Below are 104,458 nucleotides of genomic sequence, written 5' to 3'. Positions count from 1 at the left end.
TGATGCGCCTCCATGACGCGTTCCAGCGCTTTCCGGACGGCGCACAGGTGCGGGTCCGCGAAACCGGTCTCCGTGTAGGCGGGCGCGTATCCCGCGGCCAGTAGGAGCGCGTTCCGCTCGCGCAGGGGCACCTTCAGGGCCTCGGCGAGGCGTACGACCATGGCGCGGCCCGGAACGGAACGGCCGCTCTCGATGAAGCTGACATGGCGTTGTGTGGTGCCCGCGCGTGCGGCGAGTTCCAGCTGGCTGATCCTGCGCCGGGTCCGCCAGCCGCGCAGCGCCTCACCCAGCTCCCCGCCCCGCACCATCCGCGTCGTCACCGGCCCGTGTCTACCCCAGGGCAGTCGGTGTCCGTGGCGACCGGCGAAGCGGTGGGCGGCGGATTGGAGTTCGTGACCGTCGACGAGGAGGGCCTGATCAGCCGCGACTATCGGTTCCCGGCGCTGTGACGGCCGCGGCGGCGTCCGCCGTGCCGCCCGCGCGGCCACGCCGCCGCGCTCCCGCCCCGCACGCGTAGAACACCAACCCGATCACGACGAACAGCAGCAGCGGCAGCACCTGGCTGAGCGTGTACGGCAGGCGCTGTCCGGCGAACGACTCGGGCAGCGAGTCCGCCGGGTCGCCCGCCGTGCCGAACCAGCCGACCCCGAAGCCGGGCCAGACGAGCACGATCACGGTGAAGGCCACGAAGCCGGTGGCGAGCGCGGTCACGATCCAGGCGCCCACCCGGCCGCCCGGCACGGCGTACGGCCGCTCCTGGTCGGGGTACTTGCGGCGCAGCACCGCGAGGCTCGGGAAGGTGATGACGTAGGAGATGAACGTCGTGCTGATGGTCAGGCCGAGGCCCGCGGCGAAATACTTCTCACCGTCTCCCCCGGTGAGGTTGAGGGCGACGACGAACAGGATCGAACCGAGCACGGCGGACAGGATGTTGACCCGTACCGGGGTGCCGTGCTTCTCGGAGATGCGGCCCAGCCAGGCGGGGCCGGCGCCGTCCGCGCACGCGACGGCCTGTGCGCGGTGGGCGCCCATCGCCCAGGTGACGCCGGAGGTGAGCAGACCGATGATGAGGCCCGCCGCGGCGACGCCGCCGAACACCGAGCCCATACCGGTCAGCGTCACCGTGCCGTCGGCCGCGATGGAGCCGCCGTAGACGGTGAAGACGGCCTTGCAGGCGTCGATGAAGCCGCCCAGGCTGCCGATCTCCTGGCTGGGCAGGACGAACAGGATGCCGAGGATGGGGCCTCCGTAGAGGAGCACGGCGGCGAGCCCGGAGCGCAGGATCGACAGGGGGATGTCGCGGCGCGGGTTCTTCATCTCCTCGGCGGCGGAGCTGGGCAGTTCGAAGCCCACGTAGTTGAAGATGAGCACCGGGACGAGCGCCACGAAGCCCGCATACGTAGGCGTGAATTCGCCCGCAGGCAGGGCGTGCACGCCGTGTTCGCCGGCGTAGACGACGACGGAGACGAGGAAGAAGCCGAGCAGCACGACGCGCGCCACGGCGCCCGCGATGGGCACCCATTTGCCGATGCGCACGGACTGCACCACGGCGAGCGCGCCGCCCCAGATGAACACGAACCCGGCGACGTACTTCCACAGGCCCGGCAGCGGCGTGAAGAACTCCTCCCAGGTGGTCAACGCGATGATGCACAGGCTGCCGCCGACCCAGACCGGATTGGATATCCAGTACAGGAGCTGGTTGACGCCCGCGACGAGCCGGCCGAAGGCCAGGCGCGTCCATACGTACGGGCCGCCCTGCACGGGGAAGGCCGAGCCGAGTTCTGCGACGAGGAGGCCGTAGGGCAGGAAGAAGACGACGGCCAGAATGACCATCCAGGTCAGGCCCTGCGGGCCCTGGGCCGCGACGGAACCGATGGTGTCCAGGCCCACGAGCGTGCAGATGAGGAAGAACAGCACGTCCAGCCGGCGCAGATCCTTGCGCAGCCGTGAGCGCTGCTCGCCCCAGCCTTCGGAGAGGTCGGGCTCGTCCCCGGCGGGCGGGGTCGGCGAGAGGGATGGCGCTTGGGTCACGATTGCTCCTGGCGAGAACAGAACGAGGACAGCACGGTCGGCACGGACGGCTCCTGACGTCCTGCCGGGGCCGCGCCTACCCCCGTCCAACCGACTTATTGACTGAACGGACAGTCAGTAGCGGAACGTGACGCGACTGTGACCTGTACGACGTCGGGGCGTCAAGAGTCCTGCACGCAACAAGTCCGCACACAAAAACAACTAGGCTTGCGGCGTGACCAGAGTCCGGTTGAGCGTGGCTGAGCGGCGCGAAGAGCTGCTGACGGCCGCCATCGAGCAGATCGAGGCGCGCGGGGTCGCCGCCGTGCGCATCGCCGATGTGGCATCGGCGCTCGGCGTGAGCAACGCGCTGGTGCTGTACCACTTCTCGACGAAGGAGAAGCTCGTCGCGGCCGCGTTCGCGCACGCCGCCGAGAGCGACCTGGCGCATCTGCGCAAACTGCTCGGCCGCCGCACGACGGCCCTGAAACGGCTGCGCGCCGCGGTGCGCTGGTACGCGCCGACGGGGCAGGCCAAGGGGTGGCGGCTGTGGATCGAGGGCTGGGCGGCGGCGCTGCGCGAGCCGGCGCTGCGGGAGGTCACGCGGGACCTCGACCAGCAGTGGAAGGCGGCGCTCGCGGAAGTGGTCGCCGAGGGCGTGGCGGCGGACGAGTTCGCCTGCCCCGATCCGATGGGGACGGCGCTGCGGATCACGGCACTGTTGGACGGGCTCGCCGTGCAGATGACGACCTACGACGACGGGCGCGCCAAGCCGGGCACGGTGTCGCGGGCGCGCATGCAGGAGTGGGTGGACGAGGCACTCGCCCGCGAACTGGGCCTTGAGCGCGCGGAGTTGACGGGCGCGGGGCGCTGACGATAACCCGTCAGCGCCCCCGTACCGCCGAAGGGGCGGGCGTCAGGACGCCGCCTCCAGGTGGGCCTTCACCGCGTGCGGGTCGATGAAGCCCTTGGCCTGCACGCGGTCACCGGAGGACTCGCCGCGCAGCCGGCGCCCGATCCACGGCACCAGGAACTCGCGCGCCCAGTGGATGTCGTCGCGCCGCACCTCGAACGTGCCGCGCGGAGGCAGCAGCGGCCACGCCTGCTCGGGGTCGGCCGGCACCTCGATGCCGAGCGCCTGACCGGCGCGCAGCGCCACCCGCGTGTGCCCCTCGGGCGACAGGTGCAGGCGGTCCTCGTCCCATGCCCTGCGGTCCTGGACCGACTTCAGCGACCACAGGTCGAGCACCGGGCAGCCGTAGCGGTCGGCGATCGCCCGCACATGCATGTTGTACGTGGCGATCTTGCCGCGCAGATGCTTGAGCACGGCCACGTCACGGGTGTCGAACCCGGTGGCCACCATGACGGTGCCCGCCGCGTCGGCGAGCTTGGCGACGGCCCTCTCGAAACGCTCGGCCACGTCGTCGGGATCGGTGCCGGGGCGGATGATGTCGTTGCCGCCGGCGACCAGGGTCACGAGGTCGGGAGCGAGCTCGACCGCCTTCGGGACCTGGTCCGCGACGATCTGGTCGATGAGCTTGCCGCGCACGGCCAGGTTCGCGTACTTGAAGGTGTCCTCGGGGACGCGGTCGTCCAGGAGGACGGCGAGCCGGTCGGCCCAGCCCGCGAACTTCCCGTCGGGACCGGGGTCGCCGACGCCCTCGGTGAAACTGTCCCCGATGGCCGCGTAGGAGCGGATCGTGCCGTTGAGTGAGTCCGCGAGTGCTCTCGATTCGTGTGCCACTCACGTATTTTCGCTGGTGAAAAGTGACCTACGCCATCGTAGGTAGGGGTTGACGCGTGGTGAGAAAGCCCACTCGCCGCTTGGGGAATAAGTGGCCGCGCATGCGCCTGTTAACGTTCCTTGCATGTCTGCTGCTTCGTGCGCGGCCGCTTGTGCCGCGGTGACCGGGACGTCCCGCTAGCGGCGGGGCGTTCGACTCACACTCCTCCTGGGCGCCCAGCCGCTTCGTGATCAGACCGGAGCGGCACGTTTGTGCTGCTCGGAGCCTTCTCTGAGCAACGGAGCACCTGATGCTTCCAGGCATCCTTCCTTCTTCACGCGGGCACGGCCCGTCCCCGGCGCGCGCATGGCTGGTGCTGTGCGCGCTGTCCATGCTGCAGTTCTTCATCGCGGTCGACGTGACCGTGGTCAACATCGCCCTGCCCTCGATCGGCGCCGCCTTCGACGTCGACGGGCACACCCTGACCTGGGTCGTGGTCGGCTACACGGTCACCGGCGGCGGGGTGTTGATGCTGGGTGGCCGGCTCGCCGACCTGCTCGGGCGGCGACGCGTGCTGCTGCTCTGCGCCGGCCTGTTCGGTGCCGCGTCGCTGCTGGCCGGGCTGGCGCCCACCTTCGGCTGGCTGGTGGTCGCGCGGCTGCTGCAAGGGGTCGGCGAGGCCGTCGCGCTGCCGGCCGCGATGGCCACCATCGTCCTGATGTTCCCCGAAGGCCCGCGGCGGTCGCGGGCCTTGGGCGTGTGGGCGGCGGTGGCGAGCTGCGGCCTGGTGATCGGATTCGTCCTGTCCGGGATCGTCACCGCCCACTTGGGGTGGCGTTGGATCTTCCTGATCTCGGTCCCGTTCGTCCTGACCGTGCTGCTGGCAACCCTCTTCCTGGTCGAGGGGGACCGGCCCGTGGCGGCCAAGGCGGCTCCGGCGCTGGACCTTGGCGGTGCGCTGCTGCTGACCGCCTGCCCGTTGCTGTTCACCCTCGGAGTCGTCCAGGCCGGTGAACCGGGAACGCCCGCGTGGGCGGTGTTCGGGGCGCTGGCGGGGGCGGTGGCCGCCGGGGTCGGATTCGTGCGCGTCGAGGCGCGCTCGCACAATCCGCTGCTGCCGCTGCGCTTCTTCGCCCATCGCACGCGGGTGGTGGCCAACCTGACCACGATGCTGCTCAGCGGGGCGCTGTCGACCTCGTTCCTGCTGTTCACGTTCTACTTGCAGGAACGACTGGGCATCGGCCCGCTCGGCGCGGGCCTGACCATGCTGCCGCTGGCCGTTTCCCTGATCACCTTCTCGGTGCTCGTGCCGCGCCTGCTGGGCCGCTGGGGCGCACGCGCGTGCGTGCTCGCCGGCCTCGGCTTCACCGCGGCCGCGATGGCCGCCACCGCCCTCGTCGCGGCGCTGCGGGCCAACGGCCCCGCGATGATCCCGGCCATGCTCCTGATCGCGGCCGGGATGGGAGTCGGCCTCGTAGGGCTGCAATACCTCGCCGTCAGCGGCGTCAGCGAGGACGACGCCGGGATCGCCTCGGGCGTCCAACGCGCGGCGGACCAGCTGGGCGGCGCGAGCGGGGTGGCCGTCTGCGTCGGGATCGGGTTCGCTCCGGGCCTGCACTCCCTCGACCCGTTCCTCGTCGCCACCGCACTGGCGGCCACCGGGCTCGCGGTCGGTGCGGTCCTGGCCTGGCGCATGCCCGCGTCGGCTCCCGCAGGAGACGCGCGGGAACAGTCCGGGTGACCGCCGCCGGGCCACCCCGGCCCGGCGGCGCGGGCTGCGGATCAGGACGACCGCACTCCACAACCCGCACCCTCTGAGCGCGCGAACGCGATGCGGCGCCCGGAGAGAACCCCGGGCGCCGCATCGGAACGGGCCGACGAGCCGCTACCGCATCACGCGCTCACCTCACGTGCTCACGTCGCCTCAGGCGCTCACACCGTGCTCACTCAGGTACGCGATCGGGTCGATGTCCGAGCCGTAGTCCGCGGTCGTGCGGATCTCGAAGTGCAGGTGCGGGCCGGTGACGTTGCCGGTCGCGCCGGACTTGGCGATCTCCTGGCCGGCCGTCACGGTGTCGCCCTGGGCGACGCCGATCGAGGACAGGTGGCCGTACTGGGAGAAGTGGCCGTCGGCGTGCTCAATGACGACCTCGTTGCCGTACGCGCCACCCGAGCCGGTCGAGACGACGGTGCCGTCGGCGATCGACTTCACGGAGGTGCCGGTGGACACCGAGTAGTCGGCGCCGGTGTGGCTGCCGCTGGACCACATGGAGCCGGAGTTGCCGTAGCCGTTGCCCTTGGCGCCGTCGACCGGCGCCACGTAGTCGCCGGAGGCGGTCGTCTTGGCGCTCGCCTGCGTGGCGGCGGGCTTGGCGGCGGAGTCGCCCTCGGCCGCGGCGCCGAGGGTGAGCTTGACGCCGATCTTGAGGTGGTCCGCGTTGGAGCCGACCGCGTCCTTGTTGTCCTCGTACAGCTTCTTCCAGCCGCCGTCGACGTCCTGCGCCTTGGCGATCTTCGAGAGCGTGTCACCGGCCTTGACGGTGTACGTCGTGGTGTCGGCGGTGGCGCCGGACGTCGCGGCCTGCGCGCCACTGGCGCCCATCAGCGGCAGCACGATGGCCGCTCCGCCGGCGGAGGCGACGGCGGCGACCCGGGCGATGCGGCGGGAGGTCGAAAGGCGGTGCTTTCCCTTTGCGGGCATGCTGAATTTCCTCTCCGTCGCCTACGAGGTGAGCTGTCGGGTTCGGGCTGGAGATGCCCGGCCGCGCCCGGGGTACGGGCACGGCTTCACCCCAAGCCGCTTCGGGAAATCCCCTACGCGGCGTCTTGCGTGTGGGTCCCCCGCTCCTGCCGTGACGGGTAGTCGAAAGGAATCCGGGCGGCGGCAGGACTAGGCGTTCCGACCGGATTGATTGGTGACCGTAGGCGAACCGCAATGACGGCGACAACTGCCGAATTCACTTGCGGTGGCAATTCCTTGGGTTTCTGAGGCTTCCCTGTGTAACCCTGCGTCGACATTCTCCGCTTTACCAACGCCATACCTTCGGGGATTACTGGGGAGGCATTCCGGGCCGCCCGCCACACAGCGTCACGAACATGAGGCCGGTCACGCACACTCCCACAAGCCCCTTCGATTCATGCACAGTTGACACAGAAGTGGGCAAATCGGACAGATGGTTGCCTGTGGAACCGATGTCGTATCGTCAGGAGCGCGCCCACCGGTGACCCAACGCCGGTGCACCGATTGGGAGGAGCCCCTGTGACGCAGCACGCACCGTCCACCGAGCCCGAGCTGACCGGAGTGCGCAACTTCCGAGACGTGGGCGGCCTGCCCACCGTGGACGGCCGGCGCGTGCGCCAGGGCGTGCTGTTCCGCAGCGGTCACCTCGCCCATGCCACGGCCGAGGACTCGACCTTCCTCTCCTCGCTCGGCCTGCACACGGTCTTCGACTTCCGCAACGCCGCGGACCAGAGGCTGGAGGGCGCCGACGTCGAGCTCCCCGGCGTCCGCAATCTCAACCTGCCGCTCAACGACCCGGCCGACGGCGCCGAATTCTGGACCATGGTCCGCGACGGCGACATCGAGCAGCTGCGCCAGATCCTCTCCGAGGGCCGCGCGGCGAACCGCCTCGTCGACTCCTACCGCACCATGATCAAGGAGCGCACCGCCGAGCACAGCCGCGTGCTGCACTCCCTCGCCGAGGACAGCCTTCCCGCGCTGATGCACTGCGCGGCCGGCAAGGACCGCGCGGGCCTGTCGATCGCGGTGACGCTGCTCGCGGTCGGCGTGGAGCGCGACGCCATCGAGGCGGACTACCTCAAGTCGAACGAGAAGCACCGCCGCTACGACGTGCGCCGCTCCGCCACCGCGAAGGACGCCTACTCCCCCGAGGTCATGGAGCTGCTCAGCCCGCTCTTCGACGCCCGCATCGAGTACCTGAACGCCGGCCTCGAAACCATCGACGAGCAGTGGGGATCCACGGACCGCTACCTCGAAGAGGGCCTCAAGCTCACCGCGGCGACGCGCGAGCGGCTGCGCGAGCGCCTTCTGGACTGACCGCCGGGCGTCCCACGGTGCCGGTGACCGTGACCGTCGAACGTCACACGGTGCTGGTGACCGGCGAACGTCACACGGTGCCGGGCGTCACGCTCCGCCCGGCACCACCCCGCCTACCAGGACCCGACGTCACCCCCGTCGCGCAGTGCCGCCCGGGCCGGGAGGGTCACGGCGAGCAGGCCGAGGCACACCGCGCCCCCGGCGAACGTGCCGTACAGCAGCGGCGGTATGTACGGGGACTCCCCCGTCAGGCCGCGCATCATCGGCGTCAGCGTGATCAGCGCGATGGTGGTGCCCAGCACCACTCCCGCCGCCGACACCAGCAGGCTCTCCCAGCGCAGCATCCGCAGCACCTGGCGGCGTGTGGAGCCGACGAGGCGCAGCACGGTCAGTTCGCGACGGCGATCCAGGACCGTCATCACCAGCGTGTTGACCGCGGCGACGGCCGCGAAGCCGCCCAGGACCGCGGCCATCATGTAGTTGGACCAGGCGCCCAGTTCGTCGTCCACGCTCCGCGCGACCGCGTAGCCCGAGGCGTCGGTGACCTGCCCAAGCGCGGCGAGCGGTCCGGCGTCGCCACCGCGCACCAGCAGCGTGCTGTCGAAGCCCGAGGTGACGTGTCCGGTCAGGGACGCCCGGTCCATGGTCACCGCCGGCAGTCCGAGGCCCCGGCCGTAGACCGCGGCGACTTCCGGTCGGGCCTTCGTGCCGTCGGGGAGGTAGAGCGGCAGCTTGTCGCCGACCTTCACCTCCGCCGCCGTGGCGAGGGTCCTGTCGATGGCGATGCGGCCCGCACCCACCCGGTCCAGGCTGCCGCCGCGCACATCCAGGTCCTGCACCTTGGCGAGCTCGGCGCCGGAGCCCGAGATGCCCTGCGTCGCCGTCGCCTGCAACGACGTCTCGCCGCCCGAGTCGATCGGCACGAGCACCTGCGTATCCAGCAGGCTCACCGCCGCGTCGACGCCGGCGGCGCGGGCGGCCCGGTCCGCGGCGCCCGCGGGCAGGCCCGCCGGGTTGGTGACGACGTGGTCCGCCGTGACACCCGCACGCAGCTGCTCGGCGGAGACCCTGCTCTCGCTCGTGTGCATGAACACCAGCGTCGAGGCGAAGGCCATCGCCAGCACGATCGGCGTGATCGCGGAGGCCAACCGGCGGGAGTTCGTCCGGGAGTTGGCGGCCGCCAGCGAGGCGGAGGCGCCGCCACCGTGCAGCAGCAGGCCGAACAGCGCCGCGCACAGCCGGGCCACCAGCGGGCCCAGCAGAGCCACCGCGAGCATGAAGAGCATCACGACGCCGAGGGAGGCGTTCGCCGCGTCGGCGCCGCCGGTCGAGGCCGCGACCCCGGCGAGCGCCGAGCCGCCGCCCAGGGCCGCCAGGCCGAGCACGGTGCGGATGACACCCGGTCGCAGCCGCTCCACCGAGGCCTCGGCGAGCGCCTGCCCCGGCTTGATCCTCGCGGGCCTGCGCCCTGCGATCCAGCCCGCACCGAGCGCCGTGAGCAGCCCCGTCCCGACGGCGGCGACCAGCGGGATCCACGAGACGTGCAACTCGACCGCCTGCGGGACGGCCCCACGGTCCTTCAGTTGCCCGAACCACCAGTGGGCGAGCCCGATCCCCGGCAGGCACCCGAGCACCCCGGCGAGCGGCGCGACGAGCAGCGCCTCGGCGGCGACCGCCCGGCGGATCTGCCGCGGGGTGGCGCCGACGGCACGCAGCAGCGCGAACTCGCGGGTGCGCTGGCCGACCGAGAGGGCGACCGTGCCGGCCGCGGTGAACACGGCCACCAGCGTGGCGATCCCGCCGAAGGAGCCGCCGAGCGCGGTGAGCATCTCCTTGGCGTAGGCCAGGCCGTGGTCCTCGACCGCGCCGCGGTCGTCGCCGGTGAGCACCTGTGCGCCGGAGCCGTCGAGCGCCTTGCCCACGGCGGCGGACAGGGCGCCCGTGTCGGTGCCGTCCTTGGCCAGGACGGCGATGGCGTCGGCCTTTCCTGGGTGCCCGGACAGCGCGGGGGCCTCGGCGTCGGCGAACCAGGCCGTGGCCCCGCCGCCGGTCGCCGTGTCGGCCGCCCGGCCCGCCGCCGCGGTGTCGCCCGGCCCGGCCTCGGCCAGACCTGACACCCGGAACTGCGCGCGCCCGGCGGCCGTTTCGAGCGCGACCGTGTCGCCGACGCGGGCCTTCGCGGTGCGGGCCGCCGCGGCGTCGAGCACCACCTCGCCCGAGCGCGGCGCCGCTCCCCCGGTCAGCGTGGTGCCGGTGAAGGCGTGCGAGCCCCAGCCGTGGCCGGTGAGCGCGCCGCCGCCCTGCCGCACCGGGAAGGTGAAGTCCGCCACCGCGGCCTCGGCGCCCGGAACGTGGGCGGCCTTCGCGGCGAGGCTCGCGTCCACGCGCGCGGTGTCCGGCAGCGGGTAGGCGGACTCCTCGGGACCGTCGACGGTGTCGGCGACGAGGCGGGCGGACTGGTCGGCCGCCGCCACGACCGGTGCCTTCACGTACCGCTCGGCCGGAACCGAGGCGCGTACCCCCGACTCCAGCAGGCTGCCGCAGGCCGCGACGATCAGCGCCGACATCAGCAGCGCGACGAACGTGCCCGCGAACGAGGCGGGTTTGAAGCGGACGGCCGCCCGCGCGAGGCCATTGGGGGCGAGGCGCCTCATGCCGCCGCCCCCGCCATCGCACCCGTGCGGGACGTGCGGGCGACGAGCGTCGCCATCCGCGCCGCGATCCGCTCCGCCGAACCGCGCTCCAGGCTGTCGGCGAAGACACCGTCGGCGAGGAACAGCACGCGGTCCGCCCAGGCGGCCGCGGCCGGGTCGTGGGTGACCATGACGACGGTGGCGCCGAGGCTGTCCACCGCGTTCCGGAGCAGGCCGAGGACCTCGGCGGCGGTGCCGGTGTCGAGGGCGCCTGTGGGCTCGTCGGCGAACACCACGTCGGGGCTCGTGACCAGGGCGCGGGCGACGGCCACGCGCTGCTGCTGGCCACCGGAGAGCTCGCCGGGCCGGCGCCGCGCCTTGTCGGCGAGCCCGACCTGCGCGAGCATCGCGGCCGCGCGACGGCGGTCCTGGCGGCGCCCGGCCAGGCGCATCGGCAGTAGCACGTTCTGCTCCACGGTCAGCGACGGCAGCAGGTTGAACGCCTGGAACACGAAGCCAAGGCGGCTGCGACGCAGCTCGGTGAGCCGGTTCTCGCTCATCCCGGTGATCTCCGTGCCACCCAGGCGCACAGATCCCTCCGTCGGCCGGTCGAGCCCTGCGGCGCACTGCAGGAAGGTGGACTTCCCGGACCCGGACGGGCCCATGACGGCCGTGAACGTGCCGCGCGGCAGCGTGAGATCGACGCCCGCGAGGGCGTGCACCGCCCCGGCCCCGCGCCCGTACTGCCGCCGCACACCGCGCAGTTCGACAGCAAGCCCCGGCGTCCCGGCCGACGCCTCCGGCCGGCTGTCCTCCACCGTCTGCCGCCTGCTCCTGAGTAGCCCCATGGCCCTGTCCCGCCCTCTCGAACTCGTCCGCGTGCTGATCGCGTTGTGATCCGCGTTCTGACGAGGAGGAGTGTGCGAGGACGAACGGGCACCTGGCGTCATACCCAGGAGCCAACATGGAGGTGCTACCGCAGTAGGGGGTCCGCGATCCACGCCCTCACCCCGGCCCGCACCACCCGGCTACTCCCTCACTGGTTCCCACCCAGCGTGAACAGCAAATAGATGAACGCCGCCAGCGCATGCCCCGCGAAGACGTACACCAGGACGCGCACCAGGATGCCGCGCGGGAACTTGTCCTCTATCTGGCGGCGGGCCGGGGCGGGGGCGGACCCGGTCGCGTCGGCCCCACCGGCCTCGCCGGTCGTGTCGGTCGTGTCGGCCATGTCAGCCATGGCGGGTCTCCTTTACCGGCCCCGACGACGGGCCGAGGCACAGCGCGGCCGTCGGGCTCTGCAGCAGGGTGTGGACGAACAGGAAGTCGACGCCGCCCGGGTCGACGGCGGCGATCCGGTGCGGAGTGAGCGAGTCGAAGTGCGAGCTGTCCCCCGGGTCGAGCCGGTAGGAGGTGTCGCCGAGGCGCAGGCGCAGCCGGCCCGACAGGACGTACAGCCACTCCTCCCCCGGGTGCACGCGCACGACATCGCCCTGGGACCCATACGGCGCGTGGACCTGCAACGCCTGCATGCCGCGGCCCGGCGATCCGGCCTGCCGGTACGTCCAGCCGCCGGCCTCGGTGGCCTCCAGCGTGCCGCCGCGCACGACCGCGTCCCGGTCGGCGGGGGTCTCGCCGAGCAGTTCGGATACCGTCGTACCGTAGATGCGGGCGAGTGAGAGCAGCATCGGGAGCGAGGGCTGACGCTGTCCGGTCTCCAGGCGGGACAGGTGCGCCGGGGACAGGCCGGCGGATCCGGCGGCGGCCTCCAGCGTGAGGGCGGCGCGACGGCGCAGTTCGCGGAGCTGGGGCGCGACGGCGGGAAGTTCCGGGGGTTCCGGGACCTCCGCACCGTCCGCCTCGTCCGGCGAGAGGGCAGGGCTCATGCTCTCGATTCAGCCAGAGCCTTGCCCCTGCGGCAACTTTCTTGCCTCAGAGGCAAAGGCCCGCGACCGAAGCCGCCCAGCCCAGCCCGCGATCGGCCCACCGAACGCTCAGCGGTTCGCCGAACGTTCAGCGGTTCGCCACCGCCTGCTTGATCAGCGTCTTGCTGAAGTCCCACATCAGCCCGCCCCCACTGTGCGCGTCGTCCATGACCGCCGTGAACGCCTCGACGAACCGCTCGACGTCGTCCTCGTTCACGACGAGCGGCGGGATCAGCTTGATGACTTCGAGGTGGTCGCCGGAGACCTGGGTCAGGATCCGGTGCTTCTGGAGCAGCGGCACCACGACCATCTGCGCGAACAGGCCCTTGCGCGCGGCTTGCAGCATCGTCCAACGGCTGCGCAGTTTCAGGGACTTGGGGCGGCCGAACTCGATGCCGATCATCAGGCCGCGGCCGCGTACGTCGCTCAGCAGCTCGTAGCGGTCCACCAGCGCACCCAGCCGGGCCTTCAACAGCTCGCCCATCGCCCGCGCGTTGGCGACCGTCTCCTCGTCCTCCATGACGGACAGGACGGCGAGGCCCGCCGCCATCGCCTGCGCGTTGGAGCCGAAGCTCGCCGAGTGGACGAGGACCCGGTCCATGGACGAGTAGACCTTCTTGAAGATCCAGTCCTTGCCGAGCGTCGCGCCTACCGGCACATATCCGCCCGACAGCGCCTTCGCGACGCACACCAGGTCCGGCTCGACACCCTCCTCGTGCTGGTAGGCGTAGAAGTCACCGGTGCGGCCGAGGCCCGTCTGCACCTCGTCGGCGATCAGCAGCGCCTTGTGCCTGCGCAACAGCTCCTGCGCGCCGCGCAGATAGCCGGGCGGCGTCTCGTACACGCCCTTGCCCTGGATCGGTTCGACGATCAGCCCGGCGACGTCGCCCTTCTTCAACTCCCGTGCCAGCGCGTCGAGATCGCCGAGCGGGACCGGGGTGTCGGGCAGCAGCGGCGCGAAGCCGTCGCGGAAGCCATCCTCCCCGTTCACCGACAGCGAGCCGGTCGTCAGGCCGTGGAAGGCGTGCGCGCAGTACAGGACGCGGGGCTTGCCGGTCGCGTACCGCGCGAACTTCAGCGCCGTCTCGACCGCCTCCGTACCGCTGTTGCCGAAGAACACCCGGTCCAGGTGCGGGCTGTGCGCCACCAGCTTCTCGGCGAGCAGGCCCGGCAGCGGCTGGCAGTCGAAGCGGGTCAGGTCGGCGAGCGAGGCGTCGAGGACGTCGTGCAGCGCCTTGCGTACGACGGGGTGGTGCCGGCCGAGGCCCATGACGCCGAAGCCGGCGAGCATGTCCAGGTAGTCGTTGCCGTCCGCGTCCCAGAAGTGCGCGCCCTCGGCCCGCTCGTAGACCTTGTCGAAGCCGATGGTGTGCAGCATCTTCGGCAGCTGGTGGTTGAGGTACTTGGTGTGCAGCTCGTACCGTTCGGCGCCGCGCTCGGCGAGCAGCGTGCCGAGGTCGAACTCCTTGCTCATGCGTTGATCTCCTTGCCGGACCCGGAAGCACCCGAGTCCTCCGGGGGCGCCGCCTTGAAGCCGAGGCTCGCCGCGATCCGGCCCGCGATCTCCACGGGTGTCAGACCGATGTCGGCGAGCACCTCGCCCCGTTTGGCGTGCGCCAGGAACTGCTCGGGGATGCCGAACCGCCGTACGGGGACGTCGACTTCGGCCTCACCGAGGGCGAGCGCTACGGCCGAGCCGACGCCCGCCGCCTTGCTGTTGTCCTCGACGACGGCGACCAGTTCGTGCGCGGCGGCCAGCGGCGCGAGGTCGGGGTCGACGGGTTTGACCCAACGGGGGTCCACGACCGTGCAGTTGATGCCGCGCTCCTCCAGGAGTTCGGCGGCCTGCAGGCACACCGGCGCCATCACGCCGACCGAGACGAGCAGCGCGCGCGGGTTCTCGGCCTGGTGCAGTACGTCGATGCCGCCGATCCGGTCGACGGCCGCGATCGGCGGGCCCACCGACTCCTTGGGGAACCGCAGCATGGTCGGCGCGTCGTCGACGGCGACGGCTTCGCGCAGTTGCGCCCGGAGCTGTTCGGCGTCGCGCGGCGCGGCGATGCGCAGACCCGGCACGACCTGGAGCACGGACATGTCCCACATGCCGTTGTGGGAGGGCCCGTCGGCGCCGGTGACACCGGCCCGGTCCAGGACGAAGGTGACCCCGCACTTGTGCAGCGCTACGTCCATCAGCAGCTGGTCGAAGGCCCGGTTGAGGAACGTCGCGTACACCGCTACGACCGGGTGCAGACCGCCCGTCGCGAGTCCCGCGGCCGACACCGCGGCGTGCTGCTCGGCGATCCCCACATCCCACACCCGCTCGGGGAACTCCTGCGCGAACTTGGTGAGTCCCACCGGGTGCAGCATCGCCGCGGTGATCGCGACGACGTCCTCGCGCTCGCGCCCGATCGCCGCGATCTCGTCGCCGAACACCGAGGTCCAGGAAGGACCGTTGGACGGTGCGAGCGGTTCGCAGGTGAGCGGGTCCATGACGCCGACGGTGTGGAAGCGGTCGGCCTCGTCGGCGAGCGCGGGCTCGTAGCCGCGGCCCTTCTCGGTCAGGCAGTGCACAAGTACCGGCCCGTGGAAGCGTTTTGCGCGTCGCAGGGCGGATTCGACGGCGCCCAGGTCGTGGCCGTCGATGGGACCCACGTACTTCAGACCCAGGTCCTCGAACATGCCCTGCGGCGCGAACGCGTCCTTGAAGCCCTTCTTCGCGCCGTGCAGCGACTCGTAGACCGTGTGCCCGACCACGGGGGTCCTCAGGAGCACGTCCTTGCCCCAGGCCAGCACCTTCTCGTAGCCGTCGGTGGTGCGCAGCGTCGCCAGGTGGTTGGCGAGGCCGCCGATGGTGGGTGCGTAGGAGCGTTCGTTGTCGTTGACGACGACGATCAGTGGCCGGTCCTTGGCGGCCGCGATGTTGTTCAACGCCTCCCAGGCCATGCCGCCGGTGAGCGCGCCGTCGCCGATGACCGCGACGACGTGGCCGCGCTCGCCCTGCACCTGGCGTGCCTTGGCGAGGCCGTCGGCCCAGCCGAGCGCGGTGGAGGCGTGCGAGTTCTCCACGATGTCGTGCTCGGACTCCTCGCGCGAGGGGTAGCCGGACAGGCCGCCCTTGCCGCGCAGCTTGGAGAAGTCCTGGCGGCCCGTCAGAAGCTTGTGCACATAGCTCTGGTGGCCGGTGTCCCACACGAGGCGGTCCACCGGTGATTCGAAGACGCGGTGCAGCGCGATGGACAGTTCCACCACGCCCAGGTTCGGTCCGAGGTGTCCCCCCGTCCTCGCGACCGCGTGAATGAGGAACTCCCTGACCTCCGCGGCCAGTTCGTCGAGTTCCTCCTCGCTCAGTGCCTTCAGGTCGCGCGGCCCCCGGATGCTTTCCAGAATCGTCACGCTCGAGCCCCCTTCCCGTCCGTACGTAAGAAATCAGCTCACGGTGACGTCGGGAGCCCCCGACGCGACGCCGTCCTTCTCCATCTGTTCGGCGATCTTCATCGCCTCGTCGATCAGCGTCTCGACGATCTTCGACTCGGGCACCGTCTTGATGACCTCGCCCTTGACGAAGATCTGGCCCTTGCCGTTGCCGGACGCGACACCGAGGTCCGCCTCGCGCGCCTCACCGGGGCCGTTGACCACACACCCCATGACGGCGACCCGCAGCGGCACCTCCATGCCGTCGAGCCCCGCGGTCACCTCGTCGGCGAGCTTGTAGACGTCCACCTGCGCGCGCCCGCAGGACGGGCACGACACGATCTCCAGGCGGCGCCGGCGCAGGCCGAGCGATTCCAGGATCTGGATGCCGACCTTGCACTCCTCGGCGGGCGGCGCGGACAGCGACACCCGGATGGTGTCGCCGATGCCCTCGCTCAGCAGCGCCCCGAAGGCGACGGCGGACTTGATGGTCCCCTGGAAGGCGGGCCCCGCCTCGGTGACACCCAGGTGCAGCGGGTAGTCGCACGCGGCGGCGAGCTGCCGGTACGCGTTGACCATCACCACGGGGTCGTTGTGCTTCACCGAGATCTTGATGTCCCGGAAGCCGTGCTCCTCGAAGAGCGAGGCCTCCCACAGGGCGCTCTCCACCAGCGCCTCGGGCGTCGCCCTGCCGTACTTCTCCAGCAGCCGCTTGTCGAGCGAGCCGGCGTTGACCCCGATCCTGATCGGCGTGCCGGCGTCGGACGCGGCCCGCGCGATCTGCTTCACCTTGTCGTCGAACTGCTTGATGTTGCCCGGGTTCACGCGCACCGCCGCACACCCCGCGTCGATGGCCGCGAACACGTACTTCGGCTGGAAGTGGATGTCCGCGATCACGGGGATCTGCGACTTGCGCGCGATGGTCGCGAGCGCGTCCGCGTCGTCCTGCGTCGGGCACGCCACGCGCACGATCTGGCAGCCGGAGGCGGTCAGTTCGGCGATCTGCTGGAGCGTGGCGCCGATGTCCGACGTGCGCGTCGTGGTCATCGACTGCACGGAAACGGGGGCGCCGCCTCCCACGGCCACCGGTCCGACCTGGATCTGACGGCTGACTCGCCGTTCAGCGATGGGTCGGACCGGCACCTCGGGGAGGCCCAGTGAGACAGGCTCTCCGTTCATGACGCGCTCACCCACGGTTCCCGGCGACGGTCTCGGACATGGCGCGAATGGACTCCTTCAGCGATCCCATCGTGGCGAGCACGGCGGTCGGCTCGTAGCCGCAGTGCGCCATGCAGTTGTCGCAGCGCGGGTCCTTGCCGCGGCCGTAGGCGTCCCAGTCGGTCTCCTCGATGAGCTTCTTGTACGTCGTCACATACCCGTCGGCCATCAGATAGCAGGGCCTCTGCCATCCGAAGAGCGAGTAGTTGGGGATGGCCCACGCGGTGCACGGAAAGTCGACCTTGCCCTCGAGGAAGTCGAGGAACAGGGGGGAGTGGTTGAGCCGCCACCGGCGCCGGTTGCCACCCGCGAAGGCCTTCTTGAACAGCTCTCGGGTCTGTGTGACGCCGAGGAAGTGGTCCTGGTCGGGCGCCTTCTCGTAGGCGTACGCGGGCGAGATCATCATCTCGTCGACCGCGAGGTCGTCGTTGAGGTAGTTGAGCACCTCGATGATGTTCTGCGGGGTGTCCGTGTTGAAGAACGTCGAGTTCGTGGTGACACGGAAGCCGCGCCGCTTGGCCTCCTTGATCGCCTCGATCGCCTCGTCGAAGACACCTTCCTTGGCGACGGACTCGTCGTGCCGCTCCCGCATGCCGTCGATGTGCACGGTGAAGGCGAAGAACGGGGACGGCTTGAACTTGTCCATCTTCTTGCGCAGCAGCATCGCGTTGGTGCACAGGAAGACGTACTTCTTCTTGGCCACCAACTGACGCACGATCTCATCGATCTGAGGATGCATCAGCGGTTCACCACCGGCGATGGACACCATCGGGGCGCCCGATTCGAGGACCGCGCCGACGGCCTGCGCGACGGGCATGCGCTGCTTGAGCACACCGGCCGGGTGCTGGATCTTTCCGCATCCCTCGCACGCCAGGTTGCAGGCGTAGAGCGGTTCCAATTCGACGATCAGCGGAAACTTGTCCCGCCTGCGGATCTTCTGTTCAGCGAGATATGTCGCAACCTTGATGGATTGACGAAGCGGCATGGCCATCTGGGCTCACCTCCGAGGGAGCAGCATCGAGCGGTGCCATTCAAAAAAAACGGGCAGGACGGCACGAAGGACACGGAAAGCCGATAGTCCACCGCGAACCGTGCCGATCCTGACGAGTTCATGTTCTGGAGCGTCCACGACCACTCGGACGGCGGCAACCGGACGCTCCCCGGTGCCACCGGCGGCCCGCAGCGTCGCGGCCGACTCCATGTCGACGGCGATCGCGCCGGTCGCCAGCAGGTCCGCGCGTTCGTGACCGCGCACCACATGGTCCGAGCCGGTCAGCGGGCCGGTGTGCACGGTCTTGCCGGGCATTGCCCGCACCAGCTCCTTGACCAGGAGATCCGTGCCCGTGCACGGCGTGGCGCCGCGCGCGTCCCGGGTCTCCTCGGCCACGACCAGGTCGCCGGGGTGCATGCCGGGCGCGAGCCCGGCGCAGAACCCGGTGGCCACGACGGCGGCGTCGCGCAGCACGGCGTCGCCCAGCGCGCGGGTCACCGCGTGCTCGGCGGCCTTGGGGCCCATGCCCGTGCGCAGCACGGTCACGGGGCTCGTGGCCCCGGCCCTGCTGCCGCTGCGCAGCGCGAGGTGCTCGATGCCGAGCGCGCAGGCGACCAGCAGCGGCGCGGTCTCCGGTGGGCGGGCCACCGGCGATGCGGTCATCAGCTCCCCTTGGTGGCGGCGCCCTTGTCGCTGAACGGCTCGCCGTTGACGTACCGGCCGAGCGCGGTCAGCGGGAACACCTGCCGGTACAGGTGGTAGTTGATCGAGAAGTCCCAGGGGAAGCCGGTCCCGGTGAAGTACGGCTCGTCCCAGGTGCCGTCCTCGGTCTGGGTCTCTGCGAGGTACGTGACACCGCGCTCGACGGCCTTGGACTCCCGCTCCCCCGCAGCGAGCAGCGCGAGCAGTGCCCAGCCGGTCTGCGAGGCGGTCGAGGCGCCGTGCCCCTTCCAGTCCTCGTAACGGTACGAGCGCAGGTCCTCGCCCCAGCCGCCGTCCTCGTTCTGGACGGACTCCAGCCAGCTGACGGCCCGTCTGATCGCGGGGTGGGAGGCGGGCAGGCCCGCCGCGGTCAGGGCAGGCACCACAGAGCCGGTGCCGTAGACGTAGTTGACGCCCCAGCGGCCGAACCAGGCGCCGCTGTCCTCCTGTTCGGCGAGGAGCCACTCGATGCCGCGCCGGGTGCGCGGGTCGCGGGTGTGGCCCTCGATGGCGAGCATCTCGACGACGTGCCCGGTGACGTCGGCGGACGGCGGGTCGATGACCTCGCCGAAGTCGCAGAACGGCAGCCGGTTGGGGAACGGGCTGGTGTTGTCGACGTCGAAGGCGGCCCACGCGCCGTTCTTCGACTGCATCCCGAGGTTCCAGCGCACACCGCGCTCGATGGCCCGCTCGACGCGCGCCTTGTCGGGATGCTTCACGCGGCGCAGCGCGAGCACGACCTCGGCGGTGTCGTCGATGTCGGGGTAGTTGTCGTTGTCGAACTCGAACGCCCAGCCGCCCGGCTCCAGTTGGGGCTTGCGCACGGACCAGTCGCCCGGCCGGTCGATCTGCTCGGCGATCATCCACTCGGCGGCCCTGACGAGCGCCGGGTGGTCGGCGGGCAGGCCCGCGTCGGCGAGCGCGATGGTCGCCAGGCACGTGTCCCACACCGGCGACTGGCAGGCCTCGATCATCCGGGCCCCGTCCTCGCGCCACACGGCGAACCGGTCGAGGGACGCCAACCCGGCCTTGAGGACCGGGTGTTCGAGGTCGTAACCGAGCAGGTGGAGCGCGATGACGGAGTAGACGGCGGGCGGCTGGATGCCGCCCCAGCAGCCGTCGTTCTCCTGGCGCTCGACGATCCAGCGGGCCGCGGAGTTCGTCGCGGCCTTGCGCAGCCGCCGCAGGGCCACCTTGCGGTAGCCGTGCATGACCTTGTCGAGCCGCTGGAAGGCGCCGTCCCAACTCGCCACCGGGGCAAGGGGCTTGGCGGGGTTCGGGTCGCTCGCGTCGGTGTGCAGCTCGTCCAGCGGGAACGGCGCGGGCCGCACCGGGCGCTTGGCGGACACCACGGTGAGCGGCACGATCGTCTGCCGGGCCCAGCATCCGAAGTCGTAGATGTTGAGCGGCATCCACTTGGGGAAGTAGATGAGTTCCGGCGGGAGTTCGGGGAGGTCGTCCCACTTCCACCAGCCGAACAGGGCCAGCCAGATCCGGGTGAACACGCGGGACTCGGCGATGCCTCCGCGCTCGCGGATCCATGCGGAGGCCTTCGCCATGTGCGCGTCGTCCGGGGAGTCACCGGCCAGGCGCAGCGCGACGTACGCCTCGATGGTGGTGGACAGTTCGCCGGGGCCGCCGTAGAAGGTGGCCCAGGTGCCGTCCTCGCGCTGCTCGCCGCGGATGAACAGCGCGGCGGCCTCGGTGGTGGCCTGGTCCCTGATGCCGAGGAACTGGCGCAGCAGCAGGTCTTCGGCGTCCATCGTCACATTGGTGTCGAGGTCGCCCTTCCACCAGCCCCGGTCGTCCTGCCGCGCGAGCAGGAAGTCCGTGGCGCGCTGTATGGCTCGGCCGGCGGCGGTGTGGGGCGGTGCGGCCGCCCCGGGGGTCGTGTCGGTCAGTTGGGCAGTGGTGGCCGAGGTCGGCTGCGGTGCCGTGGCTCCGGAGCTTTCGTCGGTCGTCGCTGTCATGGCTATCCCTTCATGCAGTGCGTCTTGTCTGCTGGGTAACCGTCGGCCGGGGCCCTGGCGGGACACCGGCCGGCGACTGCGAGTCATATGCGGCCGATAATGATCATCTCTTTCGGACGACGACGAAGTCGGCGAGCGCCACGAACTGGGCGCGCACCGAGGCTGGCATCTGGACGGAGTCCAGGGCTTCGAGGGCGACGTCGTACTGGCGCCGCGCTTCCTCGGCGGTCCACTCGCGCCCGCCGGCCTCCTCGATGAGGGCGGCGCGGGCGGCGAAGTCCGCCTCGGTGAAGGTGTCGAAGTCGACGTCCTTGGCGTCGGCGGCGAGCAGTTCGCCGAGCCGCTCGGAGGCCGGTCCCCCGGCGCCGAGGGCGGCGACGACCGGGAGGGACTTCTTGCGCTGGCGCAGGTCGCTCCAGGTCTGCTTGCCGGTGGACTCGGGGTCGCCCCAGATGCCGAGCAGGTCGTCGACGGCCTGGAAGGCGAGGCCCAGGTGGTAGCCGTACTTCTCCAGGGCGTCGGCGGTCGCGTCGTCGGCGCCGCCGAGGACGGCGCCGATGGAGGAGGCGCAGGCGAGCAGGGCGCCCGTCTTGTTGCCCTCCATCTCCAGGCACTCCACGACGCTGACGCGCTCGCGGTGCTCGAAGCCGATGTCCTGGGCCTGCCCGTCGATGAGGGCGCGGCTCGCGGTGGTCAGGCGGCGCGTGGCGCGACCGGCGTCGACGGTCTCCAGCTCCAGAATGATCTCATTGGCGAGTGCGAAGAGGGCGTCGCCGACGAGGATCGCCTGGGCGGGGCCGTGCACCTTCCACACCGTGTCGCGGTGCCGGCGCTGCTCGTCGCCGTCCATCAGATCGTCGTGCAGCAGCGAGAAGTTGTGGACGAGCTCGACCGCGACGGCGCCCGGCACGCCGACCTCGGGGTCCGCGCCCGCAGCCTGCGCGGACAGCACGGCCAGGGCGGGGCGCACGGCCTTGCCGCCGTCGCCGTCGGCCGGGTTGCCCGCGGCGTCGATCCAACCGAAGTGGTAGGCGGCGACGGTGTCCATCGGGGGTGCCAGGCGGTCCACCGCCGCCTTGAGCACGGGGGTGGCCAGGGTTCGGCCGCGCTCCAAAAGCGCGGTCACGTCCACCGCGTCGGCAGCCTCTGGGGCCGAGGGCACAGGTGGCACAGTCTCTCCTTGATTTACCGGATTCACCGTTGTCGGCTTTTCCACCGCGGGAAGGTCGCTGGTCACGACCGCCGTCGGAACGTCGCTGGTCGCGTCCACCGTGGGAAGTTCGCTTGTCACGCCGCCTCCCGGTACAGGTGGCCGCGGGGGCGGCCGAGCGCGGCGAGCGCCGCGTCGGCGGCACTGGTACCGCTGCGGACAGCGCCTTCCATGGTCGCGGGCCACCCGGTGGCGGTCCACGCGCCGGCCAGGTACAGGCCGGGGGCATTGGTGCGGGCCGAGGGCCGCAGTGCGCCGACGCCGGGGGTCGGCGCGAAGGTCGCCGTCCGCTCGCGGGTGACGAAGAAGTCATGGATCGTGGCGCCGCGCGCGGCGGGCAGCAGCCGTTCCAGTTCGGGCAGGTAGCGCTCGCGCAGGGCGGCGACCGGGGCGTCGATCTCGTCCTGGGCGGCGGACTGGGAGACGGCGAGGTACTGGGCGCCGGGCAGCGTGCGCGCGAGGCCGGAGGCGTCGGTGCGGTCGAAGACCCACTGGACGGGCGAGCCGAGCGCGGTGAAGAAGGGCTGCTTGAGGACCTTGCGGCCGTAGACGACGTGCAGGTTGAGGATCGGCGCGGTGCCGATGTCGTGCAGCCGTCCTGCGTCGTCGAGGGCGCCCGCGGGCAGCAGGTCGTGCGCCTCGCGCTGCGGCACGGCGAGCACGACGGTGTCGGCGGTGAGCACCTCGCCGCGGCCGTCCGGGCTCTCGGGAACCTCGACGGCCCAACGGCCGTTGTCCGTACGGGAGATGGAGGTGACGCGTGTACGGAGTTCGGTGCGTACGCCCGCGGAGTCGAGCGCCTTGCGGGCGAGAGTGTCGTGGAGTTCACCGAGGGGCACCTTGGCCCACCCGATGTCGGCGGCGCCGGGCTCGGACAGCAGCCCGGTCTTGAACACCATGGCGGCCAGGCCCAGCGAGGCCTCGCCCGCCACGGCGTTCAGGGTCGCGACACCGACGAGGTCCCACAGCGCCTCGATGGCCCGCTGCGTCTGACCGTGTTCGGCCAGCCAGGAGCCGAAGTTCTTCGTGTCGAGCGCCGGGTCCGCGGGGTCCAGGGACTTGAGGGCGAGCGCGGCGCGGCCGACGGCCGCCCGCTCGGCGAGCGACAGGTGCGGGTACGTGGCGAGGCTCTTGGCCAGGTGCAGCGGCACGGGCAGCGCGGTGCGCCGCAGCCGGCCGAGGCGGTTCTTCTCGGCGTCGAGTACGGGCACGTCGAGTCGTTCCTGCAGGGGCGCGAGCGCGGCGGCGTCGACGCGGTCGAGGAACCAGCGGTAGGCGGTGCAGCAGCGCAGGTACACGTGCTGACCGTTGTCGACGGTGAGGTCGCCGCGCTTGAAGGAGAACGCGAGGCCGCCGAGCCGGGGCCGCCCTTCGAGGAGGGTGACGTGCATGCCGCCGTCGGCCAGGGCGAGCGCGGACGTGATCCCCGCGAGCCCGCCGCCGACGACCACCGCGGTGGGCCGGGCGCGGTCCGCGGCGGCATCCGCCCCGGACGTCTCGGACGCCTCGTCCTGCGTGGTCCCGTCAGTCATGCGCCCTCCCCCTGGGTGGTGCCTTCGGTGGTGCGTACGGCCCGCGTGGGGCCGGATTCGACGGTTGTGGCGAACACGCGACCGACCGTTGCATGCAGGGACGCGGCGCCGCGGCGGAGGGTTGCCCGCCGCTTGGTTCTCGCCATGTCACCCTGGCCCGCGGTGTCCATCAGGCGCGCCTCCTGGTGGTGCCGCGGGGGGCGCCGCGCACGACGGTGCGGGTGTCGAGTCCGGACAGGCCGCGCACGGCGACGTACGCCTTCTCGTGCCCGGGCAGCGAGACCCGGCCGCGCAGCACGGCCTCGGGGTCGCGCTCGATGCGGTCGAGGAGGCGGCGGTAGATGCCGGCCATGGCGGCGACGCAGGCGCCGGAGCGCCGGTCGAGCATGGGAAGGAGGCGGTAGCCCTCGGCGAACAGCGCGCGGGCCCGGCGCACCTCGAAGTGCACGAGCCCGGCGAAGTCCGATCCCGCCGGGGGCACGGGTCCGTGGAACCCGGCGGAGCAGCCGAACTTCGCGAGGTCGTCGGCGGGCAGATAGGTGCGCCCGTCCCCGGCGTCCTCGCGCACGTCGCGCAGGATGTTGGTGAGCTGAAGCGCGAGGCCGAGCGTGTCGGCGAGCTCCGGCGCCCGCTCGACGCCGCGCGCCCCCGGTTCCGTGCCGAACACACCGAGCGAGACCCGCCCGATGGCGCCCGCGACGCACCGGCAGTAGACCTTCAGGTCGTCCCAGGTCTCGTAGGTCTCGCCGCGCAGGTCCATCAGGACACCGTCGATCAGCTCGTCGAGCGCGTCCAACGGAACCGGGAAGCGGTCCGTCGTGTGGGCGAGGGCGACGGCCACCGGGTCGGTGTCGTCCTCCTCGACCTTGCCGTCGCGCACGCGGCCGAGCAGCGCCCTGGTCTCGTCGAGCCGGTGCGCCTTGATGTCGGGCTCCAGGCCCCCGTCGCCGATGTCGTCGACGCGGCGCGAGAACGCGTACAGGGCCGACATGGCGCGCCGCTTCGCGGTCGGCAGCAGCCGGATCCCGTAGGCGAAGTTGCGGGCCTGCTGCCCGGTGACGGTCTCGCAGTAACTGTATGCGGCGAGCACCGGCGCCGACACGGTCTGGTCAGACTCCACGGTCTTGCTCACCCCTCTCCTCGCAGAGTCGCTCCCACCTCGCGCAGCAACCGCGCCTTGGTGGGTTTGGGTGGTCCCGGAAGCACGTCGTACGAAACGGCGGTGATCGCGTGGACCGCCGCCTTCCCCCCTGCGACGAACCCTGCCAGCAGCAGCTTCAGCCTGCCGTGGACGCTACCCACCAGGGGGGTGCCTTCATTCAGCAGCGTGAGGGCGCGTTCGGCCTCGTACGCGACCAGCGCGCGCACCGATGCGCCCGCGCTCGGTGCGGCGAGGTCCGCCTCGTCGACGTGGAACTTCTTCAGGTCTTCGGCCGGCAGGTAGATCCGGTCGCGCCCCAGGTCCTCGGCCACGTCCTGGAGGTGCTCGACGATCTGGAGCCCGGTGCAGACCGCGTCCGAGAGGCGGATGCGCTCGGGGGTCGCGGTGCCGGTGATCGCGAGGACGAGGCGGCCGACGGGGTTGGCGGACAGCTCGCAGTAGGCCAGCAGGTCGTCGTAGGTCTCGTAGCGCGTGACCAGCTGGTCCTGGCGGTTCGCGGCGATGAGGCCGAGGAAGGGTTCGGGGGTCAGCGAGCGGCGCCGGACGGTGGGCTGCAGCGCCTTGAGCAGCGGGTGGCTCGGCGTGCCGGCGAAGACGCGCCGCAGGTCGGTCTCGAAGGCGTCGAGGAGCGCGAGGCGGTCGTGCGCCCGATCGGGTGACACGCCCAAGAAGCCGGCGTCCGCGCCGCCGGGGGCGAGGTCGCCGTCGCCGATGTCGTCGACGAGGCGCGCGAAGCCGTACACGGCCATCAGGTCGTCGCGCCAGGCACGCGGCAGGAAGAAGGGGGCGACCGGGAAGTTCTCCTCGGCGGCCTTGTCGAGGGTGGCGCTCACCGGGCTCGCTGTTTCATCAGGGCTCTCGGGGCGCACTCGGGGGCGCGCGCTCACCGGATGCGGCCCGCTTCCCCGAGGACGGCGAAAGCCCCGCGGAGCTGGAGAGTTTCCATAGCCATTGCCGTCACGACTCCCGTTCTACACTGCGGACCCAATGCATCCCATTTCGGACACGCCGCCCGGCCGTCCACGCGGCCGCCCAGCCCCGCAGGGGTCGGGATGTCGCGCCTTATCGCCCCACATGCCGCGATTGAGGCCGGTACAGCTTACGTTGTACAACGCCCGCCCTCGCGTCGGGGTGTTCTGCACATCACAACAACACACCGATTGACGCCAAGATTCCTTCAGGGCAAGGAAGTTGACCCACCCTTGACCGTGATCGCCAATTAGTTGGTGTCTACAGGCATATCAGAGGCCCCACCGGACGGAAGCCGGTAGGGCCTCATATGACGTGGTCCAGCGGTGGGCGGTTACTTGCCCGTGAACTTCTCGTACTCCTTGAGTACCTCGGCCGTCGGACCGTCCATACGCAGTTCCCCGCGCTCGAGCCACAGGACGCGCTCGCAGGTGTCGCGGATGGACTTGTTGTTGTGACTCACCAGGAAGACCGTGCCGGCCTCCTTGCGCAGCTCGCGGATGCGGGCCTCGGAGCGCTTCTGGAACTTGCGGTCACCGGTGGCAAGGGCTTCGTCGATCATCAGCACGTCGTGGTCCTTGGCGGCCGCGATGGAGAAGCGCAGGCGCGCGGCCATGCCGGACGAATACGTCCGCATCGGCAGCGTGATGAAGTCGCCCTTCTCGTTGATGCCGGAGAAGTCGACGATGTCCTGGTAACGCGCCTTGATCTCCTCGCGGGACATGCCCATGGCGAGACCGCCGAGGATCACGTTGCGCTCGCCCGTGAGGTCGTTCATCAGGGCCGCGTTCACGCCGAGCAGCGAGGGCTGGCCGTTCGTGTAGACCTTGCCCTTCTCGGCCGGCAGCAGGCCCGCGATGGCACGCAGCAGGGTCGACTTGCCGGAGCCGTTCGACCCGATGAGGCCGATGGCCTCGCCGCGGTACGAGGTGAAGGAGACGCCCTTGACGGCGTGCACCTTGCGCACGCCGCGCTCGTCGCCGCGCTTGACGATCCGGCTCAGCGCGGAGGTGGCGCTGCCCTTGCCGGTCTTGGCGCCGTTGACGCGGTACACGATGTGCAGCTCGTCGGCGATGACCGTGGGGACGCGGGCATCGGTGGTCTTGTCGAGATCAGCCACGGCCGTACCGCTCCTCTGCCTTCCAGAAGTAGACGAAGCCGAGCACCGCGAAGAGCACGGCCCAGCCGAGAGCGCCGGCCCAGACGTGCGGCGGCAGCCACTTGTCGGGGTAGCCGTCGATCAGCGCGTACCGGATGAGGTCCATGTAGATCGCGGCCGGGTTCCACTGGAGCACGTCCGCGATCCATCCCGGCTTGCCCTTGAGCATGATCGGGATGGCGAACATGACGCCGGACGCGTACATCCAGGTACGCATGATGAACGGCATCAGCTGCGCGAGGTCCGGGGTCTTCGAGCCGGCCCGCGCCATGATCAGCGCCAGGCCCATGTTGAACAGGAACTGCAGCGCGAGGGCCGGGACGATCAGCAGCCACGACAGGCTCGGGTAGCTGCCGAAGGCACACGCCACGATGAACAGCACGATCATCGAGAAGAGCAGCTGCTGGAGCTGCTGCAGGGCGAAGGAGATGGGCAGCGAGGCGCGCGGGAAGTGCAGCGCGCGCACCAGGCCGAGGTTGCCGGAGATCGCCCGCACGCCCGACATCACCGAGTTCTGGGTGAAGTGGAAGACGAACACGCCGGTCACCAGGAACGGGATGTAGACGTCGTGGTCCATGCCCCGGTCGGCGCCCAGGATCAAACCGAAGATCAAGTAGTAGACCGCCGCGTTCAGCAGCGGCGTCACCACCTGCCACAGCTGGCCGAGCTTCGCCTGGCTGTACTGCGCGGTCAGCTTCGCCTGCGAGAAGGCGAGGATGAAGTGCCGCCGGCCCCACAGCTGCCGTGCGTACTCGAAAAGGCCCGGTCGGGCCCCGCTGACGGTCAAGCCGTACTTGGCGGCGAGTTCGCGCCGGGAGAGCCCGTCATCGGGCGACGGGGTCGCGCTCACCGCGACACCGGCGTCATGCGTTGTCTCACTCACAAGAGGAACTTTCGTCTTCAAAAGCACGGCCTGCCGTCAGGCACGAGCTTGTCAGATGACAGGGGGTCGGCCCAGTCGGGTCAGCCGCCACACGGTACGCCACTTCATGGGACGCCTGGGCCCGCAGGGGGTCGTCCAGCCCTCCTTGAAGCCGCCGAGCCAGGCCTTCAGCGCCGGGCCCGAGGGCCGGCGGGCGAGGGTGAGCAGCAGCCAGACGCCGAGGTACACGGGTACCAGGGGCGCCGGCAGATTGCGGCGGGCCAGCCAGACTCGGTTGCGGGCCACCATGCGGTGGTAGACCGCGTGCCGGGACGGGGCCGTGGTCGGGTGGTGCAGCACCATGTCGGCGCGGTAATCGATCATCCAGCCCGCGTCGAGGGCACGCCAGGCGAGGTCGGTCTCCTCGTGGGCGTAGAAGAACTCGGCGGGCAGCGGTCCGGCCTCGGCGATGACCCGCGTACGCACGGCGTTGGCGCCGCCGAGGAAGGTGGTCACACGCGAGGAGCGCATCGGGTCGGCGGCGCGCAGCCGCGGCACGTGCCGGCGCTGCGTCTCGCCGGTGTCCGGGTCCGCGATGCGGAAGCTGACAATGCCGAGCTTCGGGTCCGCGTCGAAGGCCGCGCGGCACTTCTCCGCGGTGTCGGTCAGCGGAAGGAGGCCGTCGTCGTCCAGGAACATCAGGATGTCGACGTCGGAGCCGGAGGGGCCGAAGGCCTCGATGCCGACGTTGCGTCCGCCGGGGATGCCGAGGTTCTCGGGCAGCTCGACGGTCCGCACGCCCGCGGGGACGTCCGGGACCGGGGAGCCGTTGCCGACCACGACCACCTCGACCGGGTCGCCGTCCTGCTTGGCGACCGAGTCGAGGAGGGCGCGCAGCTCGGCCGGCCGGTTGCCCATGGTGATGACAACCGCGCCGACCTTCGACTGCTGTGTGCCGCCGCTCACTTGAGCCTGCTCGAAGCGAGGATGGACACGAGGTGGAGCAGGGTCTGGAGGAGCGCGATGCCCGCCAGGACGGCCACACCCAGGCGCGAGAAGAACAGGTCGCCCCGGATCTGGTCCACGATCGACAGGACCAGGATGAGGAGCGTCGCCTCGATGCCGAGGATCAGCCGGTGGAACTTGAGCATGGCCGCGGCCTTGCGGGCCAGTGCCATGCCGGAGGAGCGCATCTCGGAGGCGGACTCCTTGACCTGCTCCTTGCCGCCGGCCGCGCGGGCCAGGCCCACGAGGTCGGTCTCGGCCTTGATCAGGATGGCGCCGAGCGCGGCGAGCGTGCCGAGGAAGGCCCACAGCCAGTCGATCCGCCCGCTGCCGAACAGGTCGGCGGCGCGCAGCCCGAAGCCGACGAGGACGGCGGCGTCGGTGAGGTACGCGCCGACGCGGTCCATCCACACGCCGGTCAGCGAGTACTGCTTGCGCCAGCGCGCGATCTCGCCGTCGACGCAGTCGAGCAGCAGGTACAGCTGCACGGCGACGACGCCGAGGACCGCGCCCCAGATGCCCGGCACCATCAGCGCCGGGGCCGCGAGGACACCGCAGACGGTCATCAGGTAGGTCAGCTGGTTGGGCGAGACCTTGGTGTTCACCAGGTGGCGGTCCACACGCAGCGAGACCTCGCGCATGTAGAGCCGGCCCATCCAGTGCTCACCGCTCCTGCGGTCCTTCACCCCGGCGGGGTGAACGACCGGGCGGAGTTCAGCTACCGATGGCTTTTGCATAGTCGGCGTAGGCGTCCCTGATCTGATCGGTGGAGAGGTCGAGGTGCTCGAGGATCGTGTAGCGGCCCGGGCGGGTCTGCGGAGCGAACTCCACGACCTTGACGAACTCGTCCACGGTGAAGCCGATCTCCTCCGGCAGCACCGGCAGGCCGTGCCGGCGCAGCACCTCGGCCATGTACGCGGACTGGTCGCGGGCACCGCGCAGGTGCATCGCGAACGCCGCGCCCAGGCCGCACTGCTCGCCGTGGCTGGCGGCGCGCTTGGGGAAGAGGAGGTCGAAGGCGTGGTTGATCTCGTGGCAGGCGCCGGAGGCGGGCCGCGAGTCGCCGGAGACCGACATGGCGATACCGGTGAGGACCAGTCCTTCGGCGAGCACCTGGAGGAAGTCGTCGTCGCCGACGCCGCCGGGGTGGCGCAGCACGGCCTCGCCGGCCTGCCGGGCCATGGCGGCGGCCAGGCCGTCGATGTCCTCGCCGCGCTCACGGGCGCCCAGCTCCCAGTCCGCGACCGCGGAGATGTTGGAGAGGGCGTCACCGATGCCCGAGCGCACGAAGCGCACGGGTGCCTCGCGGATGATGTCGAGGTCGATCACGACGCCGATCGGGTTCGGCACCCCGTAGGAGCCGCGGCCCGCGTCGTTGTCGAGCGTGGCGACGGGCGAGCACAGGCCGTCGTGCGACAGGTTCGTCGCGACGGCGACCAGCGGCACGCCGACGCGCGCGGCCGCGAACTTGGCACAGTCGATGATCTTGCCGCCGCCGAGGCCGACCAGGGCGTCGTAACGCCCGGACTTCTTGACGTCGTCGGCGAGCTTGATCGCGTCGTCGATGGTGCCGCCGCCGACCTCGAACCACTCGGCGCGGGGCAGCGAGGGCTCCAGGCGGGCCCGCAGGGCGGCGCCCGAACCACCGCTGATCGCGATGGCCAGGCGCCCCGTGGACGACGAGATCCTCTGGTCGGCGAGGACCTTGGCCAGGTCGTCGAGCGCCCCCGGCCGAATGTCGACGACGACCGGCGAGGGAATGAGTCTCGTCAGTACTGGCACGCGATCTCCCGCCCCTTGGCCAGGTCGTCGTGGTTGTCGATCTCGACCCACGGGACGTCGCCGATCGGCGCGACGTCGATCTTGAAGCCGCGGTTCACGAGCTCCTGGTAGCCGTCCTCGTAGTAGAGCTGCGGGTCGCGCTCGTACGTGGCCTTGAGGGCGTCGGCCAGCTGGTCGGCGGCGTCGCCCTCGATGAGCGTGACGCCGATGTACTCGCCGGTGGCCTCGGACGGGTCCATCAGCTTCGTGATCTTCTGGACGCCCTTGTCGGGGTCGACGACGACCTTCATCTCCTCGTCGCCCAGGTCCTTGACCGTGTCGAGCGCGAGGATGATCTTCTTGCCGTCGCCGCGGGCGGCCAGCAGCGTCTTCTCGACGGAGACCGGGTGCACGGTGTCGCCGTTGGCGAGGATGACCGTGTGCTTCATGGCGTCACGGCCGCACCACAGGGAGTAGGCGTTGTTCCACTTCTCGGCCACGTCGTTCTCGATGAGCGTGAGCTTCAGGCCGTACTTCGCCTCGAGCGCCGCCTGACGCTCGTAGACGACCTCCTTGCGGTAGCCGACGATGATGCCGACCTCGGTGAGACCGATCTCCGCGAAGTTCTTCAGCGTGAGGTCGAGTACGGAGAGCTCGTTCTCGGTCCCCTCGCCCACGACGGGCACGAGCGCCTTGGGGAGCGTCTCGGTGTAGGGACGGAGCCGGCTGCCGGCGCCGGCGGCCAGGACGAGGCCGATCATGCGGGTTCTCCTTCATCGTGTACGGCGGGCTCTCCGCGGCGAGCGGAGAGGACCCAGAAGCGGATGCTCTCGACGAGCACCACGAGTGCCACGGCCACGGCGAACACCGTGAGACCAGTGGCGAAATCTGTGGGGGTGAGCAGCGCGGCGAGGACCGTGACCACGAGGGTCCGGCCTTCGTGCCCGCCGATCGTCCGCACCAGCCAGTGCGGAGGGGCCCCGGCGTTGCCGCGAATGCGGTACACCGTGTCGTAGTGATGGTAGGCGACCGCCGCCACGAGGCCGAAAGCCGCGGGCAGGGCGCCCTGGACGTCCGCGCGGGCGGCGAGGACCAGGACGGTGAGGTACTCCCCGGCCCGGAAAATCGGGGGCACGAGCCAGTCGAGGGCGCCCTTGAGGGGGCGCGAGACGGCAAAGCCCGACGTGACGCAGTACACGGCCGCGGCCACGATCGGCCAGGCGCCGCCGAAGTCCGTGAGTCCGCTCACGGCGACGACCGCGACGGCTCCGACAGCGGCGACGACCGGGGCCGCCTTCGCCTTGAGGGCCTTGCCGATCAGCTCGGCGAGCGGGCCGGAGTCGGCGAGGTCGCGCAGCGCCTGGGCGGCGCGGTCGGTGCGCCGGGCCCTGCGGGTAAGCGAGCGCAGGACGCGGCCCGCGGTCGTGTAGCAGGCGGCGAGCGCGCAGCCGATGAGCAGCATGTAGAAGGTGATGCGCGGCGTGGTCAGCGCGGTGAACAGGGCGATCAGCACCCAGCGTTCGCCGATCGGCAGCACTATCATCCGGCGGGCCCAGACGGTCCAGCCGACGGAGTCGAGCTTGCCCGAAAGGGACGCGGTCGGGCTGGTGTTGGCCTCGGCGTCGTGGTTCGCCTCGTTGAACGAGAAGTCGATCACGTGCCGGCCGGTCTGCAGCACCATCGCGCCGAGCGCCAGGGCCCATACGTCGTCGCCGCTCGCGTTGGCGGCGCCGAGCGCGAGGCCCGCGTAGTAGGCGTACTCCTTGGCCCGGTCGAAGGTCGCGTCCAGCCAGGCGCCCATCGTCGAGTACTGCAACGAGTAGCGGGCGAGCTGCCCGTCGGTGCAGTCGAGGACGAAGGAGGCGAGCAGCAGCACGCCCGCCGCGACAAACCCCGCGCGCGTGCCGGTCGCCGCGCAGCCCGCCGCGATCAGCGCGACGAGCAGCGACGCGGTGGTGACCTGGTTCGGGGTCAGGCCGCGGCGCGCGCACCAGCGCGCGATGTAGCGGGAGTACGGGCTGATGCAGTAGGTCGTGAAGAAGCCGTCGCGCGCCTTGACCGCGGTACGCAGCCGGATCGCCTCGTCGTCGACGGAGGCGAGCGCCTGCCGGGCCTCGTTGCGGGCCTGCGGGTCGGCGGGCACCGCGGCCACGAGCTCACCGAGCTCGGGGCGGTGCACATCGGTGCCGTCCGCCTCCAGGCTCTTGGCCACGACGTCCGGGTCGACGCCGGTCCGCGCGACCGCGCGGGTCAGCGCCTGGCGGGCGGCCGGCTGCGCGGTCAGCGCGCCGGGGATCGCCGACGCGGGAAAGCGCGGGTCGGTCAGGCCGAGGCGCAGGGCGTGGACATGGCCCACGAACCCGGCGTCGACGACCGCGACCCGCTGCTCGCCGGGGACTCCGGCGAGCGCCGCTTCGGCGTCCGCGGCGTCCGGGGCAAGCCGCACGTCGAAGCCCAGCGCCCGCAGATCTCCCTCCAGGGACGATCCGGGAACCGGCTGACCGGTGACGATGGCGGTCGACAGACGAACTCACTCCTTGGGTGCCGACGCACGTGGGCGCCGGGCTCATGCATGGTGGAGCACCCGGCGCGAACGCGCAGCCGGGCGGCATGTCGGCAGAGGCTATCGGATGGCGCAACGGGGTGTTCGCTGCCCGTTTACCGACCGATTGGCCCCTGTCTCATGCGGTCCGCACGGGGCGACCGCGCGCTCATCATTGACGATCAAGCACTCGGGCCACAAACCAGGGGCGGCCCGGATCCGTAACCGGGGGTAGCCGCCGGTGGCAACCGGCGGGAGCCCGGTTCGGTCATAGGGTGGTGCGCCATGACGTGGCTGATCACCGGCGGAGCCGGATACATCGGCGCCCATGTGGCGCGGGCTATGACCGAAGTGGGCGAGCGGGTCGTCGTCCTCGACAACGTGACCTCGGGGGTGCCCTCGCGGCTTCCCGAGGCGATCCCGCTGGTGCGCGGCTCGGCGCTCGACACCGAACTCGTGACCCGGGTGTGCGCGGAGCACGAGGTGACGGGCGTGATCCATCTCGCCGCGCACAAGCAGGTCGGCGAGTCGGTGGAGAAGCCGGAGCTGTACTACCGGGACAACGTGGGCGGGCTCGCCGCGCTCCTGGAGACGGTCGCCGCGGCCGGGGTGCGCCGCTTCGTGTTCTCGTCGTCGGCTGCCGTCTACGGCAACCCGGATGTGGGCCTCATTACCGAGTCCACGGCCACCGCGCCCGTGAACCCGTACGGCGAGACGAAGCTCGCGGGCGAGTGGCTGGTGCGGGCGGCCGGGCACGCGCACGGCATGGCGACCACCTGCCTGCGCTACTTCAACGTGGCGGGCGCCGCGGCGCCGGAGCTCGCGGACATCGGCGTCTACAACGTGATCCCGATGGTCTTCGACCGCCTCACGCGCGGCGAGGCCCCGCGGATCTTCGGCGACGACTACCCGACCCCGGACGGCACCTGCGTGCGTGACTACATTCACGTCGCCGACCTCGCCGAGGCGCACCTGGCGGCGGCCCGCCGGCTGGCCGGGTCCGACGCGGCCGGCGATCTGACGCTCAACATCGGCACCGGGCAGGGCGCCTCCGTGCGCGAGCTGATCGACGTGATCGCGGAGGTGTCGGGGAACCGCACCCCCGCGCTCGTCGAACCGCGCCGCCCCGGCGACGCCCCGCGCGCGGTCGGTTCCTCGGCGCTCGCCGAGAAGGAGCTCGGCTGGAGCGCGCGGCGCGGTGTACGCGAGATGGTCGAGTCGGCCTGGGCCGGCTGGTGCCTGCGGCACCCCGAGGCGTCCGGCACGTGATCTCCGCGACCTCCTGACCTGCGTACACGCTTCACAGCGTTTACGCAGGTCAAGGCACATGACAACGGTGTTCACCGCCATGTTTGCGGATACCCCCTACCCGTAGTTCACTGTGATCGTCGCCCCCGACCAGGGCAACGGATTCGACGTATCGCAGCGATACGTCGACACATCGATACAGAGGGGGTTTCGATGGGCCTCGGTCACGATCACGACCACGGGCACAGCCATGGGCCGACGACGGGGACGGCCGCCGCCGCGCACCGGGGGCGGCTGCGGATCGCGCTGACGATCACGATGACCGTGATGGTCGTGGAGATCATCGGCGGCCTCGTCGCCGACTCGCTCGCCCTGATCGCCGACGCCGCCCACATGGCGACCGACGCGCTGGGCCTCGCGATGGCCCTGATCGCGATCCACTTCGCCAACCGCCCCGCCAGCGACCAGCGCACCTTCGGCTACGCGCGCGCCGAGATCCTCGCCGCGCTCGCCAACTGCCTGCTGCTGCTCGGCGTCGGCGGCTATGTCCTGTACGAGGCGATCCAGCGGTTCATCGAGCCGGCCGAGACGGCAGGCGGGCAGACGATCGTCTTCGGCCTGATCGGCCTGGTCGCGAACATGATCTCGCTGTCCCTCCTGGTGAAGGGCCAGCAGGAGAGCCTGAACGTGCGCGGCGCCTTCCTGGAGGTGGCCGCCGACGCGCTCGGCTCCCTCGCGGTGCTGATCTCCGCCGCGATCATCCTGACCACGGGCTGGCAGCCCGCCGACCCGATCGCCTCGCTCGTGATCGGCCTCATGATCGTCCCGCGCACGGTGAAGCTGCTGCGCGAGACCCTGAACGTGCTGCTCGAATCGGCACCCAAGGGCGTCGACATGGCGGAGGTCAGGGCCCACATACTGGCGCTGCCCGGCGTCGAGGACGTGCACGACCTGCACGCCTGGACGATCACTTCGGGGATGCCGGTGCTCTCGGCGCACGTGGTCGTCAGCACGGAGATGCTCGGCTCGATCGGCCACGAGAAGATGCTGCACGAACTGCAGGGCTGCCTCGGCGACCACTTCGACGTGGAGCACTGCACGTTCCAACTGGAGCCGACGGGGCACGCCGAGCACGAGGCGCGGCTGTGCCACTGACGCACCGTCGACGCGGCACTGGGCGTGCCGCTGAGTGATATCGCGGCCATGGATCTTTGAGGAGGTGGGTTGATGACTGTCGTCGCGGTGAACGCTGCCGTGCGCAGCGACACGTCTGTCCCCACTTCTTCTCGGGCCGTCCGCCACTGAGCGACGCCCTTCACTCAAAGGTTCTTACGTTGAGCGACAACACGACCCACACATGGCGTCCGCGCCCCGAAACCGGGGCCGACCGGGCGGCCGTGCACGCCGTCAACGCCGCCGCCTTCCCCACCCCCGCCGAGGCCGACCTCGTCGACGCCCTGCGCGCCGACACCGACGCCTGGCTGGAGGGACTGTCGTACGTGGCCGAGGCCCCGGACGGCACCGTCGCCGCCTACGCGCTGATCACCCGCTGCACGGTGGACGGCACGCCCGCCGCGGCGCTCGCGCCCTGTGCGGTGCTGCCGCGGTACCAGAACACGGGGGCCGGATCGGCCGTCGTACGCGCGGTACTGGAGGCGGCACGCGTGTGCGGTGAGCGACTCGTGCTGGTACTGGGGCATCCGGAGTACTACCCGAGGTTCGGCTTCACGCCCGCCTCCGGGTACGGCATCCGGCCCGGTTTCGACGTTCCGGACGAGGCGATGATGGCGCTCGTTCTGGATGAACACGACGATTCCGGGCAGCTCCCGCGGGGCACGATCACCTACCCGGCCGCATTCGGCGTCTGACCGGCGCCTACGGTTGTCCCGCCCGGCCTCGCGGCCGGGCGGGACTTGCGGGACGCCGACAGCGCGGGGGCTGTCCGTTCCGTACGGCAGACTTGGTTCGAGGACCGAAACGAAGGATGGGTATGCCGATCACACCTGCCCCCACGACGAACAGCTCGTCGAACGGCACCGGAGAAGCGATCTTGCTGGAACTCGTCGACGAGGACGGCAGGACGATCGGCACGGCGGAGAAGCTCGCGGCGCACCAGCCGCCCGGGCAGCTGCACAGAGCGTTCTCCGTGTTCCTCTTCGACGAGCAGGGCCGACTGCTGCTGCAGCAGCGGGCGCTCGGCAAGTACCACTCCCCCGGCGTGTGGTCGAACACCTGCTGCGGCCACCCGTACCCGGGCGAGGCGCCGTTCGCGGCGGCCGCGCGCCGCACCTTCGAGGAGCTCGGCGTCTCGCCGTCCCTGATGGCCGAGGCCGGCACGGTGCGCTACAACCACCCGGACCCGGAGTCGGGCCTGGTGGAGCAGGAGTTCAACCACCTCTTCGTGGGGCTCGTGCAGGCATCGCTCGACCCCGACCCGGAGGAGGTCGGGGAGACGGCGTTCGTGACGGCCGACGAGCTGGCCGAGCGGCACGCCAAGGACCCGTTCTCCGCGTGGTTCATGACGGTCCTCGACGCGGCGCGGCCCGCGGTCAGGGAGCTGACAGGCCAGTCGGCGGGCTGGTAGCGGTCTCGGGCTTGAGGGGCAGGGCGGCCCAGATCACCTTGCCCCCGCTCGCGGTGTTGGCGACGTCGCAGACGCCGCCCGCCTCCGCGGTGATCTCCCGCACCAACAGCAGGCCGCGGCCGCCGGTCTGACCGCTGGTGGCCTCAAGGGCCGTGGGCTTGTAGGGGTGTTCGTCCTCCACGGACACCCGCACCCACTCGGGACCGACGGCGACCTCCACGGCGAGCATCGGCGAGACCACGGCGGCGTGCTTCACCGCGTTCGTGACGAGTTCGGAGACGATCACGAGCAGCCCGTGCACCAGGTCGTCCGGGGCGGGCACGCCCTGCCGGGTGAGCAACTCGCGCACCGCGCGCCGGGCCTGCGGCACGGAGGCGTCGACCGCCTGCGTCGTGAACCGCCACACTCCCTCGTACGGGAGCGGCCCGTCCGCGGGACGATCAGGGGGCGGCGCGCCCCCATTGTCCTGAGGACGTGGGCGGGACCCCCACCCGTGGTCGCTCATTGTCAGGTCGCCGCCCTTGCGCTCGATTGTCACCACACTTCGAGTGTTGGGAATCACCTGCTCCAGGCCGCGGGACTGACCAGAAGTCAGCGAGTATCGACGCGATTTGACCATTGCTGGCCGAGCGGGCCGGAAAGTTGATCGCTCCCGACCCCGTTGTGCCCGACTTGAGCCTTCTTAAGCTTGTTCTACGAGCTGCCCGACACGCCGACCCCGCCGGGTACCCCGCTAGCATCCGGCCATGTCTACCGTGTCCTCGCCGCAGCTCGCCCACACAGTCGCCGAGGGTGTCGCCACCGTCGTGATCGACCACCCGGCCAAGCGCAACGCCATGACCGACGCCATGTGGGCGTCGCTGCCGCCGCTGCTCGAACGGCTCGCGGCCGATCCGCGGGTGCGGGCGCTCGTGCTCACCGGGGCCGGGGACACGTTCTGCGCGGGGGCCGACATATCGACTCTCGGCGAGGGGGCCGCGCAGGGGCTCGCCGTCGCGGCGGAGGACGCGCTCGCCGCCTTCCCCAAGCCGACGCTCGCCGTGGTGCGCGGGTTCTGCGTGGGCGGCGGCAGCCAGTTGGCCGTGGCCTGCGATCTGCGGTTCGCCGCCGACGGCGCGCGGTTCGGGGTGACCCCGGCCAAGCTCGGGATCGTCTACCCGGCCTCCTCCACGCGCCGGCTCGCCGCGCTCGTGGGCCCGGCGACCGCCAAGTACCTGCTGTTCTCGGGCGAGTTGATCGGATCCGGGCGGGCGCTGCGCACCGGGCTCGTCGACGAGGTGCTGCCCGAGGCCGAACTGGGCGGGCGGGTCGCCGACTTCACCCGCACCCTCGCCGCCCGCTCGCAGCTGACGCAGGCCGCCGCGAAGGAGTTCGTCACGGGCCGTACGGACCGGGACGCGCACTGGGCCGAGCAGGCGGGCGCCGGCGGCGAGAGCGCGGAGGGCGTCGCCGCGTTCCTGGAGCGACGTGCTCCGCGCTTCGAGTGGTCCGTGGGGGCAAAGGGCCTCTCTTAGCGATCAGACGGCCGGGCGGAACTTCGCCACCAGGTGTGCGGGGGCCTTGTCCGGGGATCCTGCGTCGTAGGGCGGCTGCGGGTCGTACTCGGTCATCAGCTGGATGGCCTGGGCGGTCTCGTCGCCCGCGATCCGGCCCGCGAGGGCCAGGCCCATGTCGATGCCGGACGAGACACCGGCCGCGGTGACGTACTTGCCGGCGAACACGACGCGCTGCCCGGTCGACGTGGAGCCCAGCCGCTCCAGTTCCTCGAGGGCGAGCCAGTGCGAGGTGGCCTCGCGCCCCTTGAGCAGGCCCGCGGCGGCGAGCGCGAGGGAGCCCGTGCACACGGACGTCGTCCAGGTGGTGGTGGCGTCGACGGCGCGCAGCCACTCCAGGAGCGGCGCGTTGTCCGTCTGGTCGCTCTGCTGGGGGCCGCCGGGCACGACGACCACGTCCGGGGAACGCACCTCGTCGAAGGTCTGGTCGGCGACGAGAGCGAGCCGCCCCGAGTCGTCGCGCACGGGTCCTGTCCGCTCGGCCACGAAGACGACGTCGGCGCCCGGGATGCCGCCGAGCGTCTGGTACGGGCCGATGGCGTCGAGGGCGGTGAACCGCTCGTAGAGGGCGATGGCGATCTGCATGTCATGCCTTTCTGACGGGTCGGCTGGGCGGTGTCGGGCCCAGGGGTGCGTGGAATCGGCGGCGGTACTCGGCCGGTGCGGTGCCGATGGTCTTGAGGAAGGCGCGGCGCATCGCCTCCGGGGTGCCGTAGCCGCTCGACCGGGAGATCTCCTCGACGCCCGCGCCGGTGTCCTCCAGCAGGCGGCGGGCGTGCTCGACGCGGACGCGCTCGACGTACCGGCCGGGCGTCATCCCCGTCTCCGTACGGAAGGCGCGGGCGAAGTGGCGCGGGGAGAGCCGGGCGCGGGCCGCGAGCGCCTCGACGCACAGGTCCGCGCCGGGGTGCTCGGCGATCCACCGCTGCACCTCGCCGAGCGGTTCCCTGCGGGCCGTCTGGGCGGCGAGCTGCGTGGAGAACTGGGCCTGGTTCCCCGGGCGTCGGAGGAACACGACGAGGGCCCGGGCGATGCGCAGCGCGACGTCCCTGCCGTGGTCCTCCTCGACCAGGGCGAGCGCGAGGTCGATGCCCGCGGTCACGCCCGCCGACGTCGCCACGCCGCCGTCGCGTACGTAGATGGGGTCGGGGTCCACGGACACCTCGGGATACTGGCGGGCGAGGGTGTCGCAGAACGCCCAGTGCGTCGTGGCCCGGCGGCCGTCCAGGAGCCCCGCGCGGGCCAGTAGGAACGCTCCGGTGCACACCGAGACGGTGCGCCGGGTGTGCGGGGCGCGCTCGCGCAGCCAGGCGGTCGGGCGCGGGTCCGGATCGCGCGTGCCCTCGCCGCCGGGGACCAGGAGCGTGTCCGCGGCCGGTGCGTCGGCGAGGGCGTGGTCCGGGATCAGGGTCAGTCCGCTCGACGTGCGGACCGGGGCGCCGTCGGGAGAGGCGGTGCGCACGCGGTAGGCGTCACCGGCGCCCGAGAAGACCTCGACGGGGCCCGTGACATCGAGGCTCTGCACGTTGTCGAAGAGGAGGACCAGTACGGTGCGCGGCGGCATGCGGCCCATTCTTCGGCCCGCACCCGATGGCCGCAATGACGAGTTCCCCACCTTTCCTGCCATGCCTCGGTACCCCGTACTGCCAGCCGTACCGACTGGTCGGTAACGTGGGCGCATGACTTCGGACCCCCGCCTGCGCGCCGCCCGCCACTGTCACAACGTGCTCAACCCGTTCCACTCGACGCACTACTTCTCGCCCGACCTCGGCAAGGAACTGGCCGCCATCGGCGTGACCGACCCCAGTGCCGCCTACCTCGCGGCGCGCTCCGCGCCCATGGGGGCCGTCTGCGCCGGGACGGTGACCGCCACCTTCTACAACTTCAACCACAAGCTGGTCGCCCGGCACGTGCCGGCCGTGTGGGAGACCGCCTCCCCGCAGGCGGTGCTCGCCGCACGCGCGCGTGCCGTCGACGCCACGCTGCGCCGCCTGCTCGGCGAGGAGGCCCTCGCCTCCCCGGAGATGGCCGAGGCCGCCGAACTCGCCCTGCGCGCCACCGAGGCCTGCACGCGCCACGCCCGCCCCCTGTACGCCGCCCACGCCGACGTCGACGTCCCCGAGGCGCCGCACATGGCGTACTGGCACGCCACGACGCTGCTGCGCGAGCACCGCGGCGACGGCCACATCGCGGTGCTGATCGGCGCCGAACTCGACCCGGTCGAGGCCCTCGTGAGCCACGTCGCGACCGGTAAGGGCATGGCCCCCAAGTGGCTGCTCGCCACGCGCGGCTGGGACAGGTCCGAGTACGACGCCGCCGCCGAGCGCCTTCGCGCGCGTGGACTGCTCACCGCCGACGAGGAGTTGACGCAGTTGACGCTCACCGAGCAGGGCGTGGCGCTGCGCGCCGAGATCGAGCACCGCACCGACGCGCTCGACCGCGCCCCCTACGAGCACCTCGGCGAGGCGGGCGTGGCCCGGCTCACCGAACTCGCGACGAAGTTCGTCGGCGCGGCCCTCGGCAACGGCGCCTTCCCCGCGGACCTGATCGGCAAGGCCGCGTAAGGCCGTCGGCCGACCGGGTCGGCTGCTCGCGGCCGCCCTTCGACGCCGCCTCGGGGCTCCGCCCCGGACCCCGCTGCTCAATCGCCGCAGGGGCTTGAAATGCCGAGGCGGAGTGACCGAGGTCTGAGCAGCGCGGTGCGAGGTACTCGTGTGTCCCGGCCGCCCGTTCGCGGCCGGGACACACGAGAGGGGAAAACCGCATGTTCCGCGCCATCGCCGACATTCTGCGCCAGATCGGCGCCGCCGTCGCCACCGTCGTGACCTTGCCCTTCCGACTGCTCGCCCGGCTGTTCGGCGGCGCGTCCCGGTCCGGCCGTGGGCACCGCGTCTGACCTCCCTGATCCCCGAGTGTCGGTGCCACCTGCCACAATTGCCGCGCAACCTCAGTCGACATAGGCGGTACGGGATCGTGGCGACACCCACAGTTGGCACCACTGCTGGATCCGGGCTCGGATCCATCGAGAGCAGGATTGCCGAGGAACTAGGCGTACGGGAGCGGCAGGTGAAGGCCGCGGTCGAGTTGCTCGACGGCGGCTCGACCGTGCCCTTCATCGCCCGCTACCGCAAGGAGGCGACGGAGTCCCTCGACGATGCCCAGCTGCGCACCCTGGAAGAGCGCCTGCGGTACCTGCGCGAGCTGGAGGAGCGGCGCACCGCCGTCCTCGACTCGGTGCGCGAGCAGGGCAAGCTGACCGAGGAGTTGGAGGCGCAGATCCGCGCCGCCGACACCAAGGCGCGCCTGGAGGACATCTACCTGCCCTTCAAGCCCAAGCGCCGCACCAAGGCGCAGGTCGCGCGCGAGGCGGGGCTCGAGCCGCTGGCGGAGGGGCTGCTCGGCGACCCGTCGGTGGAGCCGCAGGCCGTCGCGGCCGCGTTCGTGGACGCCGACAAGGGCGTCGCCGACGCGCAGGCCGCGCTCGACGGCGCCCGCGCGATCCTCACCGAGCGCTTCTCCGAGGACGCCGACCTGATCGGCGAGCTGCGCGAGCGCATGTGGGGGCGCGGCCGGCTCGCGGCGAAGGTGAAGTCCGGCAAGGAGGAGGCGGGCGCCAAGTTCGCCGACTACTTCGACTTCGCGGAGCCCTTCTCCGACCTGCCCTCGCACCGCGTCCTGGCGATGCTGCGCGGCGAGAAGGAGGACGTGCTGGAGCTCGTCCTGGAGCCGGAGGAGCCGGCCGCCCCGGAGGACCGCGACGCCACCTCCTCGTACGAGCCGATCGTCGCCGACCGGTTCGGGATCGCCAACCAGGGCCGTCCGGGCGACAAGTGGCTCCAGGACACGGTCCGTTGGGCCTGGCGCACGCGCATCCTGGTGCACCTCGGCCTCGACCTGCGCACCCGGCTGCGCACGGCCGCAGAGGACGAGGCGGTCAAGGTGTTCGCGGCGAACCTGCGCGACCTGCTGCTCGCCGCCCCCGCGGGCACGCGCGCGACGCTGGGCCTGGACCCCGGTTTCCGTACGGGTGTGAAGGTCGCGGTCGTCGACGACACGGGCAAGGTCGTCGCCACCGACGTCATCCACCCGCACGTCCCGGCCAACCGCTGGGACGAGGCGATCGCCAAGCTGGCGAAGCTCTCCAAGGCGCACTCGGTCGACCTGATCGCGATCGGCAACGGCACGGCGTCCCGCGAGACCGACAAGCTCGCCGGTGAACTCATCGGCAAGCACCCGGAGTTGAAGCTCACCAAGGTGATGGTGAGCGAGGCGGGCGCCTCGGTGTACTCGGCGTCGGCGTTCGCCTCGCAGGAGCTGCCCGACATGGACGTGTCGCTGCGCGGCGCCGTCTCCATCGCGCGCCGTCTCCAGGACCCGCTCGCCGAGCTGGTGAAGATCGACCCGAAGTCGATCGGCGTCGGCCAGTACCAGCACGACCTGAGCGAAGTGAAGCTGTCGCGCTCGCTCGACGCCGTGGTCGAGGACTGCGTGAACGGCGTGGGCGTCGACGTGAACACCGCCTCCGCGCCGCTCCTCGCGCGCGTGTCCGGCATCGGCGCGGGCCTCGCGGAGAACATCGTGACGCACCGCGACTCCAACGGCCCGTTCACCAACCGCAAGGGCCTCAAGGACGTGGCGCGGCTCGGCCCGAAGGCGTACGAGCAGTGCGCGGGCTTCCTGCGGATCCGCGGCGGCGACGACCCGCTGGACGCGTCCTCCGTGCACCCGGAGGCGTACCCGGTGGTGCGCCGGATGGCGAAGTCGACGGGCGGCGAGGTCGCCTCGCTGGTCGGTGACGCGGGGGCGCTGCGCTCGCTCAAGCCGGCCGACTACGTGGACGACACGTTCGGTCTGCCGACCGTCACCGACATCCTGAAGGAGCTGGAGAAGCCCGGTCGCGACCCGCGGCCCGCCTTCAAGACGGCCACCTTCAAGGAGGGCGTCGAGAAGATCGGCGACCTGGAGCCGGGGATGATCCTGGAGGGTGTGGTCACGAATGTGGCCGCCTTCGGGGCGTTCATCGACGTCGGCGTGCACCAGGACGGGCTCGCACACGTCTCGGCGCTGTCCCGTACGTTCGTCAAGGACCCGCGCGACGTGGTCAAGCCCGGCGACATCGTCAAGGTGAAGGTCCTCGACGTCGACGTGCCGCGCAAGCGGATCTCGCTGACGCTGCGGCTGGACGACGAGAAGGCCTCCGGCGGGAACGGCGGACGTGGTGAGCGCGGCGCCCGTGGGGAACGCGGCGAGCGCGGAGAGCGCGGCGGGAACCGCAGTGGCGACCGCAAGCCGCCCCGGCAGACCCGGCAGGGCGACGGCGGCCGTGGCGGTTCCGGCGGCGGCAAGGGGGGCGGCAAGGGCCGTCCCGCGACGCCGCCGGCGAACTCGGCGATGGCGGATGCGCTGCGCAAGGCGGGGCTGGCCTAGGCCACAGGGGTTGAAGTGAGCGGGAGCTGTGCGGCCGGCCGTGGCTGGGCGCGCAGTTCCCCGCGCCCCTTGGCCGGCCTTCCCTCAGGCCTCCCGCACCTTGCCGGAGGCCACCTCCAGGCGCCTCGTCGTCTGCACCGCGTCCAGCATCCTGCGGTCGTGGGTGACCAGGAGGAGCGTGCCCTCGTAGGTCGTCAGGGCCGACTCCAGCTGCTCGATCGCCGGGAGGTCGAGGTGGTTCGTCGGCTCGTCCAGGACCAGGAGGTTGACGCCCCGGCCCTGGAGGAGGGCGAGGGCCGCGCGGGTGCGTTCACCCGGCGAGAGGGTGGCCGCCGGGCGCAGGACGTGGTCCGCCTTCAGGGCGAACTTGGCGAGCAGCGTGCGGACTTCGGCCGGTTCCATCGCGGGGACGGCGGCGCCGAACGCTTCGAGCAGCGTCTCCGGGCCGTGGAACAGGGCGCGGGCCTGGTCCACCTCGCCGACGACCACCCCTGAACCCAGCGCCGCGTGGCCGGAGTCCAGCGGGACGCGGCCGAGCAGGGCCGCGAGCAGGGTTGACTTCCCGGAGCCGTTCGCACCGGTGATCGCGACGCGGTCCGCCCAGTCGATCTGGAGTGTCACCGGGCCGAACGAGAAGTCCCCGCGCCGCAGTTCGGCGTCGCGCAGCGAGGCCACGACGGCGCCCGAGCGGGGCGCCGCCGCGATCTCCATGCGCAGCTCCCACTCCTTGCGGGGCTCGTCCACGACGTCGAGGCGCTCGATCATCTTCTGCGTCTGCCGGGCCTTCGCGGCCTGCTTCTCGCTCGCCTCGCTGCGGAACTTGCGGCCGATCTTGTCGTTGTCCGTGGCCTTGCGTCGCGCGTTCTTGACGCCCTTGTCCATCCAGGCGCGCTGCGTCAGCGCGCGGCTCTCCAGGGCGGACTTCTTGTCGGCGTACTCCTCGTACTCCTCGCGCGCGTGCCGGCGCGCGACCTCGCGCTCCTCCAGGTAGGCGGCGTAACCGCCTCCGTAGAGGTTGATCTCCTGCTGGGCGAGGTCGAGTTCGAGGACCTTGGTGACGGTGCGGGTGAGGAACTCGCGGTCGTGGCTGACGACGACGGTGCCCGCGCGCAGGCCGCGCACGAAGGTCTCCAGGCGGTCCAGGCCGTCCAGGTCGAGGTCGTTGGTCGGCTCGTCGAGGAGGAAGACGTCGTAGCGGGACAGGAGGAGCGAGGCGAGGCCCGCGCGGGCCGCCTGGCCGCCGGACAGCGACGTCATTTCCTGGTCGAGGCCGACGTCCAGGCCGAGTTGCTGCGCGACCTCCTCGGCGCGCTCGTCCAGGTCGGCGCCGCCCAGGTTCAGCCAGCGCTCCAGGCTCGTGGCGTACGCGTCGTCGGCGCCGGGCGCGCCGTCGACGAGGCCCTGCGTGGCCTCGTCCATGGTGCGCTGCGCCTCGGTCACGCCGGTGCGGCGGGCCAGGAACTCGCGGATCGTCTCGCCGGGGCGGCGGTCGGGCTCCTGCGGGAGGTGGCCGACGGTGCCGGTGGGCGGGGAGAGCCGGACGTCTCCCTCCTCGGGGGTGGTGAGGCCGGCGAGGAGGCGCAGGAGCGTGGACTTTCCGGCTCCGTTGGCGCCGACGAGGCCGATCACGTCGCCGGGGGCGACGACGAGGTCGAGACCGGAGAAGAGGGAGCGGTCGCCGTGGCCGGCGGCGAGGTTCTTGGCTACGAGCGTTGCGGTCGTCATCAGGGGGGTGATCCTAGTCGGGGTACCGCCCCGGTCGCCCGACCCGCCCGGTTCCGCGGGGCCGCCCGTCAGCGTTCCATCCGTGCCACCAGCACGCTCCCCGTCGTGCGGGCCACCAGGAAGGACTGGCCGCGTGTTGCCCGGTGGGCGAGGGTGATGCGGTGGCGGCCCGGGGTCAGGACCGCGTCGAAGACGTCGTGCGTGTGGGTGCGGTAGAGGCGGTCGAGGCGGTAGGACGTGATGCGGACGCGGCACGTGGAGGTGACCTCCACGCCGGCCTCACCGTCGGCGGCGACAAGCCGGGTCAGGCGGCGCTGCGTCGACGGGACGCGGTCCAGGGCGCTTTCGATCTGGGCGACCAGCAGGGGGACGATCGGCGCGTAGCCGTCCACGTAGGCGACGTCGGCGCCGGCCCGCTCGAACTCCCGCCGTACCGCCGCCCGTTGCCCCTCCTCCACCGCCCGGCCGAAGGCCACCACCTCGTACGTACGCAGCTCCTCGGGCGGGACGCCGGACGCGTCCTGGGTGATGTCCGCGCCGACGCCGATCGTGCGCAGCGCCGCCGCCAGCCGGGCGAGGACGGCGACGCGGGCCCCGATCAGCAGCACCCTGCGGCGGGCCCCGGGCGCGGCCGGTCCGGCGAGGAGCTGCCCGAGCGCCTCCCGGTACTCCTCGGCGCGGAAGCGGAACGGGCCGATGCCGTGGTAGCCGTTCAGCTCCAGGTCGACGTGCTCGGCGGTCTGCCAGGCGAAGTCCCGCCACACATAGGCCGCTTCGTCCTCGGCCCCGTCCCGCTCGATCACCGCCGTCACCGCCCCGCACTCGATCCCCTCGCACTCCGGGCACCCGTAGATCACGCAGCGTCCGCCGGGCAGCGGCGCCTCCGCCTCCAGGAGCAGGCGCTTCACGTGGTGCGCGAAGATCGCGGGCGGGATGTCGGCGGCGAGCGGGGACACCGCGTCCAGGTCGGAGAGCTGGAAGAGCAGCGGGCGGCCGTCGACGATGAAGTCCACGAAGTCCCGGTGGACCTGGTAGTCCCCGTCCGCCAGGACTCCCCCGGCGCGCATCGCGGGGGCCAGACCGAAGGTCGTGCAGTCGTCTGCAGCCATGGGGCGAGTATTCCCACCCGCACCCGTCCCTGAGCGCGGACTGACGCATTCCGTCGGCGTCCGTTAGCGTCCATGGATGATCAGTGACAGTGGCAGCCGTGTCAGCAGCGGCAGTGAAGTGATCGTGGTGGGCGGCGGGGTCATCGGCATGACCACCGCCCTGGAACTCGCGCGGCGCGGGCGAGCGGTGCGCGTATGGTCGCGGGACGTCGCCGAGCGGACGACATCGGCGGTCGCGGGCGGGCTGTGGTGGCCGTATCGGATCGATCCGATCGAGAAGGTGGGCGCGTGGTCGCTGAGTTCGCTGCGGCGGTACGTGGAGTGGGCGGATCGCCCGGAGAAGACCGGGGTGCGCCTCGTCGACGGTGTGCACGGGGACTCGCGTCTGGACGAGCTCGGGGCGTGGGCCGGCGAGGTGGCCGGGCTGCGTGACACCCCGCAGGGCCTCGCCGCGCGCCTCCCCCTGATCGACATGCCGGTCCATCTGGCGTGGCTGCGCGAGCGGTTGGCCGAGGCTGGCATCAACGTAGAGGCGCGCACCGTGGCCTCCCTCGACGAGGCACTGGACGCGGCGCCGACGGTCGTGAACTGCACGGGGCTCGCGGCCCGCGAACTGGTGCCGGACGACTCCGTGCGCCCCGTGCGGGGGCAGTTGGTGATCGTGGAGAACCCGGGCGTCGACACATGGTTCACGTCCGTCGCACCCACCTCCGAGTCGACGTACTTCCTGCCCCAGCCGGGTCGCCTGCTGCTCGGCGGCACGGCGCAGGACGACGCGTGGTCCCTGGAGCCGGACCCGGCCACCGCCGAGGCGATCGTGAAGCGCTGCGCCGGGGTACGCCCGGAGATCGCGGGCGCCCGCATCCTCGACCACCGCGTGGGCCTGCGCCCCGCCCGCCCGGCGGTGCGCATCGAACGCGAGGACAAGGGCGCCGGCCGCTCACTGGTGCACAACTACGGTCACGGCGGCGCCGGCGTGACCGTGGCCTGGGGCTGCGCGGAGGCGGCGGCCGATCTGGTCGGGACCGGCTGAAGCGGCCTGGGCGATACGGGCAGGATGCAACGGCCCCGATGCGGCGAGCCGGTTGAAGCGGCCCGAGCCGAGGCCAGGCCGATGGCCGCCGAGCCGACGCCCCCGGGCCGACGGCGTCCGGGGCGACCCGGTCGCAGGCCGACCCGGCAGTCGGCAACCGGGTGGGGGCGCGGCCCCTCTCGGACCGCGCCCCCACCCGTTGCGGACGAACTCAGTCGTCGTGGTGCTTGCCGATCGGGTCCCCCTCGGTCTCCAGGCTGCTGCCCGGGCCGATGCGGATCTCGAACTCGCCGCCGTACTTCTCGTGTCCGGCGACGACCGCCTGCTCGACGACCTCGATGCCCATCTCGCCACGGACCATGAGCGGGTCGGCGCGCAGGTCGCGCAGGAGCGCCCAGCACATGCCGATCATGACGATGACGAACGGTGCCGCCACGAGGATCGTCAGGTTCTGCAGGCCGGTGAGCGCGTCCCCGGAACCGTTGCCGATCATCAGCATGATCGCGCCGACCGCACCGGTCACGACGCCCCAGAAGACGACGACGAACTTTCCGGGTTCGAGCGCGCCCTTCTGCGAGAGCGTGCCCATGACGATCGAGGCCGCGTCCGCGCCGGACACGAAGAAGATGCCGACGAGGATCATCACGAGCAGGCTCGTGGCCGAGGCGATCGGGTACTCCTGAAGCACGCCGAAGAGCTGGGTCTCCGGGGTGTCCGCCCCCTTGAGGGCACCGTCCTCCTTGAGGCTCATCGCCGAACCGCCGAAGACCGCGAACCAGATCAGGCTGACGGTCGAGGGCACGAGGATGACGCCGCCGACGAACTGACGGATCGTGCGGCCCTTGCTGATGCGCGCGATGAACATGCCGACGAAGGGCGACCAGGAGATCCACCAGGCCCAGTAGAAGACCGTCCAGCTGCTCAGCCAGTCGGCGACTCCCTTGCCGCTGGACGCCTCGGTGCGGCCGATCAGCTGCGGGAAGTTGTCCAGGTACGCGCCGAGCGAGGTCGGCAGCAGGTCCAGGTTCAGGATGGTCGGCCCCGCGATGAACACGAAGACCACCAGGAGCAGCGCGAGCACCATGTTGATGTTCGAGAGCCACTGGACGCCCTTCTCCACACCGGAGACGGCGGAGAAGACGAACGCGACGGTCAGCACCGCGATGATCGAGACGAGCAGCCCGGTGCTGACGTCGTCCATCCAGTCGGCCGCCTCGAACCCGGCCCCGATCTGCAGGGCGCCGAGTCCGAGGGAGGCGGCCGAGCCGAACAGCGTCGCGAAGATGGCGAGGATGTCGATGACCCGGCCCCACGCGCCGTGCGCGTGCTTCTCACCGATGAGCGGCACGAACACGGACGAGATCGTCTGCCGCCTGCGGCGCCGGAACGTGCTGTAGGCGATGGCGAGTCCGACGACCGCGTAGATCGCCCAAGGGTGCAGCGTCCAGTGGAACAGGGTGGTGGCCATGGCGGTCTCCATGGCCTCGGCGTCGTCCGCCGGGTCGGTGCCCGGCGGCGGCGTCGTGAAGTGCGCGAGCGGCTCGCTCACTCCGTAGAACATGAGCCCGATACCCATGCCCGCGCTGAACATCATCGCGATCCACGAGACCGTGCGGAACTCCGGTTCCTCGCCCTCCTTGCCAAGAGGGATCTTCCCGTAGCGGCTCATGGCGAGCCACAGGGCGAAGACGACGAAGCCGGTGGCGGCGAGGACGAACGCCCAGCCGCCGTTGTGCATCAGGCCGCCGAGCAGCGTGTCGGAGACGCTCTCGAGGTTGTCCGTGGCCACGGCGCCCCAGACCACGAAGGCCAGAGTGAGCACGGCGGTGACGCCGAACACGATCCGGTCCGTGGTGGGGCTCCGCTCGTCGGTCGCTCCCTCCTCGGGGACGGGGGTATCGCTGGTGGGTTTCTGAGGGCTTGTCACCCACTACGACCTACCACACCTGACACTCCCGTAACCCGATCAGCAGCGTGTGTCGGGCTCCCCTTCCGTCAAGTGGTAGGTCGCGCGCGCGTCGAGGAGCAGCGCGACCAGGGCGCGTTCGGATTGGCGAAGGGGGACGAAGGCCCCGCTGCCCGACTTCTTGACGGTGATGCCGTGCAGCGCCAATTCGTCCTTGAATTCGGCGAATTGCTTGCCGCTCAGCCGGTATCCGCACGGCGGATCCTTGATGACCTCCGACGCCTCGGCGGGGTCGTTGTCGGCACCACCGATGTAGATCGGCCCGCGGTCCCTGAAGCCCTTGGCGCGGGCGGCCGTGGTGGCGGCCTCGATCGCGCCCCGGTTCTCGGACGTGTAGCGGAACAGGCCGCCGAGCGCGGCCAGTTGGGAGTCGCGGCGCCGCTGGTTGACCAGCGCCGGGTCCGCTTCCTCGGCGGGGGTGCCGGGGTCGACGCGGCTCTCGATGAGCAGCCCGACGGAGTTCTTGACTCCGGAGACGTTGCGCAGGATCCGCTCCTGCCCGTCCCCCGCGGTCTGCTTGATCGGCTCGCCGGTCTCCGGGTCGGTCCAGATGCCGTACGTGCCCGTGGAGTACCCGGCTTCGCCCGCCGCCGGACGCACGTGGTCGAGGGAGAGCGACTCGGCCTGGTCGTGCACGGCCGCGTCGGTGTTGAGGTTGCGCGGCCAGAGGTCGAACAGGTCCTTGTCGTAGAACTTGGGTGTGGCCCCGTACTCGTGCAGGTCGTAGATGACGTCGGGCTGCCGGTCGCGGATGATGGCGGCCATCGCCCGCGCCTCGGCGGTCTCGAGGGCGATGTGGTCGCGGTTGATGTCGATGCCGTCGGAGTTGCCGCGGGTGTCGGCGGCGTTGCCGTCGGGGTTGGCGGTGGGCACGACGAGCAGGGTGGTGCGCGACAGGAAGCGCTGCGTCGCCTTGTCCTTGGCGTACGCCATGTCGCGGATCTTCGTCAGGCAGGCCTCGCGGCCGGACGGTTCGTTGCCGTGCTGGGAGCAGATCAGCAGCACGGTGTTGGCGGTGCGGTGCCGACCGATGCGGACGAGGTTCAGCGGGCGGCCCTGTTTCGTCTCGCCGATGCGGGAGACGGACACCTGGTCGGAGGCCTTGTCGACGTTGGCGAGGAGCCGCTTCTCCTCGGGCTGGGTGGTCCAGCGGGCGCCGTGGGTCTGCTCGAATCCGGTGCGGGGCGGCGTGCTGTCACCGCTCGCGCCGGCCGGCGCCGCCACCACGAGGGGCGCGGCGAGCGCCGCGGCGGCGGTGGCCAGGGCGAGGATGCGGGGACGTGCTCTCATCGTGTGCTGCCTCCCGGTACTGGGCGGTCGAGGCGGTACGGGCCGACGCCCTCGGCCGCGGGCGAATGGGGGGTGGCGGTGGTGGATCCCGCGGTGGCGGCCGCGAAGGCGGGGGCGCCGCCGACGACGGGGACGCGGGCCGCGGTGCGGGCCAGGTCGACGGTGAGGGTCGGCTTGGTGGACGGAGGATCGATGAGGTCCTTGTCGGTGCCCGCGACGATCAGGGCGAGCCGGTGGCCCTTCGGGATCACGTGGTCGCTCGCGGCGAGCCGGACCGTGAGGGTGTACGGCTTGCCGGGCGTGAGCGGGCTGCCGTGCTCCGGGTTCTTCGCGGTGCCGAGGTCGGCCCAACCCCTGCTGAAGATGGTCGAGTTGACGCCGGTGGTCGCGGTCGGCGTGTTCAGGAAGCAGGAGCTGTCGCCGCCGGTGCTCGGGCCCCAGCAGCTGCGGTCCATGCCGGTCGTGATGCCTTCGCCGGCGCCCGCGTAGTCGCGGATCGTGGCGGGGCCCAGGTCGACGAGGACGGCGCTCAGGTGGGCGCTGGACGTCGTCGGCGTCGCGGTGACCGTGACCTTCGACGAGCCGGACAGGCGCAGGTCCTTGCCCAGCGGGCGGCTGATGAAGCCGGCCTTGTCGGGGGTCGGGCTGTCGATCTTCGCGGCCCAGTCGGTCTCGCTCAGCGCCGGGTTGTCGGTGAACGTCTCGGTGCCGGAGGCGCCCTTGAGGCCGAGCGTGCCGACGCCCGCCTGGTCGCCCTTGCCGGGGCGCAGCGCGGCGGTGCCGGTGGAGCGCGGCGGCCAGACCTTGTCGGTGGTCCAGCGGTCGGGGGCGCGCTCGATGTCGGCCATCGGCTCGCGGTCGATGCCGTTGTCGTAGCCGAGGAGTTCGTGGTCGAACCAGCGGTGCAGGGTGTCGACCCAGGCGCCGCGGCGGAAGTCGAACGGGTCGACGTGGCCGGTCTGGGCGAGCCAGATCTTGCGGTCGACGCCGTTCTCGGCGAGGGCGTCCCACCACTGGCCGAAGTGCTTGGCGCGGACGTTCAGGTCCTGCATGCCGTGCACGACGAAGACGCTGGCGCGTACGTTGTCGGCGTCCTTTACGTAGTCGCGCTCCTGCCACAGCCGGGTCCAGTCACCGGTCCGCGGCGCTTCGTCGACAAGGCGCTTCTGCACGGCGGCGCAGCGTTCGCGCGCCTCGGGGCTCTCGACGTAGTCGGACAACCACTCGGGGCCCGAGTCGTAGAGCGGGGCGCCCTGTTGGAAGTAGTAGTCGTACCAGGAGGAGATGCCGCCGATCGGCACGATCGTCTCCAGGCCCTCGACGCCGGTCGCGGCGACGCCGTTGGCGACGGTGCCGTCGTAGCTCTTGCCGATCATGCCGGTGCGGCCGTTGGTCCAGTTCGCGGCGGCCTTCTTGGTGTCGGTTCTGGTGGTGTAGCCCTTGGCGCGGCCGTTGAGCCAGTCGACGACGGCCTTCGCGGAGCCGATGTCATAGGCGCCGCCGACGTCGACGCAGCCGTCGGAGCGGTTGGTGCCGAGCAGGTCGACGCCGACGAACGCGTAGCCGCGGGGCACGAAGTAGTTGTCGTAGAAGAGCGGCATCTGGACGACGTTGCCGTTGGCGTCGTACGTCTTCTTCTGGCTCTCGTTGCCGCGCCCGCAGCAGGAGTAGTACGGGCTGGCGTCCATGATCACGGGGACCTTGCGGCCCTGCGCGGCGGGCTCGCGGGGCCGGACGATGTCGACGGCGACGCGGTCGCTCTTGCCGTTGCCGTCCCCGTCGAGCCGGGTGTCGACCCAGACGGACTCGCGGACGGCGTCGGCGTAGGAGTAGACGGGCTTGGACTCGGTCGGCTTGGCGGTGGCGGCCGACGCGGCCGTGCCGGTGGCGACGAGTGCGGACAGCAGTGCGGTGACGACCACGACCGCGAGGGTTCTCAGGCGGTGCGGTCTGCGGTGGCTGCGTCTGGCAGGTATCGGCATGGCGCGGAAGGTACACGGGTCAACTGGCTTGCGACAGAGGGCCGCAGGCACGGAGGACAGGCCCATGGGACCGGAAGACACATGTCGGCCAGATGACGATCGTGTGGCTGGTGCGGCCATGGACAGGACCGGGACGCCGGGTGCTGAATAGGGTCGTTGCGTCGGCCACGGACGTGATCCGTACGGGGTCGGCAACCGCCTGGCGTCACCTACGACTTGGAGTTTCCGTGTACCGCAGACTCATCGCCCCCGGCGCACTCGCGGCCTCTCTGCTGCTGGCGATCCCGGCATCGGCCGCGGACTTCGAACCGGGGGCGTCGGGCATCGGCGATCCCTACTACCCGGCGTACGGGAACGGCGGCTACGACGTCTCCCATTACGACCTGCGCCTCAAGTACCAGCCGAGGACGGACCAGTTGGAGGGCACGGCGACCATCCTCGCCTCCTCCACCCAGGACCTGTCCCGCTTCGACCTCGACTTCGGGCTCACCGCGAGCGAGGTCCGGGTCAACGGCAAGAAGGCGAAATTCACCAAGGCGGGCGAGCAGGAGCTCCAGGTGACGCCGGCGGCCGGGCTGCCCAAGGGCACGCCGTTCACCGTCGTGGTCACGTACGCGGGCAAGCCGTCCGACGTGAAGCTGTGGGGCTTCACGTCCTGGCAGCGCACCCCGGACGGCGGCGTCGCGGCCAACGAGCCGGAGGCGGCGGCCTGGTGGTTCCCCTCCAACGACCACCCGCTCGACAAGGCCACGTACGACGTGTCGGTGGCAGTCCCCGACGGGACCCAGGCGATCTCCAACGGGACGTTGCAGTCGCAGAGTTCGAAGCTCGGGTGGACGCGGTTCAACTGGCGTTCCGCCCATCCGCAGGCCACCTACCTCGCCACGCTGGCCGTCGGGAAGTTCGACATCACGACGGACAGGACCGCCGACGGGCTGCCGGTCGTCAACGCGTACAGCAAGGACCTCGGCGCGAACGAGGGCGCGGCGAAGGCCAGCGTGGAGCGGACCACCGAGGTCGCCGAGTGGCTGGAGTCGGTCTACGGGAAGTACCCGTTCGAGGCGCTGGGCGGGTATGTGCCGAACGTGCCGTCGAGCTTTGCCCTGGAGACGCAGACCAGGCCCTTCTATTCGCCCAAGCAGTTCGCCAACGGCTCCAACGTGTCCGTTGTCGTTCACGAGTTGGCGCACCAGTGGTACGGCGACAGCGTCTCCGTACGCGGCTGGAAGGACATCTGGATCAACGAGGGCTTCGCCCGGTACGCGCAGTGGCTGTGGTCGGAGAAGGAGGGCGAGGGAACGGCCCAGGAACTCGCCGACTACACGTACGCGCAGCACCCCGCGGACGACGCGTTCTGGACGGTGAAGCCGGGCGACCCCGGACCGGAGAACCAGTTCGACGGGGCCGTGTACGACCGCGGGGCGATGGCGGTGCAGGCGCTGCGCAACAAGGTCGGCGAGAAGGACTTCTTCGCGATCCTGAAGGGGTGGCCGAAGCAGCACGCGTACGGCAACGCGAGCGTCTCCGACTTCCAGGCCTACGCGGAGAAGGTCTCCGGTGAGCGGCTGGGCGGGCTGTTCGACACGTGGCTGTACCAGCCGTCGAAGCCGGCCGCCTCCGCTTCCACGGCCGCGGCGCCGGTTCGGCCCAAGTCGTGGAAGCGGGTCGCCGCCACGAACGAGGTGCACGGCGAGCACTGAGCGGCGATGGCCCAGCGCTCGCCCGCATCGGACGCCTCAGGCCGGCTCTTCGGTCGAGTGCGAGTCGGTGAGGGTGAGTGCGCCGCCCACCGCGATCAGGCCGACGAGCACGGCGAGCACGGCGTAGGTGATCCGCTCGCCGTGGAAGAAGGACTGCACCAGGTCGCTGCTCCAGACGCCCGCGGGCAGCTGGGTGGTGACCAGTGCGGCGATCAGGGTGCCGACGACGGCGGTACCGACGCTGGTGCCGACCTCCTGGGCGGTGTCGTTGAGCGCGGTGCCGATCGAGGTGCGGTTGGCCGGCATCGCCTCGACCAGGGCGATCGCGCAGATGGTCATGACCGTGCGCAGGCCGATGGTCATCACGACCATGCAGAGCGCGATGACGGCGTACCCGTGCTCGACACCCCAGGAGAGTCCGGCCAGCGAGACGGCCAGACAGGCGGCGCCGACGAGGCAGGCGACGCGGTGACCGAACCGCTTGGCGAGCCACTCCGAGAGCGGGGTCGCCGCGATCATGGTCAGGATGAGCGGCAGGTTCGCGAGGCCGGCCCGCACCGGGCTCCACCCGTAGGCGTACTGGAAGTGCAGGATCAGCCCGAACATCACGCCGGCCATCGCCACGGACGTGCCGATCTGGGCGAGGGCGGCGCCGCGCACGGTGCCGTTCGAGAAGATCTTGAGGTCCAGCATGGGGGCCTTGCTGCGGCGCTCGTGCCGCACGAACGCGAGGCCCGCGACCGCGGCACCCAGGACCGAGCCGAGTGTGGCCGCGGAGCCCCAGCCGTGCTCGACGCCGCTGGTCAGCGAGTAGCAGGCCAGGCCGATGGTGAGCACGCTCAGGACGGCGCCCGGCAGGTCGAGCTTGTCGCCGGTGAGGTCCTCGCGCCGGTCGGGCGCGACGCCGAGCCGCACGCCGATGGCCGCGATCAGCGCGATCGGCGCGTTGATCAGCAGCAGCCACTGCCAGCTCACGTGGGCGAGGGCGGTGCCGCCGAGCAGCGGGCCGAGGATGAACCCGGACATGCCGACGACGATCATCAGGGTCATCGCGCGCATCCGCAGCGCCTGGTCGTCGAAGAGCCGGAAGACGAGCGAGTTGGTGATGGGCGCCATGGCCGCGGCGGCGACGCCGAGTCCGGCCCGCAGGGCGATGAGCTGCCCGGTGGAGTCGACGGCGACGACGGCCAGGCTCAACACGCCGAAGGCGGCGAGGCCGACCAGCAGGACGCGGCGGCGTCCGAGGCGGTCGGCCATGGATCCCGCCGTGAGCAGCAGGCCGCCGAACGTCAGCGAGTAGGCGCCGGTGACCCATTGCAGGGCGGTCGTGCCGCTGCCGAGGTCGCGGCCGATGGTGGGCAGTGCGATCGAGAGCAGCGTGTTGTCGACCATCTCGACGAAGAAGGCCAGGCAGAGCGCGGCCAGCGGGATCCACGCCGCCCGCAGTGATCCGTAGGTACGGGTGGTGGGAACGGGCCCGGTTTCGGTGGTGGCAGTCATGACCTGGCCTCCTTTCTCGGTGGGGAACACCGTCGAGCATCGAACGGCATTCGTTCATGGAACGTAGTTCGATGTTCGAACGTGGTTCTACAATAGAACCATGTTCGATGGGAGGGCAAGTTGTGCTTGGATGGATGTCATGACACCCCCGCCGACCCGCTCCGCCGCCGCAGCGACCCCACGGGGGCGCCGGCGCGCTTCGCACTCGATGGAGGCCGTGCTCAACGCGGCCGTGGCCGTGCTCGACGAGGCCGGTGGGTCCGCGCTGACGTTCCGCACCCTCGCCGCCCGGCTCGGCACGGGCGTCGGCACGATCTACTGGTACGTCCAGAACAAGGACGAGCTCCTCGACCGCGCCACCGACCACGCGATCGGCGGGGTGCTGGCCGCCGTGGAGGAGCTGCCCGAAAGCGACGACCCCGTCGCCGACCTGCGGGCGATGGCCGTCGCCCTGTTCGACGCGATCGTGGACCGGCCGTGGCTGTCCCGGTACTTCATGCGCAACACCGACGTGCAGGGCAACTCACTGCGGCTGTACGACAGGCTGGGCCGGCAGACGCTGCGGCTCGATCTCACGACGCGGCAGCGGTTCCACGCCGTTTCGGCGATCACGGGTGTGGTGGTCGGCACGGCGGCCGATCTGGGCATGGAGATTCCCCAACGGCTGCTGGACGGGGAGGTGGACAGGGAGGCGTACCTCGACCAGTTCGCCGAGACGTGGCGGCAGCTCGATGCGGAGGAGTTTCCGTTCGTGCAGGGGATCGCCGAGGAGTTCGCCGGGCACGATGACCGGGAGCAGTTCCTGGCGGCGCTGGACCTGACGTTGGCGGGGTTGCGGCTTCAGGCCGGGGCCTGATTCGCGGCGGGGCGTGGTTGCGGCCGCGGGGCTCCGCCCCGGACCCCGCGCCTCAATCGCCGGCGGGGCTTGATTTGGAGCGCCGCCCCGAGCCCCGCGCCTCAATCGCCGGCGGGGCTTGAAAGACAAAGATCGGGGCTCTGCCCCGGACCCCGCTGCTCAATCGCCGCAGGGGCTCACATACCTGCCCGCGCCCTTCGCGCCAGCGGCAGGTACCTGAAGCGTTCCGGGAGCCTCGGCGCCACCCACCGCACCAGCACCGCGAAGCGGCGCAGGCGGCGTTCCTGGCGTGGGGTCCACGGGAGGCCGATGGCCTCACGCGCCTCCGGAGGGAGCAGGCCGGTCGACAGGAAGCTCATCGTGCGGGTCAGCGCCGGGCGCAGCAGGGGCCACAGGAGACCCAGGAGCGGGTGGTGGCCCGGCGGTGGCGGCAGGGGGCGGGAGCGGGCCGTCAGTTCGGTCACCACCGCGTTGCGCTCGACCTCCTGCGCGAGCATCTTGCGGTAGTACGGCCAGAACTCCTCGACCGTCTGCGGCATGTCCCGGTCGTGGATGCCGAGGATGCGGCCGACCATCAGCCACTCCGCGTAGAACCGCCGCTCCTCCTCCGGGCTGAACGGCGTCGCGAAGTAGCGGCGCGCGTAACGGGAGACCGGGAAGCCGGTGGCGTGCACCCACGCGTAGTACGCCGGGGTGAGGGCGTGGTAGCGGCGGCCGTGCGGGTCGGTGCCCTGGATGGTGCGGTGCAGGCGGCGCAGGCGGCGGCCCTCCGCGGCGGCGTCCTCGCCCCCGTAGACCCACAGCATCAACGAGGTCAGCGAGCGGGTGCCGCGGCCCCAGGGGTCGGTGCGGAACACCGAGTGCTCGTCGACGCCCGCGCCGACGGCGGGGTGCGCGACCTGGAGCACGAATGCGGCGGGCAGCGCGAGCAGGGCGCGGATGTCGCCCGCGGTCTCCCAGAGGATGCCGCCGGGCGGGGGCGGTGGCGGGTCCGGGTCGTGCTGCTTCATGGGTGTGCCGCTCATCGTGGTGCGTGTGGAGCCTGCGTGACGGTTCTCTGATCGCCTGCGCGACTGGTCTCTGATCAAGTATGCGCGTCCGGCGCGGGTGGTCGGCGGCCGTCGTCCGCGTACCGCTTCGCCAGGTCCGAGGCCAGTTCCGAGACGCAGGTGCACAGGTCCGTGACGGCGGCGGTGGCCGGGGCCTGGCGGCAGGGGACGACATGGGCCGACAGTGGGGTCGGGGACGGAGGCGGCTCCGGCGGGTTGGGCGCGGTGTCCGGGCAGCGTCGGCGGGCGGAGGTGATCAGCGCCGTCGCCAGGGCCGCGGCGAACGCGGCCAGCTGCCCGATCTTGACTTGTACGTCCCAGGGAACCAGCGACATGCCTGTGTCCTACCCGAACGGCACGGGGCCCCAACGCACCGTGTGCGTCGGGGCCCCGTGGCGGAAGGCACGGTCCTGCTCAGTTGCCGTCGGTCACCTTCGTCAGCTCGTCCGTCGCGACGCGGTCGACGTTGCGCCGCACCCGGAACCAGCCGATGAAGAGCAGCACACCGACGACCGGGATCAGCATGAGCGTCTTGCGGCCCGTCTCCTCGTCGTTCCACATGAGGGCGAGCACGGACAGCAGGAAGACGATCGTGACGATCTCCGTGACCGGGGAGAACGGCAACCGGAACTTCGGGCGCTCGACCAGGCCCTGCTTGGCCCGGCGGACGAAGGCCAGGTGCGCGACCATGATCATGACCCAGGTGCCGATGATGCCGATCGAGGAGACCTCGATGACGATCTCGAACGCCTCGGCGGGCAGCAGGTAGTTCAGGCCGACACCGAGCACGCCGACGCCCGCGGTGAGCAGGATGCCGCCGAAGGGGACCTGGTTCTTGTTCATCTTGGCCGTGAACTTCGGGGCGGAGCCCGACATGGCCATGGAGCGCAGGATGCGGCCCGTGGAGTAGAGCCCGGAGTTCAGCGAGGACATGGCCGCGGTGAGGACGACCAGGTTCATGATGTCGCCGACGCCGCCGACGCCCAGCTTCGAGAACAGCGTCACGAACGGGCTCTCGCCCGAGGTGTACGAGGTGGACGGCAGCAGCAGCGCGAGCAGCAGCACCGAGCCGCAGTAGAACAGGCCGACGCGCCACATGATCGAGTTCACCGCGCGCGGGACGACCTTCTGCGGCTCGGCGGTCTCGCCCGCCGCGACACCGACCAGTTCGAGGGCGGCGTAGGCGAAGACGACGCCTTGCATGACCAGGACCACTGCCATCGTGCCGCTCGGCATCCAGCCGCCGTTGTCCGTGATCATGTGCAGCCCTGGTGTGTGGCCGTCGACCGGGTGCTGCGTGGCGACCAGGAAGATGCCGACGAACAGGAAGGCGACCAGGGTGGCCACCTTGATGATCGAGAACCAGAACTCCATCTCGCCGAAGTACTTCACCGAGACGAGGTTCACGGACAGCACGACCGCGAGCGCGATCAGTGCGAGCACCCACTGCGGGATGCTCGTGAAGGCGCTCCAGTACTGCGTGTACAGCGCGACGGCAGTGATGTCGGCGATGCCCGTCATCGACCAGTTCAGGAAATACATCCAACCGGCGACGTAGGCGCCCTTCTCGCCGAGGAACTCGCGTGCGTACGACACGAAGGAACCGGATGAGGGCCGGTAGACGACCATTTCACCGAGGGCGCGCACCACGAAGTACGCGAAGATCCCGCAGATCAGATAGGCGAAGACGAGGGCGGGGCCCGCGTCGTGGAGCCGCCCGCCGGCACCGAGGAAGAGTCCGGTGCCGATCGCGCCGCCGATGGCGATCATGTTGATGTGGCGGCTCTTGAGGGCCTTGCTGTAGCCGGCGTCGCCCGCGTCGGCGGGCGCCTGGGAGGCATCTGTGCGGGATGCGTCCGTGGCCGTGTTGAGGGCGTCCTTGCTCACGAGGGGGTGTCCACTCTGTGGTGCCCGGAGACGTGGGGGTCGCCGGGGTCCGGAACGTGCGTCGGCCCGCATCACCCCTGACGGCGTGCGGACCGAGGTGCACCTTCCCCGAAGATCTCCCCGGATGCGGTGGCGGAGATCACATAGCGGCGCTTCTCACATGCCGGGACAGCTATGGACGTGGAACCCGGGGCGGCGTATATGGCGTCGACCGTGCTCCTTGGGTTTCACAACATCGGTGTCTCAGCAATACTGTTGCACCCGGATCGTAGTGAGAGGCGAAGATGACGACGGACACTCAGGCCCCCACGCTGACCGTCGACGAACTGGCGGCCCGCGCCGGTGTCACCGTGCGCACCATCCGCTTCTACAGCACGCGGGGCCTGCTGCCGCCGCCGGTGATCGGGCCCCGCCGGGTGGGCCACTACGGTCCCGACCACGTCGCGCGCCTTGAGCTGATCGAGGAGTTGCAGCACCAGGGCATGACGCTGGCCGCGATCGAGCGCTATCTGGAGCAGCTGCCGGCCGACCTGAGCGCGCAGGACCTCGCCATCCACCGTGCCGTGGTGGCGAGTTGGGCCCCGGACACGGTCGAGACGCTGACCCGGGAGGAGCTGGACCTGCGTGCGGGCCGGGAGCTGTCCGAGGAGGACCTGGCGCGGCTCGCCACGATGGACGTGCTGACGCGGGAGGGCAAGGAGGGCAAGGACACCTTCCGCTGCGACACCGGTCAACTGCGGCTCGGCGTGCAGCTCCTGGACGTACCGCTGTCGCTGGACGCGATCCTGGCCTCGCGCGAGGTGCTGGTGGAGCACTCGCGGGGCGCGGCTCAGGAGCTGGCCCGGCTGTTCCGCTCCGAGGTGTCGCAGCGGGCCGAGCAGGACGTGAAGTCGCTGTCGGCCCATATGCAGCCGCTGGTGGTGCAGGCGTTGCTGACCGCCTTCCAGCGCTCGCTCAAGGAGGAGCTGCGGGAGGCGTTCCGCGCCGAGCGCTGAACACCTCCCGCCCGGGACGTCAGTCCTTGAACGTCTCGCCCTTCTCGGCCTTCTCCACCAGCAGCGCGGGCGGCAGGAACCGGTCGCCGTAGCGCCCGGCCAGCTCGCGCGAGCGGGCGACGAATCCGGGCAGTCCGCCCTCGTAGCCGTTGATGTACTGGAGCACGCCGCCGGTCCAGCCGGGGAAGCCGATACCGAAGATGGAGCCGATGTTGGCGTCGGCGACGGAGGTGAGGACGCCCTCCTCGATGAGGCGGACCGTGTCGAGGGCCTCGGAGAAGAGCATCCGCTCCTTCATGTCCTCGAACGGGATCTCCGTGCCCGGCTTCGTGAAGTGCTCGCGCAGGCCCGGCCACAGGCGGGCGCGCTTGCCGTCCTCGCCGTACTCGTAGAAGCCCGCTCCCCCACTGCGGCCGGGCCGCCCGAACTCGTCGACCATGCGGTCGATGACGGCCTCGGCCGGGTGCGTCTCCCAGGTGCCGCCGGCCTCGATGATCGCGGCCTTCGTCTCCTCGCGGATCTTGCGGGGCAGCGTGAGGGTCAGCTCGTCCATCAGGGAGAGCACCTTGGCCGGGTAACCGGCCTGGCCCGCCGCCTGCTCGACGGAGGCGGGCTCGACGCCCTCTCCGACCATGGCGACGCCCTCGTTGATGAAGTGCCCGATGACGCGCGAGGTGAAGAAGCCGCGCGAGTCGTTGACCACGATGGGCGTCTTGTTGATCTGCCGTACGAGGTCGAAGGCACGGGCGAGGGCCTCGTCGCCGGTGCGCCCGCCCTTGATGATCTCGACGAGCGGCATCTTGTCGACGGGCGAGAAGAAGTGCAGGCCGATGAAGTCGTCCTGCCGCTCGACGCCCTCGGCCAGGGTGGTGATGGGCAGCGTCGAGGTGTTGGAGCAGAGCAGGGCGTCGGGCTCGACGATGTCCTGGATCTCCTGGAACACCTTGTGCTTGAGCGCCGGGTCCTCGAAGACGGCCTCGATGACGGCGTCGCAGCCGGCCACGGCCTGCGGGTCGGAGGCCGTGGTGATGCGGGCGAGCAGCGCGTCCGCCTTCTCCTGGCTCGTGCGGCCGCGCTTGACGGCCTTGGCGCACAGCTTCTCGGAGTACGCCTTGCCCTTGGCGGCGGCCTCGTCGGAGACGTCCTTGAGGACGACCTCGATGCCCGCGCGGGCGCAGGAGTAGGCGATGCCCGCGCCCATCATGCCGGCGCCGAGGACGGCGACCTTGTCGACCTTGCGGGGCTCGATGCCCTTGGGGCGGTTGGCGCCCGAGTTCACGGCCTGGAGGTCGAAGAAGAACGCCTGGATCATGTTCTTCGCGGTCTGGCCGGTGACCAGCTCGGTGAAGTAGCGGGCCTCGATGGCCAGGGCGTTCTCGAAGTCGACCTGGGAGCCCTCGACGGCGGCCGCGAGGATGTTGCGCGGGGCCGGGTACGGGGCGCCGTTGACCTGCTTCTTCAGGTTGGCCGGGAAGGCGGGCAGATTCGCGGCGAGCTTGGGGCTGGCCGGGGTGCCGCCGGGGATGCGGTAGCCGGGCCTGTCCCAGGGCTGCTGCGACTCGGGGTTGGCGTCGATGAACGCCTTCGCCTTCTCCAGCATCTCCTCGCGGGTCGCGGCCACTTCGTGGATCAGGCCGTTCTCCAGCGCGCGCTGTGGGTTGTACTGGGTGCCCTGGAGCAGCACCTTCAGGAGCGCGTCGGCGATGCCCATGAGGCGGACGGTGCGGGTGACGCCGCCGCCCGCGGGGAGCAGGCCGAGCGTGACCTCGGGCAGGCCGATCTTCGAGCCGGGCGCGTCGAGGGCGACGCGGTGGTGGCTGGCGAGCGCGATCTCGTAACCGCCGCCCAGGGCCGCGCCGTTGATGGCCGCGACGACGGGCTTGCCGAGGGTCTCGATGCGGCGCAGGGAGTTCTTGATGCCGATGCCGGTCTCGAAGACGGCCTGGGCGTCCTCGGGGCCCGCCTTCATCATGTCCTTGAGGTCACCGCCCGCGAAGAAGGTCTTCTTGGCGGAGGTGTAGACGATGCCGCGGATCGAGTCGGGGTTCGCGGCGATCTCGGCCTCGGCGCGGTCGGCGATCGCGGCGATGGAGTCCTTGAACGCCTGGTTCATGGTGTTCGCGGACTGGTTGGGGTCGTCGAGGACGAGCGTGACGATGCCGGTGTCGTCCTGCTCCCAACGGATGGTCGTGCTCTGCGTCATGGTGTTCCGTCTCCGTGAAGTCTCGTGAAGTCTCGTACGAGGAAGGGGTTCGGGCCGATCCGGTCAGTCGGAGACGCGCTCCACGATCGTGGCGATGCCCATGCCGCCGCCCACGCACAGGGTGGCCAGGCCGTACCGCTTGTCCTGGCGCTCCAGCTCGTCGACGAGGGTGCCGAGGATCATCGCGCCGGTGGCGCCCAGCGGGTGGCCGAGCGCGATGGCGCCGCCGTTGACGTTGACCTTGTCCAGGGACAGGCCCATGTCCTTCACGAAACGCAGCACGACCGCCGCGAACGCCTCGTTGATCTCGACGAGGTCGATGTCGTCGATGGTCAGGCCCGCCTTGGCGAGCGCCTTGCGGGACGCGGGCGCGGGGCCGGTGAGCATGATGGTCGGCTCGGAGCCGGAGACCGCGACGGAGACGATGCGGGCGCGCGGCGTCAGATCGTAGCGCTGCCCGACCTCGCGGGAGCCGATGGCGACCAGCGAGGCGCCGTCGACGATGCCGGAGGAGTTGCCCGCGTGGTGCACGTGGTCGATCTTCTCGACCCAGTGGTACTTCTGCAGCGCCACCGCGTCGAAGCCGCCGAGATCGCCGATGTCCTTGAACGAGGGCTTCAGTTTGCCGAGCGAATCGGCCGTCGTGCCGGGGCGCAGGTGCTCGTCGTGGTCGAGGACGGTGAGGCCGCTGCGGTCCTTGACCGGGACGATGGAGCGGGTGAAGCGGCCGTCCTTCACGGCGGCGGCCGCGCGCTCCTGCGACATGGCGGCGTACTCGTCGACGTCGCGCCGCGAGAAGCCCTCGATGGTGGCGATGAGGTCGGCGCCGATGCCCTGCGGCACGAACCCGGTCTCGTAGGCGGTCATCGGGTCCATCGCCCAGGCGCCGCCGTCCGAGCCCATCGGCACGCGGGACATCGACTCGACGCCACCGGCGAGGACGAGGTCCTCCCAGCCCGAACGGACCTTCATCGCCGCGAGGTTGACGGCCTCCAGGCCCGAGGCACAGAAGCGGTTCTCCTGCACGCCGGCCACCGTGTCGGGCAGCCCGGCCGCGATGGCGGCGATGCGCGCGATGTCGGAGCCCTGGTCGCCGATCGGGCCGACGACGCCGAGCACGATGTCGTCGATGGCGGCCGGGTCGAGGTCGGGGAAGCGGGTCCGGATCTCGTGGATCAGGCCGACGACCAGATCGATCGGCTTGGTGCCGTGCAGGGAGCCGTTGGCCTTGCCGCGGCCGCGCGGGGTGCGGATCGCGTCGTATACGTACGCGTCTGTGGTCACGGGAGGTGCCTTTCGCTGAGGGTGCCGTGCTGTGGTCGAGCGGGGAGGTCAGGAGAGCAGCGAGCGACCGATGATCTCCTTCATGATCTCGGTCGTGCCGCCGTAGATGGTCTGGATGCGCCCGTCGGTGAACGCCTTCGCGACGGCGTACTCGGTCATGTACCCGTATCCGCCGTGCAGTTGGAGGCAGCGGTCGGCGACGCGCTTTTGCAGTTCGGTCGCCCACCACTTCGCCATGGAGGCGTGCACGGCGTCGAGGGTGCCGTCCGAGTGGTCCTCGATGCAGCGGTCGAGGAACGTGCGGGTGACGGCGCACTCGGTGGCCATCTCGGCGATCTCGAAGCGGATGTGCTGCTTCGTGGCGAGCGGGCGCCCGAATGCCTCGCGCTCCTTCACGTACCGGGTGGTGAGCTCCAGGAGGTGCTCGGCGGCGGCGATCGCGGCCACCGCAATGCCCATGCGCTCCTGCGCGAGGTTCGTCATCAGGTGGATGAACGCGCCGTTGAGCTCGCCGAGGAGGTTCTCCTTCGGGACGCGCACGTCGTTGAAGAACAGCTCGGCGGTGTCCTGCGCCTTCTGGCCGATCTTGTCGAGGTTGCGGCCGCGCTCGAAGCCCTCCATGCCGCGCTCGACGACGAGCAGGGACAGACCGTGCGCGCCGCCCTCGGGTGTCGTCTTGGCGACGACGATGACGAGGTCGGCGAGGATGCCGTTCGAGATGAACGTCTTCGAGCCGTTGAGCAGCCAGTGGTCGCCCTTGTCCTCGGCGGCGGTGCGGATGCCCTGGAGGTCGGAGCCCGCGCCGGGTTCGGTCATGGCGATGGCGCTGATGATCGAGCCGTCGCAGAAGCCGGGCAGCCAGCGCCGCTTCTGCTCATCGGTGGCCAGCGAGGTGAGGTACGGGCCGATGATGTCGTTGTGCAGGCCGACGGCGAGGCCCGAGGCGCCCGCGCGCGTGAACTCCTCGGCGAGGACGGCCGGGTAGCGGAAGTCGGCGTTGCCGCCGCCCCCGAACTCCTCGGGCACGGCGAGCCCGAGCAGCCCCTGGCGTCCGGCGGCGAGCCAGGCCTCGCGGGAAACGACGCCGTCCTTCTCCCACTGCTCGTAGTGCGGCGTCACCTCCTTGGCGAGGAAGGTGCGCACGGTCTCGCGGAACGCCTCGTGCTCGGCGCTGAACAGGCGTCGTTCCATGCTCGCGATCAACTGCCTTTCGTGGTGGGCTCGTTCAGGGCGGGTACGTCCCAGTCGCGGGCGACGGCACTGGTGTCGGCGCCGGGCCGGGCGGGGCCCGAGTGGATGCTGGTCGGGGTGTCGGAGAAGCGCGGCGCGGGTGCCGGCTGGGTGAGGCCGCCGTGCTCGACGAAGGTGCCGCGGGCGGCGAGGTGCGGGTGGTGCGGTGCCTCGCCGAGGGAGAGCACGGGCGCCACGCAGGCGTCCGAGCCCTCGAAGACGGCCGCCCACTCGTCCCGCGTGCGCTCCTTGAAGCGGGCGGCGACGGCGGCGCGCAGCTCGTCCCAGCGGCCCAGATCGCCCCGGGCGTCGGCCACCTCGCCGAGCCCGAGCAGCTGGGCGAACTCCGCGTAGAACTGCTGCTCCAGGGCGCCGACGGCCATGTGCTTGCCGTCGGCCGTCTCGTACGTGCCGTAGAACGGGGCGCCGCCGTCGAGGAGGTTGGCGGCGCGCCGGTCCTGCCAGCCGCCGGCCGCGAGCATCCCGTGGATCATCGTGCTGAGGTGCGCGGTGCCGTCGACGATCGCGGCGTCGACGACCTGCCCGGAGCCCGTGTCACGGGCGTGGTGCAGGGCGGCGAGGATGCCGACGACCAGGTAGAGCGAGCCGCCCGCGTAGTCGCCGAGCAGGTTCGCGGGGGCCACCGGGGGCCGGTCCGGCTCGCCGGTCAGGCCGAGGGCGCCGGTCAGCGCGATGTAGCCGATGTCGTGGCCCGCGCGCTGGGCGAGCGGCCCCTCCTGACCCCAGCCGGTCATCCGGCCGTAGACCAGCCGCGGGTTCCGGCGGTGGCACTCCTCGGGTCCGACACCGAGCCGCTCGGCGACGCCCGGCCGGTAGCCCTCGATGAGTACGTCGGCGCGCTCGGCGAGGTCAAGGACCCGCCCGGGCCCGTCCTCGGCCTTCAGGTCGACGACCACGGAGCGCTTGTTGCGGTTCGTGACGTCGTACTCCGGGGGAACCCCGAGCGCCTGGCCGCCGGGCCGGTCGACGCGTACGACGTCGGCCCCGAGGTCGGCGAGGAGCATCGCGGCGAACGGCCCGGGACCGATCCCGGCCAGCTCCACCACGCGCACCCCGACGAGCGGCCCACCGCGCCGACCACCGCTTTCCGTGCCTGCCACTGCCATTCCGAGACGCCCCCAGCTTGTGACACAACTGATGTAACACCAGTGATGCTATGAACCCGTCCCGGTCGGCACAAGCCCCTGACGAGCAAGCGCTTAGCCAATTTTCCACCGCGCGCCGCGGAGCGGCACCGACCGCCCCGCCCCGGGCGCCTCAAGTGGCGACCTCCCTTCCGGTGACCACCCGCACGAAAGGGGTATTCGGTGATTTCACACGAAAGTTGCAAGAACTGCGAAGGGAGACGAAGTGGTGCACGGCAGGCGACTGATGGCACTGACGATGGTCACCGGAATCACGGCTCTGGGACTTCTGGGCTGCGGAGGCGACGGCGACAAGGAGGCATCGGACCAACCCTTCGCCGGCAAGAGCGCCGACCGGATAGCGGCCGACGCGGTCAAGGCGACGCGGCAGGCCGATTCGATGCATGTGAAGGGCACCACGCAGCAGAAGACGGGCGGGCAGGTCACCGTCGACCTCACCGTGGACCAGCGAAAGAACTGCGAGGGCACCGTCAAGATGGCCGGGACGACGGCCGATGTGCGCCATCTCGACGGCACGCTCTACCTACGGGGCGACGAGAAGTACTGGAAGGCGACGCTGAAGCAGCAGCCCGGCGCCGCCAAGCTGGTGCCGAAGCTCAAGGACAAGTGGGTGAAGACCCCGGCCGACGACTCGATGACCCAGGGCATGTGCGACAAACAGGGCCTCGTCGCATCCATGGACGAGGACAAGTCCGAGCGCCAGGGCATGAAGAAGAGCGGGACGACGAGCGTGAACGGCACGAAGGCGCTCCGGCTCACCAAGAAGACCTCCGGGGGCGAGACGCTGTCGCTCTACGTCGCCGCCGAGGGCAAGCCGTACATCCTGCGCACCACGTCGTCCGGCGGCAAGAACCCGAACAGCGCCACCTTCGGCGACTACGGCAAGGCGGTGCGCCCGCAGGAGCCCTCGCCCGATGACACCGTCGACCTCAAGGAACTCGCGAGCGCGGCCCAACGCACCTGACCCGGCTCCCCGGGCCCGCCCACGGAGGGCCCCCACCGACCTCGCCACACCGTGCACGCTAGCCTCGGCCACCGGCAACGGCACACGACGCGGGTGAGGGGTGGCATGAACGAGTCGAGCAGGACGTACGACCTGGTGCTGTTCGGGGCGACGGGGTTCGTGGGGGTGCTCACCGCCGAGTACCTCGCGGCCCACGCGCCCGAGGGACTGCGGTGGGCGATCGCCGGGCGCGACACCACGAAGCTGGAGCGGCTGCGCGAGCGGCTGACCGAGATCAACCCGGAGTGCGCGGTGCTCCCGCTGGTGCGCGTGGACATCGCCGAGCGGGCGTCGCTGCGCGAACTCGCCGTCAACACACGGGTGGTGGCGACGACCGTGGGCCCGTACCTGGAGTACGGCGAAGGGCTCGTCGCCGCGTGCGCGAGCGCGGGCACCGACTATGTGGACCTCACCGGTGAGCCGGAGTTCGTGGACCGCATGTACGTGCGCCACGACGCCCGGGCGCGCGACACCGGTGCCCGCATCGTGCACGCCTGCGGCTTCGACTCCATCCCGCACGACCTGGGCGCGTACTACACCGTCAAGCAGCTGCCGGAGGGCGTGCCGCTGCGCGTCGACGGTTTCGTGCGGTCGAACGCTACGTTCTCCGGCGGCACGTTCGGCTCCGCCCTGAACCAGTTCTCGCGGGCCCGCCAGATGCTCGCGGCCCAGCAGGAGCGGCGCCGCCACGAGCCGCGCCCGATCGACCGCACGGCGTACGCGCCGACGGGCGCCCCGCACTACGCCAAGGAGGTCGGCGCCTGGGCCCTGCCGCTGCCGACGATCGACCCGCAGATCGTGCAGCGCTCGGCGCGGGCCGTCGCACGCTACGGCCCCGACTTCCGCTATCGGCACTACGCGGCCGTGAAGACGCTGCCGTTCGCGGTGGGCGGTGTGGTCGGCATGAGCACGCTGTTCGCCGCGGCCCAAGTACCGCCGGTGCGCCGATGGTTGGGCGGGCGACTCAAGCCGGGCGAGGGACCCGACGAGGCACGCCGGGCCAAGAGCTGGTTCTCGGTGCGGTTCGTGGGCGAGGGCGGCGGGCGCCGCGTCTACACCGAGGTCTCCGGCGGCGACCCAGGCTACAGCGAGACCGCGAAGATGCTCGCCGAGTCCGCGATGTGCCTCGTGCGCGACGAACTCCCGGACACCGCGGGGCAGGTGACCACGGTCGAGGCCATGGGTGACGCCCTCATCGAGCGGCTGACCAAGGCCGGGATCACGTTCCGGGTCGCGGCCGAACGCTGAGCGCGTCCCCCACGTGTGCCGCGAGCGCGTCCCGGCACAGGCGGTCCGCCCGGCGGGTCGTCTCCGGGACGCGGTACTTCGGTGTGAGCGACAACGCGTGCGCGCACGCGTTGTCGAGCGAGACCCGGTGACCCACGGACACGTACACCGGTTTCACGCCGTCCTGGGTGCGCAGCGCGCGGCCGACCTCCTCGACGCCGTCGAGCAGCGCCGCCGCGCTCCCCCGGCGCGCGCCCAACTCGCTGTGGGAGAAGACGAACGGGTTCTTCGCGACTCCCATGGTGGGCAGCCCGGTCAGCACCCCGAGGTGGCTGGCGAGGCCGAAGCGGCGCGGGTGCGCGAGCCCGTAGCCGTCGCAGACGACGAGCCCGGGGTCATGGGTGAGCGCCTCCAGCGCACCCACGACCGCCGGGATCTCGCGGAACGCCAACAGGCCGGGAACGTAGGGGAAGGCGACCTCGCCGAGGGCCGTCGCCTCCTCGACGACGGCGAGCGTCGCCGCGTCCAGGACGACGGCGGCCGCGGCGACGACGCCCCGCTCGTCGTCGTAGGCGACGTCGATCCCGGTGACCGTGCCGGTGCCCGGGGGCGGCCCGGCCTCGTCTCGTACGACGCGGTCGCGCAGCGCGTCCTGCACGCCGCGCGCCGCGTCCTCGTCGGCAGGCCAGCCGGCCGGTACCCCCGTGATCGTCACCATGGGCCCGACCCTAGCCGCTGCTTTCGGGCTCCCGTTTGAACGCCCACTTCATCCTCGGCTCCATGACGAACCGGAAGGCGCGTTGGACCGGTGGTGTGCACAGCGCCGTGATCACGGCCGCCGCGGCGAGCGTCACCACGATCTCGCCCCACGGGGTGTGCACCCAGTCGACCTCGTACCAGTCCCAGAAGCGGGAGCCCTTGGCGAGGAAGCCGTGCAGCAGATAGCCGTAGAGCGTCCCCGCGCCGAGCGCCGTGAACCACAGCCTGCGCCCCGGAACCCACGCGAGGAAGCACGCGACGAGGATCGCCGAGCAGCCGAACATGGCCGGCGTCATCGCCACACCGGTCCAGCCGGGCGCGCCCAACTCCTGGGCGCTGTCCCGCCGGTAGAACCAGGCCGCATTCATCCGCGGCACCGCCCAGTACGCGAACAGCAGGGCCGCCGCGAAGACCGGCACCGCGAGGATCCGCGCCTCCTTGCGGCGCACCAACTGGAAGTGTTCCGGCTTCAGGCACAGGCCGAGGACGAAGAACGGCAGGAACTGCAGGACGCGTTGCAGGTCGAGGTCGTCGCCGATGCTGGGCGAGACGGAGGCGAGCGCCGCGATGGCCAGGGCCAGTGGCAGCGGCCACCGGATCACCTTCCACAGCGGTGTGGTCAGCCGCCACACGAACAGCGCGATCAGGAACCAGGTCAGGTACCAGGGGTCGAGCAGGCTGATCGGGTAGTCCGGGTCGTCGCCCGCCGTGCGCTTGAAGAGGGTGTAGGCGACCTCGAACACCACGTACGGCACGGCCACGCCCGTGATCAGCCGCTTGAGCCGGCCGGGGCTCGCGTCGAAGGAGCGCGAGAAGTAGCCGGAGATGACGATGAACGCGGGCATGTGGAACGCGTAGACGGTGGTGTAGAGCGCGGCCGCCGCGCGGCTGTCGTCGCGCAGCGGCTCCCACGCGTGCCCCATCGCGACCAGCACGATCGCCAGGTACTTGGCGTTGTCGTAGAACGCGTCCCGGCTCTTGGCCGCGGCCACCCGCGTGCGGGCGGCGGGGGCCGCCGTCAGGCTCACAGGTGGCGGGTGATCGCGGGCATCAGGTCCTGGAAGGTCCGGCCCGCGGCCGGCTCCCCGATCGCTCTGAGCTTCCAGCCGGCGCCCTCGCGCTGCACCTTGGCCATGATCTGCGCGGTGTGGCTGCCGCCGCCGTCGAGGGTGTGGCGGGCGAGTTCCTGCCCGGTGGTCTCGTCGACGAGGCGGCAGTACGCGCTGCCCACCTCGGCGAAGGTCTGCCCGGTGAACGAGTTCACGGTGAAGACGATCTGGTCCACCTCGTCCGGGACGCGCGGGAGGTCGACGGTGATGGACTCGTCGTCGACCTGTCCTGTGCCACCCACGAGGTTGTCGCCGCTGTGCCGTACCGAGCAGTCCTCGCTGACGAGGTGGCGGAAGTAGACGACATCGACGTAGCTCTGCCCGGAGAAGAGCACGGCGGAGGCGTCGAGGTCGATCTCACGGGTGCCGGTCAGCTTGGCGAGGAAGCCCTTGCGGGGCGCGGCCTGCCAGCCGAGTCCCATCCGTACGAGGGTCAGGGCGTCGCCGGTGTCCTTGCTGAGACTGATCTGCTGGCCCTTGGCCAGGTTCACGGACATGCGGTGCTTTCTGGTCGGGCGGTCGAATGGCATGGGGTGCGCGGCGCCGCCCGCCCGGCTTCGCGGGGCGGGCGGCGGCGCGGCGGCGCGTGCCTCAGACGTTGACGCCGAAGTCCTGCGCGATGCCGGCCAGGCCCGAGGCGTACCCCTGGCCCACGGCGCGGAACTTCCACTCCGCGCCGTGCCGGTACAGCTCGCCGAAGACCATCGCCGTCTCGGTGGAGGCGTCCTCGGAGAGGTCGTAGCGGGCGATCTCGGCGCCGCCCGCCTGGTTCACGACGCGGATGAACGCGTTGCGCACCTGGCCGAAGCTCTGGCCGCGCGGCTCGGCGTCGTGGATCGACACCGGGAAGACGACCTTGTCGACCTCGGCGGGCACCCCGGCGAGATTCACCTTGATGCTCTCGTCGTCGCCCTCGCCCTCACCGGTGAGGTTGTCCCCGGTGTGCTCGACGGAGCCGTCCGGGCTGGTGAGGTTGTTGTAGAAGACGAAGTGCCCGTCCGAGAGCACCTTTCCGGCCGCATCGCACAGCAGGGCGCTCGCGTCGAGGTCGTAATCGGTACCCGTCGTCGTGCGCACGTCCCAGCCCAGGCCGACCGTGACCGCGGTCAGTCCCGGCGCCGCCTTGCTGAGCGAGACATTGCCGCCCTTGCCCAGGGAAACTCCCACTGCTACTACCTCCATCATTTCCAACACTTGCGCAAAGCTTAAAGTGGTGTCGCGGTCTCGTCGCTCTCCTTCATGGCCTTCGTCTCGCTCTTGAGAATGCGCAAAGACTTGCCCAGGGAGCGTGCGGTGTCCGGCAGCTTCTTGGACCCGAAGAGCACGATGATCACGACGCCCAGGACCAGCAGGTGCCAGGGCTCCAGTGCGTTGCGGAACATGGCGTTCACCTCTTGCCGTGGTCGGACCGCGACCGGGGTGGACGTGCCACCCCCACAGTCGCGCTTGCTACATTGCGCAACTGTACAACCAACGGGTGGACCGACAGCAAGGGCAGGGGCATGGGGCGACGGCGCAAGCGCAGCCGACTGCGGATCACTCTCGTGACGGGCCTCGCGATGCTCGTCCTGATCACCGGCGGGGCCGGGTGGCTGTATCTGAAGCTGAACGGGAACATCGACACGTTCGGCTCGGACGGCCTGTCCAGGAACCGCCCCGACGCCGACGCGTCCAAGGGCGAGAACGTGCTGGTCATCGGCACGGACGCGCGCACCGGCGGGAACAGCGACCTCGGTGGCGGCGACAAGCACGACATCGGCCGCTCCGACACCGCGTTCCTGCTGCACGTCTACGCCGACCACCGGCACGCCGTCGGAGTCTCCATCCCGCGCGACACCCTGGTCACCATCCCGCCGTGCAGGCTGCCGGACGGCACGTGGAGCGACACGCGCACCAACGTGATGTTCAACGCGGCGTACACGACGGGCCAGACCGCCGAGGGCAATCCGGCCTGCACCCAGAACACGGTCGAGCAGCTCACCGGGCTGCGCGTGGACCACACCGTCGTCGTCGACTTCAAGGGCTTCTCGCAGCTGACCGACGTGGTCGGCGGTGTGCGGGTGTGCCTGCCGAACGACGTCTACCAGAAGGACCTCAACCCGAACCGGGCCACGCAGGGCAGGCGCCTGTTCAAGAAGGGCGAGCAGACCGTCGCCGGGCAGCGGGCGCTCGACTACGTCCGTATCCGGCACGGCATCGGCGACGGTTCCGACATCGGCCGCATCCAGCGCCAGCAGTCCTTCGTCTCCAGCCTCATCAAGAAGATCAAGTCCGACGGCTTCACCCCGACGAAGCTGCTGCCGCTCGCCGACGCCGCGACGAAGTCGATGACCGTCGACCCCGGCCTGGGCTCGGCGGACAAGCTGCTCGCGTTCGCGATGTCCCTGAAGAACGTCGACCTGCACAACACCAAGTTCGTCACCATCCCCTGGGAGTACGAGGGTGATCGTGTCGCCGTCGTGCACCCGGACGCCGACGCGCTGTGGGCGGCGCTCAAGGAGGACCGCACGCTCGACGGCAAGGACGCGAGCGGGAAGAAGGGCTCCGGATCCGCCAAGGCCGGGGCATCGCCCAGTCCGAGCGCCACCGAGGAGGTGAACGGCAAGGGCGTCTCCGTCACCGTCTACAACGGCACCGCCACCCCCGGCCTCGCCGCCGACGCCGCCGCGGCGCTGACCGGCCGCGGCTTCACCGTGCCGGTGACGGGCAACGCCGCCGACCGGGCCCGCGCCACCACGACCATCACCTACGGCCCCGGCGAGAAGGCCCACGCCTCCGCCGTCGCCCGGCTCTTCCCCCACGCCGAACTGACCGCGGGCACCACCCCGGGCATCGGCGTGGTCCTCGGCGCGGACTACCGGCCCGGCAGCGCGGCCTCGCCGACGCCGACCCCGACGGCGGTGCCGTCCGGGGTCGCCGACACCGCGCGCTCGGCGGACCAGGACATCTGCTCCCACCTGTCCTACGGGTGAGGGGCCCGGCCGCCTACGGGCGTCCTACGGGCGGTCCGCCCAGCCGGCTCTGCGCCGCAGCAGGACCAGCGCGAGCGCGTACGCCACGAGGACCGCCGCGAGCAGCGGGTAGTAGAGCGGCGGCAGGCCCGAGACGCCGAGCCACGGGCCGAGCGGGGTCAGCGGCAGCAGGATGCCGACGGCCGCGAGGCCCGTCGCCGCCCAGCGCACGGGGCCCGGTGTGCGGCCCTCGGCGGTGCGGCGGCCGGTGCGCAGCAACAGCATCACGAGGGCCTGGGTGAGCAGGTTCTCCGTGAACCAGCCCGCGTGGAAGCCCTGCTGGTCGCCGAGGTCGAGGGAGCCGGGCAGGCACAGGGCGAGCGCGCCGAAGGTCGCGATGTCGGCGAGCGCGCCCAGGACGCCGAACCCGGTGATGAAGCGCAGGAAGGGCCGGGGCCGCAGCACGGTGGGGCGGCGCAGCACGGCCGTTCGCGGCCGGTCGAAGGCGAGCGCCAGCTGGGCCGCGTCGAAGCACAGGTTCTGCACGAGGACCTGCGGCGGCAGCATCGGCAGGAACGGCAGCAGCAGGCCCGCCGCGAGCATCGCGATCACGTTGCCGAGGTTGGAGGAGAGCGTGATGCGCAGGTACGAGGCGATGTTGGCGCTGGAGTGCCGGCCCGCCACGACGGCGTGCTCCAGCGCGGTGAGGTCCTTGTCGGCGAGCACGACGTGCGCGCTCTCCCGGGCCACGTCGACGCCGCCCGCGGGGCACACCCCGACGTCGGCGGCGCGCAGGGCGGGCAGGTCGTTGACGCCGTCGCCGAGGAATCCGGCGGTGTGGCCGCGGCCGCGCAGGGCGGCGATGACGCGGGCCTTGTGCTCGGGGGTGCAGCGGGCGAAGACAGCGGTGCGGTCGGCGAGTTCCCCGAGGCGTTCGTCGTCGAGATGCTCGATGTCGGCTCCGACGACGACCTCGCCGGGCTCGATGCCCACGTCGCGGCAGACGCGGGTGGCGGTGGCCGGGTGGTCGCCGGTGAGCACCTTGACGGTGACGCCGCGCTCGCCGAGGGCGGCCACGGCGTCCAGCGCGGTGTCGGCGGGGGCGTCGTGGAAGGCGACGAAGCCGCGGAAGGCCAGGCCGCGTTCGTCGGCCGGGGTGTAGCCGCGGGTGCGGGCGGGGCGCTCGGCGGTGGCCACCGCGAGCAGCCGGACGCCCTCGGCCGCGAGCTCCCCGGCCCGCTCGTGCAGCGCGGCCCGCTCGTCCTCGTCGAGCGCGCAGCGTTCCAGGACCTCGGCGACGGCGCCCTTCACGGCGAGCACGTGCACGCCGAGGGTGCCCGGTTCCCTGACGACGGCGGTGGCCAGGCGGCGCAACGGGTCGAAGGGCAGCGCGTCGATCCCGTCGTACGCCTCCCAGTCCTCGGGTCCGGTGGCCGCGAGCAGCGCCTCGTCGAGCGGGTCGGGGTCGGTGAGTTCGGCGGTCTGCAGGGTCCACCAGGCGGAGGCGCCCGCCCAGTGCAGGGCCTCGGGGTCGGTGCGGTCGATGTCGACGGCGGGTTGGTCGCGGGTGAGGGTGCCGGTCTTGTCGACGCACAGCACGTCGACGGCGCCGAGGTCGTGCAGCGCGGGCAGGCGGCGCACGATGACGCCGTGCGAGCGGGCGAGCAGGGAGGCGCCGCGGGCCAGGCAGATGGTGACGATGACCGGCAGCATCTCGGGGGTGAGGCCGACGGCGACGGCCACCGCGAACGGCAGGGTCTCCAGGCCCCGGCCGCGCACGGCCGCGTTCGCCATGAGCACCAGCGGCGGGGTCAGCAGCATGAAGCGGATCAGCACCCACGAGATGCCGTGCACGCTGCGGTCGAAGGCGCTCGCCGGGCGTTCGCGGCGCGCTCCGTGCACGGCGGCGAAGCGGGTGTCGGCGCCGGTCGCGAGGACGACCGCGGTGCCGCTGCCGGAGGCGACGCTGCTGCCCTGGAACAGCAGATGCCCCTCGCCGTCCCCGTCCGGCACGTCGGCCGGTTCCTTCGGCACGGGCGCGGACTCGCCGGTCAGGGCGGCCTGGTGCACGGTGAGGCCGCGCGCCTTCAACAGACGTACGTCGGCGGGGACGAGGGCACCGGGCGCGAGGCGCACCACGTCGCCGGGCACGAGGTCGTCGACGGGGATCTCGCGCACCCGCGGCTCTTCGCCGGAGCTGTCGCGGCGCTGGACGCTCGCGGTGCCCGCTACCAGTTCGCGCAGCCCGGCGCCCGCCCGGTCGGCGCGGTACTCCCCGTGCGCGCGCAGCACGGCGCTGACGATCACCAGGGCGAGGATCACGCAGGCCGTGCCCCAGGAGGCGACGAGAGCGGAGACGAGTCCGAGGCAGAACAGCACGGTGGTGAACGGGTCGCGCAGGCTGCGCCACATCCGCAGCGGCCAGGAGGGCCGGCGGGCGGTGGGCAGCGTGTTGCCCCCGTACCGGGCAAGCCGTTCCTCGGCCTCGTGCGTGGTCAGTCCGCGCGGCCCCGTGTCCAGGGCACGCAGCGTCTGCAGCGCGGTCGGACCTTCGGGTGCGGTACGCGGCTGCGGCAGCGCTCCGGTCCGCTCGGCCGGTTCGGAAACGGCCACGCGGCGGCCTTCAGGCCCCGGCGCCACGCAGGCGGCGCACCGGCGCCTGCGCCTGCTCGGCGCGCTCGGCGAGCTGGCCGATCATGAGGTGGACCACGCTCACGACCTCGGGATCGTCGACGTAGTACACCTGGCGGCGGCCCTCGCGCCGGGACCGTACGAGGCCCGCGAGCTTCAGCTTGGTCAGGTGCTGGCTGACGGCGGGCAGCGCACCGCCGACCCGCTCGGCGAGCCCGCTCACATCGCTCTCGCCCTGGGCGAGGGCCCACACCATGTGCAGCCGCACCGGCGACGCAAGCAACGCAAACGCCTCGGCCGCCTCGGCGAGCACATCGGCGGACGGGTCGTCGAACCGCCTTGCCCCTGCCACCACTGCCACTCCTGTTCTGCTGCCGGCCTGCGTACGCGGGCAAGTCTAGGCGGGCGCCCGTCGGCCGGCGCCCGCCGTCGTCCGGGCGGCCCCAGGACCGGCCGGACTAGGGCTTGTCGTTGGGATCAGGAGTTCCTCTTCGAACGGGAACCGCGAGAGGGCTTCCGTGCCGGTTTCGGTGATCAGGAGCTGCTCTTCGAGCTTCACGCCTTCGTCGCCGCCTTCGAGTCCGATGTAGCTCTCCACGCAGATCGTCATGCCGGGCACGATCTCTCCGTCGTATCCGGAATCGGGGAAATCGCCTTCGTGGTAGAGGTACGGGTATTCGCCCGTCATTCCGCAGCCGTGGGCCGACAGGTAGTACCTGTTCGCGTAGTACCGCTCGGGAATGTCCCAGGCTTCCCGCGCGTAGTCCCGAATTCCCATGCCGGGGCGGAGGACGGACATGTTGTGGTGCAGCTGCTCGTACGCGACCTGGTAGAGCGTCCGCTGTTCCTGGGTCGGCTTTCCCGGGCCCGCGTGGAAGGTACTGGAGAAGTCCGAGTCATACCCGTGGCAGCCCACGACATCGGTGTCGAGCGCGATGAGTTCATTGGTCCCGATGACGTTCTCGCTCGTCTCCTGGAACCAGGGGTTGGTCCGCTGCCCCGCGTTCAGCAGCCGGGTCTCGACGTGGTCGCCGTTCTGGACGATGACCGACTGGTGCAGGACCGACCACAGTTCGGCCTCGCTCAGGCCCGGCCGGATGGCGTCGCGCGGCGCGCCCACGCCGCGCTCCGTCGCCCGCAGCGACGCCTTGACGCACTTCAGCTCCTCGGCGGACTTGACGGCTCGCGCCATCTCCACCGCGTACTGGGCGTCCACGACCCGCAAGCGCGCTCGAACGCGGCGATGTGCGGGCCCGCGGCCACGAAGCCGGCTGTCCTGGCCGGGCGTACTTCGTCGATGGTTGCGAGGCCCTCGGCCAGATGCAGGCACCCGGTGAACTCGTGGAGGACGGAGCGCTCCTGGGTGAGCAGCAGGTAGCGCGAGGGGGCGTTGCGCATGGAGAAGACCTGTATGTTCCGCGCCCCGGTGGCGTAGCGGATGTTGACGGGGTCGGACAGGATCACCGCGTCCACACCCAGCTCCGCCATCTGGGCCCGGACCCTGTTCAGCCGGTAGCGGCGCACCGATTCCAGGTCGATTCCCTCGTCGTCGGGTTCCCGGTCGAGTTGAGCCAGGTCCTCCAGGTCCGCGCGTTCGGCGTGCCAGTCCAGTTCCGCCATTCTTCTTTTCCTTCCTGGGTTGAGTCAGCGTGCGACTTCGGGACGTGGGGCCGCCGTTTCGCGGCCTTTCCGGTATTTGTTCTCCGCGGTTCCGGCGGAAGCCTCGGTGAGACGTACTCCGTTGGTTTCGGGGGCCAGCCACTGGGACAGTGCCGCGCCGACCGCCGCGACGCCGGCGGCGATCAGCATCGTCACCGTGGTACCGAGATTCGTCATCGACCACGGCAGCAGGAACGTGCCGAGGGCCGCTCCCATCCGACTGACGGCGGACGAGAATCCCGTTCCGATGCCGCGGATTTCGGTCGGGACCACCTCGCCCGGATACACGCTGGTCAGCGTGCCGTACACGGCGGTGAAGAACGAGAACGCCAGGAACAGGGCCAGCACGGCGATCGGCGGGGCGCCCACCCACGGGCCGATGAGCGCGAGGAGTCCGGTGCAGATCCACTGCGGCGGGACGGTCAGCGCGCGGCGGCCGAGCCTGTCGATCAACAGCACCGTGATCGTGACGCCGACGACGGAGACCGCGGAGAGGCCGACGCCGCCGGCGATCCCGCCGCCGAGGCCGTACTTCTGCAGCACGCTGTCGGCGAAGGTGGCGATCGCGAAGTACGGCGTGACGGCGCAGAACCAGAAGCCCGACGCGAAGAGCGTGGTCCGCCAGTACTGCCGGGAGAACAGCATCCCGAAGGTGCCCGCATGAGTGTCCTCGTGCTCGACGTCGCTCATGTCGGCGGCGCTCTCCATGCACTGGTGAGCGATGTCGAGGGCTTCCTTCTTGCGGCCCTGGTTCCACAGCCAGCGCGGCGACTCGGGCAGGCCGAGGCGGGCGACGAACAGGACCAGCCCATCAGGAGGCGCGCCACGAAGTGCTGCACGGTCGAGTCGACGAAGAACTGCAGTGAGGCACCAGGTGGCGGTCCGCCAGGGCACGCCCATTGAAGCGGCGGGCCTCAGCGGGCCACTGCGGGACACCGCCGACGGACTCCCCACGGCGATCCGCGAGGCCGGGTTCGCCGCGCGGGTGGCGGCCCGGGTACCGGAGTTGGGGCGGCAGGCCTGCTGGAAGACGCTCGGCGAGTACCGGCTGTTCTACACGTACGAGTGGAGCCCCGACGGCGTCGCCGCGATCGATCCGGGCGTCGCGAGGATCCTCGGCCAGGAACGCGCGCCCCTGGCCCGGACCGTGCTCACCTACCTCGACCGCCAAGGGGATGTGAACGCGGCCGCCGCGGCCGTGAACGTGCATCGCACCACGCTCTACTACCGCCTCAACCAGGCCGCCGGACTGATGGGCCAGGACCTCAACGGCCCCGCGCGGTTCCGCATCCACGCCGCACTGCGACTCGCCCGACTGGCCGGGCTGTAGGGCCCGCGCGGGCTCAGGCCGCCCCGCCCTCCCACGTCTCCGGCCGCCACACCCCCGCCCGGTTCAGCGACTGGGGGCAGTGGAGGTAGATCTCGTCGATGTCCAGGAGCAGGGCCAGGGTCGGGGGTTGGCCCTTCACCGCCATGTCCGCGAAGAAGGGGGCGGCGGTGAGGATGCGGGCCCTGCCGTTGATGCGCAGGACGTCCTTGGCGCCGGGTATCAGGAAGAGCAGGCCCGCGTGCGGGTTCTGCAGGATGTTGTGGAAGCTGTCGCCGCGGCGGTTGCCTGGGCGGTCCGGCAGGGCGATCGTGCGGTCGTCGACGACGTGCGCGAAGCCGGGGGCGTCGCCGCGCGGCGACGTGTCGCAGTTGCCGTCCGCGTCGGACGTCGAGACCAGGCAGAACGGCGAGCGGGCCAGCAACTCCCGGTCCTTCTCGGTGAGTTCCGCGTGCACCTTCTCGATCACGATGGGCCACGGCTCGCCGAGGAGCTCGCGCAGCAGGGTCGGGGAGCGCAACTCCTCGTACCCTTCGGGCAGTCGGGGCGATCGGGGCGCGAGGGTGTCCGTGACGTGCGACAAGCCGACTCCTGGGTCCGGGGTGGTTGATTCTCGCACCTTATCCGATGTTAGGTTAGGCTACCCTAACGTTCGGAGCGCCCGGTTCCGGCGCCTGCCGCTGCGCGGTGACAAAGGTGAACAGGACAGAACGGTGCCACTCATAGCGCGAAGACCCCGCGGCCCCCTGCTCGCGGGACTGCTGCCGGTCTCCCTCGTCCTCGGGGGCGCCCTCCTGCTCAGCCTCGCCGTCGGCTCCGGCGACGTCCCGCTCGGCGATGTCGTGGCGGGCCTGTTCCACCCCGACCACGCAGACCGGGCGCAGCTGATCGTGCGTGAGGTCCGTGTCCCGCGCACGGCCGCCGGGCTCCTCGCGGGAGTGGCGCTCGGGCTCGCGGGCACCGTGATGCAGGGCGTGGCCCGCAACCCGCTGGCGGATCCCGGCCTGTTGGGCGTCAACGCCGGCGCCTCCGTCTGCGTCGTCTTCGCCATCAGCGTGCTCTCGCTGAGCGACCCCTCGCAGTACATCTGGTTCGGCTTCCTCGGCGCCTGCCTCGCCGCCGTCCTCGTATACGGCGTCGGCAGCCTCGGCCGGGACGGCGCGACGCCCGTGAAACTCGCCCTGGCCGGCGCCGCCGTGGCCGCCGCCCTCGGCTCGGTGACCAGCGCCATGCTGCTCACCGACAGCCGCACCTTCGACCAGTTCCGGTTCTGGCAGGTCGGCTCGCTCACCGGGCGCGAGCCCGAAGTGCTGTGGCAGGCGCTGCCGTTCATCGCCGTCGGCGCCGTGCTCGCGCTCACCCTCGGGCCGCAGCTCAACACCCTTGCCCTGGGCGACGACACCGCGCGCGGCCTCGGCCAGCGGATCGCGCTCGCCCGGCTCGGCGCGGCGGCCTGCGTGGTCCTGCTGTGCGGGGCGGCGACCGTCGTCGCGGGCCCGATCGCCTTCGTCGGGCTCGCCGTCCCGCACGCCGCGCGCCTGGTCACCGGCCCCGATCACCGCTGGATCCTGCCGTACAGCGCGCTCATCGCACCTTCCGCGCTGCTCCTCGCCGACGTCGCCGGACGCCTCGTCGCACACCCCGGCGAGGTGCAGGTCGGCGTCATGACGGCGGCGCTCGGCGCGATCCCCTTCGTCGTCCTGGTACGCCGCAGGAAAGTGGTCGAGCTGTGAACACCGAACTGCGTCCCGCCGTCGGACGCGTCGCCGCCGTACGCCGCCGGGGGCGCGCCCGGTTCGGCGCCGTGAGCGCGACGCTCGCCGCGGCCGCGTTCGCCGCGCTGTGCGTCTCGCTCAGCTTCGGCGACTACACGCTCCCGCTGACCGACGTCGTCCGTACCCTGTTCGGCGGCGGCGACAGCGGCACCCTGTTCGTCATCCAAGAACTCCGGCTCCCCCGGGCCCTGTTGGCACTCCTGGTCGGCTGCTGCTTCGGGCTGTCCGGCGCCGTCTTCCAGACGCTGCTGCGCAATCCGCTGGCCAGCCCCGACATCATCGGCGTGAGTTCGGGCGCGGGCGCCGTCGCCGTGCTCGCCGGGGCGATCGCCGGGCTGAGCGGACCGTCCCTGTCGGCCGTCGCGCTTGTCGGCGCGCTGGTGACGGGAGCCGCCGTCTATCTGCTCGCCTGGCGCAAGGGCGTCACCGGCTACCGGCTCGTCCTCATCGGGCTCGGCGTCGGCACCGGCCTGTCCAGCCTCATCTCGTACCAGATGACCCGCTCCGACGTGACCGAAGCGCAGACCGCGTTCCTGTGGCTGGCCGGAAGCCTCAACGGGCGGTCTTGGCCCCAGTTCTGGCCGCTGCTCGGGGCTGCCGTGCTGCTGCTTCCGCTGACCGCTCTCGCCTCCCGCGCCCTCACCGCGCTGCAGCTCGGCGACGACACCGCCGGCGGACTCGGCGCCCGCGTCGAGCGGGACCGGCTCGCCCTCCTCGCCTGCGCCACCGCCCTCGCCGGCGTGGCCACCGCCGCCGCGGGCCCGGTCGGTTTCGTCGCCTTCGTGTCCGCGCCGATCGCGCGCCGCCTGGTGCCGGGCCAGGGCGCGGCCCTGCTGCCGTCCGCCCTGACCGGGGCGCTGCTCGTGACGGTCGCCGACTTCGTGGGGCAGCACCTGCTGTCCGGCACCCAGCTGCCGGTCGGCATCGTGACGAGCGTGATCGGCGCCCCGTATCTGCTGTGGCTGCTCGCCCGGTCCAACCGCGCGGGGACGGGCGGCTGACCATGACCACCATCAAGGAGAAGACCGTGGCATCCCCGCACACCTTGCAGGCCCGCGGCCTCGAACTCGGCTACGGCGAGCGGCGGATCATTTCCGGCCTCGATGCCGACATCCCGGCGGGCCGCATCACGGTCGTTGTCGGTCCGAACGCCTGCGGCAAGTCGACGCTGCTGCGCTCGATGGCCCGGCTGCTGACCCCGACCGACGGCGCGGTCCTGCTCGACGGGCGCGACATCCAGCAGACGTCGACCAAGGACGTCGCCGCCGTGCTCGGTGTGCTGCCGCAGACGCCGGTGGCGCCCGATTCCATCACCGTCGCCGATCTGGTGGGCCGAGGACGCTACCCGCACCAGGGCTGGTTCCGCCGCTGGACGCCCGGCGACGACGAGGCGGTCGCCGCCGCCCTGCACGCGACCGACGTCCTCGACCTCGCGGACCGGCCCCTCGACCAGCTCTCCGGCGGCCAGCGCCAGCGCGTATGGATCGCGATGGCGCTCGCGCAGGAGACGGACGTGCTGCTGCTCGACGAGCCGACCACCTACCTCGACATCAGCCACCAGCTCGACGTCCTCGACCTGCTGACCGACCTCAACCGGGAGCGCGGCGTCACCCTCGTCGTCGTCCTGCACGACCTCAATCTGGCCTGCCGCTACGCCGATCACCTCATCGCCATGAAGGACGGCCGGATCGTCGCCGAGGGCGCGCCGCGCGATGTCGTGACCGAGTCCCTCGTCGACGAGGTCTTCGGGCTGCGCAGCACCGTCATCCCCGACCCGGCGTCCGGCACCCCGCTGATCGTCCCGATGGGCCGCCACCACATCCGGTAGCCCCACCTCCGCACCCTTTGTAGAGAGAACACACACCATGCCCCTCACCACCCCTCGCAGACTTCTCGTCGGCGCCGCCGCCCTCGTCCTCACCGGCTCGCTCGCCGCCTGCGGAGCCGAGAAGAGCGACGCGTCCGACGACTCCGGCCAGAAGACCTCCGGCGCCTTCCCCTCGAAGGTGGCCACCAAGTTCGGCACCGTCACGGTCAAGGAGCGGCCCAAGCGGGTCGTCGCCCTCGGCTGGGGCGACGCGGAAACGGCGCTCGCGCTCGGCGTGCAGCCCGTGGGGGCGAGCGACTGGCTGGCGTTCGGCGGCGACGGCGTCGGGCCGTGGGCCAAGGGCGCGTACGACAAGTCCCCGCAGAAGATCGGCACGCTGGAGCCCGAGTACGAGAAGATCGCGGTCCTCAAGCCGGACCTCATCCTCGACACCAAGGCCAGCGGGGACAAGACACGCTACGACACCCTCAACAAGATCGCGCCTACGGTCGGCGTGCCCGAGGGCGGCGACCAGTACAAGATCTCCTGGAAGAAGCAGACCACGATGGTCTCCCAGGCGCTCGGCCTCGCCGACAAGGGCGAGAAGCTGATCGCGGACACGGAGAAGGAGTTCGCCGCGGCCGCGAAGGAGCACCCGGAGTTCAAGGGGAAGACCATCACGATCGGCTCGCGCACCGCCTCGTCCTGGGGCGCCCATGTGCACGGCACCGGTCGCGTCGACTTCGTGGAACGGCTCGGCTTCGAGAACAACCCGGCTGTCGAGAAGAGGGCCGGCAGCGCGTTCTCCGTGCCCGTGTCGGAGGAGAACCTCCAGATGCTGGACGCCGACCTCATGGTGATGGCGCCCATCGGCACCACCGCGAAGAAGATCAGCAGCGACCCGCTGTACCGGGCGATCCCGGCGGCAAAGAAGGGCCACTCGCTCGTCTTCGACGACAAGAACATCAGCTCGGCGTTCGCCACCGACTCCGTCCTGTCGGTGCGGTACGCACTGAAGCACGTGGTGCCGCTCTTCGCGGACACGCTGAAGTAGTCACACCCTGCTGCCCGCCGCCGTGTCCGACGACAGCCGCTGCGCCACGTACACGGGGATCACGGACAGCAGGACGAGGACGACGGCCACCACGTTGACGACGGGGGCCTGCTGGGGGCGGGACATGTTGGAGAAGATCCAGATGGGCAGGGTCTGGACGCCCGCGCCCGCCGTGAACGTCGTCACCACGATCTCGTCGAAGGAGAGCGCGAACGCGAGCAGGCCGCCCGCCGCGAGCGCCGAGCGCATCAGCGGGAACGTGATGTCCCGGAAGGTGCGGAAGGTGTCGGCGCCGAGGTCCATCGCCGCCTCCTCGTACGAGCCGGCCAGGCGCCGCAGCCGGGCCGCGACGTTGTTGAAGACGACCACGACGCAGAACGTGGCGTGCCCGACGACCACCGTGAACAGGCCGAGCCCGATACCGATGGGCTCAAGGACCGTACGGAAGGCCGTGTTGAGGGCGACGCCGGTGACGATGCCGGGCAGCGCGATCGGCAGGACCACCGCGAAAGCGAGTTGACGACGACCAGGAGCAGCGGGACGTAGATGACGGCGAAGCCGAGCAGGGCGCCGACGCGGAGCGCGATGCGGGCCGGGCGGGAGAGGTGCATCCGACCTCCTTCAGAGGCTGCCGAGCGCGCCCGTGCGGCGCACCGCCAACAGATACAGGACGATCACCACGACCGGTACGGTGCCGAGCGCCGCCGCCAGCGGCAGGTCGAGCGTGATGTTCGCGTAGACGAGGTTGCCGATCAACTGCGTCTTGCCGCCCACGATTTGGACCGCGATGTAGTCGCCGAGGCTGAGCGAGAAGGTGAAGACCGAGCCCGCCGCGACCGACGGCAGGACGAGCGGGAACAGCACCGTGCGGAAGGTGCGCCAGGCGCGGGCGCCGAGGTCGGCGGAGGCGTCGAGCATGCTGTCGGGGACGCGTTCCAGGCCGGCGTGGATCGGCAGGATCATGTACGGCAGCCAGAGGTAGGTAAGGACGAGGACCGTCGCGACAAGCCCGTAGCCGGGCGCGTTCAGGCCGAACGGCTTCAACAGCCAGTCCAGTAGGCCGCCTTGGGCCAGCATGACCCGCCACGCGTACGCCTTGACCAGATAGCTCGCCCACAGCGGCGTGAGGATCGCGACCACGAGGAGCGGACGCCACCGCGGCTTCGCGACGCGCGCCGTGCAGAAGGCGATCGGGAAGGCGATGACGATGCACAGCGCCGTGACGCCGAGAGCCACTCCCACTGTGCGCAGGGCGACTTGGCGGTACACGCCGGTCGTGAACAGCGCCTTGAGGTTGTCCGGCGTCCACGTCCGCACGATGTCCGAGGTGAACGGGTCGGTGGTCCACAGGGCGGACAGGAACAGGACCGCGAGCGAGCCGAGGTAGGCGACGACCAGCCAGGTCAGCGGCGCGGCGAGCAGCAGGGACAGGCGCAGCCGGGGGCTGCGGTGCAGCGCCCCGGCGGCCAGAAGGGCGCGCGCCGGGTCACCTCCTCGCCCGCGAGGTGGACCGCGCCGCCCGAGGGGTTCTCGAAACCGGCGACGAGGCGCAGCACGGTCGTCTTCCCGGATCCGGAGGGCCCCAGCAGCGAGAAGAACTCGCCCTCCGCGATGTCGAGGTCGATCCCGTCCACGGCACGCACCGCGCCGAACGTCTTGCGCAGCCCTCGCAGCCCGATCGCTGCGCTCTCCTCGGCGGTAGCCATAGCCAATAGATCATGCACACTTCAACGTCGCCCACAAGGGTCCGGGCGGCCCATGGATCACGTTTGTACGGGAATTGACGCACCCGTCAACTCGCCAGTGCCGACTGCCACACCTGCACCACGGTTGAAACCGGTGACAGAGGTCACTCGATTTCGACCGGGTTCAGGCGCACGGATTCCCTCATTCCGCCGTCTATTCATATGAGGCCGTGCAGTGGTCCCACCGTCCAGCCGTCACAAGGGAGCAGGCGTTGTCCGTCATCGAGCAAGCCGTCGAGGCCCGTCTTGTCGCCGCCGCGCCGCGCATGGCGCACATTCCGGCGACCCTGCGTTACGACGTGCGCGACCCGTTCGCCGTGCGCATGTCCTTCCCGGCCCCGGCCACCCTCGAAGGCGTCGCCGTGAGCTGGACCTTCGCCCGTGACCTGCTCGCCGTCGGCGTGACGGACCCGGCGGGCGACGGCGACGTGCGGGTGAAGCCGTACGGATACGACCGCACGGTCCTGGAGTTCCACGCCACGGAGGGCACGGCGATCGTGCACATCCGCACCGGCGAGCTGCGCCGCTTCCTGGCGGAGACGACGGACCTGGTGCCGGTCGGCGAGGAGGCGGCGCACGTGGACGTGGACGGCGACCTGGAGGAGCTGCTGCGGGACGCCTGTTAAATCCTTTGACGGCTCCGGCCGGTGCTTCTACCTTGATTGACGGTTCTGTTGCCGTCGACAGGAGAAGGACGTTGCTCGACTGAGGTCTTGAGACACCGCGCATGACACGCCCTCGCGTGTCCGTGCCGTCGTGTGTACGACCTCGGTCCTTCCGAGCCGTCCTCCGCTGCAGGCCCTTTCGTGCCCCCGCGGTGTCTCGAACGCGTTGCATCCCACCGTTCACACCGAGCAACCGCGAGGCCGCCTCATGTCACATCCACAGAGCTTTTCGCACGCCTCCCCCGCCTCCGTCGCCTGCACCGCACTCGACTTCGCCTGGCCCGACGGCACCGGCGTCTTCGACGGCCTCCAGGTCGCCTTCGGCCCCGGCCGCACCGGCCTCATCGGCCTCAACGGGTCGGGGAAGTCGACCCTGCTGAAGCTGATCGCCGGCGAGCTGACCCCGGCCGACGGCACCGTACGGGTCTCCGGCGACGTCGGGTACCTGCCGCAGAACGTCACCCTCGACACCGCGCTCCGCGTCGACGAGGCGCTCGGCATCGCCGACACCCGCGCCGCGCTGCACGCCATCGAGGCCGGCGACGTACGGGAGGAGCACTTCACCGCGGTCGGCGACGACTGGGACGTCGAGGAGCGGGCGCGGGCCATGCTCGGCGAGCTCGGCCTCGGCCGCATCGACCTGGACCGCACGATCGGCGAGGTCTCGGGCGGCGAGTCCGTGCTGCTGCGGCTCGCCGCGCTCCTGCTGCGCCGCCCCGACGTGCTGCTGCTCGACGAGCCCACCAACAACCTCGACCTGCGCGCCCGACAGCGGCTGTACGCCACTGTGGAGGGCTGGTCCGGGATCATGATCGTGGTCAGCCACGACCGTGAACTCCTCGACCGCGTCGACCAGATCGCCGATCTGCGCGACGGCGAGGTCACCTGGTACGGCGGGAACTTCTCCGCGTACGAGGAGGTGCTCGCCGCCGAGCAGGAGGCGGCGGAGCGGATGGTGCGGGTCGCCGAGTCCGATCTGAAGAAGCAGAAGAACGAGCTGACCGAGGCCCACGTCAAGCTGGCCCGGCGCAAGCGGTACGGCCAGAAGATGTACGACATCAAGCGCGAACCGAGGGCGGTGATGAAGCTGCGCAAACGCTCGGCCCAGGTCTCCGCGGGCAAGCACCGCATCCTGCACGAGGAGAAGCTCGCCGAGGCGAAGGAGCGCCTCGACGAGGCTGTGGAGGCGGTGCGCGACGACGACGAGATCCGCGTCGACCTGCCGTACACGGCCGTGCCGCCGGGCCGCTCCGTGCTGTGCCTGCACAACATCACGACGGCGTACGGGGCGCGGCTGGCGGGCGAGGTCGAACTGCGCGGGCCCGAGCGGATCGCGCTACTCGGCCGCAACGGCTCGGGCAAGACGACGCTGCTGCGCACCATCGCGGGCGAGCTCGCACCGGTCGAGGGCGAGGTGGAGGCGCACGTGCCGCTGCGTTTCCTGCCGCAGCGGCTCGACGTCCTGGACGACGGGCTGAGCGTCGCCGAGAACGTGGCCCGGTTCGCGCCCGAGGCCACGAACAATCGGGTGCGGGCGCGGCTCGCCCGCTTCCTGTTCAAGGGGGCGCGCGCGGACCAGCCCACCGGAACCCTGTCCGGCGGCGAACGGTTCCGGGCCACACTCGCCGCGCTGATGCTGGCCGAGCCGGCCCCGCAGCTGCTGATGCTGGACGAGCCGACGAACAACCTGGACCTCGCGAGCGTGGCCCAGCTGACGTCGGCCCTGGAGTCGTACGAGGGCGCGCTGATCGTGGCGAGCCACGACATGCCGTTCCTTGAGTCCATCGGCATCACGCGGTGGCTCGACCTCGACGCGTAGAAATGCGGCGGAATACCCGACATAGACTGTCGGGTATTCCGCCTAGCGTCGCTGTCATGACGTACTTGCACATCGTCGGCGCCCGCGAGAACAACCTGCGGGACGTCACCCTGCGTATCCCGAAGAACCGGCTCACCGTCTTCACGGGGGTCAGCGGCTCCGGCAAGTCCTCCGTCGTCTTCGACACCATCGCCGTGGAGTCGCAGCGGCAGCTCAACGAGACGTACACCTGGTTCGTCCGCAACCGGCTGCCCAAGTACGAGAAGCCGCACGCGGACGCGCTGGAGGAGCTGACGCCCGCGATCGTCGTCGACCAGAAGCCGATCGGCGGGCACTCGCGGTCCACGGTGGGCACGATGACCGATGTGTACTCGGTGATCCGGGTGCTGTTCTCGCGGCACGGGACGCCCAGCGCGGGGCCCGCGACCGCGTACTCGTTCAACGACCCGAGCGGGATGTGCCCGGAGTGCGACGGGCTCGGGCGCACCGTGCGCCCCGACTACACCCGCATCCTCGACCCGTCGAAGTCCCTCGCGGGCGGCGCGGTGCTGTTCCCACCGTTCGCCGTCGGGACCTGGCAGGGGCAGACGTACACGAACACCACCGACCTCGACACCGCCAAGCCCGTGGGCGAGTTCACCGCCGACGAGCGGGAGTTCCTGATGCGCGGGCGCGGGCGCTCGGTGAACGTCGCGAACACTGGCGGACGCCGCGACATCGGCTTCGAGGGGCTCGCCGACCGCTTCGAGCGGCTGTACCTCAACCGGGACCTGTCGACGCTGAGCCAGCGCACGCGCGACCTGGTCGGCCGGTATCTGACCGAGGGCACCTGTCCGGTGTGCGACGGGGCGCGCCTGAACGCCGCCGCGCTCGCCACCCGCGTCGAGGGCCTGAGCATCGCCGAGTGCGCGCGCATGGAGGTCGGCGAGCTGATCCCCGTGCTGCGCCGCATCAAGGGCGCCGTGGCCGGGCCCATCGCCGAGGCTGCCGTCACCGCCCTGGAGCGCATCGAGGCGATCGGCCTCGGTTATCTGAGCCTCGACCGGGAGACGTCGACGCTGTCCGGCGGCGAGGGGCAGCGCCTGAAGACCGTGCGGCACCTGGGCTCCAGCCTGACCGGGATGACGTACATCTTCGACGAGCCGAGCGTGGGACTGCACCCGCGCGACGTCGGACGCCTCAACGAACTGCTGCTGCGGCTGCGCGACAAGGGGAACACCGTGCTCGTCGTCGAGCACGACCCCGATGTCATCGCCGTCGCCGACCACGTCGTCGACATGGGTCCCGCGGGCGGGGCGGACGGCGGGCGCGTGGTGTTCGAGGGCACGCCGGGCGCGCTGCGGCGCGCGGACACGCTCACCGGCCGCTGCCTGCGCCGCACAGGCGGGGTGAAGGAGCGACCGCGCTCCGCGACCGGCCATGTGCGGGTCGAGGGCGCCCGGGTCCACAACCTCAAGGACGTCACCGTGCGGGTGCCGACCGGGGTGCTCACCGCCGTCACCGGGGTCGCCGGGTCCGGAAAGAGCTCCCTCGTCTCCGGGGCGTTCCGCGCGGCGCACCCGGAGGCGGTGGTCGTCGACCAGTCGTCCATCGGGATCTCCGGGCGCTCCACCCCGGCGACGTATCTCGGGATCATGGACACCGTACGGAAGGTGTTCGCGCGCGAGACCGGCACCGAGCCGGGCCTGTTCAGCTTCAACTCGGGCGGGGCCTGCGAGCACTGCGAGGGGCGCGGCACGATCTACAGCGACCTCGCGTTCATGGACCCGGTGACCACGGTGTGCGAGGCCTGCGGCGGGCGGCGCTTCAAGGAGGAGGTGCTCGCCCTCACCGTGCGCGGGCGCAATGTCGCCGACCTGCTCGACATGACGGCGGCGCAGGCCCTCGACTACTTCGCGGACCTCGACGACAAGGGCGTAGGCCGCCGGCTGCGCGCGCTGCGCGACGTGGGCCTCACCTATCTCACGCTCGGCCAGCCGCTGAGCACGCTGTCCGGCGGCGAGCGCCAGCGCATCAAGCTGGCCACCCAGTTGCACCGCTCCGCGGCGACGTACGTCCTGGACGAGCCGACCACCGGCCTGCACATGGCGGACGTCGACGAGCTCGTGGCGCTGCTCGACCGGCTCGTCGACGCGGGCAACACCGTGGTCGTCGTCGAGCACAACCTCGACGTGGTCCGGCGGGCGGACTGGATCATCGATCTGGGCCCCGAGGGCGGCCGGCACGGCGGCGAGGTGCTTTTCGAGGGCACACCGGCCCAACTGCTCGACGCGGAGGGTTCGTTCACGGCCGAGCACCTGCGGCGGGCGGTCGTGGGCGCGGACAGGCCGGGTGAGGGGGACGTGACGGCCGCGTGACAGGGGATTCCGCGACACGTGTCGCCCTGTGCATGATGTGGGCACCGTCACTCTCGCGTTTCGTCATGGAGTCCGCCGTGCCCAGCAAGAAGGCCCTCGTCCGCCGCCCCGGACCGCGCATCGCGGACGGGCTCGTCACCCACATCGAGCGGACCCCGGTCGACGCCGAGAAGGCACAGGAGCAGTGGAAGGGGTACGTCGACGCACTGGAGGCGCACGGCTGGGAGACGTTCCTGGTGGAGCCGGTCGACCTGTGCCCGGACGCCGTGTTCGTGGAGGACACGGTGGTCGTCTTCCGCAACGTCGCACTGATCACCCGGTCCGGCGCCGAGTCGCGGCGCCCGGAGACGGCGGGCGTCGAGGAGGCCGTGGCGCGGCTCGGCTGCTCCGTCAACTGGGTGTGGGAGCCGGGCACCCTCGACGGCGGCGACGTACTGAAGATTGGCGACACGATCTACGTAGGGCGCGGCGGGCGCACCAACGCGGCGGGCGTGCAGCAGTTGCGCGCCGTCTTCGAGCCGCTCGGCGCGCGCGTGGTCGCCGTACCGCTCTCCAAGGTGCTGCATCTGAAGACGGCAGTGACCGCGCTGCCCGACGGCACCGTCGTCGGACATCCGCCGCTGGTCGAGCACGCCTCCCTGTTCCCGCGCTTCCTGCCGGTGCCCGAGGAGTCCGGGGCGCATGTGGTGCTGCTCGGCGGGGACCGGCTGCTCATGGCGCAGAGCGCGCCCAAGTCGGCGGAGCAGCTCGCCGACCTCGGGTACGAGCCGGTTCTGGTGGACATTTCCGAGTTCGAAAAGCTGGAGGGGTGTGTGACCTGCCTCTCAGTTCGCCTGCGAGAGCTCCACACGTAACCGCCATCTTTATTGGGCGCTTAACCTACGGCAACGTAACCTACGACACCGTAGGTATCTCCGCTCGCATTACCTCCGTCCCCCAGGAGCCCCCGTGACCGTCATCTCCCCCCGCCTCGGCTCGTCGACCACGTGGACCGACGCCCGCCTGCTCCACGCGCTGGAAGAAGTCGTCGAGCAGGAGCTCAACCGGCACCTCAAGGTCGCCAAGGACTGGATGCCGCACGACTACGTGCCCTGGTCCGACGCCCGCAACTTCCCGCAGTTCTTCGAGGACGGCGAGGCCTGGGACAAGGAACAGTCCAAGGTCACCGAGATCGGCCGCACCGCCCTCATCGTCAACCTGCTGACCGAGGACAACCTCCCCAGCTACCACCACGAGATCGCCTCGCTGTTCGGCCGCGACGGCGCGTGGGGCACCTGGGTGCACCGCTGGACGGCGGAGGAGGGCCGGCACGGCATCGTGATGCGCGACTACCTGCTCGCCTCGCGCGCCGTCGACCCCGACAAGCTGGAAGCCTTCCGCATGTCGCACATGAGCGAGGGCTTCGAGTCGGACAACCGGCACTCGATGCTGCACTCGGTCGCCTACGTCTCCTTCCAGGAGCTGGCCACCCGCGTCTCGCACCGCAACACCGGACACCAGTCCGGCGACCCGGTCTGCGACCGCATGCTCGCCCGGATCGCCACGGACGAGAACCTGCACATGGTCTTCTACCGCAACCTGCTCAAGGCCGCGTTCGAGATCGCCCCCGACCTGACGATGCAGGCCGTGCGCGACGTCGTCGTGAACTTCCGGATGCCCGGACACGGCATCCCCGGCTTCGAGCGGGCCGCTGCGCAGATGGCGATCGGCGAGGTCTACAACATGCGCATCCACCACGACGACGTGATCCAGCCGGTGCTGCGCTTCCTCAAGGTCATGGAGATCGACGGCCTGAGCCCCGAGGGCCTCAAGGCGCAGGAGGAGCTGGGCCTGTTCATGAACGGCCTGGACACCGAGGCGTCGAAGTTCGACGAGAAGCTGGCGGCCCGAAAGGCGCGGATGGCGGCGCGGGCGGCGTCTGCCTGACCCCGGCCAAGCCCCGCCGGCACCTTGCGGCGGCGCCGGTGCCACATTCAAGCCCCGCCGCCGATTGCGGCGCTGCGGGACCAGATCAAGCCCCGCCGGCGATTGAGGCGCGGGGTCCGGGGCAGAGCCCCGCGGCGTGGGGACGGGCAGGCGCAACCTCCCGACCCACGCCGCTACGGCGCCGTGTTCGTCCGCGAGGCGGCGTCGCGGACGTCCGGGGACGGATGGGCCCGCAGGGCCGCCAGGTGGGCCCGCCACGCCGCGGGCCATGCCGCACGCTCCCCGGCCGCCGCCGTGATCGCCCACGCGAACAGCCCCTCCGGGTGGGTGCCGGCCGCGGCGAGTGTGCTCACCGTCCGGTCCAGTTCCACCCCCGGCCCGTCCTCCCGCCGCAGTCGCCCCCGCAGCGCGTCCGCCGTGCGCGCGGCGAGTGCGGGACGCTCGGCGTGCAGCGCGGCCAGCTCCCGCAGGCCGGGCCCCGGGTCCGAGAGGTCCACCGCGCCGAGGAGCGCCCGCGCGGCCGACGCCACGAACGGGTCCCGCTCGGCGAGCCGCCGCGCCACCGACCGGGCGACGGGGCGCAGCGCCGCCTCGTGCGGCGCCCGGTCGGCAAGCAGCCCGGCGACGCATTCGACCCTGCGGTGCGCGGGGCGGTCCAACTCCTCCCCCGCGTCCGGCGCGGGCCCGTGGTCCATGAGGGCGGTGAGCGCGCCGAGCAGCACGTCCGCGCCCTTTGGTGTGCGGGCGGCTTCCCCGACCAGGCCAGCGGCGGCCGTGCGCCACAGCGCCGGGGCCCGGCGCGCCACGTCGCCGAGCGCCCGGGCGAACAGCTCCGGCGCCTGCGGCGACCAGGCGGACCAGCGCGCGAGCGCGGCGAGGGCCGTGGCCGCGAGTTCGTCGTCGTCCGTGCCCGCGACGGCGGCGACGAGCGCCGCGTACCGCCCGCGGTGTCCCGCGGCGACATCGAGCGGTGCCCGGCGCAGCGCGGCGTCGCGCACCACCGGTTCCCGGCCCTCGCGCACGGCGTCCGCGAGGATCTCCCAGGCCGGCTCCTCGCCGAGCAGGCCACGGGCGACGAAGGCGACACAGGCGGCGCGTACGTCGCGGTGGGCGTCCGGCGCCGCGTAGGCGCGCGCGAGCAGCCGGGCGGCGTCGGGCGCGGGCAGCCTGGTCGCCGCGAGGCGTGCGCCCTCCTTGCGGCTGGTCACCTTCTTGCCCGGACCGGTGAGCAACTCGTCGAGCAGCGGCGCCAGTTCGGACGGGCGGACGTGTCGGGACGCCTGCGTCGCGGCGTACACCGCGACCCGGGCCCGGTCGCCGCCCGCGTGGCCGAGCAGCAGCGGCAGGTCCTCGCCGGTGCGGCCGAGCGCGGCGATGGCCGCCTCGGCGAGCGTGACGTCCGAGGCGTCGGCCCACTTCCCGAGCAGGTCGCGGCCCCCTTCGGGAACGTCGGCGGCGCACTGGATGGCGGTGCTGCGGCGCCAGTGCCGCAGTCCGGCGTCGTCCGCGAGCCGCTTCAACTGCCGCAGATACGCCTGCTGTTGGCGCGGCAGCCAGCGCCGCACCGCGGCCCCGCCCACCGGGAAGGCCCACGCGCTCTTGTCCGTGAGGAAGCGCCCGTACGGCGGCCGGTCGGTGAGGAAGCGGTCGAGCAGATCCGTGCGCCGGTGGGCCACCACCTGGGCCACGCAGCCGAGTTCGGCGGCGGACGGCTCCAGGTCGAGGATGTGCGCGGCGCGTTCGTCGCGGGTCGCGGGCGGTTCGAGCCACAGCTGAACCGCCGAGCGGACCGTGGCGTCGTTGCCGTGCTCGACGGCGTGCCGCAGCAGTTCCTGGAGCTCCGTCATCCCGGCGGCGCGGCGGCCCGTGGCGCGGGCCAGGGCGAGGACGAGGCGGTACTCGCCCTTCTTCACCTCAACGTCGATGCGCCTGCGCAGCGCCGCGAAAACCTGGTGCTCCTGACCGCGGCGCAGTGTGCGGTCGAGGCGACCGAGGTCGACGCCGCCGCTGTAGCCGTGCAGGCCGACGAGGACGCCCAGCGCCCAGCCGGTGTGCACGGGGTCCTGGTCCACGGCGTGCTCACGCAGGACGCCGAGGACGAGCCGGGACAGCGCGCCGGTCGTCGGGTAGGAGCGGTCGCGCGCCTGGAGGGCGTCGGCGACGAGCTCGCTCAGGTGCGGCAGCGCGTCCGGCGACCAGAGCGCGGGATGCACGTCGTCGGCGAGGGCGCGCAGGGCGGCGCCGCGCACCGGGTCCTGTTCGTTGCGCAGCCTTCCCGCCAACTTGGTTGTCAGTTCCGCCAGTTGACCCGGATCGGCGGCGCGGGCGACGTTGCGGACGAGCAGCGGCCAGGCCGCGGCGCGGTCCTCGGCGCGGGGCCTGCGCGTGGCGGCGTCCAGTGCTGCGCGGGCCTCGTCGGGCGGCAGGTAGGACTCGGCCGCGAGCACGGTGGTCCAGTCGGCGCCCTGCTTGCGTGCGGCCTCGGCGGCCAGCCGGGCCACGGCGGCGACGTGCCCGCGCGGCAGGACGTCGAGCAGCTCGGTGGGCGCCCCCTCGTGCGCGACGCCCCGCCCGGCCATGGCCGTCTCGTACGTCGCCCAGCGGGCGGACGGCGCCTGGGCCCGCAGCAGTGCGGCGAGGTCACCGGTGCTGCCCGCGAGCGCACGGGCGTACCCGTCGAGTTCCGGCGCCCCGGAGCGGGCCAAGGCGCGCAGGGCGGCGGGGCTCAGTCGGCGCGGGCCGGGCAGCGTCCTGCGCCAGGGACCCGCGTACATCCGCAGCACCCGCTCGGGCGCGGCCTTCGCCCACGCGTCCAGGCAGCGGCCGAGCAGGGCGGGGAAGCGGGTGGGCGGGTACGCGTCGAGGAGGTCGAGCGCGCGCGGCGCTGCGGCCGGGGACACGGCGACCAGCATCCGCGCGTACCGCCCGAACCAGCCGTCGCGGGCGGCCTCCGGGAGCCCCGCCAGTTGCCCTTCGGCGACGTCCAGGACGATGCCGGGGTACCGCCTGACGAGCGCCCGCCAGCTCCGCACGGCGTGGAACACGTCCGGCAGGAGCCGCGCGAGGACGTCGGGCGAGCAGCCGGGCAGCAGCCTCGCCGCCTCGGCGTCGCCCCATTCCGCCCGCACCTCGGCCACGCACCGGTCGGCGAGCGCGGGGCGCCGGCCGCTCGCCAGCGAGCGCAGCAGCCCGCGCCGGACGGCCTCGGGTGCGTCGCGCAGCGCGGTCTCGAACGCGGCGTCGGGCACGTCGAGCCCGTCGGCGGCGCGCAGGGCGTGCCCGCGCACGAACGGGTCGGGGTCGGCGAGGTGCCCCGCGACCCAGTCGGCATCGCGCCCGACGCAGGCGAGCAGCGCGCAGACGCTCCGCTCGTAGCTGCCCTGGGCGTCCAGCTCCGCGAGGACGTCGGCCAGTTCACCACTCGCCGCCAGCTCCCCGGCCCGGCGCGCGATCTCGCGCACCCGCCCGGGGAAGGGCAGCGGTTCGAGGGTGTCGAGGAGTCGGGCGGCGGTGGTCACGCGTGCTTCGGGCATGCGACGAGTGTGCCTGCCGCCACCGGGCGGGCCCACCGAATATCGTCCCGGCCCCCGTCGGCCCGGGACGCCCGGCGGCGTACGGCGACGCCGTCAGCTGTTCTTGAGCCGGTGTCGCTCCTTCTCGGAGAGTCCGCCCCACACCCCGAACCGTTCGTCGTGCGTGAGGGCGTACTCCAGGCAGCTCTGCCGGATCGTGCACAGGCCGCAGATCGTCTTGGCCTCGCGCACGGAGCTGCCCGGCTCGGGGAAGAAGAACTCGGAGCCGGTCTGGGCACACAGGGCCTGGTCCTGCCAGGTGGGGCCGGCAGGCGTGAGGGTCGTGTTCGCGTACATGTCGGCCAGTGTGCCGCCCGCCGAAAAACGTTTGATCAACACTCCATCAACGGGCGGCAATCGGGCACCGGGGACGCCGCCGACGCCCGATCGGTCACTGCTGTTCGGGGTCCCCCCGCAGCACCGCGAACCCCGCTCCATAGGGGTCGGCCAGCTTCGCGATCCGCCCGACACCGGCGATGCTGACCGGCTCGGAGCGCACCGTCCCACCCAGCTCCTGTGTACGGTCCGCCGTCGCGTCCACGTCCGGGACGTGGATGTACGGCGTCCAGTGCGGGCCCGCCTGGGCCTCCGACGGATCGCTGTCCAGCTTGGCGAGGCCGCCGAACATCGCGTTCTCGTCCGTGCCCGGCGGATTGATCGTCGTGTAGCTCCCGCCGGGGAACTCGACGTCGAACGCGCCCCAGTTGAAGACCGATCCGTAGAACCGCTTCGCGGCGGCCACATCGGGGGCGTACAGCTCCACCCAGTTGAGCCCGCCGTCGTCCCTGGTGTATTCGAGGCCCTTGTTCTTTCCCGGCTGCCAGATGCCGAAGGGGGCACCGGCCGGGTCGGTGAAGACGGCCATGCGGCCCAGGTCGAACACGTCCATCGGCTGGAGCAGGGCGCTGCCGCCGGCCTGCTCCACCGCCTTCGCCGTGGCCTCCGCGTCCGCGCTCTGGAAGTACACGGTCCAGCCGGGCTCGCCCTGCTCGGCCGTGACCGTCATGGCACCGCTCACGGTCCTGCCTTCGAGCTGGAACATTCCGTACCCGCCGGCCTCTGGTCCAGCCGACTGGAAGGTCCAGCCGAAGAGGCCGCTGTAGAACGAGATCGCACCGTCCATGTCGGGGGTGCTGAGGTCCAGCCAGTTCGGCGCGCCGTCCACGAACTCCGTAGTGATCATGGGTCCTGCCCTCCTCGTCGAGGGTTTCTCTTCCGGACTCCAGAGTCTTGCACCGGGCACTGACAACCGCCCTCGCACCACGCTGACCTGGGCTGGTTCAGACCAGAGGAACCGAACGATCCGGCTTCAACAATTGAACGCAAACAAAAAATGGGAGCGCTCCCTGCGCAAAGTATTGACGGCTCTGTTCCCCCTCGCCACAGTGGGGCTCCCCCACACACCCCCCACATTCAGGGAGTGCGCATCGTGATCTCGCGCAGAATATTTCTCGCCAGTGCCGGAGCGGGTCTCGCCACGACGGCCGCAGCACTCACCGTTCCCTCCTGGACCGCGGGCGCCGCACCCGCCACCTGTGAACTCGCCCTGGAGAACACGTCGTTGGGCGGCACGGTCCGCGCCTACGTCACCGGGCACGAGAACGGGACCGGCGACTGGGTGCTGTTGCGCTCCGACGGCAGCGTCTACCGCCCCGAGTCGCCGAGCGCCCCGCAGACCCCGCTGCCCGTCGACTGCGCCATCCCGCTCGGTGCCGCGGGCTCGGCGCCAAAGGTCGTGACGCTGCCTCAGATGTACGGCGCCCGCGTCTACTTCGTACGCGACGACACGCTCGACTTCTTCCTCAACCCCGGCCCCTCCCTGGTCGAGCCCGCCTTCGCCACGAAGGAGGACGCGAACTACGGCAAGACCTGGGCGTTCGCCGAATTCACCTTCACCTCCGAGCAGTTGTACGCGAACATCAGCTACGTCGACCTGGTCACGGCCCTGCCCATCGGCCTGAAGCTGGAGGGCGACGCCACGCACACCGTCGCCCCGCTCCCCGACGGCGCCATCGACAAGATCGCCTCGGATCTCGCGGCGCAGGCCGCCAAGGACGGGCAGCCCTGGGACAAGCTCGTCATCAAGGGCGAGGACGGAAAGGTGCTGCGTGCGATCTCCCCGCAGAACCTCATGGCGCCGTACTTCGACAAGCCGGACGAGATGCCGTTCCGCGACGTGTGGAGCGACTACATCGACAAGGTGTGGGCCAAGTACGCCTCGACCGACCTGAAGATCGACCTCCAGGGCGGGCGCGGCACCTTCACGGGCCGGGTCAGCGGCGACACGCTCACCTTCAACGGCGGGCACACTTTCGCCAAGCCCGCCTCCAAGGACGTCTTCACCTGCAACCACGGGCCGTTCGCCAACAACCCGGGCGACTCCGACGACAAGAAGGGCATCCTGTCCCGCCTCGCCGCCGGGTTCAACCGCAGCATCATGCTCACGCACCCGGAGCAGCCCAACGGCCTGACGACCGCGGACTACTACCAGGACGCCACGACCAACCACTGGTCGCGCATCGTGCACGCCAACTCGCCCATCGGCTACGCCTTCCCCTACGACGACGTGCAGGCGGAGGGGCAGCCGGACGTGTCCGGCGCGGCGCACGACGGCAATCCGCGCCGGTTCACGGTGAGCGTGGGGTCGTAACTCCCCTTTTGCTCAGCGCTGCTTGGTGGCGTCCTCGCGGATCAGGTCGGCGGCCCGTTCCGCGAGGGCGACCGTCGGCGCGTGCGTGTGGCCGCGGGTGATGCGCGGCATGACGGAGGCGTCGACGACGCGCAGGCCCTCGGTGCCGCGCACGCGCAGGCGCGGGTCGGTGACCGAGCCCTCGTCGGAGCCCATCCGGCAGGTGCCGACCGGGTGGTAGAGGGTCTCGGCGCTCGCGCGCACCGAGCGGGTGAGCGCCTCGTCGTCGACGACGCCGGGGTAGCCGCCCATCGGCTCCGTATGGTGCGCGGCCAGCGCGCTCTGGGCGAGCAGCTCCTCGGCCCGGCGCACACCGGCGACGAGCGTGCGCACGTCCTCGTCGTGGGCCAGGTAGTCCGGGTCGATGCGCGGCTTCCCGTCGGGCCCGCCCGGGGTGATCCGGCCCTCGCTCTTGGGCTGGAGCAGGATCACGCCGAGGGTGAGCCCGTGCTCGGTCGGCGCCTCCAGACCGTGGTTCACGAACGGCACCGGAGCGTAGATCAACTCAATGTCGGGGGCCGTCAGTTCGGGCTTGGTGGACAGGAAGGCGACGGCCTCGCCGACGTTCGAGGTGAGCGGTCCGCGTCCGCCGAGCAGGAAGCGGGCGATATTGGCGGGCGAGTCGGCGCCGGTGAGCGAGATCGGCTTCGCGGCGCGGACGTTCAGCGCGTACATCAGGTGGTCCTGGAGGTGGCGGCCGACGTCGGGCGATGCGACGAAGGTGTCGATGCCCGCCTCCGCGAGGGCCTCCGGGTCACCGATGCCCGCCTGCTGGAGCAGCTGCGGCGAGTTGATCGCACCCGCGGAGAGGATGACCTCGCGGGTGGCGCGCAGGGTGCCCGCGGGTATCCCGGAGGCGACGACGCCGGCCGCGCGGTTGCCGTCGAAGTCGATGCGGGTGACGCGGGCGCCGGTGTGGACGTCGAGGTTGGGGCGGCGCGCGGCGGGCTTGAGGTAGCCGTCGGCGGCGCTCCAGCGGCGGCCCTTGTACTGGTTGAGGGGCGTGAGGGCGAAGCCGGAGTGGTCGGCCTGGTTCAACTCGTCCAGTTCACGCAGGCCCTGGTCCCGGCACGCGTCGAGAAACGCGGCCGTGGTCGGGTTCGGGTGGCGCGGCGGCGAGATGTGCAGCGGGCCGCCCGTGCCGTACACTGAGTCCTCCCGCGCCGCCCCCTGCCACTGCTCGGCGCGCTGGAAGTAGCGCACGAACTCGTCGTACGACCAGGGGGATCCGGCTGCCTCGCCCCAGGCGTCGTAGTCGGCGCGGTGGCCCCGCACCCACATCATGGCGTTGATGGCCGAGGAGCCGCCCAGGGTGTGCCCGCGCGGCCAGTACAACTCGCGGTCGGCCAGGGCGGATTGACTAGTCGTCGAGTAGTCCCAGTCGTAGAGCGTCTTGAACAGCTTCGGGAACGCGGCCGGGATCCTGATCTCGGTCTTGCGGTCGCGCGGCCCGGACTCGACGAGGGCGACCCTGACGGAGGGATCCTCGGAGAGCCGCCCGGCGAGCACACAGCCGGCGGAGCCGGCCCCGACGATGACGTAGTCGTACGTACGGTCCTTGCTCAACGCGGCTCCCTCGACGATCAGTGCCATGCACAGGTGGCACCGATGCTCTACTCCCCGGTAAGCGCTGTCCAGAGCCGGTTGTGCGGGATGAGCGAGGATCGCGTCACGAGGGGGTCACGTTCCGCAGTGCGCCCGGGCGGCGCATCGTCAGCGCGTAGCAGAGGCAGGCCACCACCATGCCGACCGGCAGCGCGAGGTCCACGTGACCGAGGGCCGCGGCGATCGGTCCGGTGAAGTACAGGGTGTTCACGCAGAGCGCGGACGTCGCGGCGCCGGCCAACAGGGAGAGCGCGCCTGCCCAGTTGACTCCTCCGCGGTACCAGAACGGGCTGCCGGGCGACTCGTCGGCGAGGGCGGGACCGTCGTAGCGGTTGCGGCGCAGCACGATGTCGGTCGCGTAGATCGCCATGCTCGGGCCGAGCAGCACGACGGTCAGTTGCATGACGTTGCTGACGGTGTCGAGGAAGTTCGAGACGAGCAGCCCGTACAGGGTCAGCGCGACGGCGGCCGTGCCGTCGAACAGGACGCTGACGGAGCGGCGGATGCGCAGCCCGACGGCCTGCAGGGCGAGGCCCGCGCTGTACGCGGTCAGGGCGTTGATGGCGATGGTGCCGAGCACCAGGGCGAGCAGGAAGACGGGCGTGAACCAGCCGGGCAGGATCTTCTCCAGGGCCGCCTGCGGGTCGGTCATGTCGACGGTCGTGGCGGCGAGCACGCCGAGGGCCGAGACTCCCACGCCCGGCAGGAAGCCGCCGAGCGCGGTCCAGCCGACGATGGCCCGCTTCGGCGTCGTGCGGGGCAGATAGCGGGAGAAGTCCGCGCTGGTGGTGTACGACAGCGGCCCTGAGGCAATGAGGGTGACACCGGCGAGCACCGTCGCCCACAGGTCGATGCCGGTGAGGTGGTGTGCGGGTACGTAGCCGAAGTCGGCGTGCCGGACGACCACGACGGCCACGACGACGAAGGCCGCGGCGAGGACGAGGCTGATCGGCAGATACAGCTTCAGGATCAGGGCGTGGCCGTAGACGCTGATGGTCAGCGTGAGCGCCGCGATGACCACGATGACGGCGGCCTTCACTCCCGTGTTCACCGGGATGCCGACCTTCGCGACCAGCGAGAACGCGGCGACGGCCGCGGCCGAGAGGTTCAGCGCGAAGTAGCAGACCGAGATCACCCAGCCGACGATCGCGTTGTTCACGCGGTTGCCGATGACACCGTAGAGGGCGCGGGTGATGACCTCGCTGGGGGCACCGGCCGCGGGTCCGGAGACGGAGAGCCAGCCGGTGAGGATCCAGAACAGGTTGCCCACGAACAGCACCGCGAGGGCCTGCCACAGGTTCAGGCCCATCAGGACCAGGGCGCCGCCGACCACCAGGCTCAGATAGTTGATGCCGCCCGCGGCCCAGACCGAGAACAACTCGCGGGCCCTGCCGCGGCGTTCGGAGTCGGGGATGTGGTCGATGCCGTGGGCCTCGATCCGGGAGGCCGCCGCGGAGTCCTCGACGGGCGGGGTGTTTGCGGTGACTGCCGCCGGGCCGCCCGCGTCGGGAGACGGGTCGGGAAGCGTGGACGCCATGGGGCCCTCCGGGGTGCTGGTCTCGTCCCACCTGCTTGCTTATTGGTCGCACACTCAATAACGTGGCGAGCATGTCGTCAAGCGTTGAGCGCAAGCGAATCCGAAAATCTCCGGCCGCCAGGCGTGCGGAAATCGTTGCGAAGGCCGCTGAGATTGCGCTTTCCGAAGGTCTGGAGTGCATCACGCTGCGGCGCATCGGGGAGGATCTGGAGGTGCGTCCGGGCCTGGTGAGCCACTACTTCCCCTCGGCGGAGGAGCTGGTGGCGGAGGCGTTCGGGAGCGCTGCCGCGGGGGAGCTCGACGCGTTGCTCCCCGAGGGTGATGCGGATACGTCCGCCGTGGAGCGGCTCGCCGGGTTCCTGGCGCGGACGTCCGGGCCGGCGTGGGACGACATCAGCCGGTTGTGGATCAACGCGCGCCATCTGAGCCGGTACCGGGCCTCGCTGCGCGAGCGGGTCCAGGTGCAGGAGGCGGAGTGGCGGGGGCGGCTGACGGGGCTGCTCGCGGACGGCGTGGCGGGCGGGGAGTTCCGGGCGGCGGATCCGGAGGTGGTGGCGATGCAGATTCTGGTTGTGCTGGATGGGCTCGGCGCGAACGCGGGCACTGACGTGGGGTCTGTGCCGGTCGGGGTCGGGCGGATGGCGTTTTGGGTGGCCGAGTCTCAACTGGGCCTTCCAGGCGGGGCATTGGACTCTTGAGCCGCGACGGGGTTGCGGTCACGGGGCTCTGCCCCGGGCCCCGCGCCTCAATCGCCGGCGGGGCTTGATTGTGCCCACCCGGCCCTGATGCGCGATCGACAGAACACGACTGAAGCACCCATGAGGAGATGCGCACCATGCACCACCCCGAACTGATCCTTCTCGGCGCCCGGTTTCTCGATCCGGTCGACGGCGGGGGGCGGCCGTACACCGCGCTCGCCGCCACCGGGGGCCTGATCAGCGCGCTCGGTGACGACCGGGAGGTGCGCGCGCTCGCCGGGAGCACCACCGTCGTCGTCGACCTCAAGGGGGCCGTCGTGACGCCCGGGCTCGTCGATGGGCACACGCATCCCGTGTCCGGGGCCGAGCTCACCGCCGGTGTCGATCTGTCGCGGTGCGAGAGCCTCGACGACGTGCGTGCCGAGCTCGGGCGGGCGCGAGAGGCGCTCGCCGAGGGTGCCTGGCTGCACGCCTGGGGACTCGATCCGAATGTGTTCGGGGAGCGGGCCATCGAGGCCGCGGCGCTGGAACCCGTGCTCGACGGGGTTCCCGCGCTGCTCCAACTCTTCGACGCGCACTCGATGTTGGCGAGCGCCCGCGCCCTCGAACTCGCCGGGGTCGACGGACCGCGCGCCTTCGACCAGGCCGCCGAGATCGTCTGCGACGCCGACGGGCGGCCCACCGGGATGCTCCTGGAGGACGCCGCCTGCGAACTCGTCGAGCGGGCCGCGCCGCAGCCCACCCGCACCGATCGCCGCGAGCGGCTCGCGCGGACGCTGCGGGAGATGGCCGCGAGCGGGCTCACCGGCGGGCATGCCATGGACGCCAATGGGGACAGCCTTGAGCTGTACGAGGAGTTGGACCGTGACGCGGAGCTGGCCGTGCGGCTGCGGGTCGCGCCCTGGTGCCAGCCTGGCGCGGACGCCGATGCCGTGCACCATCTCGTTCAACTACAGGCGCGCGGTGGCGAGTTGTGGTCCGTCGACGGCGTCAAGCTGTTCATGGACGGCACCATCGACAACGGCACCGCGTGGCTGGAGCGGCCCGACTGCCACGGTGAGTCGACGCACGCGTTCTGGCCGGACCCGGCCGCGTACACCGACGTCGTCACCGCCCTGCACGGCGCGGGCGTGCCGACCGCGACGCACGCCATCGGGGACGCGGCGGTGCGGCACGCGCTCGACTCCGTGGCGAAGGCGCGGGCCGGGGCCCCCGGCGACGTACGGCATCGCGTCGAGCACATCGAGACGGTGCCGGACGACACGGTGCGGCGGTTCGCAGAGCTGGGCGTGATCGCGTCGATGCAGCCCACGCACTGCTGCGACTTCACGTGGGCCGACCACAGCGACAACTGGTCGCGGCGGCTCGGCGAGGAGCGTGCGGGGCGGGCCTGGCGCTGCCGTGACCTGTGGGACGCGAGGGCGACGGTCGTGCTCGGTTCGGACTGGCCGATCGCGCCGTACCCGCCGCTGGGTGTGATGGCGGGAGCGCGGCACCGTCGGCCGAGCCGGGATCTCGCGCTGCCGCCGCACGGACCCGAGCAGGCCCTGACCGGCATGGAGGCGCTGCGGGCGATGACGGTGAACGCCGCCCACGCCGCCGGTGAGGAGCGCGGCGCCGGGCGGATCGCGGTCGGCTTCCGCGCCGACCTCACGGCGTTCGCGGTGGATCCGGCCGCCGCCCCGGCGACCGAACTCCCCGACATACCTGTGCAGTTGACGGTGCTGGGCGGCCAGGTGACGCACCGGGTAGCCGGTCTGTAGACCCGTTCAACTGCCGTCGCCCTCCTCGTGCCTGGCGCGGATCGACTGCACCCGCTCGGGCTCGCCCGGCATCTTTCGCGGCCGCAGGCGAGGGGATCGACGACCTGTTCCGGGCAGACGAGGAGAACGTCTGCCGGAACAGCCGGCCGC

Annotated in this window: 90 protein-coding genes, 2 pseudogenes and 1 riboswitch; of the genes and pseudogenes, 31 read left to right on the top strand and 61 right to left on the bottom strand. The window is 71.3% G+C overall.

Annotated features, from left to right (window positions below; translation table 11 throughout):
- Positions 1-308: helix-turn-helix domain-containing protein (locus tag ACIA8D_RS31180; RefSeq protein ID WP_399237482.1), on the bottom strand; the 308-nt coding region annotated here is incomplete at its 3' end.
- 109 nt (positions 309-417) lie between these two features.
- Positions 418-2,031 carry an APC family permease gene (locus tag ACIA8D_RS31175; RefSeq protein ID WP_399237467.1) on the bottom strand — a complete coding sequence of 538 codons (1,614 nt, stop codon included), beginning with the start codon at positions 2,029-2,031 and terminating at the stop codon, positions 418-420.
- A 214-nt stretch (positions 2,032-2,245) separates the two neighbouring features.
- Between ACIA8D_RS31175 and ACIA8D_RS31170 the strand changes: the two genes are divergently transcribed.
- Positions 2,246-2,884: a TetR/AcrR family transcriptional regulator gene (locus ACIA8D_RS31170; protein WP_399237466.1), complete on the top strand. Its 639-nt coding sequence runs from the start codon at positions 2,246-2,248 to the stop codon at positions 2,882-2,884.
- Positions 2,885-2,926: 42 nt separating this feature from the next.
- Here the strand turns inward: ACIA8D_RS31170 and ACIA8D_RS31165 are convergent, their stop codons facing one another.
- On the bottom strand, positions 2,927-3,709 hold the full coding sequence (locus ACIA8D_RS31165; protein ID WP_399237481.1) for an SGNH/GDSL hydrolase family protein: 783 nt from the start codon (positions 3,707-3,709) through the stop codon (positions 2,927-2,929).
- A gap of 410 nt (positions 3,710-4,119) precedes the next feature.
- On the opposite strand from ACIA8D_RS31165, the gene ACIA8D_RS31160 reads away from it, so the two are divergent.
- On the top strand, positions 4,120-5,475 hold the full coding sequence (locus tag ACIA8D_RS31160; RefSeq protein ID WP_399237479.1) for an MFS transporter: 1,356 nt from the start codon (positions 4,120-4,122) through the stop codon (positions 5,473-5,475).
- Positions 5,476-5,658: 183 nt separating this feature from the next.
- Here the strand turns inward: ACIA8D_RS31160 and ACIA8D_RS31155 are convergent, their stop codons facing one another.
- A complete protein-coding gene (locus ACIA8D_RS31155; protein WP_399237465.1) occupies positions 5,659-6,435 on the bottom strand; it encodes a M23 family metallopeptidase in 777 nt (258 codons plus the stop codon).
- Positions 6,436-6,438: 3 nt separating this feature from the next.
- Positions 6,439-6,610: riboswitch (cyclic di-AMP (ydaO/yuaA leader) on the bottom strand.
- A gap of 383 nt (positions 6,611-6,993) precedes the next feature.
- On the opposite strand from ACIA8D_RS31155, the gene ACIA8D_RS31150 reads away from it, so the two are divergent.
- Entirely contained in the window at positions 6,994-7,791 is a 798-nt protein-coding gene (locus tag ACIA8D_RS31150) for a tyrosine-protein phosphatase (protein ID WP_399237464.1), read from the top strand.
- Positions 7,792-7,904: 113 nt separating this feature from the next.
- On the opposite strand, the gene ACIA8D_RS31145 is transcribed toward ACIA8D_RS31150, so the two are convergent.
- The 22 genes from ACIA8D_RS31145 to ACIA8D_RS31040 all read right to left on the bottom strand — a co-directional run bounded on the left by ACIA8D_RS31145 (position 7,905) and on the right by ACIA8D_RS31040 (position 32,825).
- Positions 7,905-10,445, bottom strand: a complete 2,541-nt coding sequence (locus tag ACIA8D_RS31145; RefSeq protein WP_399237463.1) for an ABC transporter permease — start codon at positions 10,443-10,445, stop codon at positions 7,905-7,907.
- The gene (locus ACIA8D_RS31140; protein ID WP_399237462.1) at positions 10,442-11,272 is read right to left on the bottom strand and encodes an ABC transporter ATP-binding protein; all 831 of its coding nucleotides are present in this window, start codon (positions 11,270-11,272) and stop codon (positions 10,442-10,444) included. Before ACIA8D_RS31140 ends, ACIA8D_RS31145 begins: the two co-directional genes overlap by 4 nt.
- Positions 11,273-11,460: 188 nt before the next feature.
- Entirely contained in the window at positions 11,461-11,664 is a 204-nt protein-coding gene (locus tag ACIA8D_RS31135; RefSeq protein WP_399237461.1) for a DUF6126 family protein, read from the bottom strand.
- Entirely contained in the window at positions 11,657-12,310 is a 654-nt protein-coding gene (locus tag ACIA8D_RS31130) for a helix-turn-helix domain-containing protein (RefSeq protein WP_399237460.1), read from the bottom strand. The genes ACIA8D_RS31135 and ACIA8D_RS31130 overlap by 8 nt, the downstream gene beginning before the upstream one ends.
- 127 nt (positions 12,311-12,437) lie before the next feature.
- On the bottom strand, positions 12,438-13,823 hold the full coding sequence (locus ACIA8D_RS31125) for an aspartate aminotransferase family protein (protein WP_399237458.1): 1,386 nt from the start codon (positions 13,821-13,823) through the stop codon (positions 12,438-12,440).
- Positions 13,820-15,742 carry a 1-deoxy-D-xylulose-5-phosphate synthase gene (gene dxs, locus ACIA8D_RS31120; RefSeq protein ID WP_399237456.1) on the bottom strand — a complete coding sequence of 641 codons (1,923 nt, stop codon included), beginning with the start codon at positions 15,740-15,742 and terminating at the stop codon, positions 13,820-13,822. The genes ACIA8D_RS31125 and dxs overlap by 4 nt, the downstream gene beginning before the upstream one ends.
- Before the next feature lie 33 nt (positions 15,743-15,775).
- Positions 15,776-16,939: a flavodoxin-dependent (E)-4-hydroxy-3-methylbut-2-enyl-diphosphate synthase gene (ispG, locus tag ACIA8D_RS31115; protein ID WP_399237455.1), complete on the bottom strand. Its 1,164-nt coding sequence runs from the start codon at positions 16,937-16,939 to the stop codon at positions 15,776-15,778.
- Positions 16,940-16,946: 7 nt separating this feature from the next.
- Complete coding sequence (hpnH, locus tag ACIA8D_RS31110) at positions 16,947-17,969, bottom strand: adenosyl-hopene transferase HpnH (RefSeq protein WP_399237454.1); 1,023 nt, start codon at positions 17,967-17,969, stop codon at positions 16,947-16,949.
- 6 nt (positions 17,970-17,975) lie between these two features.
- Positions 17,976-18,632, bottom strand: a complete 657-nt coding sequence (locus tag ACIA8D_RS31105) for a 1-hydroxy-2-methyl-2-butenyl 4-diphosphate reductase (RefSeq protein ID WP_399237453.1) — start codon at positions 18,630-18,632, stop codon at positions 17,976-17,978.
- Positions 18,632-20,641, bottom strand: a complete 2,010-nt coding sequence (shc, locus tag ACIA8D_RS31100; protein ID WP_399237452.1) for a squalene--hopene cyclase — start codon at positions 20,639-20,641, stop codon at positions 18,632-18,634. The genes ACIA8D_RS31105 and shc overlap by 1 nt, the downstream gene beginning before the upstream one ends.
- Before the next feature lie 103 nt (positions 20,642-20,744).
- A complete protein-coding gene (locus ACIA8D_RS31095) occupies positions 20,745-21,803 on the bottom strand; it encodes a polyprenyl synthetase family protein (protein WP_399237451.1) in 1,059 nt (352 codons plus the stop codon).
- A gap of 125 nt (positions 21,804-21,928) precedes the next feature.
- Positions 21,929-23,383, bottom strand: coding sequence for a hydroxysqualene dehydroxylase HpnE (gene hpnE / locus ACIA8D_RS31090; protein ID WP_399237450.1), 1,455 nt, complete (start codon positions 23,381-23,383; stop codon positions 21,929-21,931).
- On the bottom strand, positions 23,380-23,553 hold the full coding sequence (locus ACIA8D_RS31085; protein ID WP_399237449.1) for a DUF6380 family protein: 174 nt from the start codon (positions 23,551-23,553) through the stop codon (positions 23,380-23,382). Before ACIA8D_RS31085 ends, hpnE begins: the two co-directional genes overlap by 4 nt.
- Positions 23,553-24,515 carry a presqualene diphosphate synthase HpnD gene (gene hpnD, locus ACIA8D_RS31080; RefSeq protein ID WP_399237448.1) on the bottom strand — a complete coding sequence of 321 codons (963 nt, stop codon included), beginning with the start codon at positions 24,513-24,515 and terminating at the stop codon, positions 23,553-23,555. Before hpnD ends, ACIA8D_RS31085 begins: the two co-directional genes overlap by 1 nt.
- Positions 24,512-25,414: a squalene synthase HpnC gene (gene hpnC, locus ACIA8D_RS31075; protein ID WP_399237478.1), complete on the bottom strand. Its 903-nt coding sequence runs from the start codon at positions 25,412-25,414 to the stop codon at positions 24,512-24,514. Before hpnC ends, hpnD begins: the two co-directional genes overlap by 4 nt.
- Positions 25,415-25,848: 434 nt before the next feature.
- Entirely contained in the window at positions 25,849-26,634 is a 786-nt protein-coding gene (locus ACIA8D_RS31070) for an ABC transporter ATP-binding protein (protein ID WP_399237447.1), read from the bottom strand.
- Positions 26,627-27,556: an ABC transporter permease gene (locus tag ACIA8D_RS31065; RefSeq protein WP_399237446.1), complete on the bottom strand. Its 930-nt coding sequence runs from the start codon at positions 27,554-27,556 to the stop codon at positions 26,627-26,629. Before ACIA8D_RS31065 ends, ACIA8D_RS31070 begins: the two co-directional genes overlap by 8 nt.
- 51 nt (positions 27,557-27,607) lie before the next feature.
- Complete coding sequence (locus ACIA8D_RS31060) at positions 27,608-28,453, bottom strand: glycosyltransferase family 2 protein (protein ID WP_399237477.1); 846 nt, start codon at positions 28,451-28,453, stop codon at positions 27,608-27,610.
- A gap of 44 nt (positions 28,454-28,497) precedes the next feature.
- A complete protein-coding gene (locus tag ACIA8D_RS31055) occupies positions 28,498-29,277 on the bottom strand; it encodes a CDP-alcohol phosphatidyltransferase family protein (RefSeq protein WP_399237445.1) in 780 nt (259 codons plus the stop codon).
- The gene (locus tag ACIA8D_RS31050) at positions 29,255-30,322 is read right to left on the bottom strand and encodes an iron-containing alcohol dehydrogenase family protein (protein WP_399237444.1); all 1,068 of its coding nucleotides are present in this window, start codon (positions 30,320-30,322) and stop codon (positions 29,255-29,257) included. Before ACIA8D_RS31050 ends, ACIA8D_RS31055 begins: the two co-directional genes overlap by 23 nt.
- On the bottom strand, positions 30,310-31,062 hold the full coding sequence (locus tag ACIA8D_RS31045) for a sugar phosphate nucleotidyltransferase (RefSeq protein WP_399237443.1): 753 nt from the start codon (positions 31,060-31,062) through the stop codon (positions 30,310-30,312). Before ACIA8D_RS31045 ends, ACIA8D_RS31050 begins: the two co-directional genes overlap by 13 nt.
- Positions 31,059-32,825: a DUF5941 domain-containing protein gene (locus tag ACIA8D_RS31040; RefSeq protein ID WP_399237475.1), complete on the bottom strand. Its 1,767-nt coding sequence runs from the start codon at positions 32,823-32,825 to the stop codon at positions 31,059-31,061. Before ACIA8D_RS31040 ends, ACIA8D_RS31045 begins: the two co-directional genes overlap by 4 nt.
- 303 nt (positions 32,826-33,128) lie before the next feature.
- Between ACIA8D_RS31040 and galE the strand changes: the two genes are divergently transcribed.
- From galE to idi, 4 genes are all read left to right on the top strand, one after another.
- Positions 33,129-34,112, top strand: coding sequence for a UDP-glucose 4-epimerase GalE (gene galE / locus ACIA8D_RS31035; protein ID WP_399237442.1), 984 nt, complete (start codon positions 33,129-33,131; stop codon positions 34,110-34,112).
- Positions 34,113-34,304: 192 nt separating this feature from the next.
- A complete protein-coding gene (locus tag ACIA8D_RS31030) occupies positions 34,305-35,246 on the top strand; it encodes a cation diffusion facilitator family transporter (protein WP_399237441.1) in 942 nt (313 codons plus the stop codon).
- 179 nt (positions 35,247-35,425) lie between these two features.
- Complete coding sequence (locus tag ACIA8D_RS31025; protein ID WP_399237440.1) at positions 35,426-35,959, top strand: GNAT family N-acetyltransferase; 534 nt, start codon at positions 35,426-35,428, stop codon at positions 35,957-35,959.
- Between the two features lie 122 nt (positions 35,960-36,081).
- A complete protein-coding gene (gene idi, locus ACIA8D_RS31020; RefSeq protein WP_399237439.1) occupies positions 36,082-36,675 on the top strand; it encodes an isopentenyl-diphosphate Delta-isomerase in 594 nt (197 codons plus the stop codon).
- On the opposite strand, the gene ACIA8D_RS31015 is transcribed toward idi, so the two are convergent.
- On the bottom strand, positions 36,641-37,180 hold the full coding sequence (locus tag ACIA8D_RS31015) for an ATP-binding protein (protein ID WP_399237474.1): 540 nt from the start codon (positions 37,178-37,180) through the stop codon (positions 36,641-36,643). The genes idi and ACIA8D_RS31015 overlap by 35 nt on opposite strands.
- Positions 37,181-37,421: 241 nt before the next feature.
- Between ACIA8D_RS31015 and ACIA8D_RS31010 the strand changes: the two genes are divergently transcribed.
- On the top strand, positions 37,422-38,189 hold the full coding sequence (locus tag ACIA8D_RS31010; RefSeq protein ID WP_399237438.1) for an enoyl-CoA hydratase/isomerase family protein: 768 nt from the start codon (positions 37,422-37,424) through the stop codon (positions 38,187-38,189).
- 3 nt (positions 38,190-38,192) lie between these two features.
- On the opposite strand, the gene ACIA8D_RS31005 is transcribed toward ACIA8D_RS31010, so the two are convergent.
- Complete coding sequence (locus ACIA8D_RS31005; RefSeq protein ID WP_399237437.1) at positions 38,193-38,813, bottom strand: DJ-1/PfpI family protein; 621 nt, start codon at positions 38,811-38,813, stop codon at positions 38,193-38,195.
- 1 nt (position 38,814) lies between these two features.
- Complete coding sequence (locus ACIA8D_RS31000) at positions 38,815-39,792, bottom strand: GlxA family transcriptional regulator (protein WP_399237436.1); 978 nt, start codon at positions 39,790-39,792, stop codon at positions 38,815-38,817.
- A gap of 115 nt (positions 39,793-39,907) precedes the next feature.
- Here ACIA8D_RS31000 and ACIA8D_RS30995 point away from each other — a divergent pair, with 115 nt between their 5' ends.
- From ACIA8D_RS30995 to ACIA8D_RS30985, 3 genes are all read left to right on the top strand, one after another.
- A complete protein-coding gene (locus tag ACIA8D_RS30995) occupies positions 39,908-40,792 on the top strand; it encodes a hypothetical protein (protein ID WP_399237435.1) in 885 nt (294 codons plus the stop codon).
- Between the two features lie 200 nt (positions 40,793-40,992).
- Complete coding sequence (locus tag ACIA8D_RS30990) at positions 40,993-41,124, top strand: LPFR motif small protein (RefSeq protein WP_399237434.1); 132 nt, start codon at positions 40,993-40,995, stop codon at positions 41,122-41,124.
- A 77-nt stretch (positions 41,125-41,201) separates the two neighbouring features.
- Positions 41,202-43,655 (top strand): Tex family protein, encoded by a 2,454-nt coding sequence (locus ACIA8D_RS30985; protein ID WP_399237433.1) that lies wholly within the window; start codon positions 41,202-41,204, stop codon positions 43,653-43,655.
- 84 nt (positions 43,656-43,739) lie between these two features.
- Here the strand turns inward: ACIA8D_RS30985 and ACIA8D_RS30980 are convergent, their stop codons facing one another.
- Positions 43,740-45,380, bottom strand: a complete 1,641-nt coding sequence (locus tag ACIA8D_RS30980; RefSeq protein WP_399237432.1) for an ABC-F family ATP-binding cassette domain-containing protein — start codon at positions 45,378-45,380, stop codon at positions 43,740-43,742.
- Between the two features lie 68 nt (positions 45,381-45,448).
- Positions 45,449-46,489: an oxidoreductase gene (locus ACIA8D_RS30975; protein WP_399237431.1), complete on the bottom strand. Its 1,041-nt coding sequence runs from the start codon at positions 46,487-46,489 to the stop codon at positions 45,449-45,451.
- A 76-nt stretch (positions 46,490-46,565) separates the two neighbouring features.
- Between ACIA8D_RS30975 and ACIA8D_RS30970 the strand changes: the two genes are divergently transcribed.
- Positions 46,566-47,522, top strand: coding sequence for an NAD(P)/FAD-dependent oxidoreductase (locus ACIA8D_RS30970; RefSeq protein ID WP_399237430.1), 957 nt, complete (start codon positions 46,566-46,568; stop codon positions 47,520-47,522).
- 211 nt (positions 47,523-47,733) lie between these two features.
- Here ACIA8D_RS30970 and ACIA8D_RS30965 read toward each other — a convergent pair whose 3' ends face one another.
- From ACIA8D_RS30965 to ACIA8D_RS30955, 3 genes are all read right to left on the bottom strand, one after another.
- A complete protein-coding gene (locus tag ACIA8D_RS30965) occupies positions 47,734-49,362 on the bottom strand; it encodes a BCCT family transporter (RefSeq protein WP_399237473.1) in 1,629 nt (542 codons plus the stop codon).
- Between the two features lie 126 nt (positions 49,363-49,488).
- Entirely contained in the window at positions 49,489-50,778 is a 1,290-nt protein-coding gene (locus tag ACIA8D_RS30960; protein WP_399237429.1) for a M14 family metallocarboxypeptidase, read from the bottom strand.
- On the bottom strand, positions 50,775-52,760 hold the full coding sequence (locus ACIA8D_RS30955; protein WP_399237428.1) for a Xaa-Pro dipeptidyl-peptidase: 1,986 nt from the start codon (positions 52,758-52,760) through the stop codon (positions 50,775-50,777). The genes ACIA8D_RS30960 and ACIA8D_RS30955 overlap by 4 nt, the downstream gene beginning before the upstream one ends.
- Before the next feature lie 227 nt (positions 52,761-52,987).
- Between ACIA8D_RS30955 and ACIA8D_RS30950 the strand changes: the two genes are divergently transcribed.
- Positions 52,988-54,460 (top strand): M1 family metallopeptidase, encoded by a 1,473-nt coding sequence (locus ACIA8D_RS30950; RefSeq protein WP_399237427.1) that lies wholly within the window; start codon positions 52,988-52,990, stop codon positions 54,458-54,460.
- A 36-nt stretch (positions 54,461-54,496) separates the two neighbouring features.
- Here ACIA8D_RS30950 and ACIA8D_RS30945 read toward each other — a convergent pair whose 3' ends face one another.
- Positions 54,497-55,960, bottom strand: coding sequence for an MFS transporter (locus tag ACIA8D_RS30945; RefSeq protein ID WP_399237425.1), 1,464 nt, complete (start codon positions 55,958-55,960; stop codon positions 54,497-54,499).
- 208 nt (positions 55,961-56,168) lie between these two features.
- Between ACIA8D_RS30945 and ACIA8D_RS30940 the strand changes: the two genes are divergently transcribed.
- The gene (locus ACIA8D_RS30940; protein WP_399237472.1) at positions 56,169-56,816 is read left to right on the top strand and encodes a TetR/AcrR family transcriptional regulator; all 648 of its coding nucleotides are present in this window, start codon (positions 56,169-56,171) and stop codon (positions 56,814-56,816) included.
- A 176-nt stretch (positions 56,817-56,992) separates the two neighbouring features.
- Here ACIA8D_RS30940 and ACIA8D_RS30935 read toward each other — a convergent pair whose 3' ends face one another.
- From ACIA8D_RS30935 to ACIA8D_RS30925, 3 genes are all read right to left on the bottom strand, one after another.
- Positions 56,993-57,841 (bottom strand): oxygenase MpaB family protein, encoded by an 849-nt coding sequence (locus tag ACIA8D_RS30935; protein WP_399237424.1) that lies wholly within the window; start codon positions 57,839-57,841, stop codon positions 56,993-56,995.
- Between the two features lie 59 nt (positions 57,842-57,900).
- Positions 57,901-58,200, bottom strand: a complete 300-nt coding sequence (locus ACIA8D_RS30930) for a hypothetical protein (RefSeq protein ID WP_399237423.1) — start codon at positions 58,198-58,200, stop codon at positions 57,901-57,903.
- Positions 58,201-58,279: 79 nt separating this feature from the next.
- Positions 58,280-59,752: an amino acid permease gene (locus tag ACIA8D_RS30925; protein ID WP_399237422.1), complete on the bottom strand. Its 1,473-nt coding sequence runs from the start codon at positions 59,750-59,752 to the stop codon at positions 58,280-58,282.
- Between the two features lie 284 nt (positions 59,753-60,036).
- On the opposite strand from ACIA8D_RS30925, the gene ACIA8D_RS30920 reads away from it, so the two are divergent.
- Positions 60,037-60,747, top strand: coding sequence for a MerR family transcriptional regulator (locus tag ACIA8D_RS30920; protein ID WP_399237421.1), 711 nt, complete (start codon positions 60,037-60,039; stop codon positions 60,745-60,747).
- 19 nt (positions 60,748-60,766) lie between these two features.
- Here ACIA8D_RS30920 and ACIA8D_RS30915 read toward each other — a convergent pair whose 3' ends face one another.
- The 4 genes from ACIA8D_RS30915 to ACIA8D_RS30900 form a co-directional block, all read right to left on the bottom strand.
- A complete protein-coding gene (locus tag ACIA8D_RS30915) occupies positions 60,767-62,950 on the bottom strand; it encodes a 3-hydroxyacyl-CoA dehydrogenase NAD-binding domain-containing protein (RefSeq protein ID WP_399237420.1) in 2,184 nt (727 codons plus the stop codon).
- 63 nt (positions 62,951-63,013) lie between these two features.
- Positions 63,014-64,234 carry an acetyl-CoA C-acetyltransferase gene (locus tag ACIA8D_RS30910; RefSeq protein ID WP_399237419.1) on the bottom strand — a complete coding sequence of 407 codons (1,221 nt, stop codon included), beginning with the start codon at positions 64,232-64,234 and terminating at the stop codon, positions 63,014-63,016.
- 48 nt (positions 64,235-64,282) lie between these two features.
- Positions 64,283-65,425 (bottom strand): acyl-CoA dehydrogenase family protein, encoded by a 1,143-nt coding sequence (locus ACIA8D_RS30905; protein WP_399237418.1) that lies wholly within the window; start codon positions 65,423-65,425, stop codon positions 64,283-64,285.
- An 8-nt stretch (positions 65,426-65,433) separates the two neighbouring features.
- Entirely contained in the window at positions 65,434-66,591 is a 1,158-nt protein-coding gene (locus ACIA8D_RS30900) for a CaiB/BaiF CoA transferase family protein (RefSeq protein WP_399237417.1), read from the bottom strand.
- A gap of 247 nt (positions 66,592-66,838) precedes the next feature.
- Between ACIA8D_RS30900 and ACIA8D_RS30895 the strand changes: the two genes are divergently transcribed.
- Positions 66,839-67,594: a hypothetical protein gene (locus ACIA8D_RS30895; RefSeq protein ID WP_399237416.1), complete on the top strand. Its 756-nt coding sequence runs from the start codon at positions 66,839-66,841 to the stop codon at positions 67,592-67,594.
- A 105-nt stretch (positions 67,595-67,699) separates the two neighbouring features.
- Entirely contained in the window at positions 67,700-68,881 is a 1,182-nt protein-coding gene (locus ACIA8D_RS30890) for a saccharopine dehydrogenase family protein (RefSeq protein ID WP_399237414.1), read from the top strand.
- Here ACIA8D_RS30890 and ACIA8D_RS30885 read toward each other — a convergent pair.
- The 5 genes and pseudogenes from ACIA8D_RS30885 to tatA form a co-directional block, all read right to left on the bottom strand.
- Positions 68,853-69,578, bottom strand: coding sequence for an endonuclease V (locus ACIA8D_RS30885; protein ID WP_399237413.1), 726 nt, complete (start codon positions 69,576-69,578; stop codon positions 68,853-68,855). The two genes, ACIA8D_RS30890 and ACIA8D_RS30885, sit on opposite strands and share 29 nt — an antisense overlap.
- Positions 69,579-69,588: 10 nt before the next feature.
- Positions 69,589-70,647 (bottom strand): acyltransferase family protein, encoded by a 1,059-nt coding sequence (locus tag ACIA8D_RS30880; RefSeq protein WP_399237412.1) that lies wholly within the window; start codon positions 70,645-70,647, stop codon positions 69,589-69,591.
- A complete protein-coding gene (locus ACIA8D_RS30875) occupies positions 70,644-71,225 on the bottom strand; it encodes a TerD family protein (RefSeq protein WP_399237411.1) in 582 nt (193 codons plus the stop codon). Before ACIA8D_RS30875 ends, ACIA8D_RS30880 begins: the two co-directional genes overlap by 4 nt.
- Positions 71,226-71,319: 94 nt before the next feature.
- Entirely contained in the window at positions 71,320-71,895 is a 576-nt protein-coding gene (locus tag ACIA8D_RS30870; protein ID WP_399237410.1) for a TerD family protein, read from the bottom strand.
- A 53-nt stretch (positions 71,896-71,948) separates the two neighbouring features.
- A pseudogene (gene tatA / locus ACIA8D_RS30865) lies at positions 71,949-72,110 on the bottom strand (Sec-independent protein translocase subunit TatA); the annotation flags it as partial.
- Positions 72,111-72,230: 120 nt separating this feature from the next.
- On the opposite strand from tatA, the gene ACIA8D_RS30860 reads away from it, so the two are divergent.
- Positions 72,231-73,700, top strand: a complete 1,470-nt coding sequence (locus tag ACIA8D_RS30860; protein ID WP_399237409.1) for an LCP family protein — start codon at positions 72,231-72,233, stop codon at positions 73,698-73,700.
- A gap of 24 nt (positions 73,701-73,724) precedes the next feature.
- Here ACIA8D_RS30860 and mgtA read toward each other — a convergent pair whose 3' ends face one another.
- Genes mgtA through ACIA8D_RS30835 form a run of 5 tightly spaced genes read right to left on the bottom strand, consistent with a single transcriptional unit; the run spans position 73,725 to position 78,863 of the window.
- On the bottom strand, positions 73,725-76,319 hold the full coding sequence (gene mgtA / locus ACIA8D_RS30855; RefSeq protein ID WP_399237408.1) for a magnesium-translocating P-type ATPase: 2,595 nt from the start codon (positions 76,317-76,319) through the stop codon (positions 73,725-73,727).
- A complete protein-coding gene (locus ACIA8D_RS30850) occupies positions 76,303-76,662 on the bottom strand; it encodes an ArsR/SmtB family transcription factor (RefSeq protein WP_399237406.1) in 360 nt (119 codons plus the stop codon). Before ACIA8D_RS30850 ends, mgtA begins: the two co-directional genes overlap by 17 nt.
- Before the next feature lie 45 nt (positions 76,663-76,707).
- A complete protein-coding gene (locus tag ACIA8D_RS30845; RefSeq protein ID WP_399237405.1) occupies positions 76,708-77,502 on the bottom strand; it encodes a M24 family metallopeptidase in 795 nt (264 codons plus the stop codon).
- The gene (locus ACIA8D_RS30840; RefSeq protein ID WP_399237404.1) at positions 77,469-77,930 is read right to left on the bottom strand and encodes an aminopeptidase P family N-terminal domain-containing protein; all 462 of its coding nucleotides are present in this window, start codon (positions 77,928-77,930) and stop codon (positions 77,469-77,471) included. The genes ACIA8D_RS30845 and ACIA8D_RS30840 overlap by 34 nt, the downstream gene beginning before the upstream one ends.
- Positions 77,931-77,954: 24 nt before the next feature.
- Positions 77,955-78,863: an MFS transporter gene (locus ACIA8D_RS30835; protein WP_399237403.1), complete on the bottom strand. Its 909-nt coding sequence runs from the start codon at positions 78,861-78,863 to the stop codon at positions 77,955-77,957.
- Between ACIA8D_RS30835 and ACIA8D_RS30830 the strand changes: the two genes are divergently transcribed.
- Positions 78,844-79,299, top strand: a complete 456-nt coding sequence (locus ACIA8D_RS30830; protein WP_399237402.1) for a helix-turn-helix domain-containing protein — start codon at positions 78,844-78,846, stop codon at positions 79,297-79,299. The genes ACIA8D_RS30835 and ACIA8D_RS30830 overlap by 20 nt on opposite strands.
- Before the next feature lie 13 nt (positions 79,300-79,312).
- Here the strand turns inward: ACIA8D_RS30830 and ACIA8D_RS30825 are convergent, their stop codons facing one another.
- On the bottom strand, positions 79,313-79,879 hold the full coding sequence (locus tag ACIA8D_RS30825; RefSeq protein ID WP_399237401.1) for an MSMEG_1061 family FMN-dependent PPOX-type flavoprotein: 567 nt from the start codon (positions 79,877-79,879) through the stop codon (positions 79,313-79,315).
- Positions 79,880-80,009: 130 nt separating this feature from the next.
- On the opposite strand from ACIA8D_RS30825, the gene ACIA8D_RS30820 reads away from it, so the two are divergent.
- The 4 genes from ACIA8D_RS30820 to ACIA8D_RS30805 are packed head-to-tail and all read left to right on the top strand — an operon-like array spanning position 80,010 to position 83,932.
- Positions 80,010-81,029 (top strand): FecCD family ABC transporter permease, encoded by a 1,020-nt coding sequence (locus ACIA8D_RS30820; protein WP_399237400.1) that lies wholly within the window; start codon positions 80,010-80,012, stop codon positions 81,027-81,029.
- Positions 81,026-82,072 (top strand): FecCD family ABC transporter permease, encoded by a 1,047-nt coding sequence (locus ACIA8D_RS30815; RefSeq protein WP_399237399.1) that lies wholly within the window; start codon positions 81,026-81,028, stop codon positions 82,070-82,072. Before ACIA8D_RS30820 ends, ACIA8D_RS30815 begins: the two co-directional genes overlap by 4 nt.
- 2 nt (positions 82,073-82,074) lie before the next feature.
- A complete protein-coding gene (locus ACIA8D_RS30810; protein ID WP_399237398.1) occupies positions 82,075-82,899 on the top strand; it encodes an ABC transporter ATP-binding protein in 825 nt (274 codons plus the stop codon).
- Between the two features lie 37 nt (positions 82,900-82,936).
- A complete protein-coding gene (locus ACIA8D_RS30805; protein WP_399237397.1) occupies positions 82,937-83,932 on the top strand; it encodes an ABC transporter substrate-binding protein in 996 nt (331 codons plus the stop codon).
- Here ACIA8D_RS30805 and ACIA8D_RS30800 read toward each other — a convergent pair whose 3' ends face one another.
- The 3 genes and pseudogenes from ACIA8D_RS30800 to ACIA8D_RS30790 all read right to left on the bottom strand — a co-directional run.
- The gene (locus tag ACIA8D_RS30800; RefSeq protein ID WP_399237396.1) at positions 83,933-84,436 is read right to left on the bottom strand and encodes an ABC transporter permease; all 504 of its coding nucleotides are present in this window, start codon (positions 84,434-84,436) and stop codon (positions 83,933-83,935) included.
- 117 nt (positions 84,437-84,553) lie between these two features.
- The gene (locus ACIA8D_RS30795) at positions 84,554-85,402 is read right to left on the bottom strand and encodes an ABC transporter permease (RefSeq protein WP_399237471.1); all 849 of its coding nucleotides are present in this window, start codon (positions 85,400-85,402) and stop codon (positions 84,554-84,556) included.
- Positions 85,402-85,638 (bottom strand): annotated as a pseudogene (locus ACIA8D_RS30790) (ATP-binding cassette domain-containing protein); the annotation flags it as partial. The gene ACIA8D_RS30795 and the pseudogene ACIA8D_RS30790, both read right to left, overlap by 1 nt.
- A gap of 305 nt (positions 85,639-85,943) precedes the next feature.
- Between ACIA8D_RS30790 and ACIA8D_RS30785 the strand changes: the two are divergent.
- The 5 genes from ACIA8D_RS30785 (at position 85,944) to ACIA8D_RS30765 (ending at position 92,444) form a co-directional block, all read left to right on the top strand.
- On the top strand, positions 85,944-86,303 hold the full coding sequence (locus tag ACIA8D_RS30785; protein ID WP_399237470.1) for an SsgA family sporulation/cell division regulator: 360 nt from the start codon (positions 85,944-85,946) through the stop codon (positions 86,301-86,303).
- Positions 86,304-86,550: 247 nt separating this feature from the next.
- The gene (locus tag ACIA8D_RS30780; protein WP_399237394.1) at positions 86,551-88,161 is read left to right on the top strand and encodes an ABC-F family ATP-binding cassette domain-containing protein; all 1,611 of its coding nucleotides are present in this window, start codon (positions 86,551-86,553) and stop codon (positions 88,159-88,161) included.
- 56 nt (positions 88,162-88,217) lie between these two features.
- A complete protein-coding gene (locus ACIA8D_RS30775) occupies positions 88,218-90,518 on the top strand; it encodes an ATP-binding cassette domain-containing protein (protein ID WP_399237393.1) in 2,301 nt (766 codons plus the stop codon).
- Positions 90,519-90,595: 77 nt separating this feature from the next.
- Positions 90,596-91,372, top strand: a complete 777-nt coding sequence (gene ddaH / locus ACIA8D_RS30770; protein WP_399237392.1) for a dimethylargininase — start codon at positions 90,596-90,598, stop codon at positions 91,370-91,372.
- A 94-nt stretch (positions 91,373-91,466) separates the two neighbouring features.
- A complete protein-coding gene (locus ACIA8D_RS30765) occupies positions 91,467-92,444 on the top strand; it encodes an acyl-ACP desaturase (RefSeq protein WP_399237391.1) in 978 nt (325 codons plus the stop codon).
- 173 nt (positions 92,445-92,617) lie between these two features.
- On the opposite strand, the gene ACIA8D_RS30760 is transcribed toward ACIA8D_RS30765, so the two are convergent.
- From ACIA8D_RS30760 to ACIA8D_RS30750, 3 genes are all read right to left on the bottom strand, one after another.
- Positions 92,618-95,977: a hypothetical protein gene (locus ACIA8D_RS30760; RefSeq protein ID WP_399237390.1), complete on the bottom strand. Its 3,360-nt coding sequence runs from the start codon at positions 95,975-95,977 to the stop codon at positions 92,618-92,620.
- A 93-nt stretch (positions 95,978-96,070) separates the two neighbouring features.
- A complete protein-coding gene (locus ACIA8D_RS30755; protein WP_399237389.1) occupies positions 96,071-96,313 on the bottom strand; it encodes a WhiB family transcriptional regulator in 243 nt (80 codons plus the stop codon).
- A gap of 94 nt (positions 96,314-96,407) precedes the next feature.
- On the bottom strand, positions 96,408-97,199 hold the full coding sequence (locus tag ACIA8D_RS30750; RefSeq protein WP_399237388.1) for a VOC family protein: 792 nt from the start codon (positions 97,197-97,199) through the stop codon (positions 96,408-96,410).
- A gap of 246 nt (positions 97,200-97,445) precedes the next feature.
- Here ACIA8D_RS30750 and ACIA8D_RS30745 point away from each other — a divergent pair, with 246 nt between their 5' ends.
- Positions 97,446-98,666, top strand: coding sequence for a glycoside hydrolase family 64 protein (locus ACIA8D_RS30745; protein WP_399237469.1), 1,221 nt, complete (start codon positions 97,446-97,448; stop codon positions 98,664-98,666).
- 12 nt (positions 98,667-98,678) lie between these two features.
- Here ACIA8D_RS30745 and ACIA8D_RS30740 read toward each other — a convergent pair whose 3' ends face one another.
- Both ACIA8D_RS30740 and ACIA8D_RS30735 read right to left on the bottom strand, forming a co-directional pair.
- Complete coding sequence (locus ACIA8D_RS30740) at positions 98,679-100,298, bottom strand: GMC family oxidoreductase (protein ID WP_399237387.1); 1,620 nt, start codon at positions 100,296-100,298, stop codon at positions 98,679-98,681.
- Between the two features lie 76 nt (positions 100,299-100,374).
- Positions 100,375-101,847 (bottom strand): purine-cytosine permease family protein, encoded by a 1,473-nt coding sequence (locus ACIA8D_RS30735; RefSeq protein ID WP_399237386.1) that lies wholly within the window; start codon positions 101,845-101,847, stop codon positions 100,375-100,377.
- 71 nt (positions 101,848-101,918) lie between these two features.
- Here ACIA8D_RS30735 and ACIA8D_RS30730 point away from each other — a divergent pair, with 71 nt between their 5' ends.
- Both ACIA8D_RS30730 and ACIA8D_RS30725 read left to right on the top strand, forming a co-directional pair.
- A complete protein-coding gene (locus ACIA8D_RS30730; RefSeq protein ID WP_399237468.1) occupies positions 101,919-102,545 on the top strand; it encodes a TetR/AcrR family transcriptional regulator in 627 nt (208 codons plus the stop codon).
- Between the two features lie 137 nt (positions 102,546-102,682).
- Positions 102,683-104,308 (top strand): amidohydrolase, encoded by a 1,626-nt coding sequence (locus ACIA8D_RS30725; protein WP_399237385.1) that lies wholly within the window; start codon positions 102,683-102,685, stop codon positions 104,306-104,308.
- Positions 104,309-104,458 lie beyond the last annotated feature (150 nt).

The sequence above is a fragment of the Streptomyces sp. NPDC051684 genome (assembly GCF_044453445.1).
Taxonomy (GTDB): domain Bacteria; phylum Actinomycetota; class Actinomycetes; order Streptomycetales; family Streptomycetaceae; genus Streptomyces.
This window is presented reverse-complemented; position numbering and strand designations above follow the sequence as displayed.

What these genes read in the sequence shown, in the direction of transcription:
- ACIA8D_RS31155 (WP_399237465.1), bottom strand. Translation starts at nt 6,435, where the DNA reads ATGCCCGCAAAGGGAAAGCACCGCCTTTCGACCTCCCGCCGCATCGCC.
- ACIA8D_RS31145 (WP_399237463.1), bottom strand. Translation starts at nt 10,445, where the DNA reads ATGAGGCGCCTCGCCCCCAATGGCCTCGCGCGGGCGGCCGTCCGCTTC.
- ACIA8D_RS31140 (WP_399237462.1), bottom strand. Translation starts at nt 11,272, where the DNA reads ATGGGGCTACTCAGGAGCAGGCGGCAGACGGTGGAGGACAGCCGGCCG.
- ACIA8D_RS31135 (WP_399237461.1), bottom strand. Translation starts at nt 11,664, where the DNA reads ATGGCTGACATGGCCGACACGACCGACACGACCGGCGAGGCCGGTGGG.
- ACIA8D_RS31130 (WP_399237460.1), bottom strand. Translation starts at nt 12,310, where the DNA reads ATGAGCCCTGCCCTCTCGCCGGACGAGGCGGACGGTGCGGAGGTCCCG.
- ACIA8D_RS31125 (WP_399237458.1), bottom strand. Translation starts at nt 13,823, where the DNA reads ATGAGCAAGGAGTTCGACCTCGGCACGCTGCTCGCCGAGCGCGGCGCC.
- ispG (WP_399237455.1), bottom strand. Translation starts at nt 16,939, where the DNA reads ATGAACGGAGAGCCTGTCTCACTGGGCCTCCCCGAGGTGCCGGTCCGA.
- hpnH (WP_399237454.1), bottom strand. Translation starts at nt 17,969, where the DNA reads ATGGCCATGCCGCTTCGTCAATCCATCAAGGTTGCGACATATCTCGCT.
- ACIA8D_RS31105 (WP_399237453.1), bottom strand. Translation starts at nt 18,632, where the DNA reads ATGACCGCATCGCCGGTGGCCCGCCCACCGGAGACCGCGCCGCTGCTG.
- shc (WP_399237452.1), bottom strand. Translation starts at nt 20,641, where the DNA reads ATGACAGCGACGACCGACGAAAGCTCCGGAGCCACGGCACCGCAGCCG.
- hpnE (WP_399237450.1), bottom strand. Translation starts at nt 23,383, where the DNA reads ATGACTGACGGGACCACGCAGGACGAGGCGTCCGAGACGTCCGGGGCG.
- ACIA8D_RS31085 (WP_399237449.1), bottom strand. Translation starts at nt 23,553, where the DNA reads ATGGACACCGCGGGCCAGGGTGACATGGCGAGAACCAAGCGGCGGGCA.
- ACIA8D_RS31060 (WP_399237477.1), bottom strand. Translation starts at nt 28,453, where the DNA reads ATGGGCAACCGGCCGGCCGAGCTGCGCGCCCTCCTCGACTCGGTCGCC.
- ACIA8D_RS31055 (WP_399237445.1), bottom strand. Translation starts at nt 29,277, where the DNA reads ATGCAAAAGCCATCGGTAGCTGAACTCCGCCCGGTCGTTCACCCCGCC.
- ACIA8D_RS31045 (WP_399237443.1), bottom strand. Translation starts at nt 31,062, where the DNA reads ATGATCGGCCTCGTCCTGGCCGCCGGCGCCGGCAGCCGGCTCCGTCCC.
- galE (WP_399237442.1), top strand. Translation starts at nt 33,129, where the DNA reads ATGACGTGGCTGATCACCGGCGGAGCCGGATACATCGGCGCCCATGTG.
- ACIA8D_RS31030 (WP_399237441.1), top strand. Translation starts at nt 34,305, where the DNA reads ATGGGCCTCGGTCACGATCACGACCACGGGCACAGCCATGGGCCGACG.
- idi (WP_399237439.1), top strand. Translation starts at nt 36,082, where the DNA reads ATGCCGATCACACCTGCCCCCACGACGAACAGCTCGTCGAACGGCACC.
- ACIA8D_RS31015 (WP_399237474.1), bottom strand. Translation starts at nt 37,180, where the DNA reads ATGAGCGACCACGGGTGGGGGTCCCGCCCACGTCCTCAGGACAATGGG.
- ACIA8D_RS31010 (WP_399237438.1), top strand. Translation starts at nt 37,422, where the DNA reads ATGTCTACCGTGTCCTCGCCGCAGCTCGCCCACACAGTCGCCGAGGGT.
- ACIA8D_RS31005 (WP_399237437.1), bottom strand. Translation starts at nt 38,813, where the DNA reads ATGCAGATCGCCATCGCCCTCTACGAGCGGTTCACCGCCCTCGACGCC.
- ACIA8D_RS31000 (WP_399237436.1), bottom strand. Translation starts at nt 39,792, where the DNA reads ATGCCGCCGCGCACCGTACTGGTCCTCCTCTTCGACAACGTGCAGAGC.
- ACIA8D_RS30995 (WP_399237435.1), top strand. Translation starts at nt 39,908, where the DNA reads ATGACTTCGGACCCCCGCCTGCGCGCCGCCCGCCACTGTCACAACGTG.
- ACIA8D_RS30990 (WP_399237434.1), top strand. Translation starts at nt 40,993, where the DNA reads ATGTTCCGCGCCATCGCCGACATTCTGCGCCAGATCGGCGCCGCCGTC.
- ACIA8D_RS30980 (WP_399237432.1), bottom strand. Translation starts at nt 45,380, where the DNA reads ATGACGACCGCAACGCTCGTAGCCAAGAACCTCGCCGCCGGCCACGGC.
- ACIA8D_RS30975 (WP_399237431.1), bottom strand. Translation starts at nt 46,489, where the DNA reads ATGGCTGCAGACGACTGCACGACCTTCGGTCTGGCCCCCGCGATGCGC.
- ACIA8D_RS30970 (WP_399237430.1), top strand. Translation starts at nt 46,566, where the DNA reads ATGATCAGTGACAGTGGCAGCCGTGTCAGCAGCGGCAGTGAAGTGATC.
- ACIA8D_RS30960 (WP_399237429.1), bottom strand. Translation starts at nt 50,778, where the DNA reads ATGAGAGCACGTCCCCGCATCCTCGCCCTGGCCACCGCCGCCGCGGCG.
- ACIA8D_RS30955 (WP_399237428.1), bottom strand. Translation starts at nt 52,760, where the DNA reads ATGCCGATACCTGCCAGACGCAGCCACCGCAGACCGCACCGCCTGAGA.
- ACIA8D_RS30945 (WP_399237425.1), bottom strand. Translation starts at nt 55,960, where the DNA reads ATGACTGCCACCACCGAAACCGGGCCCGTTCCCACCACCCGTACCTAC.
- ACIA8D_RS30940 (WP_399237472.1), top strand. Translation starts at nt 56,169, where the DNA reads ATGGAGGCCGTGCTCAACGCGGCCGTGGCCGTGCTCGACGAGGCCGGT.
- ACIA8D_RS30935 (WP_399237424.1), bottom strand. Translation starts at nt 57,841, where the DNA reads ATGAGCGGCACACCCATGAAGCAGCACGACCCGGACCCGCCACCGCCC.
- ACIA8D_RS30930 (WP_399237423.1), bottom strand. Translation starts at nt 58,200, where the DNA reads ATGTCGCTGGTTCCCTGGGACGTACAAGTCAAGATCGGGCAGCTGGCC.
- ACIA8D_RS30920 (WP_399237421.1), top strand. Translation starts at nt 60,037, where the DNA reads ATGACGACGGACACTCAGGCCCCCACGCTGACCGTCGACGAACTGGCG.
- ACIA8D_RS30915 (WP_399237420.1), bottom strand. Translation starts at nt 62,950, where the DNA reads ATGACGCAGAGCACGACCATCCGTTGGGAGCAGGACGACACCGGCATC.
- ACIA8D_RS30905 (WP_399237418.1), bottom strand. Translation starts at nt 65,425, where the DNA reads ATGGAACGACGCCTGTTCAGCGCCGAGCACGAGGCGTTCCGCGAGACC.
- ACIA8D_RS30900 (WP_399237417.1), bottom strand. Translation starts at nt 66,591, where the DNA reads ATGGCAGTGGCAGGCACGGAAAGCGGTGGTCGGCGCGGTGGGCCGCTC.
- ACIA8D_RS30890 (WP_399237414.1), top strand. Translation starts at nt 67,700, where the DNA reads ATGAACGAGTCGAGCAGGACGTACGACCTGGTGCTGTTCGGGGCGACG.
- ACIA8D_RS30885 (WP_399237413.1), bottom strand. Translation starts at nt 69,578, where the DNA reads ATGGTGACGATCACGGGGGTACCGGCCGGCTGGCCTGCCGACGAGGAC.
- ACIA8D_RS30875 (WP_399237411.1), bottom strand. Translation starts at nt 71,225, where the DNA reads ATGTCCGTGAACCTGGCCAAGGGCCAGCAGATCAGTCTCAGCAAGGAC.
- ACIA8D_RS30860 (WP_399237409.1), top strand. Translation starts at nt 72,231, where the DNA reads ATGGGGCGACGGCGCAAGCGCAGCCGACTGCGGATCACTCTCGTGACG.
- ACIA8D_RS30845 (WP_399237405.1), bottom strand. Translation starts at nt 77,502, where the DNA reads ATGGCGCGAGCCGTCAAGTCCGCCGAGGAGCTGAAGTGCGTCAAGGCG.
- ACIA8D_RS30840 (WP_399237404.1), bottom strand. Translation starts at nt 77,930, where the DNA reads ATGGCGGAACTGGACTGGCACGCCGAACGCGCGGACCTGGAGGACCTG.
- ACIA8D_RS30810 (WP_399237398.1), top strand. Translation starts at nt 82,075, where the DNA reads ATGACCACCATCAAGGAGAAGACCGTGGCATCCCCGCACACCTTGCAG.
- ACIA8D_RS30805 (WP_399237397.1), top strand. Translation starts at nt 82,937, where the DNA reads ATGCCCCTCACCACCCCTCGCAGACTTCTCGTCGGCGCCGCCGCCCTC.
- ACIA8D_RS30785 (WP_399237470.1), top strand. Translation starts at nt 85,944, where the DNA reads ATGGCGCACATTCCGGCGACCCTGCGTTACGACGTGCGCGACCCGTTC.
- ACIA8D_RS30780 (WP_399237394.1), top strand. Translation starts at nt 86,551, where the DNA reads ATGTCACATCCACAGAGCTTTTCGCACGCCTCCCCCGCCTCCGTCGCC.
- ACIA8D_RS30775 (WP_399237393.1), top strand. Translation starts at nt 88,218, where the DNA reads ATGACGTACTTGCACATCGTCGGCGCCCGCGAGAACAACCTGCGGGAC.
- ACIA8D_RS30760 (WP_399237390.1), bottom strand. Translation starts at nt 95,977, where the DNA reads ATGCCCGAAGCACGCGTGACCACCGCCGCCCGACTCCTCGACACCCTC.
- ACIA8D_RS30755 (WP_399237389.1), bottom strand. Translation starts at nt 96,313, where the DNA reads ATGTACGCGAACACGACCCTCACGCCTGCCGGCCCCACCTGGCAGGAC.
- ACIA8D_RS30750 (WP_399237388.1), bottom strand. Translation starts at nt 97,199, where the DNA reads ATGATCACTACGGAGTTCGTGGACGGCGCGCCGAACTGGCTGGACCTC.
- ACIA8D_RS30740 (WP_399237387.1), bottom strand. Translation starts at nt 100,298, where the DNA reads ATGGCACTGATCGTCGAGGGAGCCGCGTTGAGCAAGGACCGTACGTAC.
- ACIA8D_RS30735 (WP_399237386.1), bottom strand. Translation starts at nt 101,847, where the DNA reads ATGGCGTCCACGCTTCCCGACCCGTCTCCCGACGCGGGCGGCCCGGCG.
- ACIA8D_RS30730 (WP_399237468.1), top strand. Translation starts at nt 101,919, where the DNA reads ATGTCGTCAAGCGTTGAGCGCAAGCGAATCCGAAAATCTCCGGCCGCC.
- ACIA8D_RS30725 (WP_399237385.1), top strand. Translation starts at nt 102,683, where the DNA reads ATGCACCACCCCGAACTGATCCTTCTCGGCGCCCGGTTTCTCGATCCG.